The following is a 112,936-nucleotide window of genomic DNA, read 5'->3' as shown; positions in this document are numbered from 1 at the left end:
AGGGTGAGGGTGTGCAGCACCGAGTCGTGGACATGGGCGGCGACCTCCGCGCGTTCCTGGGCGCGGATGCGCATCAGCCGCTCCTCGGACAGGTCCTGGGTCATACGGACCAGATAGGGGCCGGCGAGCAGGGTGATGCCGACGAGGACGGCGAGCGCGGCCTGGAGGACCGCGCCGAGATGGGCGGCCGAACCCTGGAGCCAGAAGATCGCGGAGACACCGGCCGTGACGAGCAGGACACCGCCGGCCGCGCGCAGCAGGGTCAGGGTGCGGCGCCGGCGTCCGGCCTCGACCCAGCGGGCCCGGCGGGCGTTGTCCGCCTGGCGCCACACGAGGGCGACGCCGGCCGCGACGAGCACGGCGGGCACCAGGTACGCCTTGGTCGCGCTGCCCAGGTCGACGCTGCCGACGAAGACCATGGACACGATGACCATGAACAGCAGTGCGACGATCTGGCCGCGGTCGGGCTTGCGGGCCACCAGTCTGCGGCGGCCGTCCGGCGAGGTCTCCGTGCCCACCAGCGACGGCTTCTGGTCGCCGACGCCGCCGACGCCGAGCGGGACGAAGAACCAGAACGCGGCGTACAGCAGCGCTCCGAGCCCGTCGGCCATGAACAGGCCGGCAAAGGCGAGCCGCACCCAGACGACGGGCAGCCCGAGATGCCCGGCGAGGCCCCGCGCCACTCCGCCGAGCCAGCGTCCGTCGCTGCTGCGGTAGAGCTTGCGCGGCGGCCGCGGGTCGTCGAGTGGCAGGCTTGCGGCCTCCGGCATGCCAACGATGGTCACACGGCCGGCGGGCCGGGCATCAGGGTCGGGCCCCGAGACGCCCCTGATCTTCCGTGGGGGACGGCCGGGGCGGGCCGACCGGCGGGCGGACGGCGGCGGTCCGAGCCGCTCGAACGCTTCCCCGCCCCGTCTCAGGGCCGATTTCAGGGTTGGCCCAGGGTCGTCCCGACTGCCACGGCGGCGGCCGGGACGTCACCATGGACGCATGACGGATCACGAGCACGCCGCGACGGGTCCGGGACCCGGCCCCGGCCCGCGCCCGGCCCCGGGCACCGGGCCGACGGATGCCGCGCCCGCCGCGACGGAGGGGACGGACGCCGCCGGCACCGGCGCCGGCCACACCCGCTTCCACGCCCACGCCCATGCCCACGCCGCTTCGCACACCTCGACGCACGCCCACACCGGCACACACACCCACACCGGCACACACGCCCACTCCCGGGCCGGCACCCGGTCCCCCGCGGACGAGCCGGAGCGGCGGGAGGACCAGGAAGCCCCCGGCCCGTTCCGGCGCGACCGCCGGCACAAGATGATCGCGGGCGTGTGCGCGGGGCTCGGCCGGCAGACCGACATGGACCCGGTGATCTTCCGGATCACGCTGGCCGTGCTGTCCGCGACCGGCGGGCTGGGCCTCATCTTCTACGGCTTCGCCTGGCTCCTGGTGCCGTACGAGGACGAGGAGGAGAACGAGGTCCGCAAGCTGTTCACGGGCCGGGTCGACGGCCATGCGCTGGCCGCCGTGCTGTTCGCGCTGGTCGGCTGCGGGATCTTCCTGACGATGCTGAGGAACGGCGGGGTGCTGGCGTTCGCCACCGTGCTCTCGCTGCTGCTCGCGGGCGCCGGGTACTGGTCACGGCACCGTGGCGCCCCGGACGCCGACCCGCTGACCGCGCAGGCCGCCGCCGACGCCCCGCCGGAGGCCCAGGCGCCGCCGGTCGTCACCACCTACCCCTCCTGGTGGCGGGACCCGATCGTCAAGGACGGCACCCATGTCGGCGGCACCGGCTATCTCTGGGGGCCCGGCGACGCCCGCGAGCGGGACCTCACCTCGGTCGTGGACGTCAGGATCACCCACCCCTGGCCGCACCAGGGCTCCATACCCCCGCCGCACCCCGTGCCCCCGAGACCGCGCGGCCCACGCTGGATCGGCGGCTGGGTGTTCCTGCTGGCCCTGCTGGCGGGCGGCCTGGGCACCGGGCTCGGCTGGCACACCCACCCGCTGGGCACCGCCCTCCAGACCGGCCTGGCGTGCGCGCTGGTGGTGCTCGGGCTGGGCATCACGCTCAGCGCCTTCCTCGGCCGGACCGGGGCCGGGACGGTGTTCCTGGCGCTGGTCACGGCGGCCCTCCTGGCGGGCGCGGCGGCCCTGCCCCGGGACATCACCACCCACTGGCGCGATGTGTCCTGGAAGCCCGCCGCGACGGCGCAGGTGCGTTCCGCGTACGACCTCGGCACCGGGCGGGGCACCCTGGATCTCACCCGGGTGCATCCCGCCGGGGGCCAGACGGTCGCCACGGACGCCCGGGTCGGTGCGGGGCGGTTGAAGGTGGTCCTGCCGGCGGACGCGACCGTGCGGTTGCGCATCGATGTGGGGGTGGGCGATATCCGTCTGCCCGGGGACGACGGGAAGGACGTGGACGTGCAGCCCGGCAGGCATCAGGACGTGACGCTGGCCCCGGCCGAGGGTGCCGGGAAGTCCGGCACGCTGGACCTCACGCTCGGCGTCGGAGTGGGACAGGTGGAGGTCAGCCGTGCTGCGTCATGAGTTCCAGCCGGGGAAGCTGGTCGCCGGGCTCTTCCTCACCGTCACCGGCGCGCTCTACGCGGGGGACGCGGGCGGTCTGTGGGAGACCCCGTGGTTCCTGGTCCCCCCGCTCGTCGTGGGCGGGCTCTGCCTGGCCGGTGCCACGGCCCTGCTGACCCGGGGGATACGCAGACGGCGTGGCGCCGAGAGCGGTCAGCGGTAGCCGCCGGGCCACCGCCGGGCCCGCCAGGCGGCGTCCAGGGAGAGGTAGGGGGTGCCGGCGAGGACCAGGGGGAGCCAGGCCATCAGATAGGCGAGGTCGTTGCCGTAGTAGTACGGGGTGGTCGCCCAGCTCATCGTCAGCCAGAGGCTGAGCGAGATCAGCGCGCCGCCGAGGGCGGCCGTCCGGCCGAGCAGACCGAGCAGGGTGGCGACGCCGACGGCCAGTTCACCGAGGGCGATGGCGTAGCCGAAGCCGACCGGGTTCTCCAGGGCCAGGTCGATCAGGGCCGGGACGGCGGCGGAGCCGCGGGCCGCCCGCATGGTGTCGCCGATCGAACCGGCACCGGCGGACTGCATGAAGGCGCCGTCGGTGAGCTTGTCCAAGCCGGCGTAGGCGAAGGTCACACCGAGGAAGACGCGCAGCGGCAGCAGGGCGTAGTGGCCGGCGGTGTCCCGCCAGGTGCGGGGGCTGTCCAGCCCGGTGGTGCGGGTGTCCGTCCGCATGTCGTGAGTCATCGCTGCCAGCCGCCTCTCGCCCGCCGTGCCACTCCTCACCGGACGATACGTATGACAAAGGGGGGCCGTTCAATCCTCTTCCGGAACATGTTCCGCATTTCGGGTCCCCGTACAAGCGGCGGCACCGGCCGGAACCGGGCCGGGATCCGCCGCACGGGGTGCGTCGGTGCCGCCCGCGGCGCCTTCTCGGTCATCGGCCGGACGTTGTCGCGTCGTGTCGCCGGTCGTTCACTCCGTCACCGTGACGACGCACCGGTTGGTGGCCACCCCGGCCGCCGTCACCACCTGCACCTCCACCGAGCCCGGCTCCACCTCGACCGGCACGGGGACGGTGAGGGCGTTGTCGGTGGGGTTGCGGAAACCGCCGGTGACGGGGACCAGGGGGACGTGGACGTCGACCGTGCCGATGCGGACGACCATGCGGGAGAGGCGGTCGGCGGTGTGGGCACCGGGCGGGACGAAGCCGCTGCCGCGGATCTCGATGTCGTCGCCGGTGCGGATCGGGCCGTCGAGGTCGCCGGGCTCGCGGGCGCGGACCACCGAGAGGATCACCGGCCGGCCGCCCTCGGCGTACTTGCCGGCCAGATAGGTCGCGGCCGAGATCAGCACGATGACGCCCAGGCCCCAGGGCAGGTCGGGCAGCCGGTCGGGGCGGCGGGCCAGCCGGACGGCGGCGAACAGCAGGGCGACGGCGTTGACGGCGACGTACTGGATGTCGGTGAAGGCGCCCCGCCCGGAGTCGTCGGTGAGCAGGTCGGCGGCGCGCGGGCGGTGGGCCGGCACCTTCTGCAGCCGCTGGGCGAGGACGCGCACCCCCACCACCCTGCGGACCAGGACGGCGATGCCGCACACCACGGCGAGGACGGTCACCACGCCCGCGCCGCGCGCCAGGCCCAGGCCGGCGATCAGCGCGTCGCGGTCGGCGTGGCCGGAGGCGGCGGCCAGGCGGGCGGCCAGCAGCAGGACGGCATAGCCGACGAACAGCACCCAGCAGGCGGCGACGGTACGGGAGGTGGAGATGCGGTTGTCCTCGCCGATCAACGGGGCGAGCGCTCCGCCGCGCGCCCGGTGCAGGACACTGGCGGCGGTCAGCGCGCCGGCGACGACGAGCGCGGCGAGCAGGGCCGCGGTGCGGGCGCCGGTCCAGCCCGCGCCGATCGCGGTGAGCGCCTCGCCGAGCAGCAGTACGACGATCGCGCCCCCTACCGTGTACACGGTCCGCAGCCAGAGCCGGGCGAGCCACACCGTGCCCTCGGCCCGGCCCTGTTCGGCCACGGCCTCGGCCCGCTGGGTCAGCTGTTCGGAGACCCACTGGCGGGACGCCGAGGCCGAGTGCGCCACGGCCGTCGGCAGCCCCACGCCGGCGGCGAACTCGTCGCGCCGGCGCAGGAACGCGGCGACGGCCCGCCGGTGTCCCTCCCGGGCTCCGTGCGGACAGTCCCCGCAGGTGCAGCCGCCTTCGTGGACGCCCCGGGCACCCGTGTCGCCTCTCGCCTCCTGCACCGCCACGCCCGACGCCCGCCTTCCCCACGGCCCGCCGGCCCGGCCGCGGTATCCGCGGCGTGCGGGACGGCCCGGCAACTCCCCTGCGATGAAAGCGCATTGTGCCCTACCTCAAGCCCCTCGGGGCGACCGGACCCGACCCTCGCGGGTGAATCCGGGAACGCCGTGTTGACCGGCCTGGTGGGGCGTCCGTTCGGCCGAGGACGTCCGGTGGGACGGGACCTGGCCTTCGGCGGCAGCGCGATCCGGAGGGACACCCCGGCCTCAAGGGTTCCGGCCGGGCAGGCCGGCCGCGGGAGTTCCGCTGAGCAGGTCCGGTTCGCTGCGGCTGATGTCCTGCCACAGGGGCTGGTAGTTGATCCAGGCCACCAGGTCGCCACCGAGCTGTTCGCGGGTGGCGACGGCAAGCTTGTGGTCGATGAGCACCGGGCGGCCCGCCGCCTTGGCGAGCAGCTGCACCTGGCAGGAGCGTTCCAGGGAGAGGAACCACCAGGCCGCCGCGTCCACCGAGTCGCCGACGGTGAGCAGCCCGTGGTTGCGCAGGACGAGGGCCTTGCGGGAGCCCAGCGCCCTCGCGATCCGGCGTCCCTCGTCGGCGTCGACGGTGACGCCGGTGTAGGCGTCGTACAGGGCGAGGTCCTCGTAGAAGGCGCAGCTCTCCTGGGTGATGGGGTCGATGAGGTCGCCGAGGGCGGCGAGGGCGCGGCCGTGCACGGAGTGGCAGTGGGCGACGGCGACGACGTCGGGCCGGGCGGCGTGCACCTGGACGTGCACGGTGAACGCGGCCTGGTTGACGTGGTAGCGGCCCTCGACGACCTGGCCGTCCTTGTTGGCGAGGACGAGATCGCCGACGGTGACGTGCTTGAAGGGCATGCCGAACGGGTTGACCCAGAAGCAGTCGCTGAACTCCGGGTCGCGGGCGGTGATGTGCCCGGAGACCCCGTCCTCGAACCCGGCTCGCCCGAAGATCCGCAGAGCACCGGCGAGCCGCTCCTTGCGGTGCCGGCGCTCGTCCTCGACCGACTCGTGCATCGGCGGCATGGCGAACCGCAGCTGGTCGGTGGGCAGCGGCAGGGGCGGGGTGGGCCCGTGCATAGATCCTCCAGCGTGGGGATTGCTGTACGAGCCGGAAGTTACCGCCGGCCGGCGCGAAAGGGCAGAGCCGTTCCGTAAAGATGACGTTCGCGGTGAATACCCGACAGAGGTTGTCGGGTTGAGCGGCGAGACTGCGCGCATGAACTGGGCATTCTTCACCTCGGACGCACCCGGACTCGCAGCCTTCGCCGAGGAGCGCTTCGGCGCCCACCGGCACCACGTCCTGGCGACCCTGCGGGCGGACGGCTCTCCCCGCACCAGCGGCCTGGAGGTCCGTTTCCTCGGCGGCGAGCTGTGGCTCGGCATGATGCGGGGTTCCCGCAAGGCGCTCGACCTGCTGCGCGACCCCCGCTTCGCCCTCCAGGCCCATCCGGCTGCCGACATGGGCGCCGGGGACGTGCGGATCGGCGGGCGGGCCATCGAGGTCGGGGACGGGGACGCCAAGGCCGCGTACGTGAAAGAGGTGGAACCGCCGCAGCCGTTCCACCTCTTCCGCACCGAGCTGACGGAGGTCGTACGGACCTACGTCGAGGACGACACGTATCTGGTCACCCAGGTCTGGAAGCCCGGAGAGCCGGTGCGCACTCTCAAGCGGACCTAGCGGGGACTACTCCCACTCGATGGTGCCCGGGGGCTTCGAGGTCACGTCGAGGACGACGCGGTTGACGTCACGGACCTCGTTGGTGATGCGGGTCGAGATGCGGGCGAGGACGTCGTACGGCAGCCGGGACCAGTCGGCGGTCATGGCGTCCTCGGAGGAGACCGGGCGCAGGACGATCGGGTGGCCGTAGGTGCGGCCGTCGCCCTGGACGCCCACGCTGCGGACGTCGGCGAGCAGGACCACCGGGCACTGCCAGATGTCGCGGTCCAGGCCGGCCGCGGTCAGCTCCTCGCGGGCGATGGCGTCGGCCTCGCGCAGCAGGTCGAGCCGCTCCTTGGTGACCTCGCCGACGATGCGGATGCCGAGGCCGGGGCCGGGGAAGGGCTGGCGCTGGACGATCTCCTCCGGCAGGCCCAGCTCCTGGCCGACCATGCGGACCTCGTCCTTGAACAGCTTGCGCAGCGGCTCGATCAGCTTGAACTCGAGGTCCTCGGGCAGGCCGCCGACGTTGTGGTGCGACTTGATGTTCGCGGTGCCGGTGCCGCCACCGGACTCGACCACGTCCGGGTAGAGGGTGCCCTGGACCAGGAACTCCACGGCCGGGCCCTCGTCGGCGATGATCTCGGCCTGCGCCTGCTCGAAGACGCGGATGAACTCACGGCCGATGATCTTGCGCTTCTCCTCGGGGTCGGAGACCCCCTTGAGGGCGGTGAGGAAGCGCTCCTCGGCGTCGACGACCTTCAGCTGGACGCCGGTGGCCGCGACGAAGTCCTTCTCGACCTGCTCGGTCTCGCCCTTGCGCATCAGGCCGTGGTCGACGTAGACGCAGGTCAGCTGGGAGCCGATGGCCTTCTGGACGAGGGCGGCGGCCACGGCGGAGTCCACACCGCCGGACAGGCCGCAGATCGCGCGCTTGTCGCCGACCAGCCGGCGGATGGCCTCGACCTGCTCGTCGATCACGTTGCCGGTGGTCCAGTTCGGCTCCAGACCGGCACCGCGGTACAGGAAGTGCTCCAGCACCTGCTGGCCGTGCGTGGAGTGCATGACCTCGGGGTGGTACTGGACGCCGTAGAGCTTCTTGTCGTCGTTCTCGAAGGCGGCGACCGGGACGACGTCCGTGGACGCGGTGACCGTGAAGCCGTCGGGGGCGGCGGAGCAGGCGTCACCGTGCGACATCCACACATGCTGCTCGTCCGGGGTGCCCTCGAAGAGGGTGGAGGAGTTCCGGGAGACGTGCAGGTCGGTACGGCCGTACTCGCGCGCCCCGGTGTTGTCGACGGTGCCGCCGAGGGCCTGCGCCATCAGCTGGAAGCCGTAGCACATACCGAAGACGGGAACGCCGCTCTCGAAGATCGCGCGGTCGAGGGTGGGTGCGCCCTCCTCGTACACGGACGAGGGGCCTCCGGAGAGGATGATCGCCGCGGGCTTCTTGGCGAGGATCTCCTGGACCGGCATGGTGCTCGGCACGATCTCGCTGTAGACCCGCGCCTCGCGGACGCGACGGGCGATGAGCTGGGCGTACTGCGCGCCGAAGTCGACGACCAGGACGGTGTCGGGGGTGGCGGCAGCGGGAGTCGCTGATGACACGGGGTGCCTTGCCTTCCGGCGGTGGGGCGGGGGTCTGTGTTTCCGATTCTAGCCGGGTGGGCGCGCGGGGCTTCCCGGTCGGCCGGTCGGCCGGGAATACGCCATGGCATACTGACCGCATGCTCACGCAGACGACCCGCTTCTTTACCTATGGCATCCGGCCCGCCGGCTGCCATGGTCGTGCTTGAGCAAACCGCCAAGCGACTTCCCAGGCGCCCCGGGCCGACAAGGCCCGGGGCGCCTGTCGTTTTCCCGGGTCGTGCCGTGACCGGAGCGCTCTTCCGCCGAGGAGCCCGACATGACCACCACCGCACCGGCCATCGCGCCGACCGCACCGGAAGCACCGACCGCACCCATCGCACCCATCGCAGCGACCGCACTGAGCACACCGAGCACACCGAGCACACCGACCGCACCGGAAGCGGCCATCGCCGACGCCCGGGAGCGCATCGACACGCTCGACGACCGGATCATCGGCCTCATCCAGGAACGGATGGCCGTCTCCGCCGTCATCCAGCAGACCCGGATCGCCTCCGGCGGACGGCGGGTGCACCTTTCCCGCGAGATGGAGATCCTCGCCCGCTACCGCGATGCCCTCGGCAAGCCGGGCACCGGCCTCGCCATGACCCTGCTGGAGCTGTGCCGGGGTCGCATCTGAGTTCGGTCCCGCTCTCACCCGTACGGCGCGTGACCGGCCCGCGCACCGCTTCGTTGAGGGGGGTGTCCGTGCCAGCCAGGGGCGGGCCCGAGAGAACCACGCGTGGCTCGCTGGAGCGATGAGGCGTACGGGTCGTGCCGTACGCCGTGGGACCTCGCTCCAGGTAAGTGACCGGACGGCAGGGGACAGCAGCCCGGTCACCCAAGAGAACGGCCGGCTCCGGGGACGCCCGGGGCCGGCCGGCGGAAAACTGCACACAGGTCACAGGGCACATCAACAGGCGGCGCAACCCCCCGGCGCCGCTTCCGGGCACCGGCGCTGCCCTGACGCCGGTGCCGGCCGATCGAAGGGCCTCGCGGCCTCTCCGTCCCGCGGGGCCCTTCGGCGTGCCCGGCCGCACACCCGGCAATGTGACTCAGATCACACTTAAACCCCGGACATCCGGAGCAACCCTTCTCGCTTTTCGCTGATCAAACCTGCCGGATCAAGAAGCGACGAGAGGGACCTGCCTTCGGAGGGGGATGCAGGTCCCTCTTGTTCCGTCACGGCCGCCGTCCGAGCGCTCCCACGACCCCGGCCGCGGGGACGTCGCGGCCGTAGGGCGCGGTCACTTCTTCGGTGGTACCGCCGGCATGCCCAGGAACGGCAGCCGCAGGGCGCCGAACGCCTCCGCCGGGACCACCGGAGCCTGCGGCTCCACCGGCTTCAGCCGCTCGTACGCCGCACCCGGCGCCGGCCGCGGATCCTCCTCGCCCTTGTTCGGCCAGAACGACATCGCCCGCTCGGCCTGGGCGGTGATGGTCAGCGACGGGTTCACGCCCAGGTTCGCCGAGACCGCGGCGCCGTCCACGACCGAGATGCCGGGATGCCCGTGGAGCCGGTGGTACGGGTCGATCACCCCCGTCTCCGGGGAGTCGCCGATTGGGCAGCCGCCGAGGAAGTGCGCGGTGAGCGGGGTGCCCATCAGCTCCCCGACGTTGCTGCCGGCGAAGCCGTTGATCTCGGCGGCGAGCGCGGAGGCGGCCTCGGTCGCGGCCCTGATCTGCTTGGGGTTCGGCGAGCCGTGCCCCTGCCGGGCGGTGAGCAGGCCCTTGCCGACGCCGCCGGGCTTGAGATACGTGGTCAGGGAGTTGTCCAGGGACTGCATGACCAGACCGATGATGGTCCGCTCCGACCAGCGCCGGTTGGACAGCGAGCGGGCGACCAGCAGCGGGTGCCGGGCCGCGTTCGCCAGCCAGGCGAGCACGCGGGAGGAGCCCTCCGCGTACGGCACCTGGAGGATCGACAGGCCGCCCATCGAGTTGGAGCCCTTGCCGTAGCGGACGGACTCGATGTGGGTGTTCTCGTCCGGGTGGATCGAGGAGGTGATGGCGACGCCCCTGGTGAAGTCGGCCTTCGGCGCGCCGGTCGCCCTGCGGTAGCGGCGGTTGTCGGTCTGCGCGCCGACCAGCGCCTCGGAGTTGGTGCGGGTGAGGTCGCCGAGCCGGGCGGACAGGTACGGCAACTGGCGGCCCGCCTTCATCCGGTGCAGCAGCGTCTGGGTGCCGTAGGTGCCGGCGGCGAGGACGACCCTGCGGGCGGTGAAGGTCCGGCCCTCGCCCTTCTTCTTCCGGTCCGTCGGCAGGGTGGCGAGCGCGTAGCCGCCGCGGGAGTCGTCCGTGACGGACACGACCGTGGTCATCGGGTGGACCACCGCGCCCGCCTTCTCGGCCAGGTACAGGTAGTTCTCGTTGAGGGTGTTCTTCGCGCCGTGCCGGCAGCCGGTCATGCACTCGCCGCACTCGGTGCAGGCGGTGCGCGCCGGGCCGGCGCCGCCGAAGTAGGGGTCGGCCACCTGCTCGCCGGGCCGGGCCTTCGCCTTGCCGTCGGCGTCCTGGCCGTCGCCGAAGAAGACGCCCACCGGGGCGAGGTGGAAGGTGTCCCCGACGCCCATCCGCTGGGCCGCCGCCTTCAGATGGACGTCGGACGGGGTCATGGTGGGGTTGAGCCGTACGCCGAGCATGCGCCGGGCCTGGTCGTAGTACGGCTTCAGCTCCTCCTGCCAGTCGGTGATGTGCCGCCACTGGGGGTCGTCGAAGAACGCCTTCGGCGGAACGTAGAGGGTGTTGGCGTAGTTGAGCGAGCCGCCGCCGACGCCCGCGCCGGCCAGCACCATGACGTTGCCCAGCAGGTGGATGCGCTGGATGCCGAACATGCCGAGCCTGGGCGCCCAGAGGTAGTTCTTCAGGTCCCAGGAGTTCTTCGGGAGGGTGGCGCGGGTGAAGCGGCGGCCGGCCTCCAGGACACCGACCCGGTACCCCTTCTCGGTCAGGCGGAGGGCCGACACCGAGCCACCGAAACCCGAACCGACGACGATGACGTCGTAGTCGTACCCGTCCTCGTCCCGGGTCTGGACAGACTTCTCCTGCGACACGTGCTCTCCTCGTCGAGAACGGGGGTTACCAGGGTTTCCAGTGGTTTCCGGGGGGCCTAGCGGAACCGGAAGGCCTTCATCAGGCGCAGGCTCGTGCTCATGAACGCGGCGTACTTCTCGTCCGTCATGCCCAGCGAGGGTGCCATCGGCAGCAGGCGCTGCTGGGACACCGTCTGGGCCTCGGTGTACTTGAGGATGCCCTCGGATCCGTGGCGGCGGCCGAGGCCGGAGTCCTTCATGCCGCCCATCGGGGACTGGACGCTGCCGTAGGCCGGTGCGTAGCCCTCGTTGACGTTGACCGTGCCGGTGCGCAGGCGGGCGGCGATCTCCAGGCCGCGGCGGGTGTTCGTCGTCCAGACCGAGGCGTTCAGTCCGTACGGCGTGCCGTTGGTGCGGTCCACCGCCTCGTCGTCGGTGCGGAAGCGGTAGACCGAGACGACCGGGCCGAAGGTCTCCTCCTCGCAGACGGCCATGGGGGTCTCGACGCCGTCCAGGATGGTGGGTTCGAAGAAGTAGGGGCCGATGTCGGGGCGGGCCACCCCGCCCGCGATCACCTTCGCGCCCTTGTCGACGGCATCGCGCACGTGCCGTTCGACGGTCGTCAGCTGGCGTTCGCCGACCAGTGAGCCCATGTCGGCGCCGTAGGCGAGGGAGTTGCCGAGCCGCATGGCCCGGGTACGGGCGGCGAAGCGCTCCAGGAAGGCGTCGGCCACGGACTCGTGGACGTACAGGCGCTCGATGGAGATGCACAGTTGGCCGGCCGAGGAGAAGCAGGCGCGTACCGCTCCGGCGGCGGCCTTCTCGATGTCGGCGTCGTCCAGCACCAGCATGGCGTTCTTGCCGCCGAGTTCGAGGGAGACGCCCACCAGGCGGGAGGCGGCGCCGACGGCGACCTCGCGGCCGGTGCGGGTGGAGCCGGTGAAGGAGACGTAGTCGGCGTGCTTGACCAGCTCGGGGCCGACGACCGGTCCCTCGCCGAGGACGACCTGGAAGACGCCGTCGGGCAGGCCGGCCTCGACGAGGAGGTCACGCGCCCAGAGCGCGGTCAGGCAGGTCTCCGTGTCGGGCTTCATCACCACCGCGTTGCCGGCGACGAAGGCGGGCAGGGCGTCGCCGACCGACAGCTCCAGCGGGTAGTTCCAGGGGGCGATCTGGCCCACGACCCCGCGCGGGTGGCGGAGTTCGAGCGTCCTGGTGAGGGCCGGCACGGCACCGGCGTGCCGCTTGGGCCGCAGGTACGCGGAGGCGCGGCGGCCGTAGTGCCGGGCGGCGACGGCGACGGCCTGCACCTCCTCGTGCGCGTGCAGACGGGCCTTGCCGGTCTCCAGCTGGATCAGGTCGAGGATCTCGGCCTGCCGCTCCAGCAGCAGGTCGTGGAAGCGGAGCAGGACGGCGGCCCGCTGCCGGACCGGGGTCTTCGCCCACACCGCCTGTGCGGCGCGGGCCGCCTCGAAGGCCCGGTGCACGTCCTCCGGGGTGGACTCGGGCAGGTCGGCCAGTTTCTCGCCGGTGAAGGGGGTGTGGTTGGCGGTACGTCCGGAACCGACGACGCCCTTGGTGAGCTGGGCCACCAACTCCGGGGTGACCACGTCGGCGGCGGTGCGGACGCCTTCGGGGGCGGGCGCGAGCGGGTTGGTACCGGCGATGTCCGGGGCCTGCGTGTCCGTCATGAGGCGCAGGGTATGCCGGAGCGGGGGCTTTGTGTACCCGTCGGTAACGCGGATTCACGGAGCGCTCACACGCTGCCAGTGATCACTGGCAGAGAATGCGCTGATCAGGGCGTTGCCGGGCCGCGGTCAGTCGATCCCGGGTTTTCTCGCGAGCAGCAGCCCGAGGGCGCCGAGCGGGGAGCGCCGACGGGCGTCGGGGGCGGGCCGGGGCACGGGCGCGGCGCCGGACTCCGACGGCTCGGACGACCCCGACGGCTCCGACGGCTCCGACGGCTCCAGCGATTCCGACGGCTCCGGTGACGTCGGTGACTCCGGTCCCGTCTGTCTCGCACGCCCCGTGTGCTCCGTCGGCTCCCCCGCCCCTGTCGGCCCTGTCAGCCCTGTCGGCCCTGTCGGCCCTGTCGGCACGGCTGATCCCGTCGGCTCCCCCGCCCCCGCCGCCCCCGGTACGGCCGTGAGCCCGAGGAAGTCGCGGAGTACGGCGGTGACCTCGTCCGCGTCGGGCCGGGCCGCCGGCTCGTCGGCGCGCAGCCGCTCCAGCAGCGACCCCAGCGGGTCCGGCGGATCCGGCATGCTCAGCCGGCCCGACGGGCTCGCCGGGCCGGCGTCCGCGTCCCCCAGCGCGGTGCGCAGCAGGGCGCCCAGGGACCACAGGTCGGAGGCGGGGCCGGCCCCGGGCCCCGCCGCCCGCTCGGGCGCGACGAAACCGGCGGGCGCGTCCCTGGCGTGCCCGTCGCCGATGCCGAAGTCGGTGACGACGACCCGCCCGGTGCCGGACTCCAGCAGCACGTTGGCCGGTTTGACGTCCCGGTGCACGATGCCGACGGCGTGCGCGGCGCGCAGCGCGCCCAGCACGGCGAGCCCGATGCGCGCGGCCTCGGCGGGCGGCAGCGGCCCGCGCCGCAGCACCTCGCGCAGCGACTCGCCCGCCACCAGTTCCATGACGATCCAGGGGACGTCGGCCTCGGTGACGACGTCGTGCACGGTGACGGCCGAGGGGTGCCGCACCAGGGTGGCGGCCCGGGCCTCGTGGTGCAGCCGGCGCGCGATGCGCCGGCTCTCCTCGTCGGTGGCCGGATCGCCGGGCAGCAGCGGCTCCTTGACGGCGACCAGCCCTCCCTCCTGTTCGTCCCGGGCACGCCACACGGTCCCGGCCGGTCCGGAGCCCAGGCGTCCGGTCAGCCGGTAACGACCGCCGATCAGACGTGCGTCGGGCGGGTGTTCGCCGTCTTCGGTCATGCCTCATGAGTACCGTGTGCACCAGGCCGTTGTCGAAGCGGGCGGGCGGGGAACGTCACCCCGCCCACCGGTGCAGGCTGAAACCGTTCGGCGCCCCGCGCACCTCCACCGCCCCGGCACCGCCGAAGTGGGCCGGCACCACCAACGCGCGCTCCTGCGCCGCCCGTTCCAGCACCCGCCGTCGGGTGCGGGCCGCCTGTGCCGGGTCGAGGCAGAAGCAGCTGCTGCACTCGGGCCGGAGGATCTGGACCGGGCTGTGCAGCAGGTCGCCGACGAACACCGCGCGTTCACCGCGGGACTCCACGCGCAGCACCGCGGAGCCCGGGGTGTGCCCGGGGGCGGCCTCCAGCACCAGGTGCTCGTCGATCCGGTGGGTGTCCTCCCACGTCACCGCCTGACCGGCCCGGTGCACGGGCGCCACGCTGTCCTCGTAGACCAGCCGGTCCACCGGGCGGGCGCCACCCCCGTAGCCGCCCGCCGGGCCGAAGTGGTGGTCGTCGGCGGCCGGGAGGAGATAGCGCGCGCCGGGGAAGGCCGGAACCCACTCGCCGCCGGCGTCCCGGGTGTTCCAGCCGACGTGGTCGGCGTGGAGGTGGGTGTTGATCACGACGTCGACGTCCTCCGGGCGGACGCCCGCCCGCTCCAGGCGGCCCGGGAAGTCGCCCTGCCGCCGGTGGAAGAACGGATCGCCGAGGCGTTCCCGGTCGTCGCCGACACCGGTGTCGACCAGCACGGTCCGTCCGCCGCTCCGCAGCACCCAGGTCTGCAGCGCCACCACGGCCCGGTCGCCGCCGGCCTCCCGGTGGTCGGGGACGAGCTCCGCCGCGTGGGCGTCCCACACCTCGGGCCCGCACCCGGGCACCAGGTCGGCGGCGGGCACGTACGGCCCCTGCCACTCGACGATGCGGAGCACCTCGACGTCGCCGATCGAGAAGCGTTGTACTCGGTCATCGGTCATACCGATGACACTAGGAGCCCGTGGTGAGCGTCCCAATGCGTGAACGGCGCATGCGCATACGCTGTCGTCTCATGGATGTGGTCAGCGATGCGATCGCCGCGGTCCGGGTCGGCAGCCCCTCCTCCCACCGGCTGCGGGTGGCCGGCGCCTGGTCCGCCCGGCTGTCGCCGTACGAGGGCGCGGGCTTCCACGTCGTACTGAGCGGCTCCTGCCTGCTCGTGCCGGACGGGGGCGGGGCGTCCGTGGCGCTGGGTCCGGGTGACGTGGTGCTGCTGCCGCACGGCGCCGGGCACGTACTGGCGCACGCGGCCGCGGAGCCGGCCGAGGTGCGGCGGGCGGTGCCCTTCGAGGAGGCGCGGAGCACGGACGTACGGGGTCCGGGGTCCGGCCCCGAGGTGGAGCTGCTGTGCGGCAAGTACCGGCTCGACCGCAGCCGTACGCATCCGCTGATGGCGGAGCTGCCGCAGGTCGTGCACCTGCCGCACCGGGTCGGCGGTCACCCGGAACTGCGGGCGGCGGTCGACCTGTTGGCGCGCGAGCTGGCCGGGCGCCGGCCGGGCGGCTGCCTCGCCCTGCCGAGCCTGCTGGACCTGCTGCTGGTCTACCTGGTCCGGGCGTGGATGGCCGAGGCGGCGACGGGCGCCTGGCCGGCGGTGCTGAACGACCCGGTGACGACGGCCGCCCTGCGCGCCCTGCACACCGATCCGGCGGCCCCGTGGACCGCCGGCCGGTTGGCGGCCGAGGCGGGCGTCTCCCGGGCCACCCTGGCCCGCCGCTTCACCACGCTGGTCGGCCGGCCCCCCATGGCGTACCTGACCTGGTGGCGGCTGACCCTGGCGGCGACCCGGCTGCGCGAGACGGACGCGCCGCTCGCGGCGGTGGCGCGGGAGACGGGGTACGGCAGCCCGTACGCCCTCTCGCACGCCTTCAGCCGGGAGTTCGGGATCACGCCGGGCCGCTACCGCGCTCTCAGGGCTTCGTGATCTCCAGGTCGGCGATCGCCCGTTCGGCCACCTCCCGGCCGCGGGCGGTGAAGTCGCCCTCGGCCGGGTAGCCGACGGCCAGTTGGTACATGTCGCCGGCGGTGCTGCGGTAGTAGAAGACGCGCAGTTCGCGGGGCCGTTCGACCTCGTCGTCGCCGGGGTGGGTGACCGTGTTCCCGGCCGCCTGCCGGCCGTGGTAGGTGGCCTCCGCGTCCGGGACCGTCTTCACGGCCTTGGCCATGCCGAGGCCGTAGTCGCCCTGGCTCTTGAACTTCTCGTTGTCGTCGTACATCTGGGCCCGCGCGCTGGACTTGATCCGGCCCAGGGAGTCCTCCGCCTTGCGGTCCAGGTGCAGCCGGATCCAGATGCCGCCGCTCGCGTCCGCGTACGTCACCCAGTTCTTGTCGCTGTCGTCCTCGTCGGGCCGGGTCACCTGGTAGCCCGCGGGGACGGTGAGCGTGGCGCCGAGCCCGCTCTCCGGCTTCGCCGCCCAGTCGCCGCGCGGCGGGTCCGCGAAGGGATCGGCGAGGACGACGCCGGCGGTGACGGCCGCCGCGACCACCGCGGCGCCGGCGCCGAGCCGCACCGCACGGCCCCTGCGGCGGGGCCGGGAGCCCGACGCGGTGGCGGCCGCGGCCGTGGGGGCGGGGGGCGCCGGGGGCGCCGGGGGTCTGGCCGCCTCCGCCAGCAGGGCGCGGACCCGGTCCGCCGGCGGGCGGTGCGCGGGGTCCTTCTGGAGCAGCCCGTTGACGACCTCGGCCAGCGGGCCGGAGACCGACGCGGGCGCGGCCGGGGTGGTGTTGAGGACGGACTGGAGGGTGGCCGGCGTGTTGCTGCGGCGGAACGGCGACACGCCCTCCGTGGCCGTGTACAGCACCACACCCAACGACCACAGGTCGCTCGCCGGGCCCGGCCGCTGCCCGAGCACCCGCTCCGGCGCGATGAACTCAGGCGAGCCCACGAATCCGCCGGTGTCCGTCAGCCGCGGGTCGCCCTCGATGTGCGCGATACCGAAGTCCGTGAGCACCACCCGGTCGTGCCGGCCCAGCAGGATGTTGTCGGGCTTGACGTCCCGGTGCAGGACGCCCGCCGCGTGCGCCGCCTCCAGCGCGCCGAGCACGGCCAAGCCGATCCGGGCCGCCTCCCGCGCGTCCAGCGTGCCGTCCCGCAGCACACCGCCGAGGGTAGGGCCGTGCACCAGCTCCATCACGATCCACGGCCGGCCGTCGACCACCGCGACGTCGTACACGTGCACCACCGCGGGGTGGTCGAGTCGGGCCGCCGCGCGGGCCTCGCGGCGCATCCGCTCGAAGGCGTTGGCCTGTTCCCGCTCGGGAAGGTGCTCCGGCAGGCGGGGCTCCTTGACGGCGACCTCACGGTCCATCATCTCGTCCTTGGCCCGCCACACGGTGCCCATGCCGCCGTGGCCCAGCTTGCCCAGCAGCCGGTACCGGCCCGCGACGAGCCGGCCGGTGCCCGGGACGGCGGCGGCCGGGTCGCCGGTGCCCGGGACGGCGGCGGCCGGGTCGCCGGTGCCCGGGACGGCGGCGGCCGCCCCGGCCGGCGCCGGCTGCGGACCGGAGCGCGGCCTGGGCGGTTGCAGAACAAAACTCGTCGTGTCGTCGACCGTGCGGCCGACTCCCCCGTCACTGCTCATGCGTCCCTGTCTATCGTGCCCCCGGCGCCCACAGCCACAGGGGGAGCGAACCGGTCACACACCCGTGACCAGGAACGTGTCGATCGCCACGTCGAAGTACTCCCGCGCCTCCCGCACCTTCCCGACCGGCGCCGACACCCACACGTCGTACAGCAGCCCGTTCTCCTCCCAGCTCAGGTCGAAGGTGTGGCGGGGGCCTTCCGCCGGGCTGTAGCCGTCCCAGGTGAACTCCCAGAGCGCGGCCGGGTGTCCGTCGTGCGTGGTCGGGGCGACGCGGCCGTCACGGTAACCGGGGTTGGTGGACGGCCCGGCGGCGGCCGCGCGGTTCATCACGCCCTCGGGTCCGCCCTCCTCCGGCTCGCCGACCCTGATGCCGAGGCGGAAGGTCTGTCCCGGCGAGAGGTAGAAGACGCGCTGGCCCTGCGGGCTGCGGGTGAAGTTCTCCGGTACGGCGAGGGAGAAGCCGGCCGGGTCCCTGGCCGTGCGGTAACCGGAGGGAGCGGCGGGCGGGGCGGCGGCGGTGGACGTCGGTGCCGGTGCCGGCCGGGTGCCGGTCGGGGTGGGCGACGGGACCGTGCCGCCCGTGCCGGTCCGGGTCGCCGGCGACGTCGCCGTACTGCCCGGCCGTCCGCCGCCCCCGTCCCCGTCCCGGTGCAGCAGCAGCGCCGCCGCCGACACACCGGCTCCGGCCAGCGCGGCGACGAGCAGGGCCGCCACGAGCAGTCCGCGCGGGGAGGAACGGAACGGGGCCGGTCCGGCCGGTGCCCGGGGGGCCGGGACGGGCGGCGGAGGGCCGTAGGGCAGGTCGAGTTCGGTCGGCGAGTAGGGCGTCGGGGCCTTGGGGGCGCGGCTGCCGCCGATCCGGTGGATGAGCCCGCCGACGTGCGATCCCGGTGCACCGTGGCCGTCCGGCGTGTCCGGCGTCCGGCCGGTCTCCAGGTACGTGCGCAGCATCCGCTCGGCCTCCGCCGCGCCCAGCCGCCGGTCCGGATCGCGCTCCAGCAGGCCCCGTACGACGGGCAGCAGCGGATCGGCCTGGGCCGGCGGACGGATCTCGTCGGCGACGACGGCGTGCAGGATGCCGCCGAGCGAGTCGCGCCGGAACGGCGACTCGCCGCTGAGCGCCGTGCACAGCAGCGCGCCCAGCGACCACAGGTCCGACTCCGGCCCGGTGCGCAGCCCGGACATCCGCTCCGGCGCGGTGTACTCGGGCGAGCCGACGAAGGAGCCGGTCTCGGTGAGCGTGGTGGCACCCTCGACCTGCGCGATGCCGAAGTCGGTGAGGACGACCCGCTCGGTGCCCTCCTCGATCAGGACGTTCGCGGGCTTGATGTCCCGGTGCAGCACCCCGGCCTCGTGCGCGGTGCGCACCGCGCTCAGCAGGGCGATGCCCATGCGGGCGGCCTCGACGGAGTCGACCGGGCCCTGCCGGTCGATCCGTTCCGCGAGCGAGCCGCCGTCGATCAGCTCCATGATGAGATACGGCCGCTCGTCCTGCTCCACCACGTCGTGCACGACGATGATGTGCGGATGCCGCAACTGGCAGACCGCGCGGGCCTCGCGGAACGTGCGGTCCCGGCGGCGGCGCGCGTCGTCGTCCGGGAGCGAGTCGTCCGGCAGCAGTTCCTTGACCGCCACCCGGCGGCCCAGCACCTGGTCGCTCGCCCGCCACACGACGCCCATGCCGCCGCGCCCGATGCGTTCCTCCAGGCGGTAACGGCCCGCGATCAGCCGGAATTCGGCTCCCTCGGTCCCCATGAGCCCCATCATGCCGCACGGGGTGCCCCGCCTCCGGGGCGCTGCCCGGCCAAGACACACCGCGCAGCCTGCCATTTTCGGCCGACCTCGGCCGCCGCCCGGGCCGTCGCGGGCACCCGTCCGGGCCGTCGCGAACACCCGTCCGAGCCGTCGCGGGCACATGTCCGAGCCGTCGCGGGCACCTGTCCGGGCCGGGGGTCAGCCCCCGTCCGGCTGCCGCCAGCTGCGCAGCACCCAGGTGAACCGCTTGCTGGTCGTCGGCCAGTCCTCGGCCGGCGAGGACATGTAGATGACGTACTCGGTGCCCTGGCGCGAGAAGTACGTCTCCTCGACCGCGCGGCGCGGCCCGGGCACGTAGGGCGGGTCCTTCTTCAGCGCGGTCCAGGTGTACTCCCACCGCGCGCCCTTGCGGTCGCGGTAGATGTTCTCCTTCATCGTGACGCGCCGGTAGTCGACCAGCCGCTGGAGCTGCTGTTCCAGGTCCTCCTGGTGGGAGAGGGGGTCGGCGAAGTCGGGTGAGCCGTCGATGGCGATGCGGACGAAGTGTCTGCCGCCGTCGGGCGAGTAGTCGATCTGCCGGAGGCCGTCCTGGTCGCTGTAGACCGTGCGTTTCCAGCCCTCGGGCAGGGAGAGGCTGAAGCCCAGCGGGTCGCGGTACGTCTTCCACCCGGCCGGGATCGTGCCCTCGGCGCCGTCCGTGCCGGTGCCGGTGCCGGTGCCGGTGGGCGTCGGGGCCGTGCTCGTACCGCCGCCCGATCCGCCGTCCTGGCCGCCCAGTTGCTGGATCCCCACCGCCCCGGCCCCGCCGAGCAGCGCCGCCACGGCGACGACCAGCGCGAGGGTGCGCAGCCGGCGCCGGGGACGGGCGGGTGCCGGCCCACCGGCCGCGAAGGCGCCGGCGGCCGACGCCACCGCCGTGGGTCCGGTGCCGGAACGGCCCGCCGTGGGTCCGGTGGGGTAACCGGGGGAACCGTGACCGGAGGCGGCCGGTCCGGAGCCGGGGCCGGAGGGCGCGGATCCGGGACCGTGAACCGGTACGGCGGATCCGGTTCCGTGCACCGGCGTGGCGGAACCGGAGCCGTGGCCGCGCACGGTGGACGCGGAGCCGTGGGCGGCACCGGCGGGCGCAGGGCCGTAACCCGTGCCCGGGGCCGTGTCGTCGTGCCCGGGTGCGCCCGGCACCCGGCCCGCGCGCACGCCGGAGCTCTCAACCGCGCGCACGCCGGAGCTCTGGGTCGGGACGAACGCTTGTGCCGTGCGCGGCCGGCGGCCCTCGGCCGCCTCGGCGAGCATGTGCTCGGCCTCCTCCACGCTCGGCCGCTGGGCCGGATCCTTGCGCAGCAGCGCGGCGACGACCGGTCCGAGCGGGCCGGCGTGGCGCGGCTCGTCCGCCTCCTCCTCGACGACCGCCTGCATGGTGCTCAGCGGGGACGTGCGCCGGAACGGCGAACGGCCCTCGACGGCCGTGTACAGCGTGGCGCCCAGACCCCACAGGTCGGAGGACGGACCCGGATCGTGGCCGCGGACCCGCTCGGGGGCCAGGTAGTCGACCGAGCCGACGACCTCCCCGGTGCGGGTGATGGTCGTGTCGCCCTCGATCTGGGCGATGCCGAAGTCGGTGAGCAGCACCCGGCCGTCCCGGGCCAGCAGCACGTTGCCCGGTTTGACGTCCCGGTGCAGCACGCCGGCCAAGTGCGCGGCGCGCAGCGCCCGCAGCACCCACAGACCGATCCGCGCGGCCTCCGCCGGCTCGATCCGGCCCTGCTCCTTCACCGCGTCGGCCAGCGAGTTGCCCTCGACCAGCTCCATCACGATCCACGGCCGGCCGTCGTGCTCCAGCACGTCGTGCACGGTGACGACGGCGGAGTGGTTGATGCGGGCGGCGGCCCGCGCCTCGGCCCGGGTGCGGGCGAGCAGAATGGCCTGGTCGCTGTCGGAGACGTAGAGCGAGGCGGTCAACTCCTTGACGGCGACCTTCCGGTGCAGCACCTCGTCGTGGGCGCGCCACACCCGGCCCATGCCGCCGCTGCCGATGGAATCGGCAAGCCGGTAGCGGCCCGCTATGAGCAGGCCCTGCATCTGATTCACGTTGCCCCGCAATGCTCTTGACAGGGCCAGACTAGGGACCGGCCTGCCGTCAGGGAACAAGCGGGGTGCCAAGGAAACCGCACTGTGACGATGGTCATTTCCGCGCGAGAAAGGGAACCGCGCGGGCACCGCCCGCCCCGGTGTACGCGCTGCTCAACCGGTGTAGCGGTACGTCGCGGTAGCCTGCTCGTACAGCCGGGTCACCTCGTCCCGCTGCGTCTCCGGACCGCGCACCTGGACGATGTGGTAGCGGCCGTCGAGCAGCAGCGCCGTGTTCCGCACGAAGAGGTCCCGCCCCTGCGCGTCGGTCCAGGTGAACTGCCCCTCGGCCATGGTCCGTCCGCCCACCTCTATGGTCCGCAGGCCGGTGGCCGTGGCCCAGCTGGAGTTCCGGTACGGCTGGAGTTCGCGCTCCTTGTCCCGCTGATAGACCATCGGGTCGCTGCCGTACGCGGACGCGCCGTCCCGTCCCGGTACGACGATCAGCTCGAAGTTCCCGTGCGCGTACACCACCTGGCCGCTGCCGTTCTTCGGCGTACGGTCCCAGCCCTCGGCGACGGCGACCTGGAAGCCGTCCGGGTCCTTGCGGAGGGTGAACCCGTCGGCGACGGCGGGATCGGCGCCGGTCTGGGTCTCGGTCGCCGGCGCGGACGCGGTGGCGCCGCCGCCGGGCGCGCTCTGCCCGGCCGACGGCTGCCGGGTGGACGAGGGCGCGGGGTCCGTCCGCGCGGCGGTGCCGGTACGGTCGCCGCCCCGGTCCCGCTGCTCGTCCTGCTTCGGCATGAACAGCATCGCGTACGCCACCGCACCCGCCAGCAGGAGCAGTATCAGCAGGAGCAGGGTCCGGCCCAGGCTGCGCGGCGAACGGGCGCCCTCCCGGGCCCGCTTGTGCCGGCCGTGCGGATGGGTCGCGGGCAGCCCGGCGCGCCGCCGGCGCACCAGCTCGCCGCGCCGCCGGACGATCGGCAGCCGTCTCGGATCGGCGGGCGGCACGGGGACGACATGGGTGCCGGCGTCCGGCTCGGGCGCGGACCGCACCAGCGAACGCAGCCAGCCGCTCAACTCTTCCACGTCCGGCCGTTCGGTGGGGTCCTGGCGCAGCAGCGACTCCACCACCGGCCGCAGCGGCCCGCACTCCTCGGCGAAGGCGGGCGGCTCGGCGCACACCAGCTGCACCAGCTCGGCCGTGGACTCCTCCGGGTAGGGCGCGTGCCCCTGTACGGCCCGGAAGAGCAGGGCGCCCAGCGCCCACAGGTCGGTGGCCGGGCCGATCGGCGCCGCCAGCTGCCAGTTCTCGTGCACGGGCCCGGCCTGCTCCGGCGCCCAGCGCTCGGTCACCGGCCCGACCACGGTCATCCGCACCTGCCGAGCCCGCTCGGCGGCGAGCGCGGTTCCGGGGCCTCGGCGCACGGCGGGCTGGTCGTCCCAGCGGCCGTCCTGCCGCGCGGGGGGCAGTGCCGGGGCGGCCGCGCGCTCGGCGTGCGCCGGGGCGGCGCTCCGCGGGCCGGGGGCGGTCGGCGCGGGCCGGAGCCCGGCGCCGCGGTCACCGCCCGGCTCCTGTCCGGGGCCGTACCCCTGCCCCGGCACGGACACGTGTCCCGCACGGGGTCCCTCCGCGGGAGGGCCGGACCGCTGGGCACCGCCGCCCAGGGCCGGGGGCGTGCCGCCGGGCCCGGTGCGCGGCGCGGCGCCGTGCCAGGGGGCGCCGCGCACCCCGTAGGGGTCGGCTATCCGGCCGGGCGGCGCCACGGAGCCCGGTTCCGGGGCGTACGGCGACGGTGCCGCGCCGTCGGCCCTGCCGGCTCGGGGGTCGTCCTCGGCGGACGGGCGGGCGCCGGGCAGGGCGGCGCGCCCGTTCTGCTGCACCTCGTGCACCCGGGCGGCGGCGCGGGCGCCCGCGCGGTAGGCCGCGATGGCCCCGGCCCGGGCGGCCCGGACGTCCGTGCCGCTCTCCAGGGCCTGCTGCCCGGCCGGGCCGGCCGCGGCGGACGGCCCGTTCACCCCGGGCACCGGCATCCCGCCGGCCGCCCGCGCCTGGATGGCGGCCCGCCGCGCGGACTCGGGGTCGACGTCGGCGAACGGCCCGTCCCCGGCCTCCTGCGGAGGGCCGGCGTGGCCGGGGGGCACCTCCGGGCGCCCGGCGACCGGGCCCCGGCCGAGGGCCCGTCCGCCCCGGTGCTCCCCGCTCTCAGCGAAGCCGCCCGGCTCACCCGGGCCGTCCGGCTCACCGGGACCGCCCGCCCCGACGGCGAGGCCCGGTCCCGCGCCGAGCGGCTCCCCTTCCACGGCGGGCACCGGGTCGTAGCCGCAGAGCGCCTCCTCCGCCGCCCCGGCCGCGAGGCCGGTGAGCAGCACGCGGCCGTCGTCGCAGACCAGGACCGTGCGGAGGGTGATGTTGCGGTGCACCCAGCCGTGCGCGTGCAGCACCCGGAGCGCCATGAGCACGTCGGAGGCGACCTCGGCCGCCCGGTACGGCGTCAGCGGGTCCTCGGTGAGCAGGGCGGCCAGCGGACGCGCGGCCACCAGCTCGCTGACGATCCACAGGGACCCGCCCTCGGCGAACACGTCGAAGACCTGGTCCAGACGGGGGTGGTCGGGGATCCGGGCTGCGGCCTGCGCGGCCTCGACGGCGCGCCGCACCGCCGGATCGGCGGGCCGCCGGGTGGCGGTCCCGGCCTCCGGCACCCGGCGGGATCCGCGCTCGCGGGCGGTGAATCCCTCGGGCAGTCCCTCCGCGTCGAGCACCTCCGCCTCGACGACCTCCGGCAACGGGACCTGCCGGATGAGGACTTCCTGTCCGCTGTAGGTGTCGAAAGCCCGGGTCTCGGTGAGTTCGTACGCGTCGGACGGAGGCAGTGGCAGGCGGTAGCGGTCGGCGAGCACCCGACCCGCGTAGTCGTCCACGTTGCCTCCCCCGGCCCCCCGGTCGGTCACATCCGTTCGCCTCACGGCCCGTTTCGCACACACATGCGGCTGCGTACGGTCCGCGACCATTCACGATACGTGCCGGAGGCAACCCGCACCGAGAGGATGACGGATTCTCACGCGACCAAACCGGCCCGATCGCCCTACGACTTGGGTTCGAAGGACTTCGTCAGCGTCTTCCAGGTGTCCTTGCGTAGCGCACCGTGCCAGTCGGCGTCCTTCGCCGTGTACATCAGCGCGTAACCCTGGTGGTCGTTCACCACGAATCCGCGGTCGATCGTGCGGTACCGGGTGCCGCCCTCGACGTAGGTGAACTCCCAGTCGGCGGTGTTCCAGCCGCGGTAGTCCACCTGCTCGATGCGGATCTTCCGGTACTGGGAACGCACCATGTAGCGCTCCTGGTTCTTCCAGTCCGCCACCGGGTCGTCCTTGGGCGTGCCGGTCCAGGCGACGAGCAGCTTCTGCCCGCCGGGCCCGGTGTACCGGTCGCCCGCGGCGCCGGTGGACCGGTACGTCCACCCCTTCGGCAGCCCGATCGAGTAGCCCTGTCCGCCCTTGCGGGTGGTGACCACCGGGGCGCTGCCGCCGTCCTTCGCGCCGGAGGAACCGGACGCGTCGGCCGCGCCGGAGGCGTCGGTGCCGTCGGCGGACCCGCTCTCCCCGGAGTCCGTGGCCGACCCGGTGCCGGCGGACGCCGGAGTGGCGCCGTCCGTCCGCTTCCCGGTGTCCGCGCCGGCGCCCGTGTCCTCGTCCCGCTTGGCGGACGCACTGGCGCTGGCCGCCGGCCCCGCCCCGCTGTTCTTGCCGCCCTTGTCGTCGTCGCCGTTCAGGGCGAAGGCCAGTACGGTCCCGAGCACGGCGAGGACGACCACCACGGCGATGACCACCAGCGTGCGCCTGGGCACCACGTCGGTCAGCGGCGCCTTCGGCACCGGCCGCGGCGGCAGGTCGAGGTCCGGCGGCGGCACCACGGGCCAGCCCGAGCTCGGCTTGTTCGCGCTGGAGTTCGGCATGCCGGCGGCACCCGCGGCGGGGCCCTGCGGCCGCGCGGCGGATCCGGCTCCCGGCCCGCCGGCGGTACCGGGCCGCGCCCCGGCGGCCCCCGCGCCCGCGGCGCCGGCCGCTCCCCCGGTGCCCGGTGCGGCCGGTGTGGTGCCGCTCTTCGTCCGCGTCGCCGCCGCTCCGGTGGCCGCCCCGGCCGCCTTGCGGACCGAACGCAGCGCGCCGCGCAGCTTCTCCGACGCCTCCTCGCCCCGCTTGCCCTCCGGCCCACCGGGCTGCATCGGCAGCGGAACCACCCGGGTGGCGTCCAGCGGCTCCGGCTCGGACGAGTGGATCACCGCGTTGAGCATGGCCCGGGCGCCCGCGTCGTCGAGCCGCTTGGCCGGGTCCTTCGTCAGCAGGCCGTAGATGACGTCCCTCAGCGGTCCCGCGTGCTTGGGCTCCTCCAGGGGCTCCGTCATCACGGCGGTGAGCGTGGCGATCGCCGAGCCCTTGTCGTAGGGCGGCGCGCCCTCGACCGCCGCGTACAGCAGCCCGCCGAGCGACCAGAGGTCGGCCGCCGGCCCCGGCTTGTGGCCGCGGGCCCGCTCCGGGGAGATGTAGGAGGGGGCGCCGACGAGCATGCCGGTGGAGGTGATGGAGGGGTCGCCCTCGACCTGCGCGATGCCGAAGTCGGTGAGGACGACCCGGCCGTCCTCGGCGATGAGCACGTTGGAGGGCTTCACGTCCCGGTGCAGGATGCCCTCCCGGTGCGCGGAGCGCAGCACGTCGAGGACGGCGAGCCCCACCTCGGCGGCGCGCTTCGGCTGCAGCAGGCCGTCCTCGCGGATGACCTCGGCGAGGGACTTGCCCTCGACCAACTCCATGACGATCCAGGGCCGGTCGTCCTCGTCGACCACGTCGTAGACCGTCACCGCGCTGTTGTTGCGGATCCGGGCGATCGCCTTGGCCTCGCGCAGGGTGCGCGTGATCAGGCGCCGCTTCTCCTCCTCGTCGATGTTCGACGGGAACCGCAGCTCCTTGACGGCGACCGTCCGGCCCAGGGTCTCGTCCTCGGCACGCCAGACCGTGCCCATGCCGCCCCGGCCCAGCACGTCTCCCAGCCGGTACCGCCCGGCGAGGAGACGCCGCTCGTTCTTGCCCTGACGAGTCTCCTGACGGGATGAACCCGCCCGCTCCGCCTCCGACATGCGTCCCCTCATACAACCCGCCCTGACAGAGCCTCCATTGTCTCTCACCCGACAAGTGGCCGACGCCCAGGGTGCCCGTGGCCGGGCCCCGGCCCCCACACCGTACAAGCCCCTCTGAAGCGGGTGTTCCGCTTACCGGGATGATGGGTCGCAAGAAGGGAGGAACCGCGATGCCGACGCTTCGGACAGTCCTGTCCATACCGGTGTTCCTGGCGCTGCTGCTGGCCCCGGCCGCGTCCGAGGACGCCTCCCCGGCCGCGGCCACGGCCGCGGTCCTGCCGCTGCTCGTCACCGACGGCGGGGCACCCGCCGCGGCCCTGCTGGCCCGGGACGGCGAGGGCGACGCCGGCGGTGACGGCGCCGACGGGGACGGGGGCGACGACGAGGGCCACGACGGGGTTGCCGGCGGCAGCGGGCGCGCGGGTGGGGGTGCGGGCAGCCGCTTCCGCTACGCGGCCGCCGGCCACGGCATCGCCCGCGCCGACCACTTCCGGGCCGGCAGCGTCACCAAGACCTTCATCGCGACGGTCGTGCTCCAACTGGCCGCGGAGCACCGGCTCGCCCTGTCCGACGCCGTGGAGCGGCACCTGCCGGGACTGCTCCGGGGGCACGGCACCGACGGCCGCCGCATCACCCTGCGGGCCCTGCTCACCCACACCAGCGGACTGGCCGACTTCACCGAAGCCACCCGGGGCACCGTGCCCCTGACTGCGCCTCAGGCGGTACGCACCGCTCTCGCCCTCCCCCCTGCCCGTCCGGGCCGCTACGCCTACTCCAACACCAACTACGTCGTGCTCGGCCTGGTCGTCCGCCAGGTCACCGGTCACTCCTACGCCGCCGAGGCCGAGCGCCGCATCATCGCTCCGCTGGGTCTGACGGGTACCTCCTTTCCCGGGGCGCGCAGGTCACTGCCCGCACCGCACGGCCGCGCCTACACCGTCGACGGCTCCGACGTCACCGAGCTCGACCCGCGCGTGGCCGGCGCGGCGGGTGAGCTGGTGACCACGCTGGCCGACCTCGACCGCTTCTACGCGGCCCTGCTCGGCGGCCGGCTGCTGCCCTCGCACTGGCTGCGCGAGATGCTCGACACCCGTGCCGCACACGGCTCGTACGGCATGGGGCTGTTTCCGGTGACGCTGCCGTGCGGCACCACGGTGTGGGGGCACAACGGCCGGATATCCGGGAGCTACGTGCGCAGCGCAGCCACCGCCGACGGCCGCCGTGTCCTCACCTTCCGGCTGAACACGGACGCGATCGCAGACCCCCGCCTCGAACCGGCGCTGCTCGCCGCCGAGTTCTGCCCCCGCACCCGGTAGAACGGCCGGGAGCCGAACGGAGATCCCGGCGACGGTCACTCGTTCGGGTGAGTTCCGCGGCGCGGCAGCGAGCGCTGGGGGTGTCTCACCCCTAGAAGGGCACGATGTCCGGTGCGCCCAAGCGAGCCGCGTCCGCCGTCTGGTCGTCCGGCTGGAGCTGGGACTCGCGCTCGGCCTCCACCCGCTTCTCGTAGTGCTCGACCTCGCGCTCCGTCTGTTCCTTGTCCCAGCCGAGCACCGGCGCCATCAGTTCGGCCGCCTCGCGGGCACTGCGGGTGCCCCGGTCGAAGGTCTCGATGGAGATGCGGGTGCGCCGGGTGAGGACGTCGTCCAGGTGCCGGGCGCCCTCGTGGGAGGCGGCGTACACCACCTCGGCGCGCAGGTAGTCGTCGGCGGCGTGCAGCGGCTCGCCGAGCGCCGGATCGGCGGAGACGAGGTCCAGGACCTCCTCGGCGAGGGAGCCGTACCGATTCAGCAGGTGCTCCACGCGGACCACGTGCAGTCCGGCGCGGGCCGCGATGCGGGCGCGCGCGTTCCACAGCGCCTGGTAGCCCTCCGCGCCGATCAGCGGGGTCTCCTCCGTCACGCAGTCGGCGACGCGCATGTCGAGTCCGTGCACGGCCTCGTCGACGGCGTCCTTGGCCATCACCCGGTAGGTGGTGTACTTGCCGCCGGCCACGACCACGAGACCCGGCACCGGATGGGCGACCGTGTGCTCGCGGGACAGCTTGCTGGTGGCGTCGGACTCCCCGGCGAGCAGCGGCCGCAGCCCCGCGTACACCCCCTGGACGTCGTCGCGGGTGAGCGGCACGGCCAGTACCGAGTTGACGTGTTCCAGCAGGTAGTCGATGTCGGCGCTGGACGCGGCCGGGTGGGCCTTGTCGAGGTCCCAGTCGGTGTCGGTGGTGCCGATGATCCAGTGCCGGCCCCAGGGGATGACGAAGAGGACGGACTTCTCGGTGCGCAGGATCAGGCCGGTGGTGGAATGGACGCGGTCCTTGGGCACGACCAGGTGGATGCCCTTGGAGGCGCGGACGTGGAACCGGCCGCGCTCGCCCACCATGGCCTGGGTGTCGTCGGTCCAGACGCCGGTGGCGTTCACGACCTGCTTGGCGCGGATCTCGTACTCCCCGCCGGCCTCCACGTCCCGCACCCGGGCGCCGACGACCCGCTCGCCCTCGCGCAGGAACCCGGTCACCCGGGCGCGGTTGGCCGCCTTCGCGCCGTAGGACGCGGCCGTGCGCACCAGGGTGGCCACGAAGCGGGCGTCGTCCATCTGGGCGTCGTAGTACTGGAGCGCCCCGACCAGGGCGTCCTTCCTGAGACAGGGCGCCACGCGCAGGGCCTGACCGCGGGTCAGGTGGCGGTGCAGGGGCAGGCCGCGGCCGTGGCCACGGGCCGTGGACATCGCGTCGTACAGCGCGACGCCCGAGCCCGCGTACAGCCGTTCCCAGCCCTTGTGCTGGAGCGGGTAGAGGAACGGCACCGGTTTGACCAGGTGCGGGGCGAGGCGTTCCAGGAGCAGGCCGCGCTCCTTGAGGGCCTCGCGGACCAGGGCGAAGTCGAGCATCTCCAGGTAGCGCAGGCCGCCGTGGATCAGCTTGCTGGAGCGGCTCGAGGTGCCGGACGCCCAGTCACGGGCCTCGACCAGGCCGGTGGACAGGCCACGGGTGACGGCATCCAGCGCGGTCCCGGCGCCGACCACTCCGCCGCCGACCACCAGGACGTCCAGCTCGCGCTCCGCCATCGCCGCCAGTGCCTCGGCGCGCTGCGTCGGCCCAAGAGTCGCTGTCTTCACCGCTGCCTCCCGCTGTCGCTGACTCGCTCGCGTCGGCCGCACCCATGGGCGAAGCCCGGTTCATCCTCTTCTCATGCCCAGATTCTGACCGGGTCGTCCGGCTTCAGCCACCAGGCACTGCCAAGCTGTGGACAACTCGCGCACAACGCACGGAAGACACACGAACACAATCACACATAACGGTCATATGTGTACCTAGTCTGACAGGGCACTCGCTCATCCTGTCCACAGCGGTTGCGCACCTGTCCCGCTTCGGCTACTGGGAAGGACGGTCCACGCATGCCCGCAGACCTCGCCGTCATCGGACTCGGCCCCTACGGCTTGCCGCTGGCCCAGGCCGCCGTCGCCGCCGGCATCGCCACCGTCGGCTACGCCACCGGCCCGGAGGCGGGCTCGCTCAGCCCCGCCGAGCTGCGCCGGATGCACGCGGCCGGCTTCCGGCCCGGCACCGATCCCGCCCAGCTCGGGCGCGTCCGTACGGCGGTGATCTGCGCGCCCACCCCGCGGGGCGCCGACGGCGGGCTCGACCTCGGCCAGGTCGAGGCGGCCGCCCGGACACTGGCCGCCCGGCTCCGCCCGCACACCACGGTCATCCTGGAGTCGCCCGTGCTGCCGGGGACGACGGAGGAGTTCCTGCGCCCGCTGCTGGAGGAGGGTTCGGGGCTGCGCGCCGGCCGCGACTTCCACCTCGCGTACTCCCCCAGCCGGGTCGACCCCGGCAACCGCGACCACAGCCCCGCCAGCACGCCCAAGGTCATCGGCGGCCTCACCCCCGCCTGCACCGAGTCCGCCGCCGCCTTCTACGGGCGGCTGACCGACAAGGTGGTACGCGCGCGGGGGCTGCGCGAGGCGGAGACCGTGCAGTTGCTGGAGACCAATTACCGACAGGTCAACATCGCGCTCGTCAACGAGATGGCCGTCCTCTGCCACGAGCTGGGCGTGGACCTGTGGGACGTCATCCGCTGCGCGGAGACCAAGCCCTTCGGCTTCCAGGCGTTCCGGCCGGGTCCGGGCGTCGGCGGCCACGGCGTCCCGCAGGACCTGACCGGGCACGCCACCCGCACGCTGCGCATGGTGGAGCTGGCCCAGCAGGTCAACAGCCGTATGCCCCGGTACGTCGTCCAGCGCGCCGCCACGCTCCTCAACGAGCACGGCAAGTCCGCGCGCGGGGCCCGCGTCCTGCTCCTCGGCGTCACCTACAAGCCCGACCTCGCCGACCAGCAGGGCACGCCCGCCCAGGAGGTCGCGGTCCGGCTGATGGAGCTGGGTGCCTCGATCAGCTACCACGACCCCTACGTACCGTCCTGGAACGTCCTGGACCGCCCCGTTCCGCGCGCCGACTCGCTGTACGAGGCCGCCGCCGACGCGGACCTGACGATCCTGCTCCAGCAGCACCGCACGTACGACCTGCAGGGCCTCTCGGTGAAGGCCCAGCTGCTGCTGGACACCCGCGGAGCCACGCCCACGGGGGCGGCGCACCGGTTGTGAAGGGGGCCGGCGCGTGGGGAAGACGGTTCCGGCGGCCGGGGTTCGCGGGTGCCGAAGGGCCGGTCATCCTCCTGGATGACCGGCCCTTTCGGTGCCTGGGGGACAGCCCCCTGGGGGTTAGCGCCGGTGCTGGCTGTCCGCCACCGTCACCTCGACGCGCTGGAACTCCTTCAGCTCGCTGTAGCCGGTGGTGGCCATGGCGCGGCGCAGGGCGCCGAAGAAGTTCATCGAGCCGTCCGGGGTGTGGGACGGACCGGTGAGGATCTCCTCGATCGTGCCGACCGTGCCGAGGCCGACCTTCTGGCCGCGGGGCAGCTCCTCGTTGACCGCCTCCATGCCCCAGTGGTGGCCCTTGCCGGGCGCGTCGGTGCCGCGGGCCAGCGGGGAGCCCATCATGACCGCGTCGGCGCCGCAGGCGATCGCCTTGGGCAGGTCGCCGGACCAGCCGACACCGCCGTCCGCGATCACGTGCACGTACCGGCCGCCGGACTCGTCCATGTAGTCGCGGCGGGCCGCCGCGACGTCGGCGACGGCCGTGGCCATCGGGACCTGGATGCCCAGCACGTTGCGCGTGGTGTGCGCGGCGCCGCCGCCGAAGCCGACCAGGACGCCGGCCGCGCCGGTGCGCATCAGGTGCAGGGCGGCGGTGTACGTGGCGCAGCCGCCGACGATCACCGGGACGTCCAGCTCGTAGATGAACTGCTTCAGGTTCAGCGGCTCGTGCGAGGAGGACACGTGCTCCGCCGAGACCGTCGTACCGCGGATGACGAAGATGTCCACGCCCGCGTCCACGACCGCCTTGGAGAACTGGGCGGTGCGCTGCGGGGAGAGCGCGGCGGCGGTGACCACGCCGGAGTCGCGCACCTCCTTGATGCGGGCGCCGATCAGTTCCTCCTTGATCGGCGCCGCGTAGATCTCCTGGAGGCGGCGGGTCGCCCGCTCGGCGGGCAGCTCGGCGATCTCGTCCAGCAGCGGCTGCGGGTCCTCGTACCGCGTCCACAGGCCCTCGAGGTTGAGCACGCCGAGGCCGCCCAGCTCGCCGATGCGGATGGCGGTGGCCGGGGAGACCACGGAGTCCATGGGGGCGGCCAGGAACGGCAGCTCGAAGCGGTAGGCATCGATCTGCCAGGCGATCGAGACCTCCTTCGGGTCCCGCGTACGGCGGCTAGGGACGACGGCGATGTCGTCGAAGGCGTACGCCCGGCGGCCGCGCTTGCCGCGCCCGATCTCGATCTCAGTCACGTCTGTGGCCTTTCCCTGATGCGTTTCAGCGCCTTCCAGTATCGCCGACGGGCAGGACGACGGCGGCCCCGGAGTCTCCGGGGCCGCCGTCACCGTCGCTCACGCGCCGCGCGTGCCGGCGCGCCGTGGTACCCGGGAGCTACCTCTTGCTGCTGTAGTTCGGGGCCTCGACCGTCATCTGGATGTCGTGCGGGTGGCTTTCCTTCAGGCCCGCGGAGGTGATCCGCACGAACCGGCCGTGCTGCTGGAGCTCGGGCACGGTCTTGCCGCCGACGTAGAACATCGACTGACGCAGGCCGCCGACCAGCTGGTGCACGACGGAGGAGAGCGGGCCGCGGTAGGGCACCTGGCCCTCGATGCCCTCGGGGATCAGCTGCTCGTCGGAGGCGACGCCCTCCTGGAAGTAGCGGTCCTTGGAGAACGACTTGCGGTCGCCACGGGACTGCATGGCGCCGAGCGAGCCCATGCCGCGGTAGGACTTGAACTGCTTGCCGTTGATGAACAGCAGCTCGCCCGGGGACTCCTCGCAGCCCGCGAGCAGGGAGCCGAGCATCACCGTGTCGGCACCCGCGACCAGGGCCTTGGCGATGTCGCCGGAGTACTGGAGACCGCCGTCGCCGATCACCGGGACCCCGGCGTCCTTGGCGGCGAGCGCGGCCTCGTAGATCGCGGTGACCTGCGGGACGCCGACGCCGGCGACCACGCGGGTGGTGCAGATGGAGCCGGGGCCGACGCCGACCTTGATGCCGTCGGCGCCCGCGTCGACCAGGGCCTTCGCGCCGTCGCGCGTGGCGACGTTGCCGCCGATGACGTCGACGCCGGAGGAGTTCGACTTGATCTTGGCGATCATGTCGCCGACCAGGCGGGAGTGGCCGTGCGCGGTGTCCACGACGATGAAGTCCACACCGGCCTCGACCAGGGCCTGGGCGCGCTCGAAGGAGTCACCGGCCACGCCGACCGCCGCGCCGACGAGGAGACGGCCCTCGGCGTCCTTGGCGGCATTCGGGTACTTCTCCGCCTTGACGAAGTCCTTGACGGTGATCAGGCCCTTGAGGACGCCCTCGTCGTCCACCAGCGGCAGCTTCTCGATCTTGTGCTTGCGCAGCAGCTCCATGGCCTCCGGGCCGGAGATGCCGACCTTGCCCGTGACCAGCGGCATCGGGGTCATGACCTCGCGCACCCGGCGGCTGCGGTCGCTCTCGAAGGCCATGTCACGGTTGGTGACGATGCCGAGGAGCTTCTTGTCGCCGTCGGTCACCGGGACACCGCTGATGCGGAACTTGGCGCACAGCGCGTCGGCCTCGGCCAGCGTGGCGTCCGGGTGGATGGTGATGGGGTCGGTGACCATGCCGGACTCGGAGCGCTTCACCAGGTCGACCTGGTTGGCCTGGTCCTCGATGGAGAGGTTGCGGTGCAGGACGCCGACGCCGCCCTGGCGGGCCATGGCGATCGCCATGCGGGACTCGGTCACCTTGTCCATGGCGGCGGACAGCAGCGGGATGTTGACCCGCACGTTCTTGGAGACGTACGAGGCGGTGTCGATCTCGTCGGGTGCCATGTCCGACGGGCCCGGCAGCAGCAGCACGTCGTCGTAGGTCAGCCCGAGTGTCGCGAATTTACCGGGCACTCCGTCGACGTTGGCAGTCATGACACCTTCCCCAAATGGCCTTGATCGGTGCGGATGTCCATGCTAACGGGAAGCGTCGCTAGCAAATTCCACGGTACGGCCTGGCTTCAGGCTTCGTATGTTCGTACGGAAACAGCGGCGCACCTGTTCAGCGAAGGAGCTACGGCGGCTCCGCGCAGGGGGTTTGCGGGGGCGGGCTTACTGTTCGGCGAGCGCCCTGAGGCGGCTCAGTGCCCGGTGCTGGGCCACGCGGACCGCGCCGGGTGACATTCCCAACATCTGCCCGGTCTCCTCTGCGGTCAAGCCCACGGCGATCCGCAGCAGGAGCAGCTCGCGCTGGTTCTCCGGGAGGTTGGCCAGAAGTTTCTTGGCCCACTCGGCGTCGCTGCTGAGCAGGGCGCGCTCCTCCGGGCCGAGGGAGTCGTCCGGCCGCTCGGGCATCTCGTCGGAGGGCACCGCGGTCGATCCCGGGTGGCGCATCGCCGCGCGCTGGAGGTCGGCGACCTTGTGGGAGGCGATGGCGAAGACGAACGCCTCGAAGGGCCGGCCGGTGTCGCGGTACCGGGGCAGGGCGAGCAGGACCGCCACGCAGACCTCCTGGGCGAGGTCCTCCACGAAGTGGCGCGCGTCGCCGGGGAGCCGGGACAGCCGGGTGCGGCAGTAGCGCAGCGCCAAGGGGTGCACGTGGGCCAGCAGGTCGTGCGTGGCCTGCGCGTCCCCGTCGACGGCACGGTGCACGAGGGCACCGATCGCCCCGTGGGCCGTGCCCGCCTCGTCGTCGCGCATCGGTCCATGGTGCCCTGCGGCCGTCCGGTCCGTCGCATCGTGTTCGTGGTTGTGCACCGAAGCGTTATGAGCAGGTGCGCCGGCACTCATTCCCTGCGCCCTCCCCTTCCGCTCGACCGACTCGTCCCCGAGAGACTCCACATCTCAAGGATGCGGCATCCGCGCCGAAACCAGCAGCGCGCCTCCGGCGGGCCGCCTTGCACATGCCCCTCCACGGGAGGGTGGTGGGCCGCCGGGGCGGGTGCCCGAGAGCGCCCGGGTGTGCTCGCCCGGGTGGCGGGCACGGCGGTGGCCGAGGAGAGCGGCGGCCGGGCGCCGGCCTGGCAGCCGGCACGGCACGGCGGCGGCCGACGCAGGCAGTCGTGGCCGTAGCCGTAGCCGTAGCCGGCCCGGCGCGCACGGACGTCCCGACGGCCGCAGGAGCCTTCCGGACGACGCACCGAACGCACCCGACGCACCATCCGGCGCGGGTTCCGGCGGAGCCTTCCGGACGTCGGAGCGGCCGCGCCCGAACCGGGAACCCCCGGGAGCCCCGGTCCGCGAACCCGGTCAGCCGACACCGCCGGCCGACCGCGCCCTCCGCGACACACCGAGGCCGACACGCCGTCCCGCAGACACCTGGTCCGACCGGCACGTCGTACGGCCGGCACGCCGCTCGGCAGAGCACGTCGTACGGCCGGCACCTCGTGCGTACGGCCGGCACCTCGTGCGTACGGCCGGCACCTCGTGCGTACGGCCGGCACCTCGTACGACGGAGCCGTCCACCGCCCGTGCCATCGGGAACCGGGCCGGAAGCCCGGCCGGTCAGGAGCGGGTGCGGGCGAGCGGCGCCGGGAACCGGCCGGACACAAACGACCCCGGCGAGCCGGACCGCGCGACCGGCCCGAACCGAGCCGCTTCAGGCCGGCCCCAGGGCTCACGACGTCCCGCGCCCGAAGCCCGTGACCATCGGTGAACCGAACCCATGACCATGGCAGACCAGGGTCAACGACCGTTGGTGAACCAGGGCCCGTTGCCGTGGGCGGCCCACGGTCCGTGACCCTTGGGCACACCAGCCCGCGGTCCTCGGCCGAGCGGGCCCCGTGTCCGTCGGCGGGCCGGCTCCGCGGCCGTCAGCGGACCAGTCCCCAGCGGAAGCCGAGGGCCACCGCGTGGGCGCGGTCCGAGGCGCCGAGCTTCTTGAACAGGCGCCGGGCGTGCGTCTTGACGGTGTCCTCGGAGAGGAACAGCTCGCGGCCGATCTCGGCGTTCGAGCGGCCGTGGCTCATGCCCTCCAGGACCTGGATCTCACGCGCGGTGAGCGTGGGCGCGGCGCCCATCTCGGCCGAGCGCAGGCGCCGCGGGGCGAGGCGCCAGGTCGGGTCGGCGAGGGCCTGGGTCACGGTGGCCCTCAGTTCGGCGCGCGAGGCGTCCTTGTGCAGGTAGCCGCGGGCGCCGGCGGCGACCGCGAGAGCCACTCCGTCGAGGTCCTCGGCGACCGTGAGCATGATGATGCGCGCGCCCGGGTCGGCGGACAGCAGCCGGCGCACGGTCTCGACGCCGCCCAGACCGGGCATGCGCACGTCCATCAGGATGAGGTCGGAGCGGTCGGCGCCCCAGCGGCGGAGGACTTCCTCGCCGTTGGCCGCCGTCGTCACGCGCTCGACACCGGGCACGGTCGCGACCGCGCGGCGGAGCGCTTCTCGGGCAAGCGGGGAGTCGTCGCAGACGAGGACGGATGTCATGACCGCCCTCCGCAGCTGATGCGCGTCACCTTGAGCCTCCAGGCTGGTACGGAATCGTCACCTGTGCGGTCGACCGTCTCGGACGCCTGCCCGAGCGCTTGTTTTTTCAACCGCCTCCGCTCTCTCAACGACGGTCACTCGAAAGAGTTACGGGACTGCGTGCCGTCTTCGGCACTCTACGTGAGGGCACCGACACGGTGCAGACATGCCCGACGGACCCACAACTTTTCATCACAACCTATGCCCCATTTGGCCCTTTTTCTTCCCGTTTCGTAGTGTCCGGGGCTAGATTCGCAATGAGTCATATTTTCATCTCCTTAGACCGGAGATGTACGGTCGTTGGCACCGTATCCGCCCAGAACGGCGACAAGGGGTCACGCAATGGCAGATTTCTCCCGCCTTCCCGGACCGAACGCGGACCTGTGGGACTGGCAGCTGCTGGCTGCCTGCCGCGGGGTGGACAGCTCACTCTTCTTTCATCCGGAGGGTGAGCGCGGGGCGGCTCGGAGCGCTCGCGAGAACTCGGCCAAAGAGGTCTGCATGAGGTGCCCGGTCCGTGCCCAGTGCGCGGCACACGCGCTGGCGGTGCGCGAACCGTACGGCGTCTGGGGCGGCCTGACCGAGGACGAGCGCGAGGAGTTGATGGGGCGGGCACGCAACCGCCTGGTGGCGGCCTCGACCACCAGCGGGGACACCGCACCGAACCACTGAAGGAACGTTTCTGCACCCGTAACCCTCGGGTGCTTTCCCTCCTCCCCCGGGCACGCCGCACGCGTGCCCGTCATGCACGCCACTCGCGTGCCCGCGGTGTGGGCCGCACACGTGCCCGCGGATGCGGGCCGTCGTGACCCTTCGTGACCCTAGGCGCGCCCCGCCGCCCGCGCCGCCCGCGCCAGTTGCTCCAGCGTGGCCGACACAGCCGGCACCTGTGCCAGGTCGGGCAGGGTGAGGGCGACGATCTCCCGCCGTACCGCCGGTTCCAGCCGTACCGTCCGCACGCCCCGCGGCCGCACCGACTCCACGGCCAGCTGGGGCAGTACGGCGACGCCCAGGCCCGCGCCGACCAGGCCGACCACGGCCGGGTAGTCGTCGGTGGCGAAGTCGATGCGCGGGGTGAAGCCGGCGCCCTCGCACACCTCGACCAGCTGGCCGCGGCAGCGCGGGCAGCCGGCGATCCAGGGCTCGTGGGCGAGTTCGCCGATGGCGACGGTCTCCGCGCGCGCCAGCCGGTGCCGCTCCGGCACCAGGGCGACCAGGCGGTCCGTCAGCAGGGGGCGTACGACGAGGTCGTCCCACTCCTCGGCGACCGCCGCCCCCTCGTAGCGGAAGGCCAGGGCCAGGTCGCAGTCGCCTTCGCGCAGCAGTTCGACGGACTTCGGGGGTTCGGCCTCCTCCAGGGAGACGCGGGTACCGGGATGGGCGGCGCGCAGGGCGGCCAGGGCGGTGGGGACGAGGGTGGAGCTGCCGCTGGGGAACGAGACCAGCCGGACGCGGCCCGCGCGCAGGCCGGCGATGGCGGCGACCTCCTCCTCGGCGGCGGTGAGCCCGGCCAGGATGCCGGAGGCGTGCCGGACGAGGGCCTCGCCGGCCTGGGTGAGGCGCATCTCGCGGCCGGTGCGGACCAGCAGCGGGGTGCCGACCGACGCCTCCAGGGCCTTCATCTGCTGGCTGACGGCAGGCTGGGTGCAGCCCAGCTGGCGCCCCGCCGCGGAGAAGGAACCGGTGGTGGCGACGGCGCGCAGAACGCGCAGGTGGCGGGCTTCGATCACCGTCCGAGCATAAGGCCGCCTTGGGCGAGGTGACCCATATTCGTTCGACGCTTTGAGGAGCGGTCCCGTACCGTGCGGGCATGAAGCTTCTCTCGGTCAATCTGGGCCGCCCCCGGCCGGTGCCGTACACGGACCAGCCGCAGGGTGTGACGGGCATCGACAAGCAGCCCGTCGACGGGCCGGTGCGCGTGGCGGCTCCGGGCCGCAAGGGGACCGGCGGCAGCGGGCTGGCCGGTGACACGGTGTGCGACCTGCGCCATCACGGCGGCGACGACCAGGCGGTGTACGCGTTCGCGCGGGAGGACCTGGACGACTGGGAGCGCGAGCTGGGCCGGCCGCTGGCCAACGGCTGCTTCGGGGAGAACCTCACGACCGACGGGCTCGACGTGTCCGGGGCGCTGATCGGCGAGCGCTGGCGGATCGGTGCGGAGGTGGTTCTGGAGGTGACCTCGGGCCGTATTCCGTGCCGTACGTTCCAGGGCCATCTGGGCGAGCGCGGCTGGGTCAAGAGGTTCACGCGGAAGGGCGCAACGGGTGCCTACCTCCGGGTGATCGAGCCGGGCGAGCTGAGGGCGGGCGACGCGGTGGAGATCGTGCACCGGCCGGACCACGGCGTGACGGCGGCGATGGAGTTCCGCGCGGTCACCACCGAGCGGCACCTGCTGCCCCGGCTGCTCGCGGCGGGCGGGGCGCTGCACCCGGAGACGCTGGAGCGGGCCCGGAAGTACGCGGCGGAGCACGGGGGCTGAGACCGCGTCAGCGGTGCGGCCGGCCGGGGCAGCGCGGACAGCGGGGACTGTCGGGCCGGGTCACTACCCTTGGGCCATGACAACGGCTCTGATTACGGGATCGACCGCGGGTATCGGTGCCGCGTTCGCGCGGCGGCTGGCGGCTGACGGGCACGACCTCGTCCTGGTCGCACGGGACACCGGGCGGCTGCGCGAGCAGGCGACCGAACTGCACGACCGGCACGGCATCGAGGTCGAGGTGCTGACCGCCGACCTGTCCGAGGACAAGGGCATCGAGGCGGTCGCCGACCGGCTCGGCGACCGGAAGAACCCGGTCGACCTGCTGGTGAACAATGCCGGGTTCGGCAACAAGGGCCGCTACCTGGACGTGTCGATGGCGGACGAGCTGCGGATGCTCAAGGTGCACTGCGAGGCGGTGCTCCGGCTGACGTCCGCGGCGGCCGGGGCGATGCGCGAGCGCGGCCGGGGCGGCGTGGTGAACGTCGCCTCGGTGGCCGCCTTCGTCCCGCGCGGCACGTACGGCGCGTCCAAGGCGTGGGTCGTGCAGTTCACCCAGGGTGCGGCGAAGGACCTGGCGGGCACCGGGGTCCGGCTGATGGCGCTGTGCCCGGGCTTCGTGCGCACCGAGTTCCACCAGCGGGCCGGGATGGGCACGGACAACATCCCGGGCTGGATGTGGCTGGACGCCGACAAGCTGGTCGCGGCGGCCCTGGCCGACCTGGCACGCGGCAAGTCGGTGTCCATCCCCGACCCCCGGTACAAGGCCCTGATGGGGCTGGTGAAGCTGACGCCGCGCGGGCTGCTGGGCGGGGTCAGCTCCCGGACGGGACGCAAGTACGGGCCGCAGTAGAAGCGCGGTGGCGCCGCCGTCCCGGTGGGAAAATGGGCGGGACGGTACCGGACCTAGGGGGGCCCGGAGGCGGCGTCATGACCTTCGTACAGCTCATCGAGTGCAGGACGAGCCGGCTGGACGAGATGAACCGGCTCATGGACGACTGGGTCGAGCAGACCAGAGGGAAGCGGACGGCGACGCACGCGGTGGTCGGCAAGGACCGCTCGGACGCGTCGCACATCGTCGAAGTGGTGGAGTTCCCGTCGTACGAGGAGGCGATGCGGAACTCGAACCTCCCGGAGACCGGTGAGATCTTCCGGGAGCTGGTCGCGCTGTGCGACGAGATGCCGGCGTTCACCGACCTGGACGTCGTACGGGACGAGCGGCCGGCCGAGGAGACCGTGCGCGACTTCTTCGCGGCGCTCGCGAGCCCGGGCGAGCTGCCTCCGCTCAACGATCTCCTCGACGAGGACATCCACGGCCACGACCCGGTGAACCCGCAGGACACCCTCGGGCTGGACCACGCCCGCGCCGAGTTCCGGATGTGGCGCGCCGCCTTCGACTTCACGTTCACCGTCGAGGAGGTGCTGGTCCAGGGCGACCGGGCCTGCGCGCGGTGGACCTGGAACGCCACCCACAGAGCCGACTTCCTCGGCATCGCGCCCACCGGCAGGCGGGTCACGATGACCGGGATGACACTGTTCCGGTTCGGCCCCGGCGGCAAGATCGCCGAGCTGTGGTGGCAGCACGACCAGCTGGGGCTGATGCAGCAGCTCGGGGCGCTGGACGAACTGGAGCGGTAGACGACGCGAGGGCCCGGCACCCCCGTCGGGAGTGCCGGGCCCCAGCTCAGCTGCGGTTCGCTCAGTGGGCGTGGCCGTGGCTGTGGCCGTGGCCCGCGGCCTCCGGCTCCTCTTCCTTCTTCTCGACGACCAGGGTCTCGGTCGTGAGCAGCAGGGAGGCGATGGAGGCGGCGTTCTCCAGGGCCGAGCGGGTGACCTTGACCGGGTCGATGACGCCGGCCTTGATCAGGTCGCCGTACTCGCCGGTGGCGGCGTTGTAGCCCTGCCCCTTGTCCAGGTCCTTGACCTTGGACACGATGACGTAGCCCTCCTGGCCGGCGTTCTCGCCGATCCAGCGCAGCGGCTCGACCACGGCGTTGCGGACGACGGCGACACCGGTGGCCTCGTCGCCGGTCTTGTCGAGGTTGCCCTCGAGGACCTTGGAGGAGTGGACCAGCGCGGAGCCACCACCGGAGACGATGCCCTCCTCGACCGCGGCGCGGGTCGCGGAGATGGCGTCCTCCAGACGGTGCTTCTTCTCCTTCAGCTCCACCTCGGTGGCGGCGCCGACCTTGATCACGCACACGCCGCCGGCCAGCTTCGCGAGGCGCTCCTGGAGCTTCTCGCGGTCCCAGTCGGAGTCGGTGTTCTCGATCTCGGCCTTGATCTGCGCGACGCGGCCGTGCACGTCCTCGGACTTGCCGGCGCCGTCGACGATCGTGGTGTCGTCCTTGGTGACGGTGACGCGGCGGGCGGAGCCGAGCACGTCGATGCCGACCTGGTCGAGCTTGAGGCCGACCTCCTCGGAGATGACGGTGGCGCCGGTGAGGACGGCCATGTCCTGGAGCATCGCCTTGCGGCGGTCGCCGAAGCCGGGGGCCTTCACCGCGACGGCGTTGAAGGTGCCGCGGATCTTGTTGACGACCAGGGTCGACAGGGCCTCGCCCTCGACGTCCTCGGCGATGATCAGCAGCGGCTTGGAGGAGCCGGCCTGGATGACCTTCTCCAGCAGCGGCAGCAGGTCCGTGATGGCGGAGATCTTGCCCTGGTTGATGAGGATGTACGGGTCCTCCAGGACGGCCTCCATGCGCTCCTGGTCCGTCACGAAGTACGGCGACAGGTAGCCCTTGTCGAAGGCCATGCCCTCGGTGAAGTCCAGCTCCAGACCGAAGGTGTTGGACTCCTCGACGGTGATGACACCGTCCTTGCCGACCTTGTCCATCGCCTCGGCGATGAGCTCGCCGACCTGCTGGTCCTGGGCGGACAGCGCGGCGACGGCGGCGATGTCGGACTTCTCGTCGATCGGGCGGGCCGAGGCGAGCAGGTCGTCGGAGACAGCCTTGACCGCGGCGTCGATGCCCTTCTTCAGGGCGGCCGGGGAAGCGCCGGCGGCGACGTTCTTCAGGCCCTCGCGCACCAGCGCCTGGGCGAGGACGGTGGCGGTGGTGGTGCCGTCACCAGCGATGTCGTTGGTCTTGGTCGCCACCTCCTTCACCAGCTGCGCGCCGAGGTTCTCGTACGGGTCCTCGATCTCGACCTCGCGGGCGATCGTGACACCGTCGTTGGTGATGGTGGGGGCGCCGAACTTCTTGTCGATGACGACGTTGCGGCCCTTGGGGCCGATCGTCACCTTGACCGTGTCGGCCAGCTTGTTGACGCCGCGCTCAAGGGCGCGACGGGCGTCCTCGTCGAACTTCAGGATCTTCGCCATGACAGCGGGAGCCCTCTCGGAAATCTGTGGGTGAAAAGACGCTGCGCCCCGGGCGCCCGGCTTCTTGGTGGTCGCGGGGGCCAGGGGCGCAGCTCAAAGCAAATGGTTGCTTCGAGGGATTACTTCTCGATGATCGCGAGCACGTCGCGAGCCGAGAGGACGAGGTACTCCTCGCCGTTGTACTTCACCTCGGTGCCGCCGTACTTGCTGTAGAGGACGACGTCGCCGACCTTGACGTCGAGCGGCAGGCGCTCGCCGTTCTCGAACCGGCCCGGGCCCACGGCGAGGACGGCGCCCTCCTGGGGCTTCTCCTTCGCGGTGTCCGGGATGACCAGGCCAGAGGCCGTGGTCTGCTCGGCGTCCAGCGGCTGGACCACGATGCGGTCCTCGAGCGGCTTGATGGCAACCTTGGAGCTGGCGGTCGTCACGATCCGACCTCCCCCTTCGGAGATCTCACGGGGTTAACTGTCTGAGGTGGCGACCAGGTCGATCCGTCGTCGCGGGTGCCGGACCTGCCCGTCGCGTTTGTTGGCACTCTCCAGGGGGGAGTGCCAGACCTGAGACTATGACCGCGATTAGCACTCGGTCAAGCGGAGTGCCAATGCCGCGCGGCGCGTCGGCCGGATTCGCCCGCGCCGGGCCGTCCACCGGCCCGGCCGGCGCCGACGCGGGAGGGCGGCGGCTAGAGGTAGTCCTCCAGGCGTCCGACCGTCAGTCCCCGTTCCTGGACCCGGCGCAGCACCCGCACCGTGCGCTCGCGCAGCGGCAGGCGCGTCGACTCGTCGGGGCCCACCAGGACGATGTCGCCCGGGCGCAGCTCGTGGGGGCCGTGGGTGTAGCCGAGGCCGGCCGCGGTGAGGGCGGCGCGCCACAGCACGACGGTGGAGATGCCGCAGTCGGCCGCCGCGCGCAGGGTGGTGGCGTCGTAGGAGCCGTAGGGCGGGCGGAAGAGACGGGGGCGGACGCCGAGGCGGGCGCGGAGGCGGTCCTGCTGGCCGCAGATCTCGGCGCGCTGGCCGGCGTACGGCAGTCCGGCCGGGGCCCGGTGGTCGACGGTGTGGTTCTGGATGCCGGCGCCGAGCGCGCGCAGCCGGGCGAAGTGGCCGTAGCCGGGGGCGGCGACGCTGTCGGTGAGGAACAGGGTGACCGGGAGGCCGAGTTCGCGGACCATGTCGACGAAGCGGGGGTCGCGTTCGGCGCCGTCGTCGTAGGTGAGGAAGACGACCGGATCGCGGGTGGCGACGCGGTCGACCACCGGGGGCGGGGTGTGCGGCCCCGGCCGCGCGGTGAGCGGCCGGGCGGGGTGGCGCGGGGAGCGGGCGAGCGGCCGGCTCAGGCCCCAGTGCCGGTAGCCGCGGTCGGCGGCGGGCCCGTGCGGGCGTACCCCTTCGGCGGCCTTCTTGCCGAGCCGCTCGATGGGGTCGACGGACTGGGCGCAGCCGGTGAGGAGCAGGGCCGAGGCGAGGACCGCGGCCCGCAGGCGCCTCACAGGTAGTCCTCCAGGCGGGCCACGGCGTAGCCCTCGCGCGTGACCTTGTTCAGGAAGCGGCGCATGTCGTCCACCATCGTGCCGTCCCAGTCGTCCCGGCCGCGGAAGTGGGTGAGGACGATGTCGCCGCGGCGCAGCCGCCGGTCGTCCTCGCGGTACTCCCAGTGGTCGACGAAGACCTCCTCGTTCCAGATCGGCGCGTACTTGATGCCGCACTCCTTGGCGGCGACCAGGGTGTCCTGGTTGTAGTTGCCGTAGGGCGGGCGGAAGACGGTGGGCGCCTTGCCGAAGCGTTCCTTCATGACGGCCTGCATGCCGCAGATCTCGTCCTTCTGCTCCTCGTAGGACAGGCCCGGCAGGTAGGGGTGGTGCAGCGTGTGGTTGTTGAGGGTGTTGCCGTAGGACTGCATCCGGCGGAAGTAGGCGTAGTCGTCCTTCACCAGGTAGTCGCTGAGGAAGGCGGTGTACGGGATCCTGAGCTCCCGCATCATGGCCAGGAACCGCGGGTCCTTCTCCGCGCCGTCGTCGATCGTGAGGAAGACGACCTTCTGCCGGGTGGGGATCGTGGTGAAGACGGGGGGCAGGTCCCAGTCGTCCTGGTGGTCCACCTCGAACCCGTCGCGTGCGGTGATCCTCGGCTTCACCGCGGGCGGCCGCGGAGGGGCCAGCGGGACCTGGTCCAGCCCCCAGCGCCGGGCGGCGGCGACCAGGCGGGCGTGCTCGGCGGCCCGGCGCGCCGCCGGGTCCTGGGGCTGGGCGGGGCCGCCCTGGCCGGGCGCGCTGCGCACGGAGCCGGGCCCGGAGCAGCCGGAGAGCAGGGCGGCGGTGGCCAGCGTGACGGCTCCGCCGCCGCGGGCCAGCCGACGCAGACATGCCCGGCTTTTGTCATTTTGTACTACTGCTCGCATGGTGCCGGATCCTCCCAGGCCCCGGCCCGCGACCCGGGCCGACACCGCCGCCGGAGGCGCACCATCCACCGACTGGCCCACAATGACCCGGTGAACGACCTCGCTCTGCTCCTCACCCCCGAAGGCCGCGCCCTCCTCGACGAGGTGCGCGACACCGAGCCCGCCCAGGAGCTGGCCGTGGCCACCCGGCTGCGCCGGGACCACCCGGCCGAGCTGGTGTCGGCCGCACTCGGCCAGGCCCGGCTGCGGCAGCGGGCGGTGGCGAAGTTCGGGGCCGCGGACGCCGGGCGCATGTTCTTCACGCCGAACGGGGTCGAGCAGTCGACGCGGGCCGCCGTGGCGGCGTACCGGGCCCGGCGGTTCGCGGAGCTCGGCGTGACCCGCGTCGCCGACCTGTGCTGCGGCATCGGCGGGGACGCGATCGCGCTCGCCCGGGCCGGGATCCGGGTGCTCGCCGTGGACCGGGACCCGCTGACGGCGGCGGTGGCGCGGGCGAACGCGGAGGCGCTGGGGCTGGCCGGCCTGATCGAGGTGCGGGAGGCCGACGTCACCGAGGTGGACACCACCGGGTACGACGCGGTGTTCGTCGACCCGGCACGGCGGGGCGGGCGCGGCCGCATCTTCGATCCCGAGGCCTATTCGCCGCCCCTGTCCTGGGCGGTCGGCGCGGCCCGCACGGCCCCCCGTGCCGCACTGAAGATCGCCCCGGGCATCCCGCACGAGGCGGTGCCCGCCGAGGCCGAGGCCGAGTGGATCAGCGACGGCGGGGACGTGAAGGAGGCCGTGCTCTGGTTCGGGACCGGGGCGCCGGGCGCCGTGCGGGCCACACTGCTGCCCGGCCCGCGCTCCCTGCTCGGCCGCGGGCTGCCCGACCCCGCGGTGCGGCCGGTGGGGCGGTACCTGTACGAGCCGGACGGTGCCGTGATCCGCGCGCACCTGGTCGCGGAGGTGGCGGACGAACTCGACGGCGGGCTCGTCGACCCGACCATCGCCTACGTCACCGCCGACGCACTGCGGCCCACCCCGTACGCCACGGCATACGAGATCACCGACCGGCTGCCCTTCAACGTCAAGAAGCTCAAGGCCCTGCTGCGGGAGCGCGAGGTCGGCACGCTGACCGTGAAGAAGCGCGGTTCGGCGGTCGAGCCGGAGGAACTGCGGCGGAAGGTCAGGCCGCAGGGGCCGAACGCGGCCACCGTGTTCCTCACCCGGGTGGCGGGGGCGCCGACGATGCTGATCGGGGCGCCTGCCCGGACTCCGGCGCAAGCACCCGCGCGCGACTGAGCAGCAGCTCCCGTTCCCGGTCGTTGCGGGCCAGGCCGGCCGCCCGCAGGAACTCCGCGCGGGCTTCCTCCGTCCGGCCGAGCCGGGTCAGCAGGTCGCCGCGCACGCTGGGCAGCAGGTGGTAGTCGCGCAGGGCGGGGGCGGCGGCCACCGCGTCGACCAGCTCCAGGCCCCGCGCCGGCCCGTCGGCCATCGACACGGCGACCGCGCGGTTGAGTTCGACCACCGGGGACGGCGCGCGGGCGGCCAGCAGGCCGTACAGGGCGGCGATGGCGTGCCAGTCGGTCTCCTCGTAGGTGTACGCGTGCGCGTGGCAGGCGGCGATGGCGGCCTGGAGGGCGTAGGGGCCCGGCGGGCCGCTCGCCGTGGCTCCGGCGCGCTCCAGGGCGCGGACCCCGCGCGCGATGAGCATGCGGTTCCAGCGGCGGCGGTCCTGGTCCCTCAGCAGCACCGGCGCGCCGTCCGGGCCGGTACGGGCGGCGGTGCGGGACGCCTGGAACTCCAGCAGCGCGGTGAGGCCGTGCACCTCGGGCTCCCCGGGCATCAGCGCCGACAGCACCCGGGCCAGCCGCAGCGCGTCCTCGCACAGGCCGGGGCGCAGCCAGTCGTCGCCGGCGGTAGCGGCGTAACCCTCGTTGAAGACCAGGTAGATGACGTCCAGGACCGAACCGAGGCGGGCCTGCCGGTCCGGCCCGTACGGCACCTCGAAGGCGACGTTCCGGGTGGCGAGGGTGCGCTTCGCCCGGACGATCCGCTGGGCGATCGTCGGCTCCGGGACGAGGTAGGCACGGGCGATCTCGGCCGTGGTCAGGCCGCCGAGCAGGCGCAGGGTGAGCGCGGTGCGGGCCTTCGGGGACAGCACCGGGTGACAGGTGGTGAAGACGAGCCGGAGCAGGTCGTCGTCGATGTCGTCCGGGTCGGCGGGCTCCTCGGGCGGGGCCGCGGTCTCCAGGTCCCGGCCGATCTCGGCGAGCTTGCGGGCGTAGGTCTCCCGGCGCCGGATCAGGTCGACGGCCCGGTGCCGGGCGGTGGCCGCCAGCCAGGCGCCGGGGTTGTCGGGCACTCCCTCCCGGGGCCACCGCTCCAGCGCGGCGACCAGGGCGTCCTGCGCGAGTTCCTCGGCGATGCCGACGTCCCGCACGATCCGGGCGACACCGGCGATCACCCGCGGCGACTCCAGCCGGAAGACGGTCTCGATCGCGCGCAGGGCGCCGGGCCGCGCGGCGCCGTGCGGCGGCCCGCCGGGCGGCTGGGCTCCACCAGAAGGCCGAGGTCCGGCGAGGGGCTGCGGTCCGGCGGGCGGCTGGGCTCCACCAGAAGGCCGAGGTCCGGCGAGGGGCTGCGGTCCGGCGGGCGGCTGAGGCCCGGCCGGCGGCTGAGGCCCGGCCGGCGGCTGAGGCCCGGCCGGCGGCTGAGGCCCGGCAGGCGGCTGAGGCCCGGCCGGCGGCTGAGGCCCGGCCGGCGGCTGAGGCCCGGCCGGCGGCTGCGGTCCGGCGGGCGGCTGTGTCGTCGTGGGCTGTGGTTCCACAGCCCACATGCAACACCCCGCGGGCCACCGGGCCAAACGGCCTCAGCCCTCGGCGATCTCCCGCAGCTCGCAGGCGAGCCGCCACTCCGGGCCGTGGATCTTCAGGAAGCGCTGGGTCCACTCCAGCGCCTCGGCCCGGTCCTTGCACTGCATGAGCGCGTAGCCGCCGACGACCTCCTTGGACTCGGTGAACGGCCCGTCGGTGACGGACGCCTTCTCGCCGTCCCAGTCCACCCGGGCCGCCTCGGCGGACGGGGTCAGCCCGGCGGTGTCGAGCAGGACACCGGACTTCGTCATCTCCTCGATCAGCTCACCCATCCGCCGCATCAGCTCCGGGCCGGGGCCCCCGGCGGGCGCGGCGGACTCGTCGATGCGCACGAGCGACAGGTAGCGGGGCATGGTGACTCCTTCGGCAGCGGCGGCGGGGCCGTTCCCCGCCGCTCACCCCTACGTCGAACGGCACCCGCCCGGATCGACACGGGCGGGGGAATTTCCCCGGATTTTTTTCCGCCGCCCCTCGCGCCGCCGGGTCGGCACGGCACGCCGCCCGGATCACCCGACGGGGCGGCCCGCCGCTACTTCAGCTCGGAACCGAACGCCGCCTTCGTGTACGGCGCCTTGACCGCCTTGCCGCCGAAGACCAGGGCACCGTCGGTGACCAGGCCGGACGGGCGCCCGCGCAGCACCCATACCGCCCCGTTGCCGCCGTCCTCGCCGGCGGCGGAGGCGGTCAGTTCGGCCCGCCCGTCGCCGTCGAGGTCGAGGAGGCGGACGGCCCCGCCGAAGGCGTCGCTGCGCTCGGCGGTGCCGGGGACGCCCCGGGTGTTCTGCGTGAAGGCCTGGGCGCCGGTGCCGGTCAGGCCGGTGCGGCTGCCGCGCAGCACGTCGACCGCGCCGGCGGCGCCGTTCTCCCCCGGCACACCGACAGCCACGTCGGCGAAGCCGTCGCCGGTGACGTCGCCGACGGCGACCGAGGCGCCGAACCGGTCGCCGGTCTCCGCGGTGCCGGGCACCCCGGGCGTGTTCTGCCAGTACGCCCGCCACGTGCCGACCGGGGAGAGGCCGGTGGCGGAGCCGTACGCCACCCAGATCCGTTCGTCGGCGATGTAGGTGGTGACGAGGTCGTCGTAGCCGTCGCCGTTCAGGTCGCCGAACGCCACCGGACCGTCTCCGGCGGGGTAGGACTGGGTCGGGGTGAGGCCGGAGGGGCCGTTGACGTACAGGCGGGTGCAGTGGCTGCCGTCTCCGCAGTAGACGGACAGGGCCAGTTCGGCGCGGCCGTCGCCGTCGAGGTCGCCGGTGGCTCCGTCGTGGACGTCCACGGACCGCAGGCCGTCGGGGTCGAGCGGGGTCCGGGCGGCGGGGGTGCCGCTGCGCCCCACCGGGCCCGTCCAGAGGGTGGCGGTGGTGCCGACGGGGTCGTCGCCGGGGGCGAAGCCGGTGCGGAACAGGGCCAGGTCGAGACGCCCGTCGCCGTCGAAGTCGCCGGTCTGGGTGTCGGTGGCGGGGATCTGCCTGCCGCCGGCCAGGCCGCGCGGCCCGCCCCAGACCACGACCGCGTCGGCGCGCGCGGAGCCGGTGCCGACGACGAGGTCCGCGTACCCGTCGCCGTCCAGGTCGCCCTTGGACACCTGGACGCCGAAGCGCTCGCCCTTGGCCGGGCTGCCGGGAATGCCGGCGGTGGCCCGGCTGACCACCGTGCGCCGGCCGGTGGACACCCCGTGCGGGCCGCCGTACAGCACGGTGACGTAGCCCGCCCTGCTCTGGCCGCCGACCGTGCCGTGCGGGGCGCCGACGGCCAGGTCGGCGTAGCCGTCGCCGTCGAAGTCGTCGCGCACCGGTGCGGTGCCGGGCGGCGGGGCGGCGGACGCGGCCGGCACTGCGAGCCCCAGGGCGGACAGCCCCAGGGCCAGCGGCAGCGCCCAGCGGACGTGGGAACGCGAGCGGAACAACGGAGTACCCCCAGGTGTACGGCTGTGGTGTCACCGCAGCAGACCGGCGGGCCGGCCGAAGGGTTGTGCGGCTCAGCGCAGGGACGCCCACAGCTCGCTCGCCGCGGGCTCGTCGGCGATCACCCGGTTGGGGTCGGAGGGCGCCGTGACGACCGGCATGGTCACGGTCTCCACCCGGCCGGCGGTGAGCCCCTTCAGACTCCGGCCGAGACCGACCAGTTCGCCCAGGGAGTCCAGGCCGGTGTCGGTGGTGAGGCCGGTGGTGACGGCGTCGGCGACCCGGTACAGCGCGGCCGGGTCGGTGAGCAGGTCCGTGCCGGCCATCTGCTCCAGCAGCGCTTTGACCAGCGTCTGCTGGAGACCTATGCGGCCCAGGTCGCTGCCGTCGCCGATGCCGTGCCGGGTGCGGGCCAGGGCCAGGGCCTGTTTGCCGTCGAGGTGGTGGGTGCCGGCTTCCAGACGCAGATGGCTCTGGTCGTCGTCGATGTCCTCGGTGGTGGTGACGTCGACCCCGCCGAGCGCGTCGACCAGTTCGGCGAAGCCGGAGAAGTCCACTTCGAGGTAGTGGTCCATGCGGACGCCGGTGAGCGACTCGACGGTCTTGACCGCGCACACCGGACCGCCCACCGAGTAGGCGCTGTTGAACATCGCGCCGTACGCCACCGCGGTGGTGCCGCCGGAGGCCAGCGGGCAGGACGGGCGGGTGACGAGCGTGTCGCGGGGGATGCTGACGACGGTGGCGCCGGTCCGGCCGGCGTCGATGTGCACGACCATCGCGGTGTCGGACCGGGCGCCGGAGCCGTCGCCGCCGCCCAGCTCCCGGTTGGCCGTGCCGCTGCGCGAGTCCGAGCCGAGGACCAGGATGTTCAGGGAGCCGGTGGGCAGCGGCGAGGCTGTGCCCGAGGCGGTCGTGGACGGCGTGACCACCGCCCGGGCGGGCCGGTCGTCACCGAGCGCGTTGTCGATGTCGACGCCGGTGATGTTGTCGTTCAGGTGCCGGTAGGCCCAGCCGGCCGCCGCCGTCGCCAGCACCAGGGCGCCCGCCAGGGCCAGGCCGGCGATCCTCAGCGCTCTCGACCGCCGGCCCGCCGGTCCGCCCGCGTCGCCCCGCTCCTCGTGTCGCGTCACGGCAGGAACGTACGTCCGGATTATGAAGGGAGTGTTAGCGGCAGCCGTGGGAGGCGGATTCTCGGGAAATTCTCATCCGGCGGCTCAGCCGAGTGTCACCGCCGGCACCGGATTGGTACCGCTCCAGGAGGCGTTGAATCCGAAGGTGACCGAACCGCCGTCCGGCACCGAGCCGTTGTAGGAGGCGTTGGCGCAGGACACCGCCGTGCCGGACTGGGTGCAGGTGGCGTTCCACGCCTGGGTGATCCGCTGGCCCGCCCCGTAGGTCCAGTTCACCTTCCAGGAGGACAGCGAGGCACCGGAGCAGGAGATCCTCACCTGGCCGGTGAAGCCGGTGTTCCACTGGCTGGTGACGGTGTAGGCGGCGGTGCAGGCGCCCGTCGGCGGCGGGGTCGTACCGCCGCCGCCCAGTGCCTCCGCGATGCCGTAGTACGCCGGTTTCGGCCGGTAGTCCTCGTCGTACGGCGTCGCCGCCCCGTAGCCCGGGAAGGTGCCCGGCACCCAGGAGTCGGAGTCGGTGAAGCCCCACACGGTGACGTTGACGCACCGGGCGACGGCGGCGCACGCGGCCACCACGGACTTGAAGTCGGCCTCCTGCTGGGCCAGTTCCGCGCTGTCGGCCGGCAGCTGCATCCGGACGTCCAGCTCGGTGATCGCCACGTCCACGCCCAGGTCGGCGAAGCGCTGGATGTTCTGCTGGAGCGTCGAGGGCACCTGGCCGAGGATCAGATGGGCCTGGAGGCCGACGCCGTCGATCGGGACGCCCTGCTGCTTGAGGGACTTGACCAGGTTGTACAGGGCGGTGGACTTCGCGTTCACCCCCTCGACGTTGTAGTCGTTGATGTACAGGTCGGCGTCCGGGTCGGCCGCGTGCGCCCAGGTGAGGGCGTCGGCGATGTAGCCGGGGCCGAGGCCGTCGTGCCAGAGGGTGGAGCGGTAGGTGCCGTCCTCGTTGAAGGGCTCGTTGACGACGTCCCAGGCGGCGATCCGGCCCTTGTAGCGGCCGACCTCGGTGTCGATGTGGCTGCGGAGCAGGTCGCTCAGCTGGGCGGAGGTCCAGCTGCCGTCCGTCAGCCAGCCCGGGTTCTGGCTGTGCCAGACCAGTGTGTGGCCGCGTACCTGCTGGTCGTGGGCCTGGGCGAAGGCCACGATCTGGTCGGCCTCGGTCCAGTTGAAGCTGCCCCGGGCAGGCTCGACGCTCTCCCACTTCATGGCGTTGCCGGGGGTGACGGCGCTGAACTGGGTGCCGGTGATGTCGCCGTAGGTGCCGGTGAGTTTGGATCCGGTGACGGCGGTGCCGAGGACTTTGCCCTTGGCCGCGGCGAGGTCGCGCAGCGGGGTGTCGGCGGCCCGGGCGGTCCCCGTGCCGGCGGCGAACAGGCCCACGGCGGCGACCAGCGCGGCCAGGCCGGCCCGCAGGGAGGTTCTGGAGGATCTCATGGCGGGTGCCTCCGAAAGTTTCGGTCGTACAACCGATTGACTTCGGAGGAGTGTGGGGGCGGACACCCCACCCGTCAATACGTCAACTTCCGGCCACGGCAGGCGCCGCCGTGCTGGAGCGCACCACCAGACTCGTCGCCAGCTCCACCCGGGTCGCGGCCCGCTCCTCCTCGGCACGCCCGAGTTCCAGCACCAGCCGGGCCGCGGCCTCGGCCATCTCGGTCAGCGGCTGGCGCACGGTCGTCAGCGGCGGCCCCACCCAGCGGGCCACCGGCAGGTCGTCGAAACCGACCACGCTGAGGTCCTCGGGGATGCGCAGGCCCAGTTCGCGGGCGGCCTCGTACAGCCCGAGCGCCTGGAGGTCGTTGCCCGCGAAGACGGCGGTGGGCCGGTCCGGGCGGCGCAGCAGCTCCAGTCCCAGGCGGTAGCCGGCGTCGTGGTGGAAGTCGCCGGTCAGCACGAGCCCGGGGTCGACGGGCAGCCCGGCCGTCTCCAGGGCCGCCCGGTAGCCGTCCACGCGGGCCCGGCTGCACATCATCCGGGACGGGCCGCTGATCGCACCGATCCGGGTGTGCCCGAGTTCCACGAGGTGGCGGGTGGCGGCCAGGCCGCCCTGCCAGTTGGTGGCGCCGATGGACGGCACGTCCGGGCCCGGGTCGCCCGCCGGGTCCATCACCACGAAGGGGATGGAGCGGCTGGTCAGCAGGGCCCGCTGGGACTCGTCGAGTCCGGACAGCACCAGCACCACGCCGTGCGGGCGGCGGGCGGCGACCTGGTCGGCCCAGGTCCGCCCGGGGGTGAGCCGGCCGGCCGACTCGGACAGGACCACGCTCAGTCCGGCGTCCCGGGCGACGTTCTCCACACCGCGGATGACCTCCATCGCCCAGGCGCTCTCCAGCTCGTGGAAGACCAGGTCGATCAGGGGCGAGCGGGATGCCTCGGCACGGCGGCGGCGGTAGCCGTGGGCCCGCAGCAGCTCCTCGACGCGGCTGCGGGTCGCGGGGGCGACGTCCGCACGGCCGTTGAGGACCTTCGAAACAGTCGGAGCGGACACCCCGGCCTCACGGGCGATCTCGGCAAGTGTCGCCGTCTGCGACTGCGCGGGCTTCGAAGGCTTCATGTCCGGGATCGTATCCCCGCGCGGCGCCGGGACGTAGCTCCCGCCGCCGGACCGGCCATCGAACAGTCGGTGCCTGAACCGAAACATTCGGCACGGACCGACCCCGGAAACGCCGACACCCCGCCTCCGGTGACCCGGGGGCGGGGTGTCGAGTGGAGCGCCGGGCAGGCCTTGCACCTGCATCTCCCCGCAGGAAGCGGGACGTCTTTCCTTGGACCACCAACGCACTTGCGTCCGTACCGGAGTTCCGGCCGTTCGCTGTGTGATGATCATAGCGCAGTCGGGGCCGTTCCCTCAACACGGCTCAGCCGTCCGCCACCGCCTCGAAGCGCCAGCGGTGCACCGCCCGGGTCACCGACTCCGCGGGCGGCTCGGGCAGTTCGGGGAGAGGGGCGTCGTACGGGGCGTCCCACCACGTGATGACCAGGACCCGGTCCTGCGGCGCCCGGAGGGTCTCCCGGCGCAGCGGGGCCGGGGTGAGCTCCTGCCGCCGCACCCAGGCCAGCAGCTGGGCGCCACGCCCCTCGGCGGCCCGGGCCTCCCACATCAGCGCCACCGTCACGAGTACAGGTTCTCCTCGCCGACCTCGTGCACATGGTCGTGGCCCGGGACGTGCGGGTCGGTCACCGGCAGGGAGGAGTCGGCGGACAGGTCCCAGCTGGAGGCGGCCCGGTTGCGGGCGACCATCTCGGCGCCGAGCGCGGCCACCATCGCGCCGTTGTCCGTGCACAGCTTGGGCCGGGGCACCCGGAGCCGGATACCGGCCGCCTCGCAGCGCTCCTGGGCGAGCGCGCGCAGCCGGGAGTTGGCGGCGACACCGCCGCCGATCATCAGGTGGTCGACGCCCTCGTCCCGGCACACCCGGACGGCCTTGCGGGTCAGCACGTCGACCACGGCCTCCTGGAAGGAGGCGGCCACGTCGCGGACCGGGACCTCCTCGCCGGCCGCCCGCTTCGCCTCGATCCAGCGGGCCACGGCGGTCTTCAGACCGGAGAAGGAGAAGTCGTAGGCGGGGTCGCGCGGGCCGGTGAGGCCGCGCGGGAAGGCGATCGCCGCCGGGTCGCCCTCGCGCGCGTACCGGTCGATGACCGGACCGCCCGGGAAGCCCAGGTTGAGCACGCGCGCGATCTTGTCGAAGGCCTCGCCGGCCGCGTCGTCGATGGTCGAGCCCATCGGGCGGACGTCGGAGGTGATGTCCTGCGACAGCAGCAGGGAGGAGTGGCCGCCGCTGACCAGCAGGGCCATCGTCGGCTCCGGCAGCGGCCCGTGCTCCAGCTGGTCCACGCAGATGTGCGAGGCGAGGTGGTTGACGCCGTACAGGGGCTTGCCGAGGGCGTAGGCGTACGCCTTGGCGGCCGAGACACCGACCAGGAGCGCGCCGGCGAGGCCGGGGCCGGCGGTGACCGCGATGCCGTCGAGGTCCTTGGCGGAGACCCCCGCCTCCTTCAGGGCGCGGTCGATGGTCGGGACCATCGCCTCCAGGTGCGCCCGGGACGCCACCTCGGGCACGACGCCGCCGAAGCGGGCGTGCTCGTCGACGCTGGAGGCGACGGCGTCCGCCAGCAGGGTGGTGCCGCGGACGACGCCGACGCCGGTCTCGTCGCAGGAGGTCTCGATGCCGAGTACGAGAGGCTCGTCGCGGGAGTCAGCCATTGATCTCGGTTCCTTGTACGGATGCGGAAGGGTCGGTCAGGCGCATCACCAGGGCGTCCACGTTGCCCGGCTGGTAGTAGCCGCGCCGGAAGCCGATGGGGGCGAAGCCGAAGCGCTCGTAGAGCCGCTGGGCGCGGACGTTGTCGACCCGGCACTCGAGCATCACCTCGTGGCACTCGAACGCGGTCGCCGCGCGCAGCAGCTCGGTCAGCAGGCGGGCACCGAGGCCGGTGCCCTGGTGGTCGCGGGCGACGGCGATGGTCTGGACGTCGGCCAGCTCACCGGCGGCGGCCAGGCCCGCGTACCCGACGATCCGGCCGTCGTCGCCGGACTCGGCGACGAGGTAGCACCGGGTGGCCCCGGCGCCCCGGGCGTGGGCCAGTTCGGACCAGAACATGCCCCGGGACCAGGCGTCCTCGGGGAACAGGTCCTTCTCCAGGACGAGGACCGGGTCGATGTCCCACCAGCGCATCTCGCGCAGTCGCACGGTCACTTCGGCGTGACCACCTTGTAGTTCTTGGGGACCTGGGCGTCCGGCCGGCGCAGGTACAGCGGCCGGGGCGCCGGGAGGTCCTCGCCCGCGGCCAGCTTGCCGGCGGCGAGCGAGGCGAGGGCGGCGGCGGACACGTGCTCGGGTTCGTGGGCGCTCGGGAACGTGTCCGGGTAGAGCAGCGCGCCCGCGCCGACCGCCGGGAGCCCCGCGACCTGCTCGGCGATGTCGGCGGGGCGGTCCACGGCCGGGCCGGTCAGGCGGGTGCGGGAGTCGGCGTACGTCGCCCAGTAGACCTCCTTGCGGCGGGCGTCGGTCGCCACGACGAAGGGGCCCGTCTCGATGTCGGCGGCGTAGGCGAGGCCGTCCAGGGTGCACACGCCGTACACCGGGACGCCGAGCGCCAGGCCGAACGTGTCGGCGGTCATCAGGCCGACACGCAGGCCGGTGTAGGGGCCGGGCCCGGTGCCGACGACGATCCCGGTGACGGCCTCCAGTTTCAGACCGGCCTCGGTGAGGACCCGGTCGACGGCCGGCAGCAGCAGCTCGCCGTGCCGGCGCGCGTCCACCTGGCTCGACGAGGCGATGACGTCGCTGCCGTCGTGCAGCGCGACGGTGACGGCGGGTGTTGCGGTATCCAGAGCGAGCAAGAGCACGCGAACAGCCTACGGCGCCCGCGGCTCGGGCACGGCCGTCCGGGACGAACGGTTACCGGCTGCTACGGTCTGTACGAAGTACGACATATGGCGCGAGGCAGAGGTGGGCGCAGGTGGCAGGGACCAGCTCGGTGATCGTGGCCGGCCTCACCGCGGCGGCTCTGGGGACGGTCGGTTTCCTCGCCCACCGGGCCGAGGAGACCGGCCCGGGCCCGGGCGGCAAGCCGGCGGCGCACGCCTCGCCCGCCGCGGTGGTGACGAAGGCGCCCCGCGACCGGCACAACCCGACCGCCCTGCCGGGCGGCTCCGGATCGGGTGAACGGGTCGTGTACTCGGTGGACGACGACCGGGTGTGGCTGGTCGGCGCCGGGAACCGGGTACAGCGCACCTTCCGGGTGACCCCGGGCACCGTCGACCCGCCGCCGGGCGTGTACTGGGTCACCTCCCGTTCGAACGCGGTCACCGGCACCGACGGCACCCCCATCGAGCACGTGGTGCGGTTCACCAGCGTGGAGGGGGTGGTGATCGGGTTCAGCGCGGCGGTCGACGGTGTGCCCCGCGCGGCCGACCCGGGCGTGCGGACGGGCGGCATCCGGGAGACCCGGCGGGACGGGGACGCGATGTGGCGGTTCGCGACGATCGGCGTGCGGGTCGTGGTGATCCGCTGACCGGCGGCGGCCGGCGCGCGGGCCGGGCGGCGCGCCGCGCCTCAGGCCGCCTCCGGCCGCTCCTGCGCCGGCTCGGGCAGCCGCCGGGGCTCCGGGTCGCGCGGCGGCCGGGAGACGGCGTCCGCCGCCGCGCAGGACGCCAGCAGGTCGCGCATGGAGACACCGGCAGACCCGGCAGACCCGGCGGACACGGCGGACACGGCGGACACGGCGGATACGCCGCCGGATACGGCGGGCCGGGGCTGCCGCGGGGGCCGCGGTGCGGTCATGGACGCCTCCTGAGGTGCGGGGGCGGGCGTAGTTAGGTACACCTAACTACGGGCTGGCCACCATGTCACCACGCCCGGTACGTCCTGCGCAATACGGTTCCGACAGCTTGTCGGAACGTTTCCCGGCCCCGGCCGGCACCTGGCGGGGCCGGCGGCGGTTGTGCGGCCTCACCCGGCCGGCGGCGGTCGCGCAGCCTCAGCCGGCCAGCGTCTCCAGGCCCGCGTCGGCCCACCGCTTCCCCAGCCCGGCCACGGTCACGTGCCGCACCTCGTCGGTGGTGTCGCCCACCGCCCGGTGGATGAGGACCTGGAGCCGGTCCTCGGTCAGCTCCTCGACCTTGCCCTCGCCCCACTCGACGACGACCACCGAGTCGGGCAGCGAGACGTCGAGGTCCAGGTCCTCCATCTCGTCCAGGCCGCCGGAGAGCCGGTAGGCATCGACGTGCACCAGGGGCGGGCCGTCCACGAGGGACGGGTGCACCCGGGCGATCACGAAGGTCGGCGAGGTGACGGCGCCGCGCACGCCCAGGCCCTCGCCGAGCCCCCGGGTCAGCGTGGTCTTGCCCGCGCCGAGCTCGCCGGTGAGCATCACCAGGTCGCCCGCGCGCAGCAGCTCGGCCAGTCGGCGGCCCAGCTCGCGCATCTGCTCGGGGGAGGTGACGGTCAGCCGGGTCTCAGCGGGGTGGTGCGGTGCTGCTGGTGCTTCCATAGCCACTTACGGTAGCCCCTGCGGGCACCGCGCCCGCGCGGGTGAGCAGGTCGGCGAGGCGGTCGGTGACCACTTCGGGGTGCTCCAGCATCACCAGGTGACCGGCGTCCGGCACGAGCACCAGTTCGGCGTCGGGCAGGAGGTCGGCGATGGCCTCGCTGTGCTCACTGGGCGTGACCAGGTCCTGGACGCCGGCCAGCACGAGCACCGGCATGTCCCGGAAGCAGCCGAGCGCCTCCGTCTTGTCGTGGTCGGTGAAGGCCGGGTAGAACTCGGCGACCACGTCGATCGGCGTGGACTCGATCATCCGCTCCGCGAACCGCTCGACCGCCGGATCGACGTCCCGGCCCGCGAACGAGTACCGCTTGATGATCCCGGCGAACAGGTCGGCGGTGGCCCGGCGTCCCTTCTCCACGAGCTCCGCCTGCTGTCCGAGCGCCCGCAGCACGCCGGGCAGGATCCGGCGCACCGCGTTGACGCCGGCCACCGGAAGCCCGAAGTTGACCTCGCCGAGCCGCCCGGAGGAGGTGCCGACGAAGGCGGTGGCGACGACCCGGTCGCGGATCAGCTCCGGATACTCGGAGGCGAGCGCCATCACGGTCATGCCGCCCATCGAGTGGCCGACCAGCACCACCGGCCCGTCCGGTACGGCGGCGTCGAGGACGGCCTTCAGATCCCGGCCGAGCTGGTCGATGGTGAGCGGCACCCCGTCGCGCATCTGGGCCACGCCCCGCCCGGAGCGCCCGTGGCTGCGCTGGTCCCAGTGCACGGTCCGGACGACCCCGCGCAGGGCCGCCCGCTGGAAGTGCCAGGCGTCCTGGCCGAGGCAGTAGCCGTGGCAGAAGACGACGGTGACCGGGGCGGGCGCCTTGCGGCCGAAGAGCCGGCGCCGGCGCGGCGAGACGTGCGGCCCCGGGTCGGGCTCGGTCTCGTCGACCTCGTAGTACAGCTCGGTGCCGTCGTCGGCGTACGCCTTGCCGGGGGTGCCGCGCAGGGTGCCGTACGGTCCCGCGGAGTCCAGCGCCAGCCGGGCCTTGCGGCGCATCCCGCGCCCCACCGTCATCCGCTCGATGGCGACGCCGGCCGCCGCGCCCGCGGCGAGGACGCCTATCGCGGCACCGGCGATGCCGGTCGCCCTGCGCCAGCTCCCGGCCGCCCCCGCGGCGGAGGCGGCGGCCGCCGAGGCGACGACGTCCGCCACGGCCTCCGCGCTGCTCTCGCTCACGTACCGCTCCTCTTCGCCGTACTGCCGTTCGCCTGGGTGGGGTGGAACAGGTGGTGCCGCCGCGCCCGCGCGGGACCGCCGTCACCGGTGGTCCGGGGCGCCGCTCGGAACGGGTTACCCGAGTTCTTCCCCGTTCACATAGACGCGGGGAACGCGCGTTCCGATGCGCGTGACGATCTCGTACGCGATCGTGCCGCACGCCTGCGCCCAGTCCTCGGCGGTGGGCTCACCCCGGTCGCCGGGTCCGAACAGCACCGCCTCGGTGCCCACCGGGGGCTCGTCGCCGCCCAGGTCCACCACGAACTGGTCCATGGCCACCCGCCCGGCGACCGTCCGCCACTTGCCGTCGACCAGCACCGGGCCGGTGCCCGAGGCGTGCCGCGGGATGCCGTCCGCGTAACCGACGGGGACCAGGCCGAGGGTGGTCGCGCCCGGGGTGACGTAGTGGTGGCCGTAGCTGACGCCGTGTCCGCCCGGGACGCGCTTGACCAGGGCCAGGGAGGCGCTGAGCGTCATCACCGGGCGCAGCCCGAAGTCCGCCGGGGTGCCCAGCTCCGGGCTGGGCGAGACGCCGTACATCGCGATGCCCGTGCGGACCAGGTCGAAGTGGGTGCCGGGCAGCGTGAGGGTGGCCGGCGAGTTGGCGATGTGCCGCACCTCGGGCCGCACGCCCTGCTCCTCGGCGTACGCCACGACCTCCCGGAACCGGTCGACCTGGGCGGCGATGGAGGGGTGCCCCGGTTCGTCGGCACACGCGAAGTGCGACCACAGCCCGGTGATCCGGACCAGGCCCTCGGCCTCCGCGCGCAGGGCCGCGCCCACCAGCTCGGCCCAGTCCTCGCCCGGCTGGCAGCCGTTGCGGCCGAGGCCGGTGTCGGCCTTGAGCTGCACGCGCGCGGTCCGGCCGGCCTCGCGGGCGGCGGCGGTGACCTCGCGCAGGGCCCACATTCCGCTCAGCGACACGTCGATGTCGGCCTCGATCGCCTGCCGCCAGGGGCCGCCGGGCGCCCACAGCCAGCACAGGATGCGGCCGGGCAGCCCGGCCGCGCGCAGCGCCAGGGCCTCCTCGGCCGTGGCCGTGCCGAGCCAGCTCGCCCCGGCCGCGAGCGCGGCGCGGGCACAGGGCACCGCCCCGTGGCCGTACGCGTCGGACTTGACGACGGCCATCACGGCGGCGCCCTTCGCCCGGGCGCGCAGGGCCCGCACGTTGGCGCGCAGGGCGCCCAGATCGATCTCGGCCCGGGCGCGCAGGGCGGCGGTCGGCACAGCTGCTGTCTCACTCATCGCGCCCCCAGTCTCTCAGAGGCCGCCGACCGCCCTCCGGCGCCGCCCCCCGCCCCGCTCAGGTACCCGGCCGGCGCCCCCACACGTACACCTTGTCGCCCTTCTTCAGCACGTCCCACAGCTTGCGAGCGTCACCGAGCTCCAGGTTGACGCAGCCCATGGAGCCGACGGTGGTGTGGATGCTGCCGTACACGGCGTGGAAGGCCTGGCCGCCGTCGAAGAACTGGGCGTACGGCATGGGCTGGGCGTACAACGTCGACCAGTGGTTCTTGTGCCGCCAGTAGACGGTGTGCCAGCCCTTGCGGGTGGCGTACCCCTTCCGCCCGCTGCGCATGGGAACGGGCCCGAAGACCACCTTGCTCCCCTTCTGCACCCAGGTGAGTTGCCGGTCGAGGTCGACGCAGGCGACACGGTACGACTTCACCGGGCACTTCCCGGCGGCGTTCGGGTTCTTCCCGGCCGACAGCAGCATCATGGTCGACCAGGTGACGGGGCCGGCGAAGCCGATGGCGGGCTTGATCTTGTACTTCACCTGGAACGCCCGGATGGCCTTGCAGTCGGCGGCGGACTGCTTCCCGTCCACCGTCAGCTTCAGCCACTTCTCGACCTGCTTCTGGTAGGGCCCGGTCTGCTTGCTGCACGACACCTTGCCGACGGCGTCCCCCAGCGGCACGTACTCGATGAGGTCGTACGTCCCCGGCGCCGCGCCCTTCGGCTCGACGGCGTCCTCCGCCTTCGTCGGCGTGTACACCTTCGGCGGCAACGCCTGGTCGGGCGTGTCGATCTGCCAGGGCTGGGCGGGGCCCGGGGGCACACCGGGGACGAGGTCGGAGAGGGGCACGGGGGGTGCGGGCGAGGCCGCGCCCCGGCCGGCGCGGGCCGTGGACACGGCGGGTACGGCGGCCACGGCGGTGCCGGCCGCCGGGGCGAGCGTCGCCGCGGCGAGCAGCACCGCGAGGCTTCGACACGTGACAAGTGGGCTGATCATGCGATCAGCCAAACGCGGGGCGCCGGGGTGAACGGGGTGCCGCGCGGCCGGGTCACCCGGGGAGCGGACGGCCGGTGGGCCGGGGGGCGGAGCGGCGGCGAGCACCCGGACACGACGTACCGGCCGGGCCACAGTCACCGGGCACCGGGCACCGGGCACCGGCCGGACCTCGATCGCCCGGGCCGTCCCCGCCACGCCGTACGCGTCACGCCGGGCACCGCTACGCCGTTCCGCGTCACGCCCGTACGCCCGGCCACGCCGTGACCGTCACCCCCGTACGTCCCGCCACGCCTCCCCGATCCGTGACGCCACGTCATGTGCGCCCACCGGCGCCCCGGCGGCCGCGAACCGCCCCGCCAGCCCGTGCAGGTACGCGGCCGCGCTCCCCGCGTCCACCGGTTCGAGCCCCGCCGCCAGCAGGGACCCGGCGAGCCCGGACAGCACGTCACCGCTGCCCGCCGTGGCCAGCCACGGCGTCCCGGTGGCGTTCACCCGCACCGTGGTGCCCGCGAAACCGGCGACCAGCGTGGTCGAGCCCTTCAGCAGCACCGTCGCCCGGTACGCCGCCGCCAGCTCCCGCACCGCGGCCAGCCGGGCCCCCTCGACCTCCTCCCGCCGCACCCCCAGCAACGCGGCGGCCTCCCCGGCGTGCGGAGTCATCAGCGTCGGCGCCGTACGGCCGCGCACCGCGTCCCGCCGGGCCAGCCGCAGCCCGTCCGCGTCGAGCAGTACCGGCACGTCCGTCTCCAGCACCTCGGCGACGGTCACCGCGTCGTCCCCGGCGCCCGGACCGACCACCCAGGCCTGCACCCGCCCGGCCTTCGCCGGACCGGCGTCGGAGACCAGCGTCTCGGGGAAGCGGGCGATGACCGCCTCCGCGGCCGGCCCGACGTAGCGCACGGCACCCGCCCCGCCCCGCAGCGCCCCCGACACGGCGAGCACCGCGGCCCCCGGGTAGCGCGCCGACCCCGCGGCGATCCCGACGACCCCCCGCCGGTACTTGTCGCTCTCCGCCACGGGCTCGGGCAGCAGCCGTGCCACGTCGGCGTGCTGGAGTGCCTCCAGCACGGCCGTCCCGGCCGGCGGCTCCAGACCGATGTCGACCAGCCGTACGACCCCGGCGTACTCCCGGGCCGGATCGACGAGCAGTCCCGGCTTGTAGGTGCCGAAGGTGACGGTCAGGTCGGCCCGCAGCGCGGCCCCCCGTACTTCGCCGGTGTCGGCGTCGACACCGCTGGGCAGGTCCACGGCCACGACGGCGGCCCGGGAGGCGGCCACCAGCCCGGCGAGCCGCTCGGCATCCGGGCGCAGCCCGCCCCTGCCCCCGATGCCGACGATCCCGTCCACGACCAGGTCGGCGCGCCGGATCAGCTCCCCGGCACGGTCGGCGGAGCCGGCCGGACCCGCGGCGGCAGACGGCTCCGCGGCGACGGCCGTGCCGCCCGCCCGGCGCAGCGCCCGCAGCCCACCGCCGTGGACGCGTTCGGGCGTCAGCAGCAGGGCCGTCACCCCGGCACCGCGCCGGGCCAGCCGGGCCCCGGCGTAGAGGGCGTCGCCGCCGTTGTCCCCGCTGCCGACGAGCAGCACCACCCGGCTGCCGTAGACCCGTCCGAGCAGTTCGGCGCAGGCGGCGGCCAGCCCGGCGGCGGCCCGCTGCATCAGCGCGCCCTCCGGCAGCCGCGCCATCAACGCCCGCTCGGACGCCCTTACCGTCTCCACGCTGTACGCAGTACGCATGCGGTCGAGTCTCCCCCCGAACCGCGACCCCACGCACCCCGTTCGCCCGGCGGGGCCCGCCGCTCGCCGGCCGCCGCCGGGAGGCTCAGCCCTCGGCGACCACCACGGCCGAGGCGACGCCCGCGTCGTGACTGAGCGACACGTGCCAGGACCGCACGCCCAGCTCCGCGGCGCGCGCGGCCACCGTCCCCTTCACCCGCAGCCGCGGCTGCCCGCTGTCCTCCACGTACACCTCGGCATCGGTCCACTGGAGTCCCGGGGGCGCCCCCAGCGCCTTCGCCAGCGCCTCCTTGGCGGCGAACCGGGCCGCCAGCGAGGCGATGCCCCGCCGGTCCCCGCTGGGCAGCAGCAGCTCGTGCTCCACGAACAGGCGGTCGGCCAGCCCGGGCGTCCGCTCCAGGGAGACCCGGAACCGGTCGATCTCGGCGACGTCGATGCCCACCCCGATGATGCTCATGCCGAGCACCCTACGACCCCGGGAAGCGCCGGTCGGGTGACGCCACGTCGCCTACGCTGCCGGTATGACCTCCTCATCCGCCTATCTCTCCGGCCTCTTCTCACTGGACGGCCGCGTCGCGCTGGTCACCGGGGGCAGTTCCGGCATCGGGCGGGCCGTCGCCGGGGCGCTGGCGCGGGCCGGTGCGCGCGTGGTGGTCGTGGCCCGCCGGAAGGAGGAACTGAGCGCGACGGTCGCGGAGTTGGCGGCCGAGGGCTGCCGGGCCGCCTGGGTGAGCGGGGACCTGGGCACCCGTGACGGGGTGCGGGCGGCGGCCGAGGAGGCGGCCGCCGTGTTCGGGGAGCCCGACATCCTCGTCAACTCCGCCGGCGTCAACCTGCGGCCGCCGCTGGGCGAGTTGGGCGAGGACGTGTGGGACACCACCATGGCGGTGAACCTGGAGGCCCCCTTCCTGCTGGGACAGCGGTTCGGGCCCGGCATGGCCGAGCGGGGCTTCGGCCGGATCATCCACATCACCTCCCAGCAGGCGCACCGCGCCTTCGTGCAGAGCGGCGCCTACGGCGTGTCCAAGGGGGCCCTGGAGTCCCTGGCCCGCTCCCAGGCCGAGGCGTGGTCTCCGCACGGCGTCACCTGCAACACCCTCGTCCCGGGCTTCGTGATGACCCCGCTCAACGCGCGGCTGTCGTCCGACCCCGAGCGGGTGGCGGCCCTGGCCGCGCGCACGATGACCGGGCGCAACGGCCTCGCCGAGGACTTCGCGGGCGCGGCGGTCTTCCTCGCGAGCCGCGCCTCCGCCTACGTCACGGGCCAGTCGCTGCACGTGGACGGCGGCTTCTCCGTCCACTGACCACCGGCCCCCGGCCGCCCCGGGATCACCCGGCCCCCCGCCGAGCCGTAGTCTTCCGCCTGACCGGTGCCCCGTCGCGACGGGGCACCTTGCACGTAACGGGAGGACACAGCTGTGAAGTCGAAGTCTCTGGGCACCGTGCTCACCACCGCGGCCCTGATCGGTACGGCCCTGACCGGCGCCGTCGCCACCGCCGGCACCGCCTCCGCGGCGTCCCTGCCGCAGGACTGCAGCAAGGCGATCATCAACGTGAAGGCCAAGGAGACCGTCAACGTCCGCACCTCGCCGAAGACGACCGCCACGGCCGTCGGCATCTGGGGCAAGGGCAAGAAGGGCGCGGTCTGCAACGACGGCAAGGCCTACAAGGGCGGTTCGTACACGGCCTGCGGCAAGAAGAGCAACCTCTGGTACTACGGCGGCGACAAGAAGACCGGCTGGGTCCCGAAGACCTGCATCAACTGGTAGCCGGCCGGCCGCGCGAGGGGGGACGGCGTCCGGCCGTCCCCCCTCCCTTTTCACGCCCCTATCACTCCACCGTCACCGACTTCGCCAGGTTCCGCGGCTGGTCCACCTCGTTGCCCCGGGCCGTCGCCAGCTCGCAGGCGAAGACCTGGAGCGGCACCGTCGCCACCAGGGGCTGGAGCAGGGTCGGGGTCGCCGGGATGCGGATGAGGTGGTCGGCGTAGGGCACGACCGTCTCGTCACCCTCCTCCGCGATCACGATCGTGCGCGCACCGCGTGCCCGGATCTCCTGGATGTTGGAGACGATCTTGTCGTGCAGCACCGACCGGCCGCGCGGGGACGGTACGACGACGACCACCGGCAGGTCCTCCTCGATCAGCGCGATCGGACCGTGCTTCAGCTCCCCCGCGGCGAAGCCCTCGGCGTGCATGTACGCCAGTTCCTTCAGCTTCAGCGCGCCTTCCAGAGCCACCGGGTAGCCCACGTGCCGGCCGAGGAACAGCACCGTGTTCTTCGACGCCAGCGTCCGTGCCAGCGCCCGCACCGGCTCCATGGTCTCCAGCACCCGCTCGACCTCCACGGAGATCCGCGACAGGTCCTTGATGACCACCTGGATCTCGTCGCCCCACTTGGTGCCGCGGACCTGGCCCAGGTACAGGGCGACCAGGTAGCAGGCGACCAGCTGGGTGAGGAACGCCTTGGTGGAGGCGACGGCGACCTCGGGCCCGGCGTGCGTGTACAGCACCGCGTCCGACTCGCGGGGGATCGTCGAGCCGTTGGTGTTGCAGATCGCCAGCACCTTGGAACCCTGCTCCCGGGCGTGCCGCAGCGCCATGAGGGTGTCCATGGTCTCGCCGGACTGGGAAATGGCGATCACCAGCGACCGGCCGTCCAGGATCGGGTCGCGGTAGCGGAACTCGCTGGCCAGCTCCACTTCGCAGGGGATCCGCGTCCAGTGCTCGATGGCGTACTTGGCGATCAGGCCCGCGTGGAAGGCCGTACCGCAGGCGACGATGACGACCTTGTCGATCTCGCGCAGCTCGGAGGGGCTGATCCGCACCTCGTCCAGGGTCAGCGAGCCGGAGGGGTCGATGCGCCCGAGCAGGGTGTCGGCGACCGCCTTGGGCTGTTCGGCGATCTCCTTGAGCATGAAGTAGTCGTAGCCGCCCTTCTCGGCGGCGGAGGCGTCCCAGTCCACGTGGTACGAGCGGACCTCGGCGGGGCTGCCGTCGAAGCCCGTCACCGTCACGCCGTCGCGGCGCAGCTCCACCACCTGGTCCTGGCCCAGCTCGATCGCCGAGCGGGTGTGGGCGATGAACGCGGCGACGTCGGAGGCGAGGAACGCCTCCCCCTCCCCGACCCCCACCACCAGCGGCGAGTTCCGGCGCGCCCCGACCACCACGTCGGGCTCGTCGGCGTGCACCGCGACCAGCGTGAACGCGCCCTCCAGCCGGCGGCACACCAGGCGCATCGCCTCGGCGAGGTCGGCGCAGGAGGAGAACTCCTCGGCCAGCAGGTGGGCGACGACCTCCGTGTCCGTCTCGGAGGTCAGCTCGTGCCCCCGCTCGGCCAGTTCCGCGCGCAGGACCGCGAAGTTCTCGATGATGCCGTTGTGGACCACCGCGACCCGGCCGGCGTTGTCCAGGTGCGGGTGCGCGTTGGCGTCCGTGGGACCACCGTGCGTGGCCCAGCGGGTGTGGCCGATGCCGGTCGTGCCCGTCGGCAGCGGCCGTTCGACCAGTTCCTTCTCCAGGTTGACCAGCTTCCCGGCCTTCTTCGCCGCGGCCAGCCCGCCGTCCGCCGGCACGGCGACGCCGGCCGAGTCGTACCCGCGGTACTCCAGCCGCTTCAGCCCGGCCATCACGACCTCGAGCGCCGACTGCGACCCTACGTATCCCACGATTCCGCACATGAGCGGCAGCCTACGGGCCACAGCCGGTCGGAAACCGCTGCCGCCTGCCCGGAATCGGAAATTACCACCGTCGTACGCAGCCCCCGGCGGGCCGGGCGTCACGCGTGACGGACCCCACCCGCCGAGCCGTTCAAACTCCGTTAACAATGGACTGTGATCTCACCGGTCTCCTCGATGCCCCGGAGCGCCCACCGGCACAGGCCGGAGGCGACTCCCTACGTCGATCTCACCCGTGCCGAGTGGAGCGCGCTGCGCGACAAGACGCCGCTGCCGCTCACCGCCGAGGAGGTGGAGAAGCTCCGCGGCCTCGGTGACGTCATCGACCTGGACGAGGTGCGGGACATCTACCTCCCGCTCTCCCGGCTCCTCAATCTCTACGTCGGCGCCACCGACGGCCTCAGGGGGGCGCTGAACACCTTCCTCGGCGAAGGGGGCTCCCAGTCCGGCACCCCGTTCGTCATAGGCGTCGCCGGTTCCGTGGCCGTGGGCAAGTCCACGGTCGCCCGCCTCCTCCAGGCCCTGCTCTCCCGCTGGCCCGAGCACCCGCGCGTGGAACTGGTCACGACGGACGGCTTCCTGCTGCCCACCCGGGAGCTGGAGGCCCGTGGCCTGATGTCGCGCAAGGGCTTCCCCGAGTCCTACGACCGCCGGGCCCTGACCCGTTTCGTCGCCGACATCAAGGCCGGCAAGGGCGAGGTGTCGGCGCCCGTCTACTCCCACCTCATCTACGACATCGTGCCGGGCGAGAAGCTCACCGTCCGCCGCCCGGACATCCTGATCGTGGAGGGCCTGAACGTCCTCCAGCCCGCCCTGCCCGGCAAGGACGGCCGCACCCGGGTCGGTCTCGCCGACTACTTCGACTTCAGCGTGTACGTCGACGCCAGTGCCGACGACATCGAGAGCTGGTACCTCAGCCGCTTCCGCAAGCTGCGCCGGACGGCCTTCCAGAACCCGAACTCCTACTTCCGCAAGTACACCCAGGTCTCCGAGGACGAGGCCCTGGACTACGCCCGCACACTGTGGCGGACCATCAACAAGCCGAACCTGGTCGAGAACATCGCGCCCACCCGCGGCCGCGCCACGCTCATCCTGCGCAAGGGTCCCGACCACAAGGTGCAGCGCCTGCGGCTGCGCAAGCTGTAGCCGCCCCTGTTAGATGGGCGCCATGCTGCATCTGCGCCTGATCACACCGGCGGAGCGGACCGACGAGGTGGTCCGGCTGATCGAGAAGACGGTCGGCACCACCCACCTCGTCGTCCTGCCCGGCGCCGCCCGCGACCCTGCCGGAGACCTCGTCCTGTGCGACGTGGCCCGCGAAGCCGGTGACGAACTCATCAGCGGCCTGCGTCACCTGGGCCTGGACGAGACCGGGTCGATCGCCGTCGACGACATCGGCCTGTCCCTGTCCCGGCGCGCCGACAAGGCCGAGGAGGACGCGCCGGGCGAGGGCGCGGACGCGGTGCTGTGGGAGGGCCTGACCGAGGCCACCCACGAGGAGTCCACGCTCTCGGTCACCTACGTCGCCTTCATCACCCTGGCCACGATGATCGCGGCCTGCGGTGTCGTCCTGGACAACGCCATCCTGATCGTGGGCGCGATGGCGGTCGGACCGGAGTTCGGCCCGCTGGCGGGCATCTGCACGGCCCTGGTGCGGCGCCATCCGCGCCTGGCGTGGCGCTCACTGGTCGCGTTGCTGGTGGGCTTCGCGCTGGCGATGGCCGTGACGGTCGGCTTCACCCTGTTCATGGACGGCCTGGGGCTGTTCCACCGCTCGGCCCTGGAGGGCGAGCGCCCCAACACGGCGTTCGTGTACGCCCCCGACGCCTTCTCGCTCATCGTGGCGGTCCTGGCCGGCATCGCCGGCACCCTGTCCCTGACCTCCGCCAAGTCGGGCGCGCTGGTGGGCGTCGCGATCTCGGTGACCACGGTCCCGGCCGCGGCCAACGCGGCGGTCGCCCTCGCCTACGGCGACACCAACCAGACCGTCGGCTCGGTCGAGCAGCTGCTGCTGAACCTGCTGGGCATCATCCTGGCGGGCACGCTGACGCTGCTGGCCCAGAAGTTCTTCTGGAAGCGGCACGGGCAGCGCGCCCAGGGGGCCGGGAGCCCGGGATGACCGGTGAGCCCCCCCAGGAGCGCGGGAACCGCGCGGGGAAGCCCCCCCGCGGTTCCCCGGCCCGGTTCCGGCCCTATCCCAGCGCGGACTTGACGGCGTCCGCCAGCCGCCCGGCCACCGCCCGGGCCTGGTCGATGTCCGCGGCCTCGACCATCACCCGGACCAGCGGCTCGGTCCCGGAGGGCCGCAGCAGCACCCGCCCGGTCGACCCCAGCTCCTTCTCCGCCTCGGCGACCGCGGCGGCGAGGTCCGCGGAGGTCTTCACCCGGGACCTGTCCACATCGGGCACGTTGATCAGCACCTGCGGCAGCCGCTCCATCACGGAGGCCAGCTCGCGCAGGGTGCGCCCGGTCTCGGCGACCCGGGCCGCCAGCAGCAGCCCGGTCAGCGTTCCGTCACCGGTGGTCGCGTGGTCGAGGATGATGACGTGCCCGGACTGCTCGCCGCCGAGGGCGTAGCCGTGCTCCTTCATCTCCTCCAGGACGTACCGGTCGCCGACGGCGGTCTGCACCAGCCGGATGCCCGCCCGCTCCATCGCCAGCTTGAAGCCGAGGTTGGACATCACGGTGGCGACCACGGTGTCGGACCGCAGCTCGGAGCGCTCCCGCAGGGACAGCGCGAGCACGGAGAGGATCTGGTCGCCGTCGACCTCCTCGCCGGTGTGGTCGACGGCCAGGCAGCGGTCGGCGTCCCCGTCGTGCGCGATGCCGAGGTCCGCGCCGTGCTCGACGACCGCGGCCTTCAGCTTCTCCAGGTGGGTCGAGCCGCACCCGTCGTTGATGTTGAGCCCGTCGGGCTCCGCGCCGATCGTGACGACCTGGGCGCCGGCCCGGGTGAACGCCTCCGGCGAGACCCCCGAGGCCGCGCCGTGCGCTTCGTCCAGGACGATCTTCAGCCCGTCCAGCCGGTTGGGGAGCACCGAGAGCAGGTGGGCGACGTAGCTCTCGAAGCCCTCCTCGTACGAGCGGACCCGGCCCACGCCGGCGCCCTTGGGACGCTCCCACGGTTCGCCGTGCCGGTGCGACTCGTACACCGCCTCGATCCTGTCCTCCAGCTCGTCGGCGAGTTTGTGGCCGCCGCGGGCGAAGAACTTGATGCCGTTGTCCGGCATGGCGTTGTGGCTGGCGGACAGCATCACACCGAGGTCGGCGCCGAGCGCGCCGGTGAGATGGGCCACCGCGGGCGTCGGCAGCACGCCGACGCACAGGACGTCCACACCGGCGCTGGCCAGGCCGGCGACCACCGCGGCCTCCAGGAACTCCCCGGACGCGCGCGGGTCCCGCCCGACCACCGCCGTCGGCTTGTGGCCCTCGAAGGTGCCCGCCTCGGCCAGCACGTGCGCCGCGGCGACGGAGAGGCCGAGCGCCATCTCGGCCGTCAGATCCGCGTTGGCGACACCGCGCACGCCGTCCGTGCCGAAGAGTCGTCCCACTTGTCCTCCTGAGGAAGCGTCCTTGCTGCCGGGAATGATGGCAGACGCCATGCGATCCGATCACACAAGCCTTTGAGCGTCTTGTGTCGTTATACGCCCTTGGCCGGGATAAACGAACGCCCCGGCGGCACATGTGGCGTGCCGCCGGGGCGTTCGGAGTACGAGCAGGCAGCTGCTGGTTAGCGCTTGCTGTACTGCGGGGCCTTGCGGGCCTTCTTCAGACCGGCCTTCTTGCGCTCGACCGCGCGGTCGTCGCGCTTGAGGAAGCCGGCCTTCTTCAGCGGGCCGCGGTTGTTGTCGACGTCGGCCTCGTTCAGCGCACGGGCGACACCGAGACGGAGCGCACCGGCCTGACCGGAGACACCGCCACCGGCGATGCGGGCGATGACGTCGTAACGGCCCTCGAGCTCGAGCACCTTGAAGGGCTCGTTGACTTCCTGCTGGTGCACCTTGTTCGGGAAGTAGTCCTCGAGGGTGCGGCCGTTGATCTTCCACTTGCCGGTGCCCGGAACGATCCGGACGCGGGCGATGGCGTTCTTGCGGCGGCCCAGGCCGGCGGCCGGCTGCGGCTCGCCGAAGCGGGAGGCCAGGGACTCCGAGGTGTACTCGCCCTCGACGGGGACCTCGGACTCGGTGGTGTAGCTGTCGATGTCAAGCTCTTCGAGCGGCTGCTCGGCAGTGGTCTCGGCCACGATTCTCCTCAGATTCTCTTCAGTCTTAGGGGGTGGCCGGACTTACTGCGCGACCTGGGTGATCTCGAACGGCACCGGCTGCTGGGCAGCGTGCGGGTGCTGGTCACCCTTGTAGACCTTCAGCTTCGAGAGCATCTGACGGCCCAGAGTGTTCTTGGGGAGCATGCCCTTGACGGCCTTCTCGATGGCCTTCTCGGGGTTCTTGTCGAGCAGCTCGTCGTAGCGGACGGAGCGCAGACCACCCGGGTAGCCGGAGTGGCGGTACGCCATCTTCTGGGTCCGCTTGTTGCCGGACAGGTGCACCTTGTCGGCGTTGATGATGATGACGAAGTCACCAGCGTCGACGTGCGGCGCGTAGATCGGCTTGTGCTTGCCCCGCAGGAGGGTCGCAGCGGTGGTGGCGAGACGGCCCAGGACAACGTCCTGAGCGTCGATGACGTGCCACTGGCGCGTCACATCGCCGGGCTTGGGGCTGTACGTACGCACGGTTCGTAGCCTTCGCTTCGAGTGAATGGTCCTAAACAAGGTCACCGAAACGATCACGACAGCCTTGACCCACGGCGGCGACGCATACCGCGTACGTGGGGTCGCTGGTCATCGGCCCGGTGGACCGGTGTAAGGGCCCGTCCCGTGAGAATGAGCAAGCCAATACACAACGAAGAAGTAGGTTACCGGGCGGCCCCCGGACGGGTCAAAACGGAGCGGGCCGACAGACGGACCCCGCACCACGCGCCCCCCGTCTAAGATGCGCCCCATGAGTTACGGGCAGGGGGGACCCCAGTCTCAGTGGGATCCCTGGAAACCGCATTCCCAGCAGCCGTGGAACAGCGGAGCCGACGACGGGAGCCCGGACTGGGCCGCGCTCGCCGAGGCCTCCGAGACACGGAACAAGCGCCGCAAGCTGCTGTTCATAGCCGGCGGCGGACTCGCCACGGTCGCGATAGGCACCGCGGTGGCGATGGCCGTCGTCTCCGCGAACGGCGGTGACCCGCAGGCCGGCCCCGGCAACCTGCCCGCCAGCGCCTCCATCCCCGGGTCCGCCACCGCGACGCCGTCCTTCGCGCCGACCAGCGCGCCGCCGCCGCTGGACCCGAAGGACTTCATCTCCAGCGCCAAGAAGGACACCGCCCCCCTCGGCCCGGGCACCCTCTTCCCGGACGCCCGGCTGACCCTGGGCGAGACGGTGTACGAGAAGGGCGCCACCGCCGACACCACCGCGTGCGCCACGGCGGCCAGCGGCACCCTGCCCAAGATCCTCACCGACAACGGCTGCACCCGCCTCATGCGGGTGACCTACACCAACGGCGGCATCGGGGTCACCGTGGGCGTCGCCGTCTTCGACAACGCGGCGCAGGCGGCGAAGGCCAAGGCCCAGACCGACGACCGCAGCATCGTGCGCTCGCTGTTCGGCAAGGACGTCAAGCCGTTCTGCGACGGGGCCTTCTGCCGCTCGACGAGGAACGCCTACGGCCGCTACGCCTACTTCACCATCGCCGGCTTCTTCAGCGGCAAGGACGTGACGAAGAAGGACGACAAGGTCTTCGGCTCCGGCGACGACCTGGCCCAGTTCACCGTCAACCAGATCCACCGCCGCGGTCAGGCCCAGGCCTCGGCCGCCGCCCGGTAGCGGAGCCGTACCGCTTGAGGAGCGCTGCCGCTGCGGAGCCGTACCGCTGCGGCCCGGGCCCGCGGCCGCACCGCCGGGGGCTCCCGGGCCGCGCGGGCGGCCGGGGCGGACGCGGGAGGGCCGCGTCTAACAGGTCGCGCAGCCCGCCCTGCCGGGGAGCGAGCGCTTGTTCCGCGCCTCCTTGTTCCGGGCCGCCAGCAGCTCGTCGGCCGGGTAACCGACCTCCTCCAGGGTCAGCCCGTGCGGTCGTACGACGTGCACGGCGGAGTCGCGCACCCCGGCGGCCAGCACCTTCCCGGGCCACTGCGGCCCGCGGTGCCCGTCACCGACGAACAGCAGCGCGCCGATCAGCGAGCGCACCATGTTGTGGCAGAACGCGTCCGCGCGGACGGTCGCGGTGATGATCCCGTCGTCCCCGCGCACCAGGCTGAGCTCCTGGAGCGTACGGATGGTGGTCGCGCCCTCCCGCCGCTTGCAGTAGGCGGCGAAGTCGTGCTCGCCGAGCAGGGCCCGGGCCGCCTCGTTCATGGCGTCCACGTCGAGCGGCCAGTCGTGCCACAGGACGTGGTTGCGCAGGATGGGGTCGACACCGCCGGGGTTGTCGGTGACCCGGTAGGCGTACCGGCGCCAGACGGCGGAGAAACGGGCGTTGAACCCGCTCGGCGCCGGCCTGAGGGCCCACACCCGCACGTCCTTCGGCAGCCGCCCGGCGAGCCGCTTCAGCAGCTTCTGGTTGTGCTCGCGCCAGACCTCCTCGGGCAGGTCGACGTGGGCCACCTGCCCGCGCGCGTGCACCCCGGCGTCGGTCCGTCCGGCGACGGTCAGCTCGTACGTCTCCCGGGACCGCGTCACCGTGCGCAGGGCGTCCTCGATCTCGCCCTGCACGGTCCGCTTGCCGCCGGCCTGCTTGGCCCAGCCGTGGAAGTCGGTGCCGTCGTAGGAGACGTCGAGGCGGACACGGACGTACCCGGGCTGTACTTCGTCACTCACGCAGAAATCCTCTCAGGGCCGTGCCCTCGCGAAGGGACGCGAAAGCGGGCCCGCCCCGAAGGGCGGACCCGCTTCCCGCGTCAGGCAGAGCCTCAGGCGTCCTTCGACTCCTCGGCAGCGGCCTCCTCGGCCGGCGCCTCGGTGGTCTCCGCGGCCTTGGCCTCCTCGGCCTCCTTGACCGCACGCTTGGTGGCGGCCTCGGCCTCGCCCACGGCGTTCTGCTGCACCGTCAGCGCCTCGACCAGCTCGATGACGGCCATGGGCGCGTTGTCGCCACGGCGGTTACCGATCTTGGTGATGCGGGTGTAACCACCCGGACGGTTCTCGTACCGCGGGCCGATCTCGGTGAAGAGCGTGTGGACGACGCTCTTGTCCGTGATGACCTGGAGCACCTGACGGCGGTTGTGAAGGTCGCCCTTCTTCGCCTTGGTGATCAGACGCTCGGCGTACGGCCGCAGACGGCGGGCCTTCGCCTCGGTGGTGGTGATACGGCCGTGCTCGAAGAGGCTCTTCGCCAGGTTGGCGAGGAGCAGCTTCTCGTGCGCGGCGCTGCCGCCCAGACGGGCACCCTTGGTGGGCTTCGGCATGGTGTTTCTCCTCAGTGTCTGCCCCGGCCGTGTCAGGTACCGGAGTCAGTATCCGAGCAGGCGGTTACCTGTCGGAGATCCGGGAGCCGCCCCGAGGGGAAGCTCCCGGAAAGGGGCGCGGGGAACTGCGCGACAAGCCGCAGCGCACCCGCACCCGAAATCGGACCGTCGGTCCCGAGCCCTCAGTACTGCTCGGTCTCGACGAACCCGGCGTCCGCGTCGTCGTCGGCGCCGAAGGCGTCCGCGGCCGCGGTCGGGTCGAATCCGGGCGGGCTGTCCTTGAGGGCCAGGCCCATGCCGGCCAGCTTCGCCTTGACCTCGTCGATCGACTTCGCACCGAAGTTGCGGATGTCGAGCAGGTCGGCCTCGGAGCGCGCGACCAGCTCACCCACGGAGTGGATGCCCTCGCGCTTGAGGCAGTTGTAGGAGCGGACGGTCAGCTCGAGCTCCTCGATCGGGAGCGCGAGGTCGGCCGCCAGCGCCGCGTCCGTCGGGGACGGACCCATGTCGATGCCCTCGGCGTCGATGTTCAGCTCGCGGGCGAGACCGAACAGCTCGACCAGGGTCTTGCCGGCGGAGGCCATGGCGTCACGCGGACGCATCGCCTGCTTGGTCTCGACGTCGACGATCAGCTTGTCGAAGTCGGTGCGCTGCTCGACACGGGTGGCCTCGACCTTGTACGTGACCTTGAGCACCGGCGAGTAGATGGAGTCGACCGGGATACGGCCGATCTCCTGGCCCACCTGCTTGTTCTGCACGGCGGAGACGTAGCCGCGACCGCGCTCGACGGTCAGCTCCATCTCCAGCTTGCCCTTGCCGTTGAGCGTGGCGAGGACCAGGTCGGGGTTGTGCACCTCGACACCGGCCGGGGGCGCGATGTCGGCGGCGGTGACCAGACCCGGGCCCTGCTTGCGCAGGTACATCACGACCGGCTCGTCGTGCTCCGAGGAGACGACCAGCTGCTTGATGTTGAGGATCAGGTCGGTGACGTCCTCCTTGACGCCCGGCACGGTGGTGAACTCGTGCAGCACGCCGTCGATCCGGATGCTGGTGACAGCGGCGCCGGGGATCGAGGACAGGAGGGTGCGGCGGAGGGAGTTGCCGAGGGTGTAGCCGAAGCCCGGCTCCAGCGGCTCGATCACGAACCGGGAGCGGAACTCGTCGACGACCTCTTCGGTCAACGAGGGACGCTGAGCGATCAGCATGTGTGGATCAGATCCTTCTTTCGTGGACGCCCGCTATTTGACGTCCGACGGAATCCGCACCCGTGAGAAGTGCGGGTACTGCAAGGGTACGGGCGGCACGACCCGAAAGAGCCGTACCGCCCGAGAAGCCCTGAAGCAGCCGTGGTGCGTCAGACGCGGCGGCGCTTCGGCGGGCGGCAGCCGTTGTGCGGGGTCGGGGTGACGTCCTGGATGGAGCCGACCTCGAGGCCCGTGGCCTGCAGCGAGCGGATCGCGGTCTCACGACCGGAGCCCGGGCCCTTGACGAACACGTCGACCTTGCGCATGCCGTGCTCCTGGGCGCGGCGGGCAGCCGACTCGGCGGCCATCTGCGCGGCGAACGGCGTGGACTTCCGGGAGCCCTTGAAGCCGACGTGGCCGGCGGAGGCCCAGGAGATCACGTTGCCGGACGGGTCCGTGATCGACACGATCGTGTTGTTGAACGTGCTCTTGATGTGCGCGTGGCCGTGAGCGACGTTCTTCTTTTCCTTGCGGCGCACCTTCTTGGCAGCGCCCTGACGTCCCTTGGGGGGCATCTACTAACTCCTACGGGAGGTGGTCGGTCCTACAGCGAAGACCGTGGACAGGTGTCCGCTGCGGACTACTTCTTGCCCGGCTTCTTCTTGCCGGCGATGGCGCGACGCGGGCCCTTGCGGGTGCGAGCGTTGGTGCTGGTGCGCTGACCGCGGACGGGCAGACCGCGACGGTGACGGAGACCCTGGTAGGTGCCGATCTCGACCTTGCGGCGGATGTCGGCCTGGATCTCGCGACGGAGGTCACCCTCGGTCTTGATGTTGTTGTCGACGTACTCGCGGATCGCGACCAGCTGCTCTTCGGTCAGGTCACGAACGCGGGTGTTCGGGTCGACGCCGGTCGCAGCCAGCGTCTCCTTCGAGAGGGTCCGGCCGATGCCGAACACGTAGGTGAGGGCGATCTCCACGCGCTTGTCGCGCGGGATGTCGACACCGGAAACGCGTGCCATTCAATGGCTCCTGGTGAATCTTCGGAGGTCTTCCACAGAACCGGCTCCCGGCCGCCGTACCAGGTACGAACCGGGTCCCCGGCCTCCGAACCGGGGGTGTCGAGCTGGACCGCTCGGGCTCTGCGTATGAACATATTCAGCTCGCGTCGCGCGAAACTCTGCGATAGAGGTGCAGAGGGTGATGGTCGTGCGTCAGCCCTGGCGCTGCTTGTGGCGCGGGTTCTCGCAGATGACCATGACCCGGCCGTGACGGCGGATCACCCTGCACTTGTCGCAGATCTTCTTGACGCTCGGCTTGACCTTCATGGGGTGAGGTTCTCCGGGTCAGTGCCACCGCTCCGAGGAAGCCCCCGGGGCGCGGGCAAGATCTACTTGTACCGGTAGACGATCCGGCCACGCGTCAGGTCGTACGGAGACAGCTCCACCACGACCCGGTCGTCAGGGAGGATGCGGATGTAGTGCATACGCATCTTGCCGCTGATGTGTGCCAGGACCTGGTGGCCGTTCTGGAGCTCGACCTTGAACATGGCGTTCGGCAGAGACTCGACGACAGTGCCCTCGATCTCGATGGCACCTTGCTTCTTGGCCACGCTTCGCCCTTCGAATCGACTACCTTGATCGACGCTCGGGCGTTCCCACACGGAACCGCCTGCGGGAGCATGCGGACATGCGGGTGCACGAGAGCCGACGAGTCAGTCTACGTCGGCGCACCCGGAAAGGCGAATCGAGGAAGTCTGCCCCATCGGGGTGATCCTCATGCGAGCGGGTCCGGCGCCGCCGTCACGCCGTACTCGGCCAGCTTCGCCCTGCCGCCGTCGACGGCGGTCAGGACCAGGGGGCCCTGCTCGGTGAGGGCGACCGAGTGCTCCCAGTGGGAGGACCAGGTGCCGTCGGTGGTGATGACCGTCCAGTCGTCCGACAGGACCTCGGTGCGCGGGGTGCCCAGGGAGACCATCGGCTCGATCGCGAGGCAGAAGCCCGGGACCAGCTTGGGGCCCTTGCCGCGGCGGCGGTCGACGTAGTTCAGCAGGTGCGGGTCCATGTGCATCTCGGTGCCGATGCCGTGGCCGCCGTAGTCCTCGATGATCCCGTACTTGCCGCCGCCCGGCTTCGGCTGGCGGCGGATGTACGTCTCGATCGCCCGGGAGATGTCGACCAGGCGGTTGCCCTGCTTCATCGCCGCGATGCCGGCCCACATGGACTCTTCCGTCACCCGGGACAGCTCCACCAGCTCCGGGGCGTGGCCGGAGCCCACGAAGGCCGTGTAGGCGGCGTCGCCGTGCCAGCCGTCGACGATCGCGCCGCAGTCGATGGAGATGATGTCGCCGTCCTTCAGGACGACGTCGTCGGAGGGGATGCCGTGGACGACCACGTCGTTGACCGACGTGCAGATCGTCGCCGGGAAGCCGCCGTAGCCCAGGAAGTTCGACTTCGCGCCGTGCTCGGCGAGGACCTTGCGGGCCACCTCGTCCAGGTCCTTGGTGGTCGCACCCGGCACCGCGGCCTCGCGCGTGGCGGCGTGGATGGCGGCCACCACCAGGCCCGCCGCCCGCATCTTCGCGATCTGCTCGGGGGTCTTGATCTGGACCATGGGGGGCCTGCGCTCTCCGTCACTCACGTCGACTGGGATACCTGTACAACAGTACGGCCGCGGCACCCGGGAGGGCACCGCGGCCGGAAGGGCAGGAAACTACTTCCCGGCCTTCTCGCCCTTGAGGGCCTCCAGCGCCCGCTCGGTGATCTCGGCCACCGGGCCCAGCGAGGAGATGGTCACGACCAGGCCCTGGGCCTTGTAGTAGTCGATGATCGGCTCGGTCTGCGTGTGGTAGACCTCCAGCCGCGTGCGGACGGTCTCCTCACGGTCGTCGTCGCGCTGGTACAGCTCGCCGCCGCAGACGTCGCACACGTCCTCCTGCTTCGGCGCGTTGTACGACACGTGGAAGACGTGCGAGGAGTCGTTGCGGCAGATGCGCCGGCCGGCGATCCGCTTGACGACCTCGTCCTCGGGCACCTCGAGGTCCAGGACCGCGTCCAGCGTGATGCCCTCGGTCCGGAGCAGCTCGTCCAGGGCCTCGGCCTGCGAGACGTTCCGCGGGAAGCCGTCGAGCAGGAAGCCGTTCTCCGCGTCCGGCTGCTCCATGCGGTCCTTGGCCATCGCGATGGTCACCTCGTCGGGGACGAGGTTGCCGGCGTCCATGTAGGACTTCGCGAGCTTGCCCAGCTCCGTCTGCCGACTGATGTTGGCGCGGAACAGGTCTCCCGTGGAGATGTGCGGGATGGCCAGCTTCTCTGCGAGCCGGACGGCCTGCGTTCCCTTACCGGCACCCGGCGGCCCGACGAGGACGATACGCATCAGCGGAGGAACCCTTCGTAATTGCGCTGCTGGAGCTGGCTCTCGATCTGCTTCACCGTCTCCAGGCCGACACCCACGATGATGAGGATGCTGGTCCCGCCGAACGGGAAGTTCTGGCTCGCGTTGAAGCCCACCAACGCCATTGTCGGTACGAGAGCGATCAGACCCAGGTACAGCGAACCCGGCCAGGTGATCCGGTTGAGCACGTAGCTGAGGTACTCAGCGGTCGGTCGGCCAGCCCGGATGCCCGGGATGAAGCCACCATACTTCTTCATGTTGTCGGCTACTTCCTCGGGGTTGAAGGAGATAGCGACGTAGAAGAACGCGAAGAAAACGATGAGCAAGAAGTACGAAGTGATGTAAATCGGGTGGTCGCCCTTGGTGAGGTTCTGCTCGATCCAGGTCTTCCAGCCCGACTTGCCTCCCGAGAACTGCGCCACGAGCGCCGGGATGTAGAGCAGGGAGGAGGCGAAGATGACGGGAATCACACCCGCCTGGTTCACCTTGAGCGGGATGTACGTGGACGTACCACCGTAGGACCGCCGGCCGATCATGCGCTTCGCGTACTGCACCGGGATGCGGCGCTGGGCCTGCTCCACGAAGACCACGAGCGCGACCATGACCAGGCCCACGGCGATGACGGTGCCGAACTCGATCCAGCCGCCGGCCAGCGTGCCCTGCTTCTTGATGGCCCACAGCGCCGACGGGAAGGTCGCGGCGATGGAGATGAACATCAGGATCGACATGCCGTTGCCGATGCCGCGGTCGGTGATCAGCTCACCGAGCCACATCACGACGGCCGTACCGGCGGTCATGCAGATGACCATCGTGATCGTCGTGAAGATCGCCTGGTCCGGGACGATGCTCGTGGCGACCGAGCAGCCGCTGAAGAGGGCGCCGCTGCGGGCGGTGGCGACGAGGCCGGTGCCCTGGAGGATGGCGAGCGCCACGGTCAGGTAGCGGGTGTACTGCGTGATCTTCGCCGTGCCCGCCTGGCCCTCTTTCTTCAGGGCTTCCAGGCGCGGGATGACCACGGTCAGCAGCTGGAGAATGATGCTGGCCGTGATGTACGGCATGATGCCGAGCGCGAAGACCGTGATCTGCAGCAGCGCACCACCACTGAACATGTTCACGAGACCGAACAGGCCCTGATTGCCCTGCGCCTCGGTCACACACCGCTGGACGGCCTGGTAGTTGACGCCGGGGATGGGGATGTGGGTACCGACCCGGTAGACCACGATGATGCCCAGCGTGAAGAGCAGCTTCTTGCGCAGGTCGGGCGTCCTGAACGCCCGGGCGAACGCGGTGAGCACGGTGCCTCCTGCGACCCCCGCGCAACTGCGTCAAGGGTGACGGTCTGAGGTTCGACGAATACGAAAAAGAACAGTGCAGGCCACCTTACCGGCGACACTGCCCCCCTAGGAACGACCAACCGGGGATACCTCATTGTGAGGTATCCCCGGTCGGGACCGTTTACGTCATCGAGGCGTCGTCCGAAGGACTCAGACGAGCTCGGTGACCGTACCGCCGGCGGCGGTGATCTTCTCCTTGGCGGAGCCGGAGACGGCGTCGACCGTCACCTGCAGCGCCACGGAGATCTCGCCCTGGCCGAGGACCTTGACCAGGCTGTTCTTGCGAACGGCACCCTTGGCCACCAGCGACTCGACGGTGACCTCGCCACCCTCCGGGTAGAGCGCGGCCAGCTTGTCGAGGTTCACGACCTGGTACTCGGTCTTGAACGGGTTCTTGAAGCCCTTCAGCTTCGGGAGGCGCATGTGGAGCGGCATCTGGCCACCCTCGAAGCGCTCCGGAACCTGGTAGCGGGCCTTGGTGCCCTTGGTACCACGACCGGCCGTCTTACCCTTCGACGCCTCACCACGACCGACACGGGTCTTGGCGGTCTTGGCGCCCGGGGCGGGACGGAGGTTGTGGATCTTGAGCGGGTTGTTCTCCGCCATGATCAGTCGACCTCCTCGACCGTCACGAGGTGGCGGACGGTGTGCACCATGCCGCGGAACTCGGGGCGGTCCTCCTTGACGACCTGCGTGTTGATGCCCTTGAGACCAAGGGAGCGCAGGGTGTCACGGTGGTTCTGCTTGCTGCCGATGTAGGACTTGACCTGCGTGATCTTGAGCTGCGCCATGATTACGCACCCACCCCGGCACGCGCACGCAGCAGGGCCGCGGGGGCGACGTCCTCGAGCGGCAGACCACGGCGGGCCGCGATCTCCTCGGGACGCTGCAGGCCCTTCAGGGCCTCCACGGTCGCGTGCACGATGTTGATCGCGTTGTCGGAGCCGAGCGACTTCGACAGCACGTCGTGGATACCGGCGCACTCGAGCACGGCACGCACCGGACCACCGGCGATAACACCGGTACCCGGGGACGCGGGCTTGAGCAGCACGACGCCGGCGGCCTTCTCACCCTGGATGGGGTGGGGGATGGTGCCCTGGATCCGGGGGACCTTGAAGAAGTGCTTCTTGGCCTCCTCAACACCCTTGGCGATGGCGGCCGGCACCTCCTTGGCCTTGCCGTAACCGACACCCACGGTGCCGTCACCGTCGCCCACCACGACCAGCGCGGTGAAGCTGAAGCGACGACCACCCTTCACAACCTTGGCGACGCGGTTGATCGCGACGACGCGCTCAACGTACGCGGTCTTCTCGGCGGCAGCAGCGCCGCCGTCACGGCCCTTCCGGTCCCGCCGCTCGCCGCCACCGGCACCGCTTCCGCGGCGCTGGGGTCCAGCCATTGGATTACCTCTCTCTTTCCGCTAGCTACAAGCGGCTCAGAACTTGAGCCCGGCCTCGCGGGCGGCGTCCGCCAGGGCGGCGATGCGCCCGGCGTACTGGTTGCCACCACGGTCGAACACGACGGCCTCGACACCGGCGGCCTTGGCACGCTCGGCGACCAGGGCGCCGACCTGCTTGGCCTGCGCGGACTTGTCCGCCTCGCCGCCACGGATCGACGCGTCCAGGGTGGACGCCGACGCCAGGGTGTGGCCCTTCAGGTCGTCGATCACCTGCGCCACGATGTGGCGGTTGGAGCGGGTCACGACCAGACGGGGGCGCTCCGCCGTACCGGAGATCCGCTTCCGGATCCGGATGTGACGGCGCTTGATCGCGGCGCGCTTGTAGGCGTCGCCCTTGAGGATCTTCTGCCCGTATGCCATGGCTTACTTACCCGCCTTTCCGACCTTGCGGCGGATGACTTCGCCCTCGTACTTGACGCCCTTGGCCTTGTACGGGTCGGGCTTGCGCAGCTTGCGGATGTTGGCCGCAACCTCGCCGACCTTCTGCTTGTCGATGCCCTCGACCGAGAAACGGGTCGGGGACTCCACCTTGAAGGTGATGCCCTCGGGGGCCTCGACCACGATCGGGTGGCTGTAACCGAGAGCGAACTCCAGGTTGGAACCCTTGGCGGTCACTCGGTAACCGACACCGCTGATCTCGAGCTTCTTCACGTAACCCTGGGTCACGCCGGTGATCATGTTCGCCACCAGCGTGCGGGAGAGGCCGTGCAGGGCCTTGCTCTGACGCTCGTCGTTCGGGCGGAGCACCTGGAGGGTGCCGTCCTCGCCCTTAGCGATGTCGATCGGCGCGGCAACGGTGTGGGTCAGCGAGCCCTTGGGGCCCTTGACCGAGACCGTACGGCCGTCGATGGTGACGTCCACGCCGGCGGGAACCGCGATGGGGAGCTTGCCGATGCGCGACATAGCTGTTTCCTCCGTTCCCTTCTGCTACCAGACGTAGGCGAGGACTTCCCCACCCACGCCCTTCTTGCCGGCCTGCTTGTCGGTGAGGAGCCCGTGCGACGTGGAGATGATGGCCACGCCCAGGCCGCCGAGCACCTTCGGCAGGTTGGTGGACTTCGCGTACACCCGGAGACCGGGCTTGGAGATCCGCTTGATGCCCGCGATGGAGCGCTCACGGTTGGGGCCGAACTTCAGCTCCAGGACGAGGTTCTTGCCGACCTCGGCGTCCTCGACCTTCCAGCCCGTGATGAAGCCCTCCTGCTGGAGGATCTCCGCGATGTGCGACTTGATCTTGGAGTGCGGCATCGACACCGAGTCGTGGTACGCCGAGTTCGCGTTCCGCAGACGCGTCAGCATGTCTGCGATCGGATCAGTCATGGTCATGAATTGGCCTGTGGCCTTTCTCGCCGGGGTTTCCTATATGCGCCATCCCTCTCCCCGTACTTCTTCAGACGGGACGGGTGCGGTGCGGGGACCTACGGCGTAGTAAGTCGTTCAGGGCGGCAGAGCCCAACCCCACAAGCCTAAGGCATGCGGGAAACGGGCCCTGCCGTCCCGGTTGCTTACCGAGAGGTCCAGGAATCCCTAAAAGAGGGGATTACCAGGAGCTCTTGGTCACGCCCGGCAGCTCGCCACGGTGAGCCATCTCACGGAGGCACACGCGGCACAGGCCGAACTTGCGGTACACGGAGTGCGGACGACCGCAGCGCTGGCAGCGGGTGTAGCCACGCACACCGAACTTGGGCTTGCGAGCAGCCTTCGCGATGAGAGCCTTCTTCGCCATCTCGCTCACGCCTCCTTGAACGGGAAGCCGAGGTGACGGAGAAGGGCACGGCCCTCTTCGTCGTTGGTCGCCGTGGTCACCACGGTGATGTCCATACCCCGGACGCGGTCGATCTTGTCCTGGTCGATCTCGTGGAACATGACCTGCTCCGTGAGACCGAAGGTGTAGTTGCCACGGCCGTCGAACTGCTTGGGGGACAGGCCGCGGAAGTCGCGGATGCGCGGCAGCGCGAGCGACAGGGTGCGGTCCAGGAACTCCCACATGCGGTCGCCACGGAGCGTGACGTGGGCACCGATCGGCTGGCCCTCACGCAGCTTGAACTGCGCGATGGACTTGCGGGCCTTGGTGACGGCCGGCTTCTGACCGGTGATCGTGGTCAGGTCGCGGATCGCGCCCTCGATCAGCTTCGAGTCACGGGCGGCGTCGCCGACACCCATGTTGACCACGATCTTGACGAGGCCCGGGATCTGCATGACGTTCTCGTACTTGAACTCGTCACGCAGCTTGCCCGCGATCTCCTCGCGGTACTTCGTCTTCAGACGCGGAGTGGTGGTGGTAGCCATCAGATGTCCTCACCCGTCCGCTTGGCAACGCGGATCTTGTTGCCCTCTTCGTCGAAGCGGTAACCGACACGCGTGACGACCTTCTGACCGTCCTTCTCCACGACCAGCTGAACGTTGGACACGTGGATCGGGGCCTCGGTGGTCACGATGCCGCCGGCCTGGGAACCGCTGGCGGTCGGGCCGGCCTTGGTGTGCTTCTTGACCCGGTTGACACCCTCGACCAGGACACGCTCCTCGCGCGGGTAAGCGGCAATGACCTTGCCCTGCTTGCCCTTGTCCTTGCCGGTGATGACCTGGACCAGGTCGCCCTTCTTGATCTTCATGCTTACAGCACCTCCGGCGCGAGCGAGATGATCTTCATGAACTTCTTCTCGCGCAGCTCACGGCCGACCGGGCCGAAGATGCGGGTGCCGCGAGGGTCGCCGTCGTTCTTCAGAATGACGGCGGCGTTCTCGTCGAAGCGGATGTACGAGCCGTCCGGACGGCGGCGCTCCTTGACGGTGCGAACGATGACCGCCTTGACGACGTCACCCTTCTTCACGTTGCCACCGGGGATCGCGTCCTTGACGGTGGCGACGATGACGTCACCGATGCCCGCGTAGCGGCGACCGGAGCCACCGAGCACACGGATGCAAAGGATCTCCTTCGCACCAGTGTTGTCGGCGACACGCAGTCGCGACTCCTGCTGGATCACGTCTATCTCCTGATCGTCTGCCGGTTCCCCGGGGGCCGCCTCTCAGCGGCCCCCGGAGCCTGGCGGAACTGACCTGCGGGGTTTGCCCCGCAGGAATTACTTGGCCTTCTCGAGGATCTCGACGACGCGCCAGCGCTTCGTCGCGGACAGCGGCCGGGTCTCCATGAGGAGGACGCGGTCGCCGACACCCGCGGCGTTCTGCTCGTCGTGCGCCTTGAGCTTGTTGGTACGGCGGATGACCTTGCCGTACAGCGCGTGCTTCACACGGTCCTCGACGGCGACGACGACGGTCTTGTCCATCTTGTCGCTGACGACGAGACCCTCACGGGTCTTGCGGAAGCCTCGGGCCTCGGTGTTCTGCTCAGTCACGTTGTTCTCGCTCATGCGTTCTCCACCGTTTCGATGCCCAGCTCGCGCTCGCGCATCAGGGTGTAGATCCGCGCGATGTCCTTACGGACGGCCTTGAGCCGACCGTGGTTTTCGAGCTGACCCGTCGCCGCCTGGAAGCGGAGGTTGAACAGCTCTTCCTTGGCCTCGCGGAGCTTCGCCAGAAGCTCCTCGTTGCCCAGCTCGCGCAGCTCGGACGCCTTGGTACCGGCCGACATCACGCTTCACCTGCCTCGCGCTTGACGATCCGGCACTTCATCGGCAGCTTGTGGGCCGCACGGGTCAGCGCCTCACGGGCGATCTTCTCGTTGGGGTACGACAGCTCGAACATCACACGTCCGGGCTTGACGTTCGCGATCCACCACTCCGGAGAACCCTTACCGGAACCCATGCGGGTCTCGGCCGGCTTCTTGGTGAGGGGACGGTCCGGGTAGATGTTGATCCAGACCTTGCCGCCACGCTTGATGTGACGGGTCATCGCGATACGGGCCGCCTCGATCTGGCGGTTCGTGACGTAGGCCGGGGTCAGCGCCTGGATGCCGTACTCGCCGAACGCAACCTGCGTCCCACCCTTGGACATACCGTTGCGCTTCGGGTGGTGCTGCTTGCGGTGCTTGACCCTACGGGGGATCAGCATTTCGGTCAGGCCTCCGTTCCGGTGCTCTCAGCCGGAGCGGCAGCCGCGGGGGCCTCGGCCTTGGGGGCCTCGGCGCCGGCAGCCTGCTGCGGCTTGCGACCGCGCCCGCCACGCTCTCCACCACGGCCACCACGGGCCGGGCGGTCGGCGCCACCACGGGCCGGGCGGTTACCCGCACGGGCCGCAGCATTCTCGGCGCGGACCTCGGCGATGTTCTTGACGTCGCCCTTGTAGATCCAGACCTTCACACCGATGCGGCCGAAGGTCGTCTTGGCCTCGAAGAAGCCGTAGTCCACGTTCGCACGGAGCGTGTGCAGGGGCACACGGCCCTCGCGGTAGAACTCCGAGCGGGACATCTCGGCGCCGCCGAGGCGGCCACCGCACTGGATCTTGATGCCCTTGGCGCCGGCCTTCATGGCGGACTGCATGCTCTTGCGCATGGCCCGACGGAAGGAGACGCGGGAGGAGAGCTGCTCGGCGACGGCCTGGGCCACCAGCTGAGCGTCCGTCTCCGGGTTCTTGACCTCGAGGATGTTCAGCTGGACCTGCTTGCCGGTCAGCTTCTCCAGGTCACCGCGGATGCGGTCGGCCTCGGCGCCGCGGCGGCCGATGACGATGCCCGGGCGAGCGGTGTGGATGTCCACACGGACACGGTCACGGGTGCGCTCGATCTCCACCTTCGAGATGCCGGCGCGCTCCATGCCGGACGTCATCATCCGACGGATGGCGACGTCTTCCTTGACGTAGTCCTTGTACAGCTTGTCGGCGTACCAACGCGACTTGAAGTCGGTCGTGACACCGAGCCGGAACCCGTGCGGGTTTACCTTCTGGCCCATTACCGGGTTCCTTCCTTGCTGCTGACGACCACGGTGATGTGGCTGGTCCGCTTGCGGATCCGGTAGGCACGGCCCTGGGCACGCGGACGGAACCGCTTCAGGGTCGGGCCCTCGTCGACGTAGGCCTCGGAAATGAAGAGGCTGTCGACATCGGTGTGGTCGTAGTTGTGCGCGGCGTTGGCGATGGCGCTGTCCAGCACCTTGCCCACCGGCACCGAGGCGGCCTGCGGAGCGAATCGCAGGACGGCCTGGGCCTCCGTGGCGTCCATGCCACGGATGAGGTCCACCACGCGGCGGGCCTTCATGGGCGTGACGCGGATGTACCGCGCCTGGGCCCTGGCTTCCATGGTTGTCCCTTCAGTTACTTACGTGTCTGAATGCGATCCGCTACTAGCGGCGCTTCGACTTCCGGTCTTCCTTGACGTGGCCCCGGAAGGTGCGCGTCGGCGAGAACTCGCCGAGCTTGTGGCCGACCATCGACTCGGTGACGAACACCGGGATGTGGGTCTTGCCGTTGTGCACCGCGATCGTGTGGCCGAGCATGGCCGGGACGATCATCGAGCGACGGGACCAGGTCTTGATGACGTTCTTGGTGCCGGCTTCGTTCTGCGTGTCCACCTTCTTCATCAGGTGGTCGTCGACGAAGGGCCCCTTCTTCAAGCTACGAGGCATCTCAACCCGTCCTTAGCGCTTCTTGTTCGTCTTGCGGCGGCGGACGATGTACTTGTTCGACGCCTTCTTGGGCGAACGAGTACGGCCTTCCTTCTTGCCCCACGGGGACACAGGGTGGCGACCACCGGAGGTCCGGCCCTCACCACCACCGTGCGGGTGGTCAACCGGGTTCATGACCACACCACGGACGGTCGGGCGAACGCCCAGCCACCGCTTGCGGCCCGCCTTGCCCCAGTTGATGTTGCTCTGCTCGGCGTTGCCGACCTCGCCGACGGTGGCGCGGCAGCGGACGTCGACCAGGCGGATCTCACCGGACGGCATGCGCAGGTGGGCGTAGGCGCCCTCCTTCGCGAGCAGCTGCACGGAGGCACCGGCGGAGCGGGCGAACTTGGCACCGCCACCGGGACGGAGCTCGATCGCGTGGATCGTGGTACCGACCGGGATGTTGCGGAGGGCCAGGTTGTTGCCCGGCTTGATGTCGGCCCCGGGACCGTTCTCCACGGTGTCGCCCTGCTGCAGGTTGCGCGGGGCGAGGATGTAGCGCTTCTCGCCGTCCGCGTAGTGCAGCAGCGCGATGCGCGCGGTGCGGTTGGGGTCGTACTCGATGTGCGCGACCTTCGCCGGCACGCCGTCCTTGTCGTGACGACGGAAGTCGATCACGCGGTAGGCGCGCTTGTGTCCGCCACCCTGGTGGCGAACGGTCACACGACCGGCGTTGTTACGGCCGCCCTTGCTGTGCAGGGGACGGACCAGCGACTTCTCCGGCGTGGACCGCGTGACCTCGACGAAGTCGGCAACGCTGGCGCCACGACGGCCCGGCGTAGTCGGCTTGTACTTGCGGATTCCCATTTCTCAGTCCTCGTCCGATATCGGACGATCCGGACCGCCCTTAGGCGGTCGGACCGCCGAAGATGTCGATACGGTCGCCCTCGGCGAGGGTCACGATCGCGCGCTTGCTGCCGGCACGCTGACCGAAGCCGGTCTTCGTGCGCTTGCGCTTGCCCTGGCGGTTGATCGTGTTGACCCCGGTGACCTTGACGTCGAAGACCGCCTGGACGGCCTGCTTGATCTGGGTCTTGTTGGCGCCCGGGGCGACGATGAACGTGTACTTGTTCTCGTCGAGGAGCGCGTAGCTCTTCTCGGAGACGACCGGCTTGAGCAGCACGTCACGGGGGTCCGTGAAGGACTTGCTCAGCGGGGTCTCGACGGTGTTCTTGCCCTCGGTGGCGTGGCGACGCGCCTTGGCGACGCGCGCGGCCTTGGCGGCCTTGGCGGCCTTCGAGGCAATGGCGGGGTGACGGATAGCCATCAGACCTCGCTCCCTTCGGTGTCAGCGGCCTTGGGGCCAGACACGAAGGACTCGAAAGCGGCCTGGGTGAAGACCACGTCGTCCGAGACGAGAACGTCGTACGTGTTCAGCTGGCCCGGCTCCAGGATGTGGACCTGGGGCAGGTTGCGGGCGGACAGCCACGCGGCCTCGTCCGAGCGCTCGGCGACCAGGAGCAGGTTCTTGCGCTCCGAGATCTTGCCGAACAGGCTCTTGGCGGCCTTGGTGGAGATCGCACCCTCGACCACGCCGGCGACGACGTGGATGCGGTTGTGACGCGCCCGGTCGGTGAGGGCACCGCGCAGGGCGGCGGCCTTCATCTTCTTCGGGGTCCGCTGCGAGTAGTCACGCGGCACGGGACCGTGCACGACGCCACCACCGGCGAACTGCGGCGCGCGGGTCGAACCCTGACGGGCGCGACCGGTGCCCTTCTGGCGGTACGGCTTCTTGCCACCACCACGGACTTCACCGCGGGTCTTGGTCTTGTGCGTGCCCTGACGGGCGGCAGCCAGCTGCGCGACGACGACCTGGTGGATCAGCGGGACGCTGACCTTGGCGTCGAAGATCTCCGCGGGGAGCTCGACGGAACCGGCCTTCTCGCCCGCCGGCGAAAGGATGTCAACAGTGCTCATCGGTTACCTCAGGCCCCCTTGGCCGCGGTGCGGACCAGGACGAGGCCGCCGTTCGGACCGGGAACCGCGCCCTTGATGAGCAGCAGACCCTTCTCCGCGTCAACGGCGTGGACGGTCAGGTTCTGGGTGGTGACCCGCTCGTTGCCCATGCGACCCGCCATGCGGAGGCCCTTGAACACGCGGCCCGGGGTGGCGCAGCCACCGATGGAACCGGGGGAGCGGTGCTTGCGCTGGGTGCCGTGTCCGGCGCCGAGGCCACGGAAGTTGTGGCGCTTCATGACACCGGCGAAGCCCTTGCCCTTGCTCTTGCCGGTCACGTCGACCTTCACGCCGGCCTCGAACACCTCAGCGGTGATCTCCTGGCCGAGCGTGTACTCGGAGGCGTCCGCGGTGCGGATCTCGACGAGGTGACGGCGCGGGGTGACGTCGGCCTTGGCGAAGTGGCCCTTGAGGGGCTTGTTCACCTTGCGCGGGTCGATCTCGCCGAAGGCGATCTGGACCGACTCGTAGCCGTCGACGTCGTTCGTACGGACCTGGGTGACGACGTTGGGGCCGGCCTTGACGACGGTGACCGGAACAACACGGTTGTTCTCGTCCCACACCTGCGTCATGCCGAGCTTCTCGCCCAGGATGCCCTTGATCTGCTTAGCCATTCTCAGCCCACCAGCCTCAGAGCTTGATCTCGATGTCGACACCGGCCGGGAGGTCGAGTCGCATCAGAGAGTCAACGGTCTTGGGGGTCGGGTCGAGGATGTCGATCAGGCGCTTGTGCGTGCGCATCTCGAAGTGCTCGCGCGAGTCCTTGTACTTGTGCGGCGACTTGATGACGCAGTACACGTTCTTCTCAGTGGGCAGCGGCACCGGGCCCGCGACCGACGCACCGGTACGGGTCACCGTCTCGACGATCTTCTTCGCCGAGGAGTCGATGACCTCGTGGTCGTAGGCCTTGAGCCGGATGCGGATCTTCTGTCCCGCCATGGCTACTCAGTAGTCCTGTCTCTCATACGCTCTGGAACCCGGCGGATTCCTTCTGCTGCCGTCGTTTCTCCGACCCACGCGGTCGGGCGTGTCGCGCTCCCGCTGACACAGATGCCCCTTGTTCGAACATCCCTGCGGGAATGCGCACGGCCCTTCCGGAACCGCGGACCGGGGACCTCGGGCCCACCGGGCGCCTGGCCGGTGCCGCGCCCACGCTTCCCGGAAGATTCCCGTACGTCCGCCCCAGTGCTGCCGTGGTGGCAGTTAGGGCGACGAGTACTGTGGGACTCGCTTCCGGTCCTCCCGGCGGGAGGCGCGCAGCATCAACACTCGACCGAGCAACTCCGACAGTCTGCCATATGGGGCAGGGGCTCCGCCAATCGAGCCGAAGAGATTACCCCGGGAGTGACGTACGTCAAACCGGAGGAGCCGAGGAGTGGGGCCGGAGGCGGGCGCCCGCGTCCTGGACGGCTGTGCCAGGATCGCTCCCACCGTGGACGACACCCCGTACTCCTTCCTGATCTCGGCGGACAACCCGGTACCGCTGTCCAGCCCCGCCCCGGCGCACCTGCCCCCTCCGCCGAGGTGGTCGCGACGGTCCGGCCGGCGGCCTCCCGCCGCCCCGACGACACCCCGTCGGCGCGGATCTACGCCCTCCGTACGTCCGGGCCCGCGGACCACGGCCGGCACGTGCCGTTCTGGATCCACACCGGCCCGGACGACCGCCTGCTCTGTTCCGTCAGCCCCGCCGCTCCCGACACCCACGACGTCCGCACGGCCGACGGCACTCCCCTGGCCCGCATCACCCGCCGGTCCGGCCGGCTCCTGCTCTGGCCCCGCCGGGTCCGCTGGACCGCGCGGCTCGCAGGCCCGTCCGGGCAGGTCACGGGCAAGGAGGGCAGCTGGTACGCGTGGCTGGTCTACGTGGTCACCGCTCCCGTCTGGTTCCTCTACGTGCTCTGCGCGACGGTGTACGCCTACTTCGACGGCAGCCCGGACGACTTCACCTTCGGCGGCCCGGCCCGCACCCGCTGGCGCACCGCCGGCGCCGGCACGGTCCTGGACTACAAGGGCCTGAGCAAGACCTACCGCCACACGCCCGGGCATTGGGACGCCCGGGGGGCCTACGCCCTGGCGGCGCTACGGAGCCGGGAACGCCAACGGGCCAAAACTCGAACGGCCCGTCCGGCTCCGGGCACGGTCCTGTGATCATCCGCCCGCGGTGTCAGGCCCCGACGCCTCATGTGCGCTCGTGCGTATCGCCCGGCGCGCTTGGGTCGGGGTCCGGATCCCGCCTGCATCGTGTTCAGGTCAGTACTGTGTGTTCAGGTCCGTCCCCTTGGGCGCCCGCCAGCAGCCCGAGACGACGTTGACCAGGATCTTCGGTTCCTTCTCCTGGCCGGCTGCCGGGCTGGACACCCAGAGTTCCACGTTCACGGAGAAGGGCTCGGTCCGAGAGTCCGCCGTCATCTCGAGCGTCCGGTCCTTGCTCTTGTTCGGCCCGTATTGAACGATCTTCCAGCCCTTTTCGGGGAGGCCTTCCTTGAGACGCTGGAAACCGGCCTTCAGCTCGTCCTCCGAGACGCCGTAGACGGACCAGGGATGCACGGTCTGGAAGAGATGCTCCGGGTCCTGGTCACAGGTCGCGATCCTGGGCCCCGGCTGGGTCACCTTTGCGGTCCGCATGTCGATCAGCTCGTAGATCTGGCTGGACACCGCTTTCGCTCTGGCCTTGGCTGTGTCCACATCCAGGGTGGTGGCCTTGGATCCGCTGGTCTCGTGGCCCGGCACGGAGGCTTCGTTGTGATCCATGGTGCTTGAACACCCCGTTCCAGTCAGGGAGATGACAACGCCGGCGACGGCGATGCCCAGCCGGTGAGTCCTTGGGCGGTCACGACAAGGGCGGGTCAATTGTCCTCCTGGACCTTGTCATAGCGGCCGACGACCACTGCCGCCTGGTTCTTGAGACTCGTCGATCCCTCTGTCCAGTACGCACTGTGGCCACCGGTGTCCACGTCCATCCTGTGGGCACCGAATGACTCGTCAGACGGGATGGTCTGGACGTATCCCGCGTTGTAGGGCACGCCGTGGTACGTATCCACTGCCCACTTCCAGCCCCCGAGGAAATTCCTGCCGATGTACGGCACCGGGTCGGAGCCGGCGGCTTCGGACCACACATGGTTCTTGCCCACGCCCAGGTCGCCCGCGTCGCCGACCAGCATGCCGGGGCTGCCCGCGACGACGATGTCATCAGCCGCTATCCGGTCCTCCTTGGCCGCCACACCGATCACAGTCGACCCGTAGCTGTGGCCGATGAGCGTGGTGTGGCTTGCATCGGGACCACCCTGGGCCGTCTGCAGTCCGTCCATGAAGTCATCGAGAGTGGGCGCGGCGTGATAGGCGTAGCTCGGTCGCGGGGAGTCGGTCAGGATCTCCTGCGGCGCGTCATAGCCGATCCACGTGATGGTGGAGGTCGACCGGCCGGAGGACATGGCGTTGGCTTCTTGCCACACCCTTGTCATGCGCACGATGTCACCATGGGCCCCCTCCAGCTTCGACGTCGTACCCGGCACGTACACCGCCGTGTTGTCGGCCGTGTCGGGGTTGCCGTTGGCCAGGATGACGTGGCCGTTGCCCTTGAGGTCGAAGCCGAGCAGATAGGCCGGGGGCAGGTCGTCGACGCCGGTCTGGTCGAAACGGGCCTGGACGGCCTGCATGCCCTTGAGCTGGCTCTTGAGCCGGCTGCCTCCCAGGGCGTCCCAAGCGGTCCACTCCGGATTGCGGACGACCCCGGCCCCCGTGACGATCGTCTTGGGCGGCTCCGGACCCAGCTTGTCCAGGTCGTGCTGGACCTGCGCCTGGGCCTCGTCCAGCACCGTTCGGTTCGCCGAGTCGCGCACCGCGCTCGGTATGCCGTCGAGTGCACCGATCTCCGCGGGAAACAGCGTCTGGTACTCCTCGCGCTGTTCCTGCGTGAGCCCGTCCCACCACTTCTTGTTGTCGGCCGGGGACATGCCGTGCGGGATGTGGTCCTTGCCGAGGTACCTGCCGGCCGCCTTCCGGACCTCGCCCATGTCGCGGGCCTCGTCCATGAGCATGTCGTCGGTGACTTCCAGACCCTCCGGTGCCTTCAGCCGGCGCAGGATCCCGGCGTACCGGTTGTCGCTCTCGGTGGCGCTGGTCACCGCCTGCCGGATACGTTCGGCGATGTCCTCGGCCTTGCCCCTGTTGGGGTCGCCCTGCGCCTCCCCGGCACCGGGCAGGAAGGGGACGGGGGAACCCGGCTTGGCGACCCCGTCGCCGGCCGACGCACTCGGGGCGAGCGGAACCTGCGTGCTGTGCGGATACTCGACCGAGCCGTCCTCGTGAACCGTGAACCTCAGCTCCGCCGCGTCCTGGAGGGCCTGCTTCAGCTTCTTCTGCGCCTCGGACAGCTCCAGGACGAGGCTGTTCAGCGTGGTGCGGACCAGGCCGCACTCGCCGTGCAGGTACTGGTAGTTGCGGCCGAGCCGGGTCATGTCCCGCTGGGCCGCGTTCTTCGCCTCGCCCTTCTGCGTGGTGTGGATCGGGGCCGCCATGTCCTGCTCGGCCCGGATGCGTGCGGCGTCGGCGCGGTTGCTGACCTTGCCCCAGCCGTCGGCCGCGTCCTCGTACGCGGTGAACTTCGCGTCACGCAACTGCTGCCAGGTGGGCATCGCTCACCTCACCGAGCCCACTCGGGCTTGCCCTGATCGGGCACGCGGACGCCGTCGACCTCGCCCGCGACGGCCGGGTCGATCTCACCGAAATCGCGTCCCGTCCTGGCGAGCGCACCGTGCAGCCGCCCGCACTCGTCGCGCACCGAGGTCAGCCGCTTCTCCCAGGTGGGCAGGATCTCGTTCAGCGCGGCGGTGCTGGCGAACCCTCCGGTGCCGCCCTCGACGCCCTCATGGGCCGTCTTCAGGTCGGTGAGTGCCGAGTCCGTGGCCGTCCGCAGGTCCTCCGCCACGCCCGACGCCTTCGTCCACGGCCCCTTCGAGGCCTTCAGGTCGGGACCCGACCCGCTGCCTCCGGGATCGGCCAGGTGGTCGATCTGCATCCGCGGGGCCGCACCCGCCTTGAGCCGCTCCCACTCGTCCCACGCCATCCGCGTCTGTCCCCCCTGGCCGTGACGATCCTGCGAAGTACGCCATGACGAAACGTGCGCTCGCGATCACAGAGCTTATCGATGTGGCGGCAGAGGCAAATGAGTACTGGTACTCAGACCAACGCACCCACGGGCAGGAACTGGGCCTCACCCGGAGGCACGCGGGCCGAGCGGTAGCGCCTGCTCAGGGCCCGAGCACGGCCCGTCACACCCGCCGGCTCTCCAGCGGCCCCAAGTACAGCTCCGGCAGGCCCCCCGTGTCGATCAGCAGCCGCTGCACCACCACCGTCGGGTCGATCATCCAGAACTTCAGGCGGTGGGCGCCGGGTGATGTCACGGTGTGGCGGGTGGCCGTGCGGTTGATGTTGTCCGATGTGTTGCGGGCCCACACCGTGTTCAGGGCGCCGTCGTCCGCGCCCGCCGTGATGTCGACGGTGCGGATCGGGCCGTCGTCGAGGGAGACGCCGTACCGGAGCCCGGTGACCCCGGGGAGGGCCGGGTTGCGCGGGGAGAGGTACGCCCAGACCGTCACCTCGCCGGGCGCGGACAGCAGCGTCACCTCGTACTCCAGGCGCGGTGAGGAGCCGCCGGGGGTCTGGCTGGGGGCGGTCGGCGGCCAGGGGGTCATGCCCGCGCCGGTCCGGCCGATGCCGTCGATACGGCGCCACTGCCCGACCGCCCGGTCGTGGTGCTCGGCGTCGATCGCCACGTACCCGCCGGCTTCCACGAAGCCCCGCGCCTTCACACCCGACGGGCGTTCCGCCACGCAGCGCACCGCCACCGACGTCCCGGCGCCGCGCACGGTCAGGGTCGCCTCCGCCCGGTCGGCCCGCAGACGCGACCAGTCCACCGCCACCTCCAGGCGGACCTGCTGCTCCACCCGGCCGCGTGGGCGGTCCACCCGCAGCCACGGCGCCGAGACCGAGACCTCGTAGGGGAAGGGCGTACGGCCCCGGTTGAAGACCTCGACGTACTGCTGGGGGCGGGTCTGGTGGGGGCTGAACGGCGGCAGGACCGCTTCCCCCGACGCGCCGCCCGGCCACCACTCCCCCGCGTCCTCCGCGCCGTCCACCGACACGCCCAGCTCTGCCGCCTCGGGCACCTCGATGCGGCGCACCGCCGGGTAGAGCACGTCGGGCAGGGCGACGTTGTCCTTCTCCGGCTGCTGCCAGCCCGCGTCGGGCCCGTAGCGCTCCACGTCGCCGTAATCGATGTGCGGCTGGCTCTGGAAGCCCCGCCATTTGCCGCCGGCCACCGCCGAGTCGAAGCGGCCGGCGAGGGCGAAGTCCCGGGCGAGGGCCGCTTCCGCCCGTGCCGCGCGGTCGTTCGCGGCCGCCCGGCCCTGCGCGGCGTAGAGCAGGTTCGTGAACTCCGCCTGCCGCAGCTCGTACAGGTTCGCGGTCGCCGTCACCTCGTAGCCGGCCAGTTCGAACCACGCGTCCCGCAGCCGCTCCGGCAGTCTGCGCTCGACGCGTTCGGCGCGGCGGCCCAGCTCGCGCCACTCCTCGGTGACCCGCTCCAGTTCCCGGTGCGCGAAGTAGAACGGGGTCTGCCGGTCGTCGTAGACCACCCGGTCGCCGGAGAGGGTGATCCTGCGGTTGAGCAGCTCGGGCTTGCGGCGGGCCTGGAGCCGGCCGTACGCGGCCAGCAGCGCCGCGATGTCCTTGGCCTGCGCCTCGCCGAAGTTCTGCCGGGCGTAGCGCTCCTCCCACGCGGCCAGGTGCTCCAGGGGCAGCGCGGCCGGGTTCCAGGCGTACGTCAGGAAGAACTCCGTCGGCAGTTCGTTGCCCTTCAGGTCGCCGACGTTGGCCACCCACAGGCCGTGGTTGCCGTGGGCGTGCGCCTGGTGGAGCTGCTCCCAGACGTTCCTGAGGTTGGCGGTGTCGACCCACTTGTAGTTGCGGCCGGCGCCGACGTAGTCGAAGTGGTAGTAGAGGCCGTAGCCGCCGGGGCGCGGGCCGTCCGGGTGTTTGCGGATGTTGCCCCAGTTGTCGTCCGTGAGGACCACCGTGACGTCGTCGGGGGCGCGCAGACCGCGGTCCCAGTAGCGCTGCACCTCCTTGTAGAGGGTCCAGACCTGGGGCGTCTGGGAGGCCGGCCGGCCGGTCACCTCCTCGATGATGCGGCGCTGGTCGGCGATGATCTGCTCCATGAGCTCGACGCCGTCGCCGTCGGGCAGGCCGGTGTCGCCGTTGCCGCGCATGCCGAGGGTCACGACGCCCTCGAAGCCCTGGTCGACCATGCGCTGGATGCCGGCGCGCCAGTACGCGCGGATCGCGTCGGCGTTGCGGCGGTAGGACCATTCGCCCGTGCCCCCGTAGGGGTCGGTCCCCGAGCCGGCGTGCCGGTTCCACTCCTCGATGCCCCGCATCATCGGCGCCTCGTGAGACGTGCCCATGACAATGCCGTACTCGGCGGCCCGCCGGTGGTTCTCCGGGTCGTCCTCCGCGAAGGCCCGGCCCCAGACCGCCGGCCAGAGGTAGTTGCCCTTCAGGCGCAGCAGCACCTCGAAGACCCTGGCGTAGAAGTCGGCGGTGAAACCGCCGGGGTGACCGGGCGCCTTGCCCGGCCCGAAGTACGCCGGGGCCCAGGTGCCGAGCGCCGGGTTCTCGTCGTTGATGAAGATGCCCCGGTACTTCACCACCGGGGTGCCCTGGGTGAAGCGGCCCGGCTTCACCCACACCTGGTCGCGGCGCGCCGGCGGCACGTCGTCCCACCAGTGCCAGGGCGAGACACCGATGCCGTACGACACGTCGTACGCCCCGAAGATCGTCCCGCGCGGATCGCTGCCCGCGACGACGAACGCCCGCTCCACACCCGGCATCGGATGGTCCACGACCGTCTGGAGCGAGGTCTCCCACCCGCCGCGCACCCCGGTGACGTCCAGCTTCCCGGAGCGGATCAGGCCGTCGATGAGCGGGCTGCGGCCGATCGTGCCGAGCAGCACCGGGAAGCGGCCGAGCGTGGTGCCCGGACGAACCCCGGTCACCCGTGCGAGGTCGTCCCGCAGGTCCCCGGCGACCCGTACGACTCCGGGGTGATCCTCCCGGCTGACCACCACCGGCGCGCCCACCAGGGAGAACACCCCGCCCGTGAACGAGATGTACGACCCCGGGTCCGTCACCCGCAGCCCTCCCCCGGACCCGGCCCCGAGTCCGGCCCCGGACTCCGCCCCGGGCGCGGCCCCCGCCGCCGGCCCCGACACGGCGGCCAGCCCGGCGCCCAGAACCGTCCCGCCCAGGACCGTCCTCCGGCTGACGTGCGCAGACGACATACGGCACTCCTCCACTTCGCCACCCGCTTCTTATTTGCTCAGCGGCATGACAAATAGTGGGCGAGGCGACGGCGCCGGGGAACGGGTCGGACGCGCCGAATAGTTTCGAGCGTGCGGAAAAGCCGAAGAGGCCCGTACGACCGGAGTCGTACGGGCCTCCCCTTAGGTCAGGTACTGACCGCAAGCAAGCGGAACTTACTTGACGATCTTGGTGACCTGGCCGGCGCCCACGGTGCGGCCACCCTCACGGATGGCGAACTTCAGGCCCTCTTCCATGGCGACGGGCTGGATGAGCTCCACCTTCATCTCGGTGTTGTCACCCGGCATGACCATCTCGGTGCCCTCGGGGAGGGTCACCACGCCGGTCACGTCCGTCGTGCGGAAGTAGAACTGCGGACGGTAGTTGTTGAAGAACGGCGTGTGGCGGCCACCCTCGTCCTTGGAGAGGATGTAGGCCTGCGCCTCGAACTCGGTGTGCGGGGTGACCGAGCCCGGCTTGATGATGACCTGGCCGCGCTCGACGTCCTCGCGCTTGATGCCACGGAGGAGCAGACCGACGTTCTCACCGGCCTGGCCCTCGTCGAGCAGCTTGCGGAACATCTCGATGCCGGTGACCGTGGTGGTGGTCTTCTCGGTCTTGATGCCGATGATGTCGACGGTCTCGTTGACCTTCAGGACACCACGCTCGATACGGCCGGTGACGACCGTACCGCGACCGGTGATGGTGAAGACGTCCTCGATCGGCATGAGGAACGGCTTGTCGACGTCGCGCTCCGGCTGCGGGATCGACTCGTCGACGGCCTTCATCAGGTTGAGGACGGAGTCCACCCACTCCTGCTCGCCCTCGAGGGCCTTGAGCGCGGAGACCTTGACGACCGGAACGTCGTCGCCGGGGAACTCGTACTCGGAGAGGAGCTCACGGACCTCGAGCTCGACGAGCTCCAGGATCTCCTCGTCGTCCACCATGTCGGCCTTGTTCAGGGCGACGACGATGTACGGAACGCCGACCTGGCGGGCCAGGAGCACGTGCTCCTTGGTCTGCGGCATCGGGCCGTCGGTGGCGGCGACCACCAGGATCGCGCCGTCCATCTGCGCGGCACCGGTGATCATGTTCTTGATGTAGTCCGCGTGACCCGGGCAGTCGACGTGGGCGTAGTGACGCGCCTCGGTCTGGTACTCGACGTGCGCGATGGAGATGGTGATACCGCGCTGACGCTCTTCCGGCGCCTTGTCGATGTTGTCGAACGGGGTGGCCTCGTTCAGGTCCGGGTACGCGTCGTGCAGCACCTTGGTAATGGCGGCCGTGAGGGTCGTCTTACCGTGGTCGATGTGACCGATGGTGCCGATGTTGACGTGCGGCTTAGTCCGCTCGAACTTCGCCTTCGCCACTGGGGTCCTCCTGGGAGTGGTTCTGGTACGCCTTACTTCATCGGCGCCAGGTGATCTTTGCTGTTAAGTCCCGGAACCCGGGGCAAACGCTCACGATTGCGGACGTTTGCCCCTGGAGGCTCCGGAGTCAAGCCTACGGCGTGTGAACGCGGTGCGTTACTCGCCCTTGGCCTTCGCGATGATCTCCTCGGCGACGTTCCGCGGAACCTCGGCGTAGGAGTCGAACTGCATCGAGTAGCTTGCGCGACCCGACGTCTTGCTGCGGAGGTCGCCGACGTAGCCGAACATCTCCGACAGGGGCACGAGGCCCTTCACGACGCGGGCACCAGCCCGCTCCTCCATGGCCTGGATCTGGCCACGGCGGGAGTTGATGTCACCGATGACCTCGCCCATGTAGTCCTCGGGCGTGGTGACCTCGACGGCCATCATCGGCTCGAGCAGCACGGGGCTGGCCTTGCGCGCGGCCTCCTTGAAGGCCTGCGAGCCGGCGATCTTGAAGGCGAGCTCGGAGGAGTCGACCTCGTGGTAGGCGCCGTCGTGGAGGATGACACGGACACCGGTCATCTCGTAGCCGGCCAGGATGCCGAACTGCATGGCCTCCTGCGCACCGGCGTCGACCGAAGGGATGTACTCCTTCGGGATGCGACCACCGGTCACCTTGTTCACGAACTCGTACGAGGTGTCGCCACCCTCGAGCGGCTCGATGCCGATCTGCACCTTCGCGAACTGACCGGTACCACCGGTCTGCTTCTTGTGGGTGTAGTCGACGCGCTCGACGGCCTTGCGGATCGTCTCGCGGTACGCCACCTGCGGCTTGCCGACGTTGGCCTCGACCTTGAACTCACGGCGCATACGGTCGACCAGCACCTCGAGGTGCAGCTCGCCCATGCCACCGATGATGGTCTGGCCGGTCTCCTCGTCCGAGTGGACCTGGAAGGACGGGTCCTCCTCGGCGAGGCGCTGGATCGCGACGCCCAGCTTCTCCTGGTCGCCCTTCGACTTGGGCTCGATGGCGACCTGGATGACCGGCGCCGGGAAGTCCATGGACTCCAGGATGACCGGGTTCTTGTCGTCGGACAGCGTCTCACCGGTGGTGGTCTGCTTCAGGCCCATGACGGCGACGATGTCGCCGGCGCCCACCGACTCGATCTCCTCACGCTTGTTGGCGTGCATGCGGTAGATCTTGCCGATGCGCTCCTTCTTGCCCTTGACGGAGTTCAGCACCTGCGTGCCGGACTCCAGGCGGCCCGAGTAGACCCGGACGAAGGTGAGCTTGCCGAGGTGCGGGTCGCTCATGATCTTGAACGCCAGCGCCGACAGGGGCTCCTCGTCGGACGGCTTGCGGCGGACGACCTCCTCCGGGTCGTTGACCGCGTGGCCCTCGATGGCCTCGATGTCAACGGGGGAGGGCAGGTAGCGCACGACCGCGTCGAGCAGGGGCTGGACGCCCTTGTTCTTGAACGCGGTACCGCAGAACACCGGGGTCACGGTGGTGCCGGTGCCCTTGCCGGAGGCGATGGTGATACGACGGATCGCGGCGTACAGCTGCTCCTCGGAAGGCTCCTCGCCCTCCAGGTACAGCTCCATGATCTCTTCGTCGTTCTCCGCGACGGCCTCGAGCAGCTTGCCGCGCCACTCCTCGGCAGCCTCGGTGTGGGTGTCCGGGATGTCGACGACGTCGTACATCTCGCCCTTGGTGGCCTCGGCGGACCACACGAGCGCCTTCATGCGGACCAGGTCCACGACGCCCTTGAAGTCGGCCTCGGCACCGATCGGGAGCTGCATGACGATCGGCTGCGCGCCCAGGCGGTCGCTGATCATGTCGACGCAGCGGTGGAACTCGGCACCGGTCCGGTCGAGCTTGTTGACGAAGCAGATGCGCGGAACGCCGTAGCGGTCCGCCTGACGCCACACCGTCTCGGACTGGGGCTCAACACCGGCGACGCCGTCGAACACCGTCACGGCACCGTCGAGCACGCGCAGGGAGCGCTCCACCTCGACGGTGAAGTCGACGTGACCCGGGGTGTCGATGATGTTGATGGTGTGGTCGACGTTCTCCAGCGGCCAGTGACAGGTGGTGGCAGCAGAGGTGATCGTGATGCCACGCTCCTGCTCCTGCTCCATCCAGTCCATGGTGGCAGCGCCGTCGTGGACCTCACCGATCTTGTAAGACACACCGGTGTAGAACAGGATCCGCTCGGTGGTGGTCGTCTTGCCCGCGTCGATGTGGGCCATGATGCCGATGTTGCGCACCTTGGCCAGGTCAAGTGAAGTGGTAGCCATAAGGCTTCAGTCTTCTCTCGGTCTCGATGTGGGTAGCGACTACCAGCGGTAGTGCGCGAAGGCCTTGTTGGACTCGGCCATCTTGTGGGTGTCCTCGCGCTTCTTCACGGCCGCACCGAGACCGTTGGAGGCGTCGAGAAGCTCGTTGAGGAGACGCTCGGTCATGGTCTTCTCGCGACGGGCGCGGGAGTAACCGACCAGCCAGCGCAGCGCCAGGGTGTTGGCGCGGCCGGGCTTGACCTCGACCGGCACCTGGTAGGTGGCGCCACCGACACGGCGGGACTTGACCTCGAGGGTCGGCTTGATGTTCTCGAGAGCGCGCTTCAGCGTGATGACCGGGTCGTTGCCGGTCTTCTCGCGCAGGCCCTCCATGGCGCCGTAGACGATGCGCTCGGCGGTGGAGCGCTTGCCGTTCAGCAGCACCTTGTTGATCAGGGAGGTCACCAGAGGAGAACCGTAGACCGGGTCGATGATGACCGGGCGCTTCGGGGCGGGGCCCTTACGAGGCATTCTTACTTCTCCTTCTTGGCGCCGTAACGGCTGCGAGCCTGCTTGCGGTTCTTGACACCCTGGGTGTCGAGCGAACCGCGGATGATCTTGTAGCGAACACCCGGCAGGTCCTTCACACGGCCGCCGCGCACGAGCACGATGGAGTGCTCCTGCAGGTTGTGTCCCTCACCCGGAATGTAAGCGGTGACCTCGATCCCGCTGGTCAGACGCACACGCGCGACCTTACGCAGGGCCGAGTTCGGCTTCTTCGGGGTGGTCGTGAACACACGCGTGCAGACGCCGCGACGCTGAGGGGAACCCTCGAGTGCGGGCGTCTTGTTCTTCTCGACCTTGTCCTGCCGGCCCTTGCGGACCAGCTGCTGGATCGTAGGCACTACTTCTCCGGTTTCTGTGTGCCGATAGGTACAGCTAACCTGAAACGTCTCCGACCCACGCGGTCGGGTGTGTCGAATCCGCCAGACTCCCGCCGCAAGGCGGAAAGGGCGCGAATTACGGTGGCCGCGCTCGGCCCGTATGCGGTTTGCAGGCACGCACGAGGGCCAGGGCACACCCCAGGCACAAGGTCTGAGCGTACCTACCTCATTCGCTGCGGTCAAAACAAATGGGGGGCGGGGGGCCTGGGGGTGCGGGGGCTGTCAAGGCGGGGTACGCTCCACGATCTCCGATTCGGAGATCGGTCCTCGCCGGCGGCGGCGCGCACCGGGGTCATCCGGGCGGAGCGGCTCCGCGTGCGGCCTTGACGGCACGCGGACAGACTGAGGGTCATGTCCGCGCCGCAGCAGCCGCCGGCCCGCTCCGAGCCCACGCCCGAGCGCTCGCCCCTGGCGGCGTTCGTGGAGAAGGCGGCGTACATCGCGGCGCCGGGGACCATCACCCTGGCCCTGCTCTACTACTTCGGCAGCCTCTACATCAGGGCGTACCACTCGACCCTCGGCGTGGTGCCCGAGGATCTCGGGATGTCCGTGCAGAACGTCATGGCCAACAGCACCAGCGCGATCTTCTTTCCCGTGTGCGCCCTGCTGACCGGCGGACTGATCGTGTTCCTCTTCTTCGGCCTGGCGGAACGGGCGCTGGCCGGCCCCCGGCTCGCGGTGCACCGCCGCACGGCCATCCTCCTGATGCTCGCCGTCGGCATGGCCATGGTGTTCGTGAACTTCCCGGCGCTGTTCTCGGACCTCACGATCCCTTTCCCGGCCGGCTGGCCGGAGGTGTTCCTGCCGGCCCTGCTGGTGGCCGTGGGCGCCACGCTGGGCCTCTGCGCGGTCCACCTGCGGCTGAACCAGGGCACCGACCTCCGGGGCGCGCCACGCTCGGCCGAGAGCGACCGGGTGTGGCTGGCCGTCGGCGCGTTGCTCATCGGGATGCTGACGGTGAGCCTGTTCTTCGACATGGCGCAGTACGCGGCGGTCGTCGGCCGCAGCAACGCCAGGCACGACGCCGAGCGGGGTTACGACGACAAGCCGACCGTGGTCGTCCACTCCCGGGTGCTCCTCACCCACCACGCGCGGGACATCGACTTCGAGGACCACGGCAGCGGGAGCGGGCCCTACCGGTACGAGTACCGCGGCTTCCAACTGCTCGCGAAGGCGCCGGCCCGCTTCTATCTGATCTCCCACACCGCGCGCTACCGGGACGGTGTGGTGGTGCTGCCCGACGACGGCACCGCCTGGCTGGAGATCCGGGCCGCCCGGCAGGGCGGCGCTCCCGGCGCTATGTCGTCCGCGGCTGCGGTGTCTCGCCCTCGGGCGGGATCGGCGGCTCGGGCGTGAGGGGTCCGGAGGTGGTGGGATCCGCAGTTTCCGTGTCCGGGATCTCCGTGTCCGGACTTTCCGTGTCCGGACTTTCCGTGTCCGGATCCTCCGTGCCCGGGGTCTCCGTGACCGCGGGGTCCTCCTCGGTCGCCTCGCCGTGGATGGCGGCGGTGACGGTCGTACCGTCGGCCAGCGTCACCGTCAGCTCACCGGCGTACGGCCCCGCCACCGTCGGCGTGAACTGGAAGATCACCTCGCACGGCGGTACCTCGCCCGCACAGCTCTGCACGATCTCGACGTCCTCGTCGTCGATCGTGCCCTTCTCGTCCCGCAGGGGCTCGGGTGTCCCCTGGTCCGGCGCCTTGATCTCCACCACCCCTTGGACCGGCTCCCCCACCTTCGTCCGCGACAGCTCGATGTCCGACGCCGAGGACCCATCGGAGTCGCTGCCCAGGAAGATCTCGCCGTTCGTCTCGGCGTCGTCCTCGGTCGTCTCGGACTCGTCCGGCGTCGTCTCCTCCTCGTCAGGCGTCGTGGTCTCGTCTGACGTGGTCTCGACGGGCTCGGGAGAGGTCTCCTCGTCGGTTCCGCCCGCTCCGCAGCCCGCCACCGTCACGAGCGCGGCCAGCGCCGCCGCAGCGGCGAGACGCCGGACCATCGCTGACCTCATGGCGTCGGCACCTCCGCTCACGCTCGGCCGGATCCGGCCACAACGTCGCACATCGGCCGGCGGCAGTCCGGGACGGTCGCCGGCGGACACGGAGTGATCACTCGAACGCCGGGCCCGGACAACGCCGAAGGGCGGCCACCCCGGAGGGTGGCCGCCCTTCAGTGGACGTGCGCCTTACTGGTTGTACGGACCGTAGTCGTAGTCCTCCAGCGGAACGGCCTGGCCGGAGCCGGTGCCGAACGGCGAGTAGTCGATGTCGTCGTAGCCGACGGCCGAGTACATCGCGGCCTTGGCCTCCTCGGTCGGCTCGACCCGGATGTTGCGGTAGCGGGACAGACCCGTACCGGCCGGGATGAGCTTACCGATGATGACGTTCTCCTTGAGGCCGATGAGGCTGTCGGACTTGGCGTTGATCGCCGCGTCCGTCAGAACTCGGGTCGTCTCCTGGAAGGAGGCGGCCGACAGCCAGGACTCCGTCGCCAGCGAGGCCTTGGTGATACCCATCAGCTGCGGACGACCGGAGGCCGGGTGACCGCCCTCCTGGACCACACGACGGTTCTCGGTCTCGAACTTCGAGCGCTCGACCAGCTCGCCGGGCAGCAGCTCGGCGTCGCCGGACTCGATGATCGTCACGCGGCGGAGCATCTGCCGGATGATGATCTCGATGTGCTTGTCGTGGATCGACACACCCTGCGAGTTGTAGACCTTCTGGACCTCGCCGACCAGGTGGACCTGGACGGCACGCTGACCCAGGATGCGCAGCACGTCGTGCGGGTTGGTGGCACCCACGGTGAGCTGCTGGCCCACCTCGACGTGGTCGCCCTCGCGGACCAGGACCTTGGCACGCTTCGAGATCGGGTACGCCGTCTCGTCGCTGCCGTCGTCCGGGGTGACGACGATCTTCTTCGTCTTCTCGGTCTCCTCGATCCGCACGCGGCCGGAGGCCTCGGAGATCGGGGCGACACCCTTCGGGGTACGGGCCTCGAAGAGCTCGACGACACGCGGCAGACCCTGGGTGATGTCGTCACCGGCCACACCACCGGTGTGGAAGGTACGCATCGTCAGCTGGGTACCGGGCTCACCGATGGACTGGGCGGCGATGATGCCGACCGCCTCACCGATGTCGACCAGCTTGCCGGTGGCCAGCGAACGGCCGTAGCACATCGCGCAGGTGCCGACGGCGGACTCGCAGGTCAGGACCGAGCGGGTCTTGACCTCGGCGACGCCGTTCTTGACCAGCTCGTCGATGAGCACGTCGCCCAGGTCGGTGCCGGCCGGGGCCAGCACCTTGCCGTCGACCACGATGTCCTCGGCGAGGCAGCGCGCGTACACGGACGTCTCGACGTCGTCCGCCTTGCGCAGCACGCCGTCCGCGCCGACCTCCGCGATGTGGAGCTTGAGGCCGCGCTCGGTGCCGCAGTCCTCCTCGCGGATGATGACGTCCTGGGAGACGTCGACCAGACGACGGGTGAGGTAACCCGAGTCGGCGGTACGCAGGGCGGTGTCCGCCAGACCCTTACGGGCACCGTGCGTGGAGATGAAGTACTCCAGCACGGACAGACCCTCACGGAACGACGCCTTGATCGGACGCGGGATCGTCTCGTTCTTCGCGTTCGACACCAGACCACGCATACCGGCGATCTGACGCATCTGCATCATGTTGCCTCGTGCACCCGAGTTCACCATCATGAAGATCGGGTTGGTCTTCGGGAAGTTGTCGTTCATCGCCTCGGCGACCTCGTTGGTCGCCTTGGTCCAGATCGCGATGAGCTCCTGCGTGCGCTCGTCCTTGGTGATCAGACCGCGCTCGTACTGCTTCTGGACCTTCTCGTCCTGCGCCTCGTAGCCCTTGACGATCTCCTTCTTCGCCTCGGGGACGACGACGTCGGAGATGGCCACGGTGACGCCGGAACGGGTCGCCCAGTAGAAGCCGGCCGCCTTCAGGTTGTCGAGCGTCGCCGCCACGATGACCTTCGGGTAGCGCTCGGCGAGGTCGTTGACGATCTCGGAGAGCTGCTTCTTGCCGACCTCGTAGTCGACGAACGGGTAGTCCTCGGGCAGCAGCTCGTTGAAGAGCGCGCGGCCCAGGGTGGTGTTCAGGCGGAAGCTGTCACCCTGCTGCCACTCCGGCTCACCCTCCTCGCGGGCCGGCGGGGTCCAGCCGCGCGGCGGGATGGTGCCCACCGGGAAGCGGATGTCCACGCGCGACTGGAGCGAGAGCTCCCCGGCGTCGAACGCCATGATCGCCTCGGCCACGGACGCGAACGAGCGGCCCTCGCCCTTGACGTCACGCATCTCGCCGTCGGTGGTGAGGAAGAACAGACCGAGGACCATGTCCTGGGTCGGCATCGTCACCGGACGGCCGTCGGCCGGCTTGAGGATGTTGTTCGAGGACAGCATCAGGATGCGGGCCTCGGCCTGCGCCTCCGCGGACAGCGGAAGGTGCACGGCCATCTGGTCACCGTCGAAGTCCGCGTTGAACGCGGTGCAGACGAGCGGGTGGATCTGGATGGCCTTGCCCTCGACCAGCTGCGGCTCGAAGGCCTGGATGCCGAGGCGGTGCAGGGTGGGAGCACGGTTCAGCAGCACCGGGTGCTCGGCGATGACCTCTTCGAGGACGTCGTACACGACCGTACGGCCGCGCTCCACCATGCGCTTGGCGCTCTTGATGTTCTGCGCGTGGTTCAGGTCGACCAGGCGCTTCATCACGAACGGCTTGAAGAGCTCCAGCGCCATGGCCTTGGGCAGACCGCACTGGTGCAGCTTCAGCTGCGGGCCGACGACGATGACGGAACGCGCCGAGTAGTCGACTCGCTTGCCGAGCAGGTTCTGACGGAATCGACCCTGCTTGCCCTTCAGCATGTCGCTGAGGGACTTCAGCGGACGGTTACCGGGACCGGTGACCGGGCGGCCACGGCGGCCGTTGTCGAACAGCGCGTCGACGGCCTCCTGGAGCATGCGCTTCTCGTTGTTCACGATGATCTCGGGCGCACCGAGGTCGAGAAGGCGCTTCAGTCGGTTGTTCCGGTTGATCACACGGCGGTACAGGTCGTTCAGGTCGGAGGTCGCGAAGCGGCCACCGTCCAGCTGCACCATCGGACGCAGGTCCGGCGGGATGACCGGGACGCAGTCCAGGACCATGCCCTTGGGGCTGTTGGACGTCTGCAGGAACGCGGAGACGACCTTGAGCCGCTTCAGGGCGCGGGTCTTCTTCTGGCCCTTGCCGGTGCGGATGATCTCGCGGAGCTTCTCGGCCTCCTCTTCGAGGTCGAAGGACTCCAGGCGCTTCTGCAGCGCCGCGGCACCCATCGAGCCGTCGAAGTACGTGCCGAAGCGGTCACGCAGCTCGCGGTAGAGCAGCTCGTCGCCCTCCAGGTCCTGGACCTTGAGGTTCTTGAACCGGTTCCACACCTCGTCGAGGCGGTCGATCTCGCGCTGCGCGCGGTCGCGCAGCTGCTTCATCTCGCGCTCGGCACCCTCGCGCACCTTGCGGCGCACGTCGGCCTTGGCGCCCTCGGCCTCCAGCTCGGCCAGGTCGGTCTCGAGCTTCTTGGCGCGGGCCTCGAGGTCGGCGTCGCGGCGGTTCTCGATCTGCTGGCGCTCGACCGAGACGTGCGCCTCCAGGGAGGGCAGGTCTCGGGTACGGCGCTCCTCGTCGACGTACGTGATCATGTACGCCGCGAAGTAGATGACCTTCTCGAGGTCCTTCGGCGCCAGGTCCAGCAGGTAGCCGAGGCGCGACGGGACACCCTTGAAGTACCAGATGTGCGTGACGGGAGCGGCGAGCTCGATGTGGCCCATCCGCTCACGGCGCACCTTGGCGCGGGTGACCTCGACGCCACAGCGCTCGCAGATGATGCCCTTGAAGCGGACGCGCTTGTACTTGCCGCAGTAGCACTCCCAGTCCCGGGTCGGACCGAAGATCTTCTCGCAGAAGAGTCCGTCCTTCTCGGGCTTCAGGGTGCGGTAGTTGATGGTCTCGGGCTTCTTGACCTCGCCGTGGCTCCACTGACGGATGTCGTCAGCGGTGGCCAGGCCGATCCGGAGCTCGTCGAAGAAGTTGACGTCGAGCACTATGCGTCAATCCCTCTCAGGGTCGTAAGTCTGTGGTCTGTACGGGGGCCTGGGGGTCGGCGGGGCCCCTTGTGGGTCAGGGGCCCCGCCGGACTCCCGTCAGACCTCTTCGACGCTGCTCGGCTCGCGCCGGGACAGGTCGATGCCGAGCTCCTCCGCAGCGCGGAAGACGTCCTCGTCGGTGTCGCGCATCTCGATGGACATACCGTCGCTGGACAGCACCTCCACGTTCAGGCAGAGCGACTGCATCTCCTTGATGAGCACCTTGAAGGACTCGGGGATGCCGGGCTCGGGGATGTTCTCGCCCTTGACGATGGCCTCGTAGACCTTCACGCGGCCGGTGACGTCGTCGGACTTGATGGTCAGCAGCTCCTGGAGGGCGTAGGCGGCACCGTAGGCCTCGAGTGCCCACACCTCCATCTCGCCGAACCGCTGGCCACCGAACTGGGCCTTACCACCCAGCGGCTGCTGGGTGATCATCGAGTACGGGCCGGTCGAACGGGCGTGCAGCTTGTCGTCGACCAGGTGGTGCAGCTTCAGGATGTACATGTAGCCGACCGAGATCGGGTCCGGGAACGGCTCACCGCTACGGCCGTCGAACAGCCGCGCCTTACCGGTCGGGAGCACCATGCGCTCGCCGTCGCGGTTCGGGATGGTGTGCTGGAGCAGACCCGCCAGCTCGTCCTCGCGGGCACCGTCGAAGACCGGGGTGGCGACGTTGGTGCCGGGGGCGACCTGGTCGGCGCCGATGGCCTGCAGGCGCTGCGCCCACTCGTCCGCCAGGCCGGAGACGTCCCAGCCGCGGCTGGCGAGCCAGCCGAGGTGGATCTCCAGGACCTGTCCCGGGTTCATTCGGGACGGCACACCCAGCGGGTTGAGGATGATGTCGACCGGGGTGCCGTCCTCCAGGAACGGCATGTCCTCGATCGGCAGGATCTTGGAGATGACACCCTTGTTGCCGTGGCGGCCGGCGAGCTTGTCGCCGTCGGTGATCTTGCGCTTCTGCGCGACGTAGACGCGGACCAGCTGGTTCACGCCCGGCGGCAGCTCGTCGCCCTCCTCGCGGTCGAAGACGCGCACGCCGATGACCTTGCCGGTCTCGCCGTGCGGCACCTTCAGCGAGGTGTCACGGACCTCACGGGCCTTCTCACCGAAGATCGCGCGGAGCAGGCGCTCCTCCGGGGTCAGCTCGGTCTCACCCTTCGGGGTGACCTTGCCGACGAGGATGTCACCGGCGATGACCTCGGCACCGATGCGGATGATGCCGCGCTCGTCGAGGTCGGCGAGGACCTCCTCGGAGACGTTCGGGATGTCCCGGGTGATCTCCTCGGGGCCGAGCTTGGTGTCACGGGCATCGACCTCGTGCTCCTCGATGTGGATCGAGGAGAGGACGTCGTCCTGCACGAGGCGCTGCGACAGGATGATCGCGTCCTCGTAGTTGTGACCCTCCCACGGCATGAACGCCACGAGCAGGTTCTTGCCCAGCGCCATCTCGCCGTTCTGGGTGGCCGGACCGTCGGCGAGGACCTGGCCCTCGATGATCCGGTCGCCCTCGTTGACGATGACCTTCTGGTTGACCGAGGTGCCCTGGTTGGAACGGGCGAACTTGGCCAGGCGGTACGTGATGTACGTGCCGTCGTCGTTGGCGGTGGTGATGTAGTCCGCGGAGACCTCCTGGACCACACCGGCCTTCTCGGCCTTGACGACGTCGCCGGCGTCGACGGCGGAGCGGTACTCCATGCCGGTACCGACGAGCGGGGCCTCCGACTTAATCAGCGGAACGGCCTGGCGCATCATGTTCGCGCCCATGAGGGCACGGTTGGCGTCGTCGTGCTCGAGGAAGGGGATCATGGCGGTCGCGACCGACACCATCTGGCGCGGCGAGACGTCCATGTAGTCCACGTCCTCGGGGCCGACGTAGTCGACCTCGCCGCCGCGGCGGCGGACGAGCACGCGGTTCTCCTCGAAGCGGAGGTCGTTCGTCAGCGGCGCGTTGGCCTGCGCGATGACGAAGCGGTCCTCCTCGTCGGCGGTCAGGTAGTCCACCTCGTCGGTGACCTGGCCGTCGATGACCTTGCGGTACGGGGTCTCGACGAAACCGAACGCGTTGACCCGGCCGTAGGAGGCGAGCGAGCCGATCAGACCGATGTTCGGGCCTTCCGGCGTCTCGATCGGGCACATACGGCCGTAGTGCGAGGGGTGCACGTCGCGGACTTCGAAGCCGGCCCGCTCACGGGAGAGACCACCCGGGCCGAGCGCGGACAGACGACGCTTGTGCGTCAGCCCGGACAGCGGGTTGTTCTGGTCCATGAACTGGGACAGCTGGCTGGTGCCGAAGAACTCCTTGATGGAGGCGACGACCGGCCGGATGTTGATCAGGGTCTGCGGCGTGATCGCCTCGACGTCCTGGGTCGTCATGCGCTCGCGCACGACGCGCTCCATACGGGCGAGACCCGTACGGACCTGGTTCTGGATCAGCTCGCCGACGCTGCGCAGACGACGGTTGCCGAAGTGGTCGATGTCGTCCGTCTCGACGACGACCGTCTCACCGTTGTCACCGGTGGTCTCGGTCTCGCCGGCGTGCAGCTGCACCAGGTACTTGATCGTCGCGATGATGTCCTCGACGGTCAGGATGCCCGCGTCCAGCGGGGTGTCCGTACCCAGCTTCTTGTTGACCTTGTAGCGGCCGACCTTGGCGAGGTCGTAGCGCTTCGGGTTGAAGTAGAGGTTCTCCAGCAGCGTCTGCGCGGCCTCGCGCGTGGGGGGCTCGCCCGGACGCAGCTTGCGGTAGATGTCGAGCAGCGCGTCGTCCTGGCCCTGGGTGTGGTCCTTCTCCAGGGTGGCGCGCATCGACTCGTAGTCGCCGAACTCCTCGAGGATCTGCTCGGTCGTCCAGCCGAGGGCCTTCAGCAGCACGGTGACCGACTGCTTGCGCTTGCGGTCGATGCGGACACCGACCATGTCGCGCTTGTCGATCTCCATCTCCAGCCAGGCACCCCGGGACGGGATGATCTTGGCGGAGAAAATGTCCTTGTCGGACGTCTTGTCGATGGAGGAATCGAAGTAGACACCGGGGGAACGGACCAGCTGGGACACCACGACACGCTCGGTGCCGTTGATGACGAAAGTGCCCTTGTTCGTCATGAGCGGGAAGTCGCCCATGAAGACCGTCTGGGACTTGATCTCACCGGTCTCGTTGTTGGTGAACTCGGCGGTGACGAAGAGCGGGGCGGCGTACGTGAAGTCGCGCTCCTTGCACTCGTCGATCGAGTTCTTCGGCGGCTCGAAGCGGTGGTCCCGGAACGTCAGCGACATCGACCCGGAGAAGTCCTCGATCGGGGAGATCTCTTCGAAGATCTCCTCCAGACCGGACTTGGTGGGGACGTCCTGACCGTTCTCCAGAGCCTCCTCGACCCGACTCTGCCAGGCGGTGTTGCCGAGCAGCCAGTCGAAGCTCTCGGTCTGCAGCGCGAGCAGGTTCGGAACCTCGAGAGGCTCCTTGATCTTTGCAAAGGAGATGCGCAGCGGGGCGGTGCTGGCGCCGTTGTTCGTATTCGCGGTCGAGGCAGTGCGCGAGGCGGCCAAGAGGGGGTCCTTCCGAGGGCTCGGACTCACTACGCGCGTACCGGTCCCTCTCCCTGCACAGAGACGGAAACCCCAGGTCAGGGAGGCTTCGGTCGACGTGCTCGAGTGAGGGCAGACCCCTGGTGACGGGCAGGGGACAGCTAACAGGCAGCGCAAAGGGTCAGTGTAGCCACTTGGCACACTGATGTCCAGTGCGGGTTTTCGAAGACCCTCGTTGCCCTCAACGCCCTTGTCAACGCCCTCGGCATGTCTGCCCTCAACGCACGTTCATACTGCCCTCTTCGCCGTCGATCCATGCCTCGGATTCGGATCCTTGTGACGACGCGTCCTGAGAATTGCGCGCTGCGTGCGGTTCGTCAAGGCCCCCCAGCCCAACCTGGGCCGACCGAGACACGACGAAGATCACCTTACCCCTCACGAACACAGGTGCAAGGCAGGCCGGGCCCGACCCCCGGGAACGCCGAAGGGCGACCACCCGGATGGATGATCGCCCTTCGGTGCGTTCGCGTTACAGCCCTAGCGGGCCGCTTCTGCGGTCGCGAAGGTCTTACTTGACCTCGACGGACGCGCCGGCGCCCTTGAGGGCCTCGGCGGCCTTGTCGGCGGCTTCCTTGTTGACCTTCTCGAGGACCGGCTTCGGGGTGCCGTCGACGAGGTCCTTGGCCTCCTTCAGACCCAGGGAGGTCAGCTCACGCACGACCTTGATGACCTGGATCTTCTTCTCGCCGGCGCCGGTGAGGATGACGTCGAACTCGTCCTTCTCCTCCTCGGCCTCGGCGGCGGCGCCACCAGCGGCACCACCGGCGACGACGACCGGCGCGGCAGCGGCGGCGGTGACGTCGAACTTCTCCTCGAAGGCCTTCACGAAGCCGGAGAGCTCGATGAGGGTCATGTCCTCGAACTGGGCAAGCAGCTCGTCCTGGGTGAGCTTCGCCATGATGGCGTCCTTCCACTCATATCGGCAGGTGCCGGATGTACTGGGTAAGGCGGGCGTACGTCGGCCCGCTGCGACCCGCGCCGGTGGTGCGGGTCAGAAAGCGAGCCGAATTACTCGGCACCGCCCTGCTCGGCCTGCTTGGCGCGCAGCGCGTCCACGGTGCGGACGAGCTTCGACGGCAGCGCCTGGAAGACGGAGGCAGCCTGGGACTGCTTCGCCTTGAAGGCACCGGCCAGCTTGCTGAGCAGAACCTCGCGGGACTCGAGGTCCGCAAGCTTCTTGATCTCGTCGGCGGAGAGGGGCTTGCCCTCCAGAACACCGCCCTTGATGACGAGATTGGGGTTGTCCTTGGCGAAGTCACGCAGACCCTTCGCCGACTCCACCGGGTCACCGGTGACGAAGGCGACGGCCGTCGGGCCAGCGAAGAGCTGGTCCTCCAGCGTGATCC

The 112,936-nt window shown here is 71.3% G+C and carries 108 protein-coding genes (2 of these 108 cut by a window edge); 20 read left to right on the top strand and 88 right to left on the bottom strand.

Features of this window, described 5'->3' with window-relative positions:
• On the bottom strand, window positions 1–770 hold the 5' portion of the coding sequence (locus tag ABZ576_RS18520) for a PspC domain-containing protein (RefSeq protein WP_360741377.1). 520 nt of this gene lie to the left of the window's left edge; the window shows 770 of its 1,290 coding nt (coding positions 1–770); the start codon lies at window positions 768–770; its stop codon lies off the left edge, out of view.
• Between the two features lie 220 nt (window positions 771–990).
• On the opposite strand from ABZ576_RS18520, the gene ABZ576_RS18515 reads away from it, so the two are divergent.
• Window positions 991–2,550, top strand: a complete 1,560-nt coding sequence (locus ABZ576_RS18515) for a PspC domain-containing protein (protein WP_360741375.1) — start codon at window positions 991–993, stop codon at window positions 2,548–2,550.
• Complete coding sequence (locus tag ABZ576_RS18510; protein ID WP_360741373.1) at window positions 2,537–2,752, top strand: hypothetical protein; 216 nt, start codon at window positions 2,537–2,539, stop codon at window positions 2,750–2,752. Before ABZ576_RS18515 ends, ABZ576_RS18510 begins: the two co-directional genes overlap by 14 nt.
• Here ABZ576_RS18510 and ABZ576_RS18505 read toward each other — a convergent pair.
• The 3 genes from ABZ576_RS18505 to ABZ576_RS18495 all read right to left on the bottom strand — a co-directional run bounded on the left by ABZ576_RS18505 (window position 2,743) and on the right by ABZ576_RS18495 (window position 5,865).
• The gene (locus tag ABZ576_RS18505; RefSeq protein ID WP_360741371.1) at window positions 2,743–3,267 is read right to left on the bottom strand and encodes a DoxX family protein; all 525 of its coding nucleotides are present in this window, start codon (window positions 3,265–3,267) and stop codon (window positions 2,743–2,745) included. The two genes, ABZ576_RS18510 and ABZ576_RS18505, sit on opposite strands and share 10 nt — an antisense overlap.
• A 228-nt stretch (window positions 3,268–3,495) precedes the next feature.
• Complete coding sequence (locus ABZ576_RS18500; protein WP_360741369.1) at window positions 3,496–4,776, bottom strand: hypothetical protein; 1,281 nt, start codon at window positions 4,774–4,776, stop codon at window positions 3,496–3,498.
• Between the two features lie 258 nt (window positions 4,777–5,034).
• A complete protein-coding gene (locus ABZ576_RS18495) occupies window positions 5,035–5,865 on the bottom strand; it encodes a class II aldolase/adducin family protein (protein WP_360741367.1) in 831 nt (276 codons plus the stop codon).
• 139 nt (window positions 5,866–6,004) lie between these two features.
• Between ABZ576_RS18495 and ABZ576_RS18490 the strand changes: the two genes are divergently transcribed.
• On the top strand, window positions 6,005–6,466 hold the full coding sequence (locus ABZ576_RS18490; protein ID WP_360741365.1) for a pyridoxamine 5'-phosphate oxidase family protein: 462 nt from the start codon (window positions 6,005–6,007) through the stop codon (window positions 6,464–6,466).
• A gap of 6 nt (window positions 6,467–6,472) precedes the next feature.
• Here the strand turns inward: ABZ576_RS18490 and guaA are convergent, their stop codons facing one another.
• Window positions 6,473–8,053, bottom strand: coding sequence for a glutamine-hydrolyzing GMP synthase (gene guaA, locus ABZ576_RS18485; RefSeq protein ID WP_360741364.1), 1,581 nt, complete (start codon window positions 8,051–8,053; stop codon window positions 6,473–6,475).
• A gap of 298 nt (window positions 8,054–8,351) precedes the next feature.
• Here guaA and ABZ576_RS18480 point away from each other — a divergent pair, with 298 nt between their 5' ends.
• Window positions 8,352–8,711 carry a chorismate mutase gene (locus tag ABZ576_RS18480; protein WP_360741362.1) on the top strand — a complete coding sequence of 120 codons (360 nt, stop codon included), beginning with the start codon at window positions 8,352–8,354 and terminating at the stop codon, window positions 8,709–8,711.
• Between the two features lie 607 nt (window positions 8,712–9,318).
• On the opposite strand, the gene ABZ576_RS18475 is transcribed toward ABZ576_RS18480, so the two are convergent.
• The 4 genes from ABZ576_RS18475 to ABZ576_RS18460 all read right to left on the bottom strand — a co-directional run bounded on the left by ABZ576_RS18475 (window position 9,319) and on the right by ABZ576_RS18460 (window position 14,991).
• Entirely contained in the window at window positions 9,319–11,124 is a 1,806-nt protein-coding gene (locus tag ABZ576_RS18475; RefSeq protein WP_360741360.1) for a GMC family oxidoreductase, read from the bottom strand.
• 56 nt (window positions 11,125–11,180) lie between these two features.
• Window positions 11,181–12,794, bottom strand: a complete 1,614-nt coding sequence (locus ABZ576_RS18470) for a succinic semialdehyde dehydrogenase (protein WP_360741359.1) — start codon at window positions 12,792–12,794, stop codon at window positions 11,181–11,183.
• 126 nt (window positions 12,795–12,920) lie between these two features.
• Entirely contained in the window at window positions 12,921–14,033 is a 1,113-nt protein-coding gene (locus ABZ576_RS18465) for a protein kinase (RefSeq protein WP_360741357.1), read from the bottom strand.
• Between the two features lie 55 nt (window positions 14,034–14,088).
• Window positions 14,089–14,991, bottom strand: coding sequence for an MBL fold metallo-hydrolase (locus tag ABZ576_RS18460; protein WP_360741355.1), 903 nt, complete (start codon window positions 14,989–14,991; stop codon window positions 14,089–14,091).
• 71 nt (window positions 14,992–15,062) lie between these two features.
• Between ABZ576_RS18460 and ABZ576_RS18455 the strand changes: the two genes are divergently transcribed.
• Window positions 15,063–15,974: an AraC family transcriptional regulator gene (locus tag ABZ576_RS18455; protein ID WP_360741353.1), complete on the top strand. Its 912-nt coding sequence runs from the start codon at window positions 15,063–15,065 to the stop codon at window positions 15,972–15,974.
• Here ABZ576_RS18455 and ABZ576_RS18450 read toward each other — a convergent pair.
• The 5 genes from ABZ576_RS18450 to ABZ576_RS18430 all read right to left on the bottom strand — a co-directional run bounded on the left by ABZ576_RS18450 (window position 15,961) and on the right by ABZ576_RS18430 (window position 26,594).
• Window positions 15,961–17,631 carry a serine/threonine-protein kinase gene (locus ABZ576_RS18450; RefSeq protein ID WP_360741351.1) on the bottom strand — a complete coding sequence of 557 codons (1,671 nt, stop codon included), beginning with the start codon at window positions 17,629–17,631 and terminating at the stop codon, window positions 15,961–15,963. The genes ABZ576_RS18455 and ABZ576_RS18450 overlap by 14 nt on opposite strands.
• 54 nt (window positions 17,632–17,685) lie before the next feature.
• Window positions 17,686–19,389: a serine/threonine-protein kinase gene (locus ABZ576_RS18445; protein WP_360741349.1), complete on the bottom strand. Its 1,704-nt coding sequence runs from the start codon at window positions 19,387–19,389 to the stop codon at window positions 17,686–17,688.
• Window positions 19,390–19,587: 198 nt separating this feature from the next.
• Window positions 19,588–21,468, bottom strand: coding sequence for a protein kinase (locus ABZ576_RS18440; RefSeq protein WP_360741347.1), 1,881 nt, complete (start codon window positions 21,466–21,468; stop codon window positions 19,588–19,590).
• Between the two features lie 162 nt (window positions 21,469–21,630).
• Complete coding sequence (locus ABZ576_RS18435) at window positions 21,631–24,381, bottom strand: protein kinase (RefSeq protein WP_360741345.1); 2,751 nt, start codon at window positions 24,379–24,381, stop codon at window positions 21,631–21,633.
• Between the two features lie 164 nt (window positions 24,382–24,545).
• The gene (locus tag ABZ576_RS18430) at window positions 24,546–26,594 is read right to left on the bottom strand and encodes a serine/threonine-protein kinase (protein WP_360741343.1); all 2,049 of its coding nucleotides are present in this window, start codon (window positions 26,592–26,594) and stop codon (window positions 24,546–24,548) included.
• A gap of 170 nt (window positions 26,595–26,764) precedes the next feature.
• Here ABZ576_RS18430 and ABZ576_RS18425 point away from each other — a divergent pair, with 170 nt between their 5' ends.
• Window positions 26,765–27,910 (top strand): serine hydrolase domain-containing protein, encoded by a 1,146-nt coding sequence (locus ABZ576_RS18425; protein WP_360741341.1) that lies wholly within the window; start codon window positions 26,765–26,767, stop codon window positions 27,908–27,910.
• A 91-nt stretch (window positions 27,911–28,001) separates the two neighbouring features.
• On the opposite strand, the gene ABZ576_RS18420 is transcribed toward ABZ576_RS18425, so the two are convergent.
• Window positions 28,002–29,708, bottom strand: coding sequence for a glycerol-3-phosphate dehydrogenase/oxidase (locus ABZ576_RS18420; protein ID WP_360741339.1), 1,707 nt, complete (start codon window positions 29,706–29,708; stop codon window positions 28,002–28,004).
• 279 nt (window positions 29,709–29,987) lie between these two features.
• Here ABZ576_RS18420 and ABZ576_RS18415 point away from each other — a divergent pair, with 279 nt between their 5' ends.
• A complete protein-coding gene (locus ABZ576_RS18415) occupies window positions 29,988–31,196 on the top strand; it encodes a nucleotide sugar dehydrogenase (protein ID WP_360741337.1) in 1,209 nt (402 codons plus the stop codon).
• A gap of 117 nt (window positions 31,197–31,313) precedes the next feature.
• Here the strand turns inward: ABZ576_RS18415 and ABZ576_RS18410 are convergent, their stop codons facing one another.
• The 4 genes from ABZ576_RS18410 to ABZ576_RS18395 form a co-directional block, all read right to left on the bottom strand.
• Window positions 31,314–32,438, bottom strand: a complete 1,125-nt coding sequence (locus tag ABZ576_RS18410; RefSeq protein ID WP_360741335.1) for a GuaB3 family IMP dehydrogenase-related protein — start codon at window positions 32,436–32,438, stop codon at window positions 31,314–31,316.
• A 139-nt stretch (window positions 32,439–32,577) separates the two neighbouring features.
• On the bottom strand, window positions 32,578–34,086 hold the full coding sequence (gene guaB / locus ABZ576_RS18405) for an IMP dehydrogenase (protein ID WP_360741333.1): 1,509 nt from the start codon (window positions 34,084–34,086) through the stop codon (window positions 32,578–32,580).
• A 177-nt stretch (window positions 34,087–34,263) separates the two neighbouring features.
• On the bottom strand, window positions 34,264–34,851 hold the full coding sequence (locus tag ABZ576_RS18400) for a sigma-70 family RNA polymerase sigma factor (RefSeq protein ID WP_121787335.1): 588 nt from the start codon (window positions 34,849–34,851) through the stop codon (window positions 34,264–34,266).
• 1,112 nt (window positions 34,852–35,963) lie between these two features.
• Window positions 35,964–36,575, bottom strand: a complete 612-nt coding sequence (locus tag ABZ576_RS18395) for a response regulator transcription factor (RefSeq protein WP_003948568.1) — start codon at window positions 36,573–36,575, stop codon at window positions 35,964–35,966.
• A gap of 381 nt (window positions 36,576–36,956) precedes the next feature.
• Here ABZ576_RS18395 and ABZ576_RS18390 point away from each other — a divergent pair, with 381 nt between their 5' ends.
• Complete coding sequence (locus ABZ576_RS18390) at window positions 36,957–37,286, top strand: WhiB family transcriptional regulator (RefSeq protein ID WP_360741331.1); 330 nt, start codon at window positions 36,957–36,959, stop codon at window positions 37,284–37,286.
• A gap of 149 nt (window positions 37,287–37,435) precedes the next feature.
• On the opposite strand, the gene ABZ576_RS18385 is transcribed toward ABZ576_RS18390, so the two are convergent.
• A complete protein-coding gene (locus ABZ576_RS18385) occupies window positions 37,436–38,344 on the bottom strand; it encodes a LysR family transcriptional regulator (protein ID WP_360741329.1) in 909 nt (302 codons plus the stop codon).
• Between the two features lie 80 nt (window positions 38,345–38,424).
• Between ABZ576_RS18385 and ABZ576_RS18380 the strand changes: the two genes are divergently transcribed.
• The 3 genes from ABZ576_RS18380 (at window position 38,425) to ABZ576_RS18370 (ending at window position 40,728) form a co-directional block, all read left to right on the top strand.
• Complete coding sequence (locus ABZ576_RS18380; RefSeq protein WP_360741327.1) at window positions 38,425–39,093, top strand: MOSC domain-containing protein; 669 nt, start codon at window positions 38,425–38,427, stop codon at window positions 39,091–39,093.
• A gap of 76 nt (window positions 39,094–39,169) precedes the next feature.
• A complete protein-coding gene (locus ABZ576_RS18375; RefSeq protein ID WP_360741325.1) occupies window positions 39,170–39,943 on the top strand; it encodes an SDR family oxidoreductase in 774 nt (257 codons plus the stop codon).
• 77 nt (window positions 39,944–40,020) lie between these two features.
• Entirely contained in the window at window positions 40,021–40,728 is a 708-nt protein-coding gene (locus ABZ576_RS18370; protein WP_360741322.1) for an ester cyclase, read from the top strand.
• A 61-nt stretch (window positions 40,729–40,789) separates the two neighbouring features.
• On the opposite strand, the gene groL is transcribed toward ABZ576_RS18370, so the two are convergent.
• From groL to ABZ576_RS18350, 4 genes are all read right to left on the bottom strand, one after another.
• Window positions 40,790–42,418 carry a chaperonin GroEL gene (gene groL / locus ABZ576_RS18365; protein ID WP_360741320.1) on the bottom strand — a complete coding sequence of 543 codons (1,629 nt, stop codon included), beginning with the start codon at window positions 42,416–42,418 and terminating at the stop codon, window positions 40,790–40,792.
• A 119-nt stretch (window positions 42,419–42,537) separates the two neighbouring features.
• Complete coding sequence (groES, locus tag ABZ576_RS18360; RefSeq protein WP_039652762.1) at window positions 42,538–42,846, bottom strand: co-chaperone GroES; 309 nt, start codon at window positions 42,844–42,846, stop codon at window positions 42,538–42,540.
• Between the two features lie 254 nt (window positions 42,847–43,100).
• Window positions 43,101–43,907: a polysaccharide deacetylase family protein gene (locus ABZ576_RS18355; protein WP_360741318.1), complete on the bottom strand. Its 807-nt coding sequence runs from the start codon at window positions 43,905–43,907 to the stop codon at window positions 43,101–43,103.
• On the bottom strand, window positions 43,904–44,815 hold the full coding sequence (locus tag ABZ576_RS18350) for a polysaccharide deacetylase family protein (protein ID WP_360741316.1): 912 nt from the start codon (window positions 44,813–44,815) through the stop codon (window positions 43,904–43,906). Before ABZ576_RS18350 ends, ABZ576_RS18355 begins: the two co-directional genes overlap by 4 nt.
• A 90-nt stretch (window positions 44,816–44,905) precedes the next feature.
• Here ABZ576_RS18350 and ABZ576_RS18345 point away from each other — a divergent pair, with 90 nt between their 5' ends.
• Entirely contained in the window at window positions 44,906–46,099 is a 1,194-nt protein-coding gene (locus tag ABZ576_RS18345) for a class I SAM-dependent methyltransferase (RefSeq protein ID WP_360741314.1), read from the top strand.
• On the opposite strand, the gene ABZ576_RS18340 is transcribed toward ABZ576_RS18345, so the two are convergent.
• The 10 genes from ABZ576_RS18340 to tsaB all read right to left on the bottom strand — a co-directional run bounded on the left by ABZ576_RS18340 (window position 46,020) and on the right by tsaB (window position 56,066).
• Window positions 46,020–47,306: a sigma-70 family RNA polymerase sigma factor gene (locus tag ABZ576_RS18340; protein ID WP_360741555.1), complete on the bottom strand. Its 1,287-nt coding sequence runs from the start codon at window positions 47,304–47,306 to the stop codon at window positions 46,020–46,022. The genes ABZ576_RS18345 and ABZ576_RS18340 overlap by 80 nt on opposite strands.
• Window positions 47,307–47,669: 363 nt before the next feature.
• Window positions 47,670–48,026, bottom strand: coding sequence for a YciI family protein (locus tag ABZ576_RS18335; RefSeq protein ID WP_360741312.1), 357 nt, complete (start codon window positions 48,024–48,026; stop codon window positions 47,670–47,672).
• 176 nt (window positions 48,027–48,202) lie between these two features.
• A complete protein-coding gene (locus ABZ576_RS18330; protein ID WP_360741310.1) occupies window positions 48,203–49,579 on the bottom strand; it encodes an FG-GAP-like repeat-containing protein in 1,377 nt (458 codons plus the stop codon).
• A gap of 72 nt (window positions 49,580–49,651) precedes the next feature.
• Window positions 49,652–50,707 (bottom strand): LCP family protein, encoded by a 1,056-nt coding sequence (locus ABZ576_RS18325; protein ID WP_360741308.1) that lies wholly within the window; start codon window positions 50,705–50,707, stop codon window positions 49,652–49,654.
• A gap of 84 nt (window positions 50,708–50,791) precedes the next feature.
• Window positions 50,792–52,147 (bottom strand): endo-1,4-beta-xylanase, encoded by a 1,356-nt coding sequence (locus ABZ576_RS18320; RefSeq protein ID WP_360741306.1) that lies wholly within the window; start codon window positions 52,145–52,147, stop codon window positions 50,792–50,794.
• Window positions 52,148–52,229: 82 nt separating this feature from the next.
• Window positions 52,230–53,267 (bottom strand): LacI family DNA-binding transcriptional regulator, encoded by a 1,038-nt coding sequence (locus ABZ576_RS18315; RefSeq protein ID WP_360741304.1) that lies wholly within the window; start codon window positions 53,265–53,267, stop codon window positions 52,230–52,232.
• Window positions 53,268–53,571: 304 nt separating this feature from the next.
• Window positions 53,572–53,829, bottom strand: coding sequence for a hypothetical protein (locus ABZ576_RS18310; RefSeq protein WP_360741302.1), 258 nt, complete (start codon window positions 53,827–53,829; stop codon window positions 53,572–53,574).
• Window positions 53,826–54,920 carry a tRNA (adenosine(37)-N6)-threonylcarbamoyltransferase complex transferase subunit TsaD gene (tsaD, locus tag ABZ576_RS18305; RefSeq protein ID WP_360741300.1) on the bottom strand — a complete coding sequence of 365 codons (1,095 nt, stop codon included), beginning with the start codon at window positions 54,918–54,920 and terminating at the stop codon, window positions 53,826–53,828. Before tsaD ends, ABZ576_RS18310 begins: the two co-directional genes overlap by 4 nt.
• A complete protein-coding gene (gene rimI / locus ABZ576_RS18300) occupies window positions 54,913–55,392 on the bottom strand; it encodes a ribosomal protein S18-alanine N-acetyltransferase (RefSeq protein WP_360741553.1) in 480 nt (159 codons plus the stop codon). The genes tsaD and rimI overlap by 8 nt, the downstream gene beginning before the upstream one ends.
• A gap of 17 nt (window positions 55,393–55,409) precedes the next feature.
• Window positions 55,410–56,066, bottom strand: a complete 657-nt coding sequence (tsaB, locus tag ABZ576_RS18295) for a tRNA (adenosine(37)-N6)-threonylcarbamoyltransferase complex dimerization subunit type 1 TsaB (protein WP_360741298.1) — start codon at window positions 56,064–56,066, stop codon at window positions 55,410–55,412.
• 113 nt (window positions 56,067–56,179) lie between these two features.
• On the opposite strand from tsaB, the gene ABZ576_RS18290 reads away from it, so the two are divergent.
• Window positions 56,180–56,734, top strand: a complete 555-nt coding sequence (locus ABZ576_RS18290; protein WP_360741296.1) for a hypothetical protein — start codon at window positions 56,180–56,182, stop codon at window positions 56,732–56,734.
• Between the two features lie 465 nt (window positions 56,735–57,199).
• Here the strand turns inward: ABZ576_RS18290 and tsaE are convergent, their stop codons facing one another.
• The 6 genes from tsaE to ABZ576_RS18260 form a co-directional block, all read right to left on the bottom strand.
• Entirely contained in the window at window positions 57,200–57,712 is a 513-nt protein-coding gene (gene tsaE, locus ABZ576_RS18285) for a tRNA (adenosine(37)-N6)-threonylcarbamoyltransferase complex ATPase subunit type 1 TsaE (RefSeq protein WP_360741294.1), read from the bottom strand.
• Window positions 57,678–58,937 carry an alpha/beta hydrolase gene (locus ABZ576_RS18280; RefSeq protein ID WP_360741292.1) on the bottom strand — a complete coding sequence of 420 codons (1,260 nt, stop codon included), beginning with the start codon at window positions 58,935–58,937 and terminating at the stop codon, window positions 57,678–57,680. The genes tsaE and ABZ576_RS18280 overlap by 35 nt, the downstream gene beginning before the upstream one ends.
• A gap of 114 nt (window positions 58,938–59,051) precedes the next feature.
• On the bottom strand, window positions 59,052–60,221 hold the full coding sequence (gene alr / locus ABZ576_RS18275; RefSeq protein WP_360741290.1) for an alanine racemase: 1,170 nt from the start codon (window positions 60,219–60,221) through the stop codon (window positions 59,052–59,054).
• A gap of 58 nt (window positions 60,222–60,279) precedes the next feature.
• Complete coding sequence (locus ABZ576_RS18270; RefSeq protein WP_360741288.1) at window positions 60,280–61,209, bottom strand: L,D-transpeptidase; 930 nt, start codon at window positions 61,207–61,209, stop codon at window positions 60,280–60,282.
• 267 nt (window positions 61,210–61,476) lie between these two features.
• On the bottom strand, window positions 61,477–62,946 hold the full coding sequence (locus ABZ576_RS18265) for an NAD(P)H-hydrate dehydratase (protein ID WP_360741286.1): 1,470 nt from the start codon (window positions 62,944–62,946) through the stop codon (window positions 61,477–61,479).
• A gap of 85 nt (window positions 62,947–63,031) precedes the next feature.
• Window positions 63,032–63,403 (bottom strand): holo-ACP synthase, encoded by a 372-nt coding sequence (locus ABZ576_RS18260; RefSeq protein ID WP_360741284.1) that lies wholly within the window; start codon window positions 63,401–63,403, stop codon window positions 63,032–63,034.
• Between the two features lie 64 nt (window positions 63,404–63,467).
• On the opposite strand from ABZ576_RS18260, the gene ABZ576_RS18255 reads away from it, so the two are divergent.
• Together ABZ576_RS18255 and ABZ576_RS18250 are read left to right on the top strand one after the other, a co-directional pair.
• The gene (locus tag ABZ576_RS18255; protein WP_360741282.1) at window positions 63,468–64,250 is read left to right on the top strand and encodes an SDR family oxidoreductase; all 783 of its coding nucleotides are present in this window, start codon (window positions 63,468–63,470) and stop codon (window positions 64,248–64,250) included.
• Window positions 64,251–64,364: 114 nt separating this feature from the next.
• On the top strand, window positions 64,365–64,715 hold the full coding sequence (locus ABZ576_RS18250; RefSeq protein WP_360741280.1) for a hypothetical protein: 351 nt from the start codon (window positions 64,365–64,367) through the stop codon (window positions 64,713–64,715).
• 61 nt (window positions 64,716–64,776) lie between these two features.
• Here the strand turns inward: ABZ576_RS18250 and glmS are convergent, their stop codons facing one another.
• The gene (gene glmS / locus ABZ576_RS18245) at window positions 64,777–66,624 is read right to left on the bottom strand and encodes a glutamine--fructose-6-phosphate transaminase (isomerizing) (protein ID WP_360741278.1); all 1,848 of its coding nucleotides are present in this window, start codon (window positions 66,622–66,624) and stop codon (window positions 64,777–64,779) included.
• Between the two features lie 153 nt (window positions 66,625–66,777).
• Here glmS and coaA point away from each other — a divergent pair, with 153 nt between their 5' ends.
• Together coaA and ABZ576_RS18235 are read left to right on the top strand one after the other, a co-directional pair.
• Window positions 66,778–67,767 carry a type I pantothenate kinase gene (gene coaA, locus ABZ576_RS18240; RefSeq protein ID WP_360741276.1) on the top strand — a complete coding sequence of 330 codons (990 nt, stop codon included), beginning with the start codon at window positions 66,778–66,780 and terminating at the stop codon, window positions 67,765–67,767.
• Window positions 67,768–67,789: 22 nt separating this feature from the next.
• Window positions 67,790–68,740, top strand: coding sequence for a DUF389 domain-containing protein (locus tag ABZ576_RS18235; RefSeq protein ID WP_360741274.1), 951 nt, complete (start codon window positions 67,790–67,792; stop codon window positions 68,738–68,740).
• A 73-nt stretch (window positions 68,741–68,813) separates the two neighbouring features.
• On the opposite strand, the gene glmM is transcribed toward ABZ576_RS18235, so the two are convergent.
• The 3 genes from glmM to rplM form a co-directional block, all read right to left on the bottom strand.
• The gene (gene glmM / locus ABZ576_RS18230; RefSeq protein ID WP_360741272.1) at window positions 68,814–70,172 is read right to left on the bottom strand and encodes a phosphoglucosamine mutase; all 1,359 of its coding nucleotides are present in this window, start codon (window positions 70,170–70,172) and stop codon (window positions 68,814–68,816) included.
• A gap of 179 nt (window positions 70,173–70,351) precedes the next feature.
• Window positions 70,352–70,864, bottom strand: a complete 513-nt coding sequence (gene rpsI, locus ABZ576_RS18225; protein WP_103812805.1) for a 30S ribosomal protein S9 — start codon at window positions 70,862–70,864, stop codon at window positions 70,352–70,354.
• 42 nt (window positions 70,865–70,906) lie between these two features.
• On the bottom strand, window positions 70,907–71,350 hold the full coding sequence (rplM, locus tag ABZ576_RS18220) for a 50S ribosomal protein L13 (RefSeq protein WP_030345455.1): 444 nt from the start codon (window positions 71,348–71,350) through the stop codon (window positions 70,907–70,909).
• 268 nt (window positions 71,351–71,618) lie between these two features.
• On the opposite strand from rplM, the gene ABZ576_RS18215 reads away from it, so the two are divergent.
• Window positions 71,619–72,491, top strand: a complete 873-nt coding sequence (locus ABZ576_RS18215; protein WP_360741270.1) for a hypothetical protein — start codon at window positions 71,619–71,621, stop codon at window positions 72,489–72,491.
• Between the two features lie 126 nt (window positions 72,492–72,617).
• Here ABZ576_RS18215 and truA read toward each other — a convergent pair whose 3' ends face one another.
• The 31 genes from truA to rpsJ all read right to left on the bottom strand — a co-directional run bounded on the left by truA (window position 72,618) and on the right by rpsJ (window position 89,889).
• Window positions 72,618–73,481 carry a tRNA pseudouridine(38-40) synthase TruA gene (truA, locus tag ABZ576_RS18210; protein ID WP_360741268.1) on the bottom strand — a complete coding sequence of 288 codons (864 nt, stop codon included), beginning with the start codon at window positions 73,479–73,481 and terminating at the stop codon, window positions 72,618–72,620.
• A gap of 92 nt (window positions 73,482–73,573) precedes the next feature.
• Window positions 73,574–74,068, bottom strand: a complete 495-nt coding sequence (gene rplQ, locus ABZ576_RS18205) for a 50S ribosomal protein L17 (RefSeq protein ID WP_360741266.1) — start codon at window positions 74,066–74,068, stop codon at window positions 73,574–73,576.
• A 182-nt stretch (window positions 74,069–74,250) separates the two neighbouring features.
• Entirely contained in the window at window positions 74,251–75,273 is a 1,023-nt protein-coding gene (locus ABZ576_RS18200; protein ID WP_003966937.1) for a DNA-directed RNA polymerase subunit alpha, read from the bottom strand.
• A gap of 149 nt (window positions 75,274–75,422) precedes the next feature.
• The gene (gene rpsK / locus ABZ576_RS18195) at window positions 75,423–75,827 is read right to left on the bottom strand and encodes a 30S ribosomal protein S11 (RefSeq protein ID WP_003956432.1); all 405 of its coding nucleotides are present in this window, start codon (window positions 75,825–75,827) and stop codon (window positions 75,423–75,425) included.
• A 65-nt stretch (window positions 75,828–75,892) separates the two neighbouring features.
• Complete coding sequence (gene rpsM / locus ABZ576_RS18190) at window positions 75,893–76,273, bottom strand: 30S ribosomal protein S13 (protein WP_030641206.1); 381 nt, start codon at window positions 76,271–76,273, stop codon at window positions 75,893–75,895.
• Window positions 76,274–76,465: 192 nt separating this feature from the next.
• Window positions 76,466–76,579, bottom strand: a complete 114-nt coding sequence (rpmJ, locus tag ABZ576_RS18185; RefSeq protein WP_003998809.1) for a 50S ribosomal protein L36 — start codon at window positions 76,577–76,579, stop codon at window positions 76,466–76,468.
• 62 nt (window positions 76,580–76,641) lie between these two features.
• A complete protein-coding gene (gene infA, locus ABZ576_RS18180; RefSeq protein ID WP_003948620.1) occupies window positions 76,642–76,863 on the bottom strand; it encodes a translation initiation factor IF-1 in 222 nt (73 codons plus the stop codon).
• Between the two features lie 164 nt (window positions 76,864–77,027).
• On the bottom strand, window positions 77,028–77,864 hold the full coding sequence (gene map, locus ABZ576_RS18175; protein WP_360741551.1) for a type I methionyl aminopeptidase: 837 nt from the start codon (window positions 77,862–77,864) through the stop codon (window positions 77,028–77,030).
• 99 nt (window positions 77,865–77,963) lie between these two features.
• Window positions 77,964–78,626 carry an adenylate kinase gene (locus ABZ576_RS18170; protein WP_360741264.1) on the bottom strand — a complete coding sequence of 221 codons (663 nt, stop codon included), beginning with the start codon at window positions 78,624–78,626 and terminating at the stop codon, window positions 77,964–77,966.
• On the bottom strand, window positions 78,626–79,939 hold the full coding sequence (gene secY / locus ABZ576_RS18165) for a preprotein translocase subunit SecY (RefSeq protein WP_360741262.1): 1,314 nt from the start codon (window positions 79,937–79,939) through the stop codon (window positions 78,626–78,628). The genes ABZ576_RS18170 and secY overlap by 1 nt, the downstream gene beginning before the upstream one ends.
• Before the next feature lie 189 nt (window positions 79,940–80,128).
• Window positions 80,129–80,584, bottom strand: coding sequence for a 50S ribosomal protein L15 (rplO, locus tag ABZ576_RS18160; protein ID WP_030601181.1), 456 nt, complete (start codon window positions 80,582–80,584; stop codon window positions 80,129–80,131).
• A gap of 2 nt (window positions 80,585–80,586) precedes the next feature.
• The gene (gene rpmD / locus ABZ576_RS18155) at window positions 80,587–80,769 is read right to left on the bottom strand and encodes a 50S ribosomal protein L30 (protein WP_003974250.1); all 183 of its coding nucleotides are present in this window, start codon (window positions 80,767–80,769) and stop codon (window positions 80,587–80,589) included.
• A 2-nt stretch (window positions 80,770–80,771) separates the two neighbouring features.
• Window positions 80,772–81,377 carry a 30S ribosomal protein S5 gene (gene rpsE, locus ABZ576_RS18150; protein WP_014674381.1) on the bottom strand — a complete coding sequence of 202 codons (606 nt, stop codon included), beginning with the start codon at window positions 81,375–81,377 and terminating at the stop codon, window positions 80,772–80,774.
• Between the two features lie 36 nt (window positions 81,378–81,413).
• On the bottom strand, window positions 81,414–81,797 hold the full coding sequence (gene rplR, locus ABZ576_RS18145) for a 50S ribosomal protein L18 (protein WP_014674380.1): 384 nt from the start codon (window positions 81,795–81,797) through the stop codon (window positions 81,414–81,416).
• Window positions 81,798–81,800: 3 nt separating this feature from the next.
• Window positions 81,801–82,340 (bottom strand): 50S ribosomal protein L6, encoded by a 540-nt coding sequence (gene rplF / locus ABZ576_RS18140; RefSeq protein ID WP_030641195.1) that lies wholly within the window; start codon window positions 82,338–82,340, stop codon window positions 81,801–81,803.
• A gap of 24 nt (window positions 82,341–82,364) precedes the next feature.
• Window positions 82,365–82,763 carry a 30S ribosomal protein S8 gene (rpsH, locus tag ABZ576_RS18135; RefSeq protein ID WP_014674378.1) on the bottom strand — a complete coding sequence of 133 codons (399 nt, stop codon included), beginning with the start codon at window positions 82,761–82,763 and terminating at the stop codon, window positions 82,365–82,367.
• A 214-nt stretch (window positions 82,764–82,977) separates the two neighbouring features.
• Window positions 82,978–83,163: a type Z 30S ribosomal protein S14 gene (locus ABZ576_RS18130; RefSeq protein WP_003948630.1), complete on the bottom strand. Its 186-nt coding sequence runs from the start codon at window positions 83,161–83,163 to the stop codon at window positions 82,978–82,980.
• Between the two features lie 5 nt (window positions 83,164–83,168).
• Complete coding sequence (gene rplE / locus ABZ576_RS18125) at window positions 83,169–83,726, bottom strand: 50S ribosomal protein L5 (protein ID WP_360741260.1); 558 nt, start codon at window positions 83,724–83,726, stop codon at window positions 83,169–83,171.
• Window positions 83,726–84,049, bottom strand: coding sequence for a 50S ribosomal protein L24 (gene rplX, locus ABZ576_RS18120; protein ID WP_014674376.1), 324 nt, complete (start codon window positions 84,047–84,049; stop codon window positions 83,726–83,728). Before rplX ends, rplE begins: the two co-directional genes overlap by 1 nt.
• Before the next feature lie 2 nt (window positions 84,050–84,051).
• On the bottom strand, window positions 84,052–84,420 hold the full coding sequence (gene rplN / locus ABZ576_RS18115) for a 50S ribosomal protein L14 (protein ID WP_003998823.1): 369 nt from the start codon (window positions 84,418–84,420) through the stop codon (window positions 84,052–84,054).
• Window positions 84,421–84,516: 96 nt separating this feature from the next.
• The gene (gene rpsQ, locus ABZ576_RS18110) at window positions 84,517–84,804 is read right to left on the bottom strand and encodes a 30S ribosomal protein S17 (protein WP_020941675.1); all 288 of its coding nucleotides are present in this window, start codon (window positions 84,802–84,804) and stop codon (window positions 84,517–84,519) included.
• A complete protein-coding gene (rpmC, locus tag ABZ576_RS18105; RefSeq protein WP_007494763.1) occupies window positions 84,801–85,025 on the bottom strand; it encodes a 50S ribosomal protein L29 in 225 nt (74 codons plus the stop codon). Before rpmC ends, rpsQ begins: the two co-directional genes overlap by 4 nt.
• Entirely contained in the window at window positions 85,025–85,444 is a 420-nt protein-coding gene (rplP, locus tag ABZ576_RS18100) for a 50S ribosomal protein L16 (RefSeq protein ID WP_009190136.1), read from the bottom strand. Before rplP ends, rpmC begins: the two co-directional genes overlap by 1 nt.
• A gap of 5 nt (window positions 85,445–85,449) precedes the next feature.
• Window positions 85,450–86,280: a 30S ribosomal protein S3 gene (rpsC, locus tag ABZ576_RS18095; RefSeq protein WP_030317320.1), complete on the bottom strand. Its 831-nt coding sequence runs from the start codon at window positions 86,278–86,280 to the stop codon at window positions 85,450–85,452.
• Window positions 86,280–86,627 (bottom strand): 50S ribosomal protein L22, encoded by a 348-nt coding sequence (gene rplV / locus ABZ576_RS18090; RefSeq protein WP_006130776.1) that lies wholly within the window; start codon window positions 86,625–86,627, stop codon window positions 86,280–86,282. The genes rpsC and rplV overlap by 1 nt, the downstream gene beginning before the upstream one ends.
• Window positions 86,628–86,670: 43 nt before the next feature.
• Window positions 86,671–86,952: a 30S ribosomal protein S19 gene (gene rpsS / locus ABZ576_RS18085; RefSeq protein WP_030641188.1), complete on the bottom strand. Its 282-nt coding sequence runs from the start codon at window positions 86,950–86,952 to the stop codon at window positions 86,671–86,673.
• Between the two features lie 12 nt (window positions 86,953–86,964).
• A complete protein-coding gene (gene rplB / locus ABZ576_RS18080; RefSeq protein WP_030601203.1) occupies window positions 86,965–87,801 on the bottom strand; it encodes a 50S ribosomal protein L2 in 837 nt (278 codons plus the stop codon).
• 40 nt (window positions 87,802–87,841) lie between these two features.
• Window positions 87,842–88,261, bottom strand: a complete 420-nt coding sequence (gene rplW, locus ABZ576_RS18075) for a 50S ribosomal protein L23 (RefSeq protein WP_360741258.1) — start codon at window positions 88,259–88,261, stop codon at window positions 87,842–87,844.
• Window positions 88,261–88,911, bottom strand: a complete 651-nt coding sequence (rplD, locus tag ABZ576_RS18070; RefSeq protein WP_360741256.1) for a 50S ribosomal protein L4 — start codon at window positions 88,909–88,911, stop codon at window positions 88,261–88,263. The genes rplW and rplD overlap by 1 nt, the downstream gene beginning before the upstream one ends.
• A gap of 8 nt (window positions 88,912–88,919) precedes the next feature.
• Window positions 88,920–89,564, bottom strand: coding sequence for a 50S ribosomal protein L3 (gene rplC, locus ABZ576_RS18065; protein ID WP_014674369.1), 645 nt, complete (start codon window positions 89,562–89,564; stop codon window positions 88,920–88,922).
• Between the two features lie 16 nt (window positions 89,565–89,580).
• On the bottom strand, window positions 89,581–89,889 hold the full coding sequence (gene rpsJ / locus ABZ576_RS18060) for a 30S ribosomal protein S10 (RefSeq protein ID WP_003948644.1): 309 nt from the start codon (window positions 89,887–89,889) through the stop codon (window positions 89,581–89,583).
• Between the two features lie 585 nt (window positions 89,890–90,474).
• Between rpsJ and ABZ576_RS18055 the strand changes: the two genes are divergently transcribed.
• A complete protein-coding gene (locus tag ABZ576_RS18055; protein WP_360741254.1) occupies window positions 90,475–91,098 on the top strand; it encodes a hypothetical protein in 624 nt (207 codons plus the stop codon).
• Window positions 91,099–91,200: 102 nt separating this feature from the next.
• Here the strand turns inward: ABZ576_RS18055 and ABZ576_RS18050 are convergent, their stop codons facing one another.
• From ABZ576_RS18050 to rpsL, 8 genes are all read right to left on the bottom strand, one after another.
• A complete protein-coding gene (locus tag ABZ576_RS18050; RefSeq protein WP_360741252.1) occupies window positions 91,201–91,701 on the bottom strand; it encodes a hypothetical protein in 501 nt (166 codons plus the stop codon).
• A 95-nt stretch (window positions 91,702–91,796) separates the two neighbouring features.
• Window positions 91,797–93,584, bottom strand: coding sequence for an alpha/beta hydrolase (locus ABZ576_RS18045; protein ID WP_360741250.1), 1,788 nt, complete (start codon window positions 93,582–93,584; stop codon window positions 91,797–91,799).
• A gap of 8 nt (window positions 93,585–93,592) precedes the next feature.
• Entirely contained in the window at window positions 93,593–94,015 is a 423-nt protein-coding gene (locus ABZ576_RS18040; RefSeq protein ID WP_360741248.1) for a hypothetical protein, read from the bottom strand.
• A 205-nt stretch (window positions 94,016–94,220) separates the two neighbouring features.
• Entirely contained in the window at window positions 94,221–97,289 is a 3,069-nt protein-coding gene (locus ABZ576_RS18035) for a glycosyl hydrolase 115 family protein (RefSeq protein WP_360741246.1), read from the bottom strand.
• A 195-nt stretch (window positions 97,290–97,484) separates the two neighbouring features.
• Window positions 97,485–98,678 carry an elongation factor Tu gene (tuf, locus tag ABZ576_RS18030; protein ID WP_014674366.1) on the bottom strand — a complete coding sequence of 398 codons (1,194 nt, stop codon included), beginning with the start codon at window positions 98,676–98,678 and terminating at the stop codon, window positions 97,485–97,487.
• 156 nt (window positions 98,679–98,834) lie between these two features.
• Complete coding sequence (gene fusA / locus ABZ576_RS18025; protein WP_360741244.1) at window positions 98,835–100,961, bottom strand: elongation factor G; 2,127 nt, start codon at window positions 100,959–100,961, stop codon at window positions 98,835–98,837.
• Window positions 100,962–101,000: 39 nt separating this feature from the next.
• The gene (gene rpsG, locus ABZ576_RS18020) at window positions 101,001–101,471 is read right to left on the bottom strand and encodes a 30S ribosomal protein S7 (protein ID WP_003998848.1); all 471 of its coding nucleotides are present in this window, start codon (window positions 101,469–101,471) and stop codon (window positions 101,001–101,003) included.
• A gap of 2 nt (window positions 101,472–101,473) precedes the next feature.
• A complete protein-coding gene (gene rpsL, locus ABZ576_RS18015; RefSeq protein ID WP_003948652.1) occupies window positions 101,474–101,845 on the bottom strand; it encodes a 30S ribosomal protein S12 in 372 nt (123 codons plus the stop codon).
• A 390-nt stretch (window positions 101,846–102,235) separates the two neighbouring features.
• On the opposite strand from rpsL, the gene ABZ576_RS18010 reads away from it, so the two are divergent.
• Window positions 102,236–103,240, top strand: a complete 1,005-nt coding sequence (locus ABZ576_RS18010; protein ID WP_360741242.1) for a hypothetical protein — start codon at window positions 102,236–102,238, stop codon at window positions 103,238–103,240.
• Here the strand turns inward: ABZ576_RS18010 and ABZ576_RS18005 are convergent.
• From ABZ576_RS18005 to rplJ, 5 genes are all read right to left on the bottom strand, one after another.
• Window positions 103,182–103,892, bottom strand: a complete 711-nt coding sequence (locus tag ABZ576_RS18005; protein ID WP_360741240.1) for a hypothetical protein — start codon at window positions 103,890–103,892, stop codon at window positions 103,182–103,184. The genes ABZ576_RS18010 and ABZ576_RS18005 overlap by 59 nt on opposite strands.
• 174 nt (window positions 103,893–104,066) lie before the next feature.
• The gene (locus tag ABZ576_RS18000) at window positions 104,067–107,966 is read right to left on the bottom strand and encodes a DNA-directed RNA polymerase subunit beta' (RefSeq protein ID WP_360741238.1); all 3,900 of its coding nucleotides are present in this window, start codon (window positions 107,964–107,966) and stop codon (window positions 104,067–104,069) included.
• A 99-nt stretch (window positions 107,967–108,065) separates the two neighbouring features.
• On the bottom strand, window positions 108,066–111,551 hold the full coding sequence (rpoB, locus tag ABZ576_RS17995; protein ID WP_360741236.1) for a DNA-directed RNA polymerase subunit beta: 3,486 nt from the start codon (window positions 111,549–111,551) through the stop codon (window positions 108,066–108,068).
• 547 nt (window positions 111,552–112,098) lie between these two features.
• Entirely contained in the window at window positions 112,099–112,488 is a 390-nt protein-coding gene (gene rplL, locus ABZ576_RS17990; RefSeq protein WP_360741234.1) for a 50S ribosomal protein L7/L12, read from the bottom strand.
• A gap of 110 nt (window positions 112,489–112,598) precedes the next feature.
• A protein-coding gene (gene rplJ / locus ABZ576_RS17985; protein ID WP_360741232.1) for a 50S ribosomal protein L10 crosses the window boundary here: on the bottom strand, window positions 112,599–112,936 show its 3' portion. It continues 193 nt past the right edge of the window; the window shows 338 of its 531 coding nt (coding positions 194–531); the start codon falls outside the window, past its right edge; its stop codon occupies window positions 112,599–112,601.

It is taken from the genome of Streptomyces sp. NPDC013455 (genome assembly GCF_040632975.1).
GTDB lineage: Bacteria > Actinomycetota > Actinomycetes > Streptomycetales > Streptomycetaceae > Streptomyces.
This window is presented reverse-complemented; position numbering and strand designations above follow the sequence as displayed.

Coding starts and splice junctions, on each gene's coding strand:
- ABZ576_RS18515 (WP_360741375.1), top strand. CDS start 991: ATGACGGATCACGAGCACGCCGCGACGGGTCCGGGACCCGGCCCCGGC.
- ABZ576_RS18505 (WP_360741371.1), bottom strand. CDS start 3,267: ATGACTCACGACATGCGGACGGACACCCGCACCACCGGGCTGGACAGC.
- ABZ576_RS18495 (WP_360741367.1), bottom strand. CDS start 5,865: ATGCACGGGCCCACCCCGCCCCTGCCGCTGCCCACCGACCAGCTGCGG.
- ABZ576_RS18490 (WP_360741365.1), top strand. CDS start 6,005: ATGAACTGGGCATTCTTCACCTCGGACGCACCCGGACTCGCAGCCTTC.
- ABZ576_RS18480 (WP_360741362.1), top strand. CDS start 8,352: ATGACCACCACCGCACCGGCCATCGCGCCGACCGCACCGGAAGCACCG.
- ABZ576_RS18470 (WP_360741359.1), bottom strand. CDS start 12,794: ATGACGGACACGCAGGCCCCGGACATCGCCGGTACCAACCCGCTCGCG.
- ABZ576_RS18465 (WP_360741357.1), bottom strand. CDS start 14,033: ATGACCGAAGACGGCGAACACCCGCCCGACGCACGTCTGATCGGCGGT.
- ABZ576_RS18460 (WP_360741355.1), bottom strand. CDS start 14,991: ATGACCGATGACCGAGTACAACGCTTCTCGATCGGCGACGTCGAGGTG.
- ABZ576_RS18455 (WP_360741353.1), top strand. CDS start 15,063: ATGGATGTGGTCAGCGATGCGATCGCCGCGGTCCGGGTCGGCAGCCCC.
- ABZ576_RS18450 (WP_360741351.1), bottom strand. CDS start 17,631: ATGAGCAGTGACGGGGGAGTCGGCCGCACGGTCGACGACACGACGAGT.
- ABZ576_RS18445 (WP_360741349.1), bottom strand. CDS start 19,389: ATGGGGACCGAGGGAGCCGAATTCCGGCTGATCGCGGGCCGTTACCGC.
- ABZ576_RS18440 (WP_360741347.1), bottom strand. CDS start 21,468: ATGCAGGGCCTGCTCATAGCGGGCCGCTACCGGCTTGCCGATTCCATC.
- ABZ576_RS18430 (WP_360741343.1), bottom strand. CDS start 26,594: ATGTCGGAGGCGGAGCGGGCGGGTTCATCCCGTCAGGAGACTCGTCAG.
- ABZ576_RS18425 (WP_360741341.1), top strand. CDS start 26,765: ATGCCGACGCTTCGGACAGTCCTGTCCATACCGGTGTTCCTGGCGCTG.
- ABZ576_RS18415 (WP_360741337.1), top strand. CDS start 29,988: ATGCCCGCAGACCTCGCCGTCATCGGACTCGGCCCCTACGGCTTGCCG.
- guaB (WP_360741333.1), bottom strand. CDS start 34,086: ATGACTGCCAACGTCGACGGAGTGCCCGGTAAATTCGCGACACTCGGG.
- ABZ576_RS18400 (WP_121787335.1), bottom strand. CDS start 34,851: ATGCGCGACGACGAGGCGGGCACGGCCCACGGGGCGATCGGTGCCCTC.
- ABZ576_RS18395 (WP_003948568.1), bottom strand. CDS start 36,575: ATGACATCCGTCCTCGTCTGCGACGACTCCCCGCTTGCCCGAGAAGCG.
- ABZ576_RS18390 (WP_360741331.1), top strand. CDS start 36,957: ATGGCAGATTTCTCCCGCCTTCCCGGACCGAACGCGGACCTGTGGGAC.
- ABZ576_RS18380 (WP_360741327.1), top strand. CDS start 38,425: ATGAAGCTTCTCTCGGTCAATCTGGGCCGCCCCCGGCCGGTGCCGTAC.
- ABZ576_RS18375 (WP_360741325.1), top strand. CDS start 39,170: ATGACAACGGCTCTGATTACGGGATCGACCGCGGGTATCGGTGCCGCG.
- ABZ576_RS18370 (WP_360741322.1), top strand. CDS start 40,021: ATGACCTTCGTACAGCTCATCGAGTGCAGGACGAGCCGGCTGGACGAG.
- groL (WP_360741320.1), bottom strand. CDS start 42,418: ATGGCGAAGATCCTGAAGTTCGACGAGGACGCCCGTCGCGCCCTTGAG.
- ABZ576_RS18350 (WP_360741316.1), bottom strand. CDS start 44,815: ATGCGAGCAGTAGTACAAAATGACAAAAGCCGGGCATGTCTGCGTCGG.
- ABZ576_RS18335 (WP_360741312.1), bottom strand. CDS start 48,026: ATGCCCCGCTACCTGTCGCTCGTGCGCATCGACGAGTCCGCCGCGCCC.
- ABZ576_RS18320 (WP_360741306.1), bottom strand. CDS start 52,147: ATGAGATCCTCCAGAACCTCCCTGCGGGCCGGCCTGGCCGCGCTGGTC.
- ABZ576_RS18315 (WP_360741304.1), bottom strand. CDS start 53,267: ATGAAGCCTTCGAAGCCCGCGCAGTCGCAGACGGCGACACTTGCCGAG.
- tsaD (WP_360741300.1), bottom strand. CDS start 54,920: ATGGCTGACTCCCGCGACGAGCCTCTCGTACTCGGCATCGAGACCTCC.
- rimI (WP_360741553.1), bottom strand. CDS start 55,392: ATGCGCTGGTGGGACATCGACCCGGTCCTCGTCCTGGAGAAGGACCTG.
- tsaE (WP_360741294.1), bottom strand. CDS start 57,712: ATGGAAGCACCAGCAGCACCGCACCACCCCGCTGAGACCCGGCTGACC.
- alr (WP_360741290.1), bottom strand. CDS start 60,221: ATGAGTGAGACAGCAGCTGTGCCGACCGCCGCCCTGCGCGCCCGGGCC.
- ABZ576_RS18270 (WP_360741288.1), bottom strand. CDS start 61,209: ATGATCAGCCCACTTGTCACGTGTCGAAGCCTCGCGGTGCTGCTCGCC.
- ABZ576_RS18265 (WP_360741286.1), bottom strand. CDS start 62,946: ATGCGTACTGCGTACAGCGTGGAGACGGTAAGGGCGTCCGAGCGGGCG.
- ABZ576_RS18260 (WP_360741284.1), bottom strand. CDS start 63,403: ATGAGCATCATCGGGGTGGGCATCGACGTCGCCGAGATCGACCGGTTC.
- ABZ576_RS18255 (WP_360741282.1), top strand. CDS start 63,468: ATGACCTCCTCATCCGCCTATCTCTCCGGCCTCTTCTCACTGGACGGC.
- glmS (WP_360741278.1), bottom strand. CDS start 66,624: ATGTGCGGAATCGTGGGATACGTAGGGTCGCAGTCGGCGCTCGAGGTC.
- ABZ576_RS18235 (WP_360741274.1), top strand. CDS start 67,790: ATGCTGCATCTGCGCCTGATCACACCGGCGGAGCGGACCGACGAGGTG.
- ABZ576_RS18215 (WP_360741270.1), top strand. CDS start 71,619: ATGAGTTACGGGCAGGGGGGACCCCAGTCTCAGTGGGATCCCTGGAAA.
- rplQ (WP_360741266.1), bottom strand. CDS start 74,068: ATGCCGAAGCCCACCAAGGGTGCCCGTCTGGGCGGCAGCGCCGCGCAC.
- ABZ576_RS18200 (WP_003966937.1), bottom strand. CDS start 75,273: ATGCTGATCGCTCAGCGTCCCTCGTTGACCGAAGAGGTCGTCGACGAG.
- rpsK (WP_003956432.1), bottom strand. CDS start 75,827: ATGCCCCCCAAGGGACGTCAGGGCGCTGCCAAGAAGGTGCGCCGCAAG.
- rpsM (WP_030641206.1), bottom strand. CDS start 76,273: ATGGCACGCGTTTCCGGTGTCGACATCCCGCGCGACAAGCGCGTGGAG.
- rpmJ (WP_003998809.1), bottom strand. CDS start 76,579: ATGAAGGTCAAGCCGAGCGTCAAGAAGATCTGCGACAAGTGCAGGGTG.
- map (WP_360741551.1), bottom strand. CDS start 77,864: ATGGTCCAGATCAAGACCCCCGAGCAGATCGCGAAGATGCGGGCGGCG.
- ABZ576_RS18170 (WP_360741264.1), bottom strand. CDS start 78,626: ATGCGTATCGTCCTCGTCGGGCCGCCGGGTGCCGGTAAGGGAACGCAG.
- rplO (WP_030601181.1), bottom strand. CDS start 80,584: ATGGCGGAGAACAACCCGCTCAAGATCCACAACCTCCGTCCCGCCCCG.
- rpmD (WP_003974250.1), bottom strand. CDS start 80,769: ATGGCGCAGCTCAAGATCACGCAGGTCAAGTCCTACATCGGCAGCAAG.
- rpsE (WP_014674381.1), bottom strand. CDS start 81,377: ATGGCTGGACCCCAGCGCCGCGGAAGCGGTGCCGGTGGCGGCGAGCGG.
- rplR (WP_014674380.1), bottom strand. CDS start 81,797: ATGGCATACGGGCAGAAGATCCTCAAGGGCGACGCCTACAAGCGCGCC.
- rplF (WP_030641195.1), bottom strand. CDS start 82,340: ATGTCGCGCATCGGCAAGCTCCCCATCGCGGTTCCCGCCGGCGTGGAC.
- rpsH (WP_014674378.1), bottom strand. CDS start 82,763: ATGACCATGACTGATCCGATCGCAGACATGCTGACGCGTCTGCGGAAC.
- ABZ576_RS18130 (WP_003948630.1), bottom strand. CDS start 83,163: ATGGCGAAGAAGGCTCTCATCGCGAAGGCTGCTCGCAAGCCCAAGTTC.
- rplE (WP_360741260.1), bottom strand. CDS start 83,726: ATGGCTACCACCACCACTCCGCGTCTGAAGACGAAGTACCGCGAGGAG.
- rplX (WP_014674376.1), bottom strand. CDS start 84,049: ATGAAGATCAAGAAGGGCGACCTGGTCCAGGTCATCACCGGCAAGGAC.
- rpsQ (WP_020941675.1), bottom strand. CDS start 84,804: ATGAGCGAGAACAACGTGACTGAGCAGAACACCGAGGCCCGAGGCTTC.
- rpmC (WP_007494763.1), bottom strand. CDS start 85,025: ATGTCGGCCGGTACCAAGGCGTCCGAGCTGCGCGAGCTGGGCAACGAG.
- rplP (WP_009190136.1), bottom strand. CDS start 85,444: ATGCTGATCCCCCGTAGGGTCAAGCACCGCAAGCAGCACCACCCGAAG.
- rpsC (WP_030317320.1), bottom strand. CDS start 86,280: ATGGGCCAGAAGGTAAACCCGCACGGGTTCCGGCTCGGTGTCACGACC.
- rplV (WP_006130776.1), bottom strand. CDS start 86,627: ATGGAAGCCAGGGCCCAGGCGCGGTACATCCGCGTCACGCCCATGAAG.
- rpsS (WP_030641188.1), bottom strand. CDS start 86,952: ATGCCTCGTAGCTTGAAGAAGGGGCCCTTCGTCGACGACCACCTGATG.
- rplB (WP_030601203.1), bottom strand. CDS start 87,801: ATGGGAATCCGCAAGTACAAGCCGACTACGCCGGGCCGTCGTGGCGCC.
- rplW (WP_360741258.1), bottom strand. CDS start 88,261: ATGGCTATCCGTCACCCCGCCATTGCCTCGAAGGCCGCCAAGGCCGCC.
- rplD (WP_360741256.1), bottom strand. CDS start 88,911: ATGAGCACTGTTGACATCCTTTCGCCGGCGGGCGAGAAGGCCGGTTCC.
- rplC (WP_014674369.1), bottom strand. CDS start 89,564: ATGGCTAAGCAGATCAAGGGCATCCTGGGCGAGAAGCTCGGCATGACG.
- rpsJ (WP_003948644.1), bottom strand. CDS start 89,889: ATGGCGGGACAGAAGATCCGCATCCGGCTCAAGGCCTACGACCACGAG.
- ABZ576_RS18050 (WP_360741252.1), bottom strand. CDS start 91,701: ATGGATCACAACGAAGCCTCCGTGCCGGGCCACGAGACCAGCGGATCC.
- ABZ576_RS18045 (WP_360741250.1), bottom strand. CDS start 93,584: ATGCCCACCTGGCAGCAGTTGCGTGACGCGAAGTTCACCGCGTACGAG.
- ABZ576_RS18040 (WP_360741248.1), bottom strand. CDS start 94,015: ATGGCGTGGGACGAGTGGGAGCGGCTCAAGGCGGGTGCGGCCCCGCGG.
- ABZ576_RS18035 (WP_360741246.1), bottom strand. CDS start 97,289: ATGTCGTCTGCGCACGTCAGCCGGAGGACGGTCCTGGGCGGGACGGTT.
- fusA (WP_360741244.1), bottom strand. CDS start 100,961: ATGGCTACCACTTCACTTGACCTGGCCAAGGTGCGCAACATCGGCATC.
- rpsG (WP_003998848.1), bottom strand. CDS start 101,471: ATGCCTCGTAAGGGCCCCGCCCCGAAGCGCCCGGTCATCATCGACCCG.
- ABZ576_RS18010 (WP_360741242.1), top strand. CDS start 102,236: ATGTCCGCGCCGCAGCAGCCGCCGGCCCGCTCCGAGCCCACGCCCGAG.
- ABZ576_RS18005 (WP_360741240.1), bottom strand. CDS start 103,892: ATGAGGTCAGCGATGGTCCGGCGTCTCGCCGCTGCGGCGGCGCTGGCC.
- rplL (WP_360741234.1), bottom strand. CDS start 112,488: ATGGCGAAGCTCACCCAGGACGAGCTGCTTGCCCAGTTCGAGGACATG.